A 115,343-nucleotide genomic window follows, 5' to 3' on the forward strand; every position below is an offset into this window, starting at 1 on the left:
TCAAGATTGCCATTGTATTCCGCAATCTTTGCGAAACAATTAAAACTAAGAAAAGAACCAAGGTGCTTCCTAAAGTAGATGCCAAAACGATTGCGTAAGAAGACAATGCAATTACACTTAAAAATGAAGGCAGAAATCCTGCTCCCAAAATTACAAAAGCAACACCTAAGCTAGCTCCAGAACTTAACCCTAAAACATAAGGTTCTGCTAGCGGGTTTCGAAATAAAGTTTGCATCAAAAGTCCGCTCATTGAGAGTCCTGTTCCTGCTAAAACCGCCGTGATGGTTTTAGGAAGACGGTAATTAATAATAATATATTCCCAAGTCGATTTTGTTGCCTGACCTCCTGTTAAACTTGCTACCACATCTTTTAGCGGAATTGTAACTGATCCTAAACTAATGCTCGCAAAAAACATTAGCAACAGTCCTAAAGCCAAAACAACAAATAAAATGGTATTTCGTTTTTTATTTGCCAATTTAATTCAGTTTAGAAGCAAAAGTAAATTCGTAGCTCGCCAGTAAATCGGGATGAAAGATCTTAATGTAGTCTTTCAAAACCAAATCTGGGCGGCTTGGCGCTAATTCGTAATAAACTGTTCCGCCTGTCGCTCCTACTTTTCCTTCAAAATTATAAACACTTTTATTTTTAAAAGCATCAAATTCAGCATAATGCGGATTTGCTTTTTGCAATTCATCCAAACTTTTAAAAGATCCAGAAGCAATCCAAACATTAGCATCTTTGGCTTTGTCCAAAACTTTTTCAAAAGACAAACCTTCGCTTCCAGTTCCTTTTAAATCAGCCCATAAATAATTAGCTTTTGCATCTTTCATAAACTCTGCCACCCAACTATTTCCTTTGGCAACATACCAAACATCTTCGTACATAGAACCGTATAGCACTTTTGAAGTTGCTGGCTTATCGCTAACTAATTTTTTTGCCTGATTGTAGCTTTCTACAATTTTATCAAACAATTCTTTTGCTTTTTCTTCTTTTCCGAATAAAGCGCCGTAAAGTTTAATCCATTCTGCTTTTCCCAGTGGAGATTGTTCCATCCAATCACCTTGAATCAAAACATTTAAACCACTTTTTTTAAGATTATCCAGCATCGGATTATTATTATCTACACCAAACGTAACAATCAAATCTGGGGATAATTCTATTAATTGTTCGATGTTCAGTTTTTCATTTTGTCCAACGTTTTTTACAGAACCTTTGTCAATTAATGCTCTTGTTTTTTCCGAAGAAATATAATCAGTATGTGGAAATCCGACCAATTTATTCTCAACTTCTAACATTTCTAAAAAAGGAATATTTGTAGTTGAAGTTACAACAACGCTTTCTAGAGGAACTTTTATAGCAATATATTTATTTAAACTATCCGGAATTTGTACGTCTTTTTCTTTTAAAATGTAAGTAAATTTCGTCTTAGCATTTGGCCACGGATTGCTCACACTTACAATTGAATAGCCTTCGTTTTTCACAATCGAAAGTCCAGAAGCAAATTCGATACTTTCTTTGGCAGTAGTAGTTTTTACAACATCTTGCGCTTCATTTTTTTTACATCCGATTAGGATAAGTAGTACAAAAACGACAGGTAATTTATGGAAAAAATATTTCATATTTTATGTTTTGTGTAGCCACAAAGGTAAATTAATTTCTATTTTTTTTGTTTACCTTTATTTGTACAAATTTAAACAAATAGCCTTTTATTTGATGAATGCACCAAAAACAAAAATCTGCTCCAGTTGTGAAAACGCTTTTTCATGTGGAGACACTTCACCCGAAAATAAGTGCTGGTGTAATGATTATCCACCTATTTTCAATCTTTCTGATGGAGGCGATTGCCTTTGTCCTGCATGTTTTAAGGAGGCTTGCGAAGATAAAATTGATGCTTACATCGAAACCGTTACTCCAAAAAAGGCTCTTAATAATAAGGCTATGCTACTGCCCAAAAATGACAATTTAATTGAAGGAATTGACTATTATATTGAAAATGGGAATTACGTTTTTAAAGCTTGGTTTCACTTAAAAAGAGGAACTTGTTGCGGAAACAACTGCCGACATTGCCCTTACTAAGAGTTATGAATTATAAATTATGAGTTATGAATGAATAGCACATAATTTAATTTTAAATTGCCAAACAAAACTCATAACTCATAACTCATAACTTATAACTCATAATTTATAACTCATAATTTATAACTTACTAATTAAAAAAAATGATTTACTTGATAACTGGCGGCGAACGTTCTGGAAAAAGCGGGTATGCTCAGAAACTAGCTTTAGAACTTTCCGACTCTCCTTTGTATGTAGCGACTGCTCGAAAATGGGATGCAGATTTTCAAACTCGAATTGATCGTCATCAGCAGGAAAGAGACGAACATTGGACTAATATTGAAAAGGAAAAATACTTAAGCGAAATTGATTTTTCTGGAAAAACGGCTTTAATTGACTGTGTAACGCTTTGGCTGACTAATTTTTTTATTGATACTAAAAACGATGTAGAGCTTAGTTTGGAAGAAGCTAAAAAAGAATTTCTTGCCATTACCAAACATGAAAATACCAATATCATTATTGTAACAAACGAAATCGGAATGGGGGTTCATGCAGAAACTCACATAGGAAGGAAATTTGTCGAACTTCAGGGCTGGATGAATCAATTTCTTGCCTCTAATTCCGATCAAGTTGTACTGATGGTTTCGGGAATTCCGGTTAAAATAAAAGGATAAATCTCAAATTTAAAAATTCCAAATTCCAATAAATCGAAACGAAATTCCAAGTTTTAAATTCCAAATTCCAAAGCTTATGATAAGTTTTGCAATTTGGAATTTTCTTTTTTGGTGCTTAACGCTTGGAATTTGGAATTTAAAAATTGTAATTTTATAACATGAGTAATTTAGACGATATATTAAAATCCCGCCGAGACACCCGACATTTTACAACAGATGAAGTTCCAGATGAAGTAATTGAGAAAGCATTACAAGCTGGGCATTGGGCGCCTTCTGTCGGATTGACCGATGCTACTAGATATTTTCTAATTAAGTCAGACGAGGTTAAAACGTCTATTAAAAAGCTTTTTTTAGATTATAATAAAAAAGCCGAAGAACTTACCGACAATCCTGAACAGAAAGAACTTTACAGATCACTAAAACTAGAAGCAATCGAAGAAGCACCAATCGGACTTATCATTGCTTACGACCGTTCTGTTCTAAATCAGTTTACGATTGGTACAATTGGCAGTAACGAAGCCGTAAAATTCAGCTCGGTTTGCGCAGCGCAAAACATTTGGCTTTCGCTTACAGAACAAGGTTATGGAATGGGTTGGGTTTCGATTCTCAATTATTATCAGTTTAAAAAAATTCTTGATTTGCCCGAAAATATAGAACCTCTGGGATATTTCTGCATCGGAAAACCTGCCACCAATTACAACAATCAGCCAATGCTGCAGCAATTGCATTGGAAGCAAAAATCGGAAGCGCCTATTTGCACTGAAATCAAAGAAATTCATGAAATAAATGTTCCAGATTTTGACTTGAAATCAGAAAACGAAATACAAAACAAATCTGATTTCAATACACTTTTACAAGAAAAAATAGATTCAAAAACAAAACCTGTAGGTTCTTTAGGAACGCTAGAATCTTTGGCCTTTCAAATGGCAATGGTTTTTGAAACTTTAAATCCAAAAATCGTAAAACCAAATATTATCGTTTTTGCAGCCGATCACGGAATCGCAAATCATGGTGTAAGTGATTATCCGCAGGATGTTACAAGACAAATGGTCAATAATTTTCTGGATGGTGGCGCGGCAATAAACGTTTTTTGCAAACAAAACAATATTGAATTGTCGATTGTAGATTCAGGCGTCAACTATGATTTTCCAACTAATGCCAAATTAATCGATGCTAAAATTGCAAAAGGAACGCAGTCTTTCCTTCACGTTCCCGCAATGAGCGAATCGGAAGTTCATTTCTGTTTTGAGAAAGGAAAATCGATTGTTGAAAATATTGCAAAATCTGGTTCAAACTGCATTGGTTTTGGCGAAATGGGAATTGGAAATACTTCAACCGCTTCTGTTTTAATGAGCCTTTTGACCGGTTTTCCTATTCAAGAATGTATCGGAAAAGGAACTGGAGTTGAAAACGAAAAACTGCTTCTAAAACAAAATTTACTCCAAAAAGCATTAGATAATTATTCCGGTCAAGCCGAATTAATCTCGCAACTTTCCTATTTTGGCGGTTTTGAGATTCTTCAAATGGCTGGCGGAATGTTGGCTGCTTTTGATCATAAAATGCTAATTCTCGTCGATGGTTTCATTTGTACTGTGGCATATTTAATTGCTTCCAAAATAAATCCGAACATCAAACAAAATGCTGTTTTTTGCCATTGCTCTGCTGAAAAAGCGCATTCAGAATTGCTCAATTATTTAGACGCAAAACCTATTTTAAATCTCGATTTACGTTTGGGAGAAGGAACAGGCTGTGCTGTCGCGTTTCCTATTTTAAAATCGGCTGAAGCTTTTTTGAATGAAATGGCTAGTTTTGAAAGTGCGGGGATAAGTCGCAAATAGTTTTGTATTTCTAAAAAACAATTATGTTTCATGGTGATTTATTCTCATTTTTGTCATTTCGACGAAGGAGAAATCTCCGCAAGTAATTCCGTCCAAACAGACGCCAAGCTTTGTCGAGCTTCTCATGGAGATTTCTCCTTCGTCGAAATGACATACTAAATGGAAAACTAATTATATAAATGAAAAAAGAACTACATATTTTCTTCACCTGTTTAATGTTCTACACCAGAATTCCGTGTCCAAAAAACATTACGCATCATCCAGATTATTTAAATAAAGCCACAAGATATTTCCCATTTATTGGTTGGATTGTTGGGAGTATTTCCTTTCTGGCTTTTTATCTTTTTTCATTTTTTCTTTCAACGGAAATTGCTGTTATATTGGCAATCATTACTTCTATCTTAACAACCGGAGCCTTTCATGAAGACGGATTTGCCGATGTTTGTGATGGTTTTGGCGGAGGTTGGACCAAAGAAAAAATCCTAATGATTATGAAAGACAGCGCCATTGGTGCTTATGGAGCTATCGGACTGATTTTACTTTTTCTATTAAAATTCAAACTTCTTTCAGAATCCATTTTACTTTTCACTAATAACATTTTACTACTTTTCCTTTTATTTATTTCTGCTCATTCATTAAGTCGTCTGGCAGCAATCAGCATTATTTTCACACACGAATATTCGCGTGAAGATGCTTCTAGCAAAAGCAAACCAATTGCAAAGCAATATACTTGGAAAGAAGTTTTTGGCTCTTTCTTTTTTGGATTAATTCCGTTGTTTGTATTTTCTTATTTTGATTTAAAATTTCTTCTGGCTATAATTCCCGTTTTTATAACTCGATACTTTTTAGCTCGATATTTTCAGAAATGGATTGACGGTTATACAGGAGATTGTCTTGGCGCTACACAACAGGTTTGCGAAGTGATATTTTACTTAAGCATTTTATTTTTATGGAAATTTATCTAGTTCGCCATACCGAAACCATCTGCGAAAAAGGAATCTGTTACGGACAATCAGATGTTGATATTGCAGTTCCATTTGATGAAATTTTCGGCAGAATTATTTCTGAACTTCCTTCAGAGGCAATTATCTTTTCAAGTCCATTAAAGCGCTGTGTTATTTTAGCAAAACATATTCAGGAAAATATCAAAACCATTTCTTATCAGGAAGATGAACGTTTAAAAGAAATGAATTTTGGCGATTGGGAATTGAAAAGCTGGAACGAAATTCCATCTGAGGAACTCAATCCATGGATGGAAGATTTTGTGAATATCAAAGTTTCAAACGGAGAATCTTTTGTTGAATTACATGAAAGAGTCGGTAATTTTTTATCTGATACAGTTTCAGAAACAAATCAGCCAATTGTTATTGTGGCCCACGCCGGAATCATCAGAAGTATCTTATGCCATCAGAGTTCATTGCCGTTAAAAGAAGCTTTCAATAATAAAGTTGATTTCGGAGAAGTTATAAAAATTGATTTTTAATGCAAATAATTTATAATTTTTCATGAAACATAAAACAAATTTGAATAATCAGTATTTTTAACTTTATCTTTGCAGCAAATTAAGGTTGTGTTTTTAATTCAAAAACACATTAAAAGGGAATCAAGTAATTTCTTGAGCTGTACCCGCAACTGTAAGCTAAGTTCACAAAAATGAATGCTTGCTGTAACTACATCACCACTGTCACGCCCCGCGTGATGGGAAGGTAAACAGCAAGACGCAAGCCAGGAGACCTGCCTTTGTAACAATTTATCGAGCTCTCGGGAAAAAGAGTGAAGGAATTATGACTTTAAAACGACTTCTTGCTTTTTGTTCATTTGTAATGTGCCAGATTATTTCGGCGCAGAACGATTCTATTACCAGCTTGAAAGAAGTATTGGTTTCAGACAAAAATTTAAAAAACTATTCGGTTTCACAATCTGTTTTAAAATTAAACGATTCTGTTATTGGCAAAAACGAAGCTCTTCTAACCGATTTATTAAACTTTAATTCTACGATTTATTTTAAAGAATACGGGCGTGGAATGCTATCTACGGTAGCTTTTAGAGGAACAACTTCTTCTCAGACCGCAGTCATTTGGAACGGAATTAACATTAATTCCCAAATGAACGGAAGCACCGATTTTAATACCATTTCAGGTTCCGATTATAATTCGATAAGCGTAAAAGCGGGTGGCGGAAGTGTTATTTACGGAAGCGGTGCTGTTGGAGGAACTGTACATTTAAATAACGATTTGTTGTTTTCTAATCGGTTTGAGAATAATTTAAGATTAGACTACGGCAGTTTTAATACAATTGGGATTAATTACAAAACTTCTATTTCAAACAAAAAATGGAGTGCCCAAATCGGATTATCGAAAAATAGCTCGACAAACGATTACAAATATCTAAACCAGTACAACTGGAAAGGCGAACAACGCTGGAACCAAAATGGCCAATATGATATTATTACGGTAAGCGCCAATGCGGGTTATAAAATTAATGCCAAAAACATTCTAAAATTATATACCCAAACCTCAAATACAGATAGAAATACTTCTATAGTTTCCGAATCGGAAATGAAAAGTAAGTATGTTAATAGTTTTAATAGAAACTTACTAGAATATGACGGTAACTTTGGGAAGTTTACTACCAACTTAAAAACTGCTTATATTTTCGAGAACTATCAATATTATGCCGATAATTCGAGTAATATTTATACTTACGGAAAAACAGAAAATTTTATTACAAAAGCAGACTTAGGATATCAATTATTCAAATCATTGCAAGTAAACGGAATTTTGGACTATAATCGAACTAAAGGATATGGTTCTGGTTTTGGTGATAATGTGAGAGAAATAAGTTCTGCCGCTTTGCTTGTTAAACAAGACGCTTCTGCTAATTGGAAAAATGAATTTGGCATTCGAAAAGAATTCACAGACAACTACCAATCTCCTGTCCTATTTTCAGTTGGTTCTTCTTATCAGTTTGGGAAATTATATAATTTGAAATTAAATGCATCACGAAATTTCAGAATTCCAACCTTCAATGATTTGTACTGGGAAGAAGGCGGAAATCCAGACTTAAAACCTGAAAGCTCCTATCAAGCAGAAATAGGCAATGTTTTTACTTTTCAAAATTTTAATATAACGCAGACCTTTTATTACATGAAAATAAAAGATTTGTTGAGATGGGTTCCTGGAACAAATGGAATTTGGATGCCACAAAATACAGACAAAGTAAATAGCTATGGAGCAGAAACATTGTTGAGTTGGAAGAAAAGTTATGGCAAAAACAACCTGACTGCAAATGCAACTTACGCTTATACAGTTTCAGAAAATGCTGAAACTAAAAAACAGTTGTTTTTTGTTCCTTTTAATAAAGTTACAGCTTCTGTTGCTTATTCAAGAAAAAACATTTCTGCCTATTATCAATTTCTTTATAATGGATTTGTCTATACGCAATCTGACAACGATCCTGATAAAATTGTTGATGCCTACAATGTATCAAATATTGGAATGGACTACGATTTTAAACTTTTGTCTTCTTTTAAAGTAGGATTTCAAGTTCTAAATCTTTGGAATACATTTTATCAAAGTTTAGAATATAGACCAATGCCAGGAAGGAATTTTAATTTGTACTTAAACCTTAAATTTTAATATAATGAAACTAACTAGATTATTTTTAGCAGCACTTAGCATTTCGCTTCTTGTTTCTTGTTCTAATGACGACGACTCCAATGATCCAAAAGGAGTGTATGATGATGGAATTTTCATCTTAAATGAGGGAAATTTTACTGATGGTGGTTCTGTTTCTTTCGTTAGCGACGATTTAAATACTTTCACAAAAGATGTATACAGTACTGTAAATGGTTCTGATTTTGTTGGAAAATATCTTCAGAATATCTTTTTTGATGGAGATAAAGCATACATCATTGCTGGAGGTTCTAATGTTATAAATGTAGTAAATCGTTATACATTTAAACTTGAAGCGAAGATTGAGACTGGCCTAATTACTCCAAGATATGGTGTTGTAAAAGATGGAAAAGCTTATGTTACTAATGCCAATACTTACGCGTCGAACACAAACCCAGCTGGTAATACAGATGATTTTATCGCTGTTATTAACTTAGCTACAAACAAAGTAGAATCTACAATTAACCTAAATACAACGGCTAACCATATTGAAGTTTACAACAATAAGCTATATGTAACTGAACCTTACAATAACGATAAATTACTTGTAGTAAATCCAGCAACAAATAAGCTTGAAACTTCTTTAACTATTGGTTTAGGAGCAGATACAATGGAAGTTAAAGATGGTGTCTTGTACACTATTAGAAGCTCATACGGAGAAAGAAGTGAAATTATAAAAGTAAAATTGTCTGACAATTCTATCAGCAAAATTACTTTTCCAGAAGCTCTTGATGGAGTTAGAAACCTAGACATTTACAACAATAAAATATACTATACTCTAGAAACTGCAGTTTACGCTATGGATTACACCGCAACTTCAGCTTCTACAACTCCAATTTTCGAATACAGCTCAACTTCTGAGTACGGAAAAATGTATGGTTTTGCTGTAAAAGATGATAGAATCTTTATTGCAGATGGTGGTGATTTTGCTTCAAGCAGTAAAGCTTATATTTATAATTTAAGCGGAAGCTTATTAAAAGAATTAACTGTTGGTTTAGGTCCAAACGGATTCTACTTTAACGATTAATTTTACCCTTAGAATTAGTTTTTGTTTTTTATGGAAAAGGCTTTCAGTGATGAAAGCCTTTTCTATTTGTTGCATGATTTTTTAAAAATTCTTTGGAGCATTTTGAAAATACATTCCGTGTCGTAGTCCGTTTATAATTTTTGAATCTGTCAAATAAGGATGTTTCGGTTCAGAATCGTTTAGAACTCTTCTAGCAGAAACACCTGTAATTTTTGAAACAGCTAGATTAAGCAAAGGTTCAGACGTTTCACCTAAAACTCCGTACGTATCCAAATATTCTCTTTGTACATAAGTAGGCTGTAAACCTTGAGTATAATCTCCAAAACCTGCAGAATTTGAAATTTTAAAAACTAAAGGTTGCATTGCATATTTATGATTTGGATTAATTCCTTTTTTAGTAAATAAAGTTTCTGAATCATAAATGGTATACGAACCCACATTTTTACCCGTTGTAGTTTCTCCAATCTGAACTACATTAATATAAGGCGTTAATCCGTTAACAACCAATTCGCTGGCAGATGCTGTACTAGCCGTTGTAATAATATAAACCGTATTTAAGTTTAAGCTATTTAACGCTTTTCCATCAATATTATTTACAAATCTATAATTCAAACTTTCCAAATCCTCAGAAGTCATATCTTTCATCCACTTTGTATTGAACTGCGTTTTAGCAAAAATCTGATTGTCAAATTGTCCTGTAATCATACTAGAAAGTCTAATAGAAGATGTAACAGATCCTCCTCCATTATATCGAAGATCTAAAACTAGGTCTGTTATTCCTTGCGATTTGAATTCGCCAAAAGCCTGATTTAATTTATCGTCATATCCAGGATAAAAACCATTATACATTAAATAACCTATTTTATGGCTTCCAGAAGGAATCACTTTACTGATTAAAATAGGATTTTCTTCTAAAACAGTTTTCGTCAAATCAACAGATTTTCCATTCAAAACATAAGTGCTTCCATTATAATCTGCCAAGTTTAGCGTATAACTATCCTTATTCAATAATAGTTCTTGATAATTTGAAACCGTAAGTTTCACACCATTTACACTCGTAAATAAATCACCACGCTTAATGGCTTTAGTAGAAGCATCAGAATTTGGAATAATATATCGTACAAAACCTACTACATCATTCGACCCTGAAGATACGCGGCTCAATCTAAAGTCAACACCATTATTTTTTGTAACACCGCTTAACTCCTGTTCTAAAACAGTATAATCTTCAACAATCCAACTGAAACGATCAATGGCATCGCCGTTTGGATATTTACTCACAGGCTTGTTCAATAAATCTTCAAATAAATCCTCTGGATGAGAATATCCTCTTAAAAACTGATTAAAATCTGGCTGTAAATTACGTCCATCTGCTAGATTGGGCACATCGGCCTGCCATAAGTAGACCTCATTTAATCCTCTCCAAATAAAATTATTAATCTGCAAGTCTGCTGGAGCTGCAACATCATCCTGATCTTCACATGACTGTAAAGAAAATGCGAATAAAAAGAGAAGAAGAATACTCTTTAAATTTGTTTTCATATCGTGTAGGTTATCTATATTCTGAATAAACGTAAAAGTAGTATCTTTAGTTTTAGCTTTATCCTTAAAGCAGTATTTTTTTTACATAAAAAAATATTTTCTTTTTTGTTGTAACAAATATAATTGTGTCTCGTCTTGAATATATAAGCTAACGATTAACCATCAGATTAATGAACCAAGTTGTATTTATAGAATTAATAAATCCTTTTAAAGACAAAGTTTTTCGTCTGGCAAAAAGATTGCTTACTAGCACCGAAGAAGCAGAAGATGCAACTCAGGAAGTAATGGTAAAATTATGGAGCAAAAAAGACAATCTGCAAAGCTATAATAGCGTAGAAGCACTAGCAATGACTATGACCAAAAATTATTGTCTCGATCAGCTAAAATCTAAAAGAGCTAGTAATCTGCAAATTGTTCACAACAATTTTACCGATCGGCAGCCACAATTGGATAAAAAACTGGAGGATCAAGACAGTTTAGAATGGGTTGAAAAAATTATAAATGAGATGCCCGAACAAATGCAATTATTAATTCAGTTACGAGATGTGGAGCAATATGAATTTGAAGAAATAGCCAAAATCGTTAATATGAACGAAACGGCAATACGAGTGGCGCTTTCGAGAGCAAGAAAAAAAATTAGAGAATCAATGACAAATACACACCTTTATGGAACTAAATAAAATAGAAGATATATTAGAAAAATACTTTCAGGGAGAAACTTCTATTGCTGAGGAAAATCAATTAAAAAAATATTTCTCTTCACCAAATGTTGCGCAGCATTTGGAGCAATACAAATCTATGTTTGGCTATTTCTCTCATGCAAAAGAACAGAAATCAACGTATGAAATTCCACTACAATCTAAGAAACGTAACGTAGCGTGGTTATCGATTGCGGCATCAGCTGTTGTTTTGCTGGGAATTGGAACCTATTATTTTGCGAGCGAACAAAAAAACATTACTGCAGTAGCTTCGAAAACAGAATTAGGAACCTATGATGATCCCGAAGAAGCGCTTAAAGCAACACAAAAAGCTTTGGCATTATTATCAAGCAATGTTAATGTAGGTATTGAAAGTGTACATTATATTGGCGAGTATGAACAATCAAAAAACAAAATTTTTAAACAGTAATTAAACACAAAAATAGTCATGAAATCAACGATTCACGAATACCAAAAAAGCAACAAACTAAGTATGAGTAAAAATTTTATTATAACTTTAGTATTCGCATTAGTAAGCACAACATTCTACGCACAAGGCGCTTTTGACAAATTTGATGGTCAGGATGAAGTAACCTCAGTAATTGTAAACAAAAAAATGTTTGATTTAATGAGCAAAGTAAAAGTTGACGCTTCTGATAAAGAAACACAGCAGTATATTGCTCTAATTAAAAAACTGGATTACTTAAAAGTGTTTACCACTAAAAATCCAAAAATCGAAGCAGACATGAAAGCTACTGCCGACAAATATGTAAAAACTGCCGGACTAGAAGAATTAATGCGTGTAAATGATGGTGGGAAAAATGTTAGAATAATGGTGAAATCTGGCGCTACAGATACTCAAATAAGAGAATTATTAATGTATGTGGATGGTGCAAAAAACGACGAAACTGTTTTATTATCTTTAACTGGTAATTTTGATCTAAACGAAATCTCAGTATTAACAGATAAAATGCAACTTCCTGGCGGTACAGACTTAAAGAAAGCTTCTAAAGGCAAAAAATAACAATGAGAACAAATATTTTCATCTTAGCACTTACGGCTCTTCTAACTTTAGGAAGCTGTAATTCTGAACCAACATTACAAAAGTATTTTGTTGAAAATTCGGAGAAAAAAGATTTTATAGCATTAGATGTTTCACCAAACATCCTGAATGTGGATAAAACAAATCTATCGGCAGAACAAAACGAAGCTTTAAATTCGTTTGACAAAATGAATATTCTAGCTTTCAAAGCTGATCAAAACAATCAGGTACAGTTTGAGACAGAACGAAACAAGGTAAAAGCCATATTAAAAGATCCGAAATATCAAGAGTTAATGAAAATTGGTTCTGGTAAAGACGGTGCTTCTGTTAGCTATGTTGGAACTGATGATAATATTAAAGAGTTTATCATTTTTGCCAATAGAAAAGAAAATGGGTTTGCTGTAGTTAGGGTTTTAGGCGAAAACATGAATCCAAACAACATTATGACTTTAATGTCTGTTTTACAGAAATCTAAAATAGATATGGAACAGTTAAAACCTTTAGAACAATTACTTAAAAAATAATACAATCTTACTTTTTAAATTAAGAAAGCTCCAATATATTGGAGCTTTTTTTATAACATCTGCTAAGATTATACTTATTAATTTATTTGCGTTTTCATTTTGCCATTAATCAAATTTAATTACATTTACGAACTGAGATTACAAAAAAAAACAAATCTCAAAAATCTAATTTAACCAGAATTAATATGATACAAAAAACTTCAAATGCCTTTATTGCGGCATCTTGGGTAGCTCTTGGAGCGGGAACTGTCGGATTTATCGTTGGACTAGCAAGAGCTGAAATGCTATTGAATGAAAAAGGATACTATTTTACTGTTCTAATGTTCGGTCTTTTTGCCGTAGTTTCTTTGCAAAAAAGCGTAAGAGACAGACTTGAGAAACTTCCTGTAACAGACATTTATTACGGAATCTGCTGGTTCGGAACATTGCTTTCAATCGTTCTTTTGGTTGTTGGATTATGGAATGCAACAATTCTTCCTAGCGAAAAAGGTTTCTATGCTTTTGCTTTTTTATTAGCATTGTTTGGTGCCATTTCGGTTCAAAAAAATACTAGAGATAATATGAGCTTTAATCAGGTTGAGTAAAGTTTAAATCAATAAAAAAACAGTACTAAGCTTCATTTAAAAAAATGAGGCTTTTTTTATGCAAAATTTCAATCATCAGCAGTAAAATCAGGCTCTTTTATAATTAAACAAAAGTGTCTCAATAGTATAGCAAATAAAAAATAAAATCTTCAAAATATATTTTCTTACAAAAGAAATAATTTATTCACTTAAAATTATATCTTTGACCAAACCCTAAATATACTATATGAAAAAAATTTTACTCTTTACATTATTATCAGCATTTGGCGCAAATGCACAAACTCCAACCGATTACGTAACTACAGGATTTAACACTCCAACCGGGATTGCTTTTGATGCTTCTGGAAATTTATTTGTTGCTGATTTCTACACTTACAAAGTAACAAAAGTCACACCTCAATTAGTACAAAGCAATTTTGCAACAGTAAATGGTACACCACAACAAATTGCTTTTGACAAGAGTGGAAATCTTTGGATGGCAGGATCTGGTTTCATTCAGGAAATAGAAAAAATTACGCCATCAGGAGTAGTTACGGCGTATCCAGCAAGTGGAAGCCCTTACGGAATTGCCATCGATGCAGACGACAATGTATTTTATTCTGAATCAAATTCAGGAAACATCAAAAAAAGAACTGCTGCAGGAGTAACTTCAACTTTTGCTACAGATTTTTCCCAGCCTAATGGTTTAGCATTTGACAAATCAGGTAATTTACTTGTTGCTGACAAACTAGATGGTGTAGTTAAAAAAATCACACCAGCAGGTGTCGTAAGTACATTAATTTCAGGAATTAGTAACCCGACGAACTTAGTTGTCGCAGGAAATGGCGATTTGTATATTTCTACAGGTTCACTAAGAAATATTTACCGTTTCCCTGCCGGAGGAGTAGACGGAGACGAAGAACTATTTATCAAATTGAGTATCAACGACAATGCAGCTCAAATGGCAATTTATGATGGAGCTCTTTACGTTAGTACAAGCTCTAGCACTAAAAAAGTTATTAAAATCACATCTCCAACTTTAGGTTTAGGTGATATCAAAAAAACTGAAAAAGGTCTTGCAATATATCCAAACCCAGCAACAGATTTTGTACACATTGAAAATGGTAGCGATGTTACAATCGAAACTATTGACTTGTATGATGTGACAGGAAGAAACGTTAAAAGCTACAAGTCTACAGATGTCAAAGACAATGTTATTTCTGTATCGAATGTAGTTCCAGGAAATTATATTTTAAAAATAAACAATACTTCTAAGAAGATTATTGTGAAGTAATAAAACATTATAATAATAAAAAAGCTCCAATTTTCATTGGAGCTTTTCTTTTATAATAGAATCTGAGGTTATTTACTCAAATACATTTTTCTTCTAGAGTACAATTCGTAGAATTGATCGTCTTTTAAATCATCAATAAACAAGATGCTTTCTCCTGTCGATTTCATTTCTGGTCCTAACGCTTTATTTACGTTCGGGAATTTGCTGAAAGAGAAAACTGGTTGTTTGATTGCGTATCCTTTTAATTGTGGATTGAAATCAAAGTCAGTTACTTTATTGTGACCTAACATTACTTTTGTAGCGTAGTTTACATAAGGTTCTCCGTAAGCTTTTGCAATAAACGGAACCGTTCTTGAAGCTCTTGGATTTGCCTCGATGATGTATACTGTATCATCTTTAATCGCAAACTGAATGTTGATTAAACCTACAGTTTTTAAAGCTCTCGCAATTTTATGCGTGTGATCTTTAATTTGCTGCATTACAAATTCTCCTAAGTTGAAAGGAGGCAATGTTGCGTTACTATCCCCAGAGTGAACTCCACAAGGCTCAATGTGCTCCATAATTCCGATGATGTAAACATTTCCGTCAGCATCACAAATTGCATCAGCCTCAGCTTCGATTGCTCCCGCTAAATAGTGATCTAAAAGTAATTTGTTTCCTGGAATTGCTTTCAACAAATCGATAACGTGCTCTTCCAACTCTTTTTTGTTGATTACAATCTTCATTCCCTGACCTCCTAATACATAAGAAGGACGAATTAAAAGTGGGAAATCTAAAGTATCTGCCAATTTCGAAGCTTCGTCAGCCGTTTCAGCGATTCCGAATCTTGGGAAAGGAATATGCAATTCAGTCAATAAATCTGAGAATCTTCCTCTATCTTCTGCTAAGTCAAGTGCATCAAAACTAGTTCCGATGATTTTTACTCCGTATTTAGACAATTTATCTGCTAATTTAAGAGCTGTCTGACCTCCCAACTGCACAATTACGCCTTCTGGCTTTTCGTGTTGGATAATGTCATAAATGTGCTCCCAGAAAACTGGTTCGAAGTATAATTTATCGGCCGTATCAAAATCTGTAGAAACTGTTTCAGGATTACAGTTAATCATGATCGTTTCATAACCACATTCTTTAGCTGCCAAAACTCCGTGTACACAAGAATAATCAAATTCGATTCCTTGACCAATTCTGTTTGGTCCAGAACCTAGAACGATTACTTTCTTTTTATCTGTAAGAACACTTTCGTTATCTACATAACGTTCTCCGTTAGCTTTTTCAATTTCAGCTTCAAAAGTTGAGTAGTAATAAGGTGTTTTAGCTTTAAATTCAGCCGCACAAGTATCTACCAATTTGAACACACGGTTAATGTTCATGTTCATACGTAAAGTGTGCACTTCACTTTCTAAACAACTCATCATGTGAGCGATTTGTCTATCTGCAAAACCTTTTTGTTTTGCCTCAAGCAATAATTCTTTTGGAAGATTTGAAACTTTGTAGTTTGATATTTCTTTTTCTAAGGTATAAAGCTCTTCGTATTGCTTTAAGAACCACATGTCGATTCTTGTAATTTCGTGAATGGTACTTAATGGAATTCCCATTGCAATTGCATCGTAGATTACGAATACACGATCCCAACTTGCATAAGTTAGTTTTTCGATAATTTGTTCGTAATTTTTATATCCTTTTCCGTCAGCACCTAAACCATTTCTCTTAATCTCTAAAGATTGAGTCGCTTTGTGAAGTGCTTCTTGGAAAGAACGTCCGATTCCCATAACCTCACCTACAGATTTCATCTGAAGCCCTAAAGTTCTGTCTGAACCTTCAAATTTATCGAAGTTCCAACGTGGTATTTTTACGATTACATAATCTAAAGTTGGTTCGAAAAGAGCCGAAGTCGATTTTGTAATTTGATTTTGCAACTCATCTAAGTTGTATCCTAAAGCTAATTTAGAAGCAATTTTTGCAATTGGATATCCAGTTGCTTTTGATGCTAAAGCAGAAGAACGAGATACACGAGGGTTAATCTCGATGGCTACGATATCTTCTTTTTCGTCTGGTGAAACTGCGAATTGTACGTTACATCCTCCAGCAAAATTTCCGATACTTCTCATCATTAAGATAGCGTAGTCACGTAATTTTTGGAAAGTTGTATCAGATAATGTCATCGCTGGCGCAACTGTAATCGAATCTCCCGTATGGATTCCCATTGGATCCATGTTTTCGATAGAACAGATAATTACAACGTTGTCATTTTTATCTCTCAAAAGCTCTAACTCATATTCTTTCCATCCCATCAAAGCTTTATCAATTAAAACTTCGTGAATTGGAGAGGCTTCAAGTCCGCGAGTTAAAAGCTCATCAAAATCTTCTTTTTTGTAAACCACAGCTGCTCCAGTTCCTCCTAGTGTAAACGAAGGACGAATTACAAGCGGGAAACCAAATTCCTGAGCGATTTCTTTTCCTTCAAGGTAAGAAGTAGCTGTTTTTGCAGGTGCAGTTGGCACATTAATTCTTTCTAAAAGCTGCTTAAACTGCTCTCTGTCTTCTGTAATATTAATAGCATTTACATCAACACCGATTAATCTCACTCCGAAATCTTGCCAGATTCCTTTTTCCTCAGCTTCCAAACACAAGTTCAAAGCTGTTTGCCCTCCCATTGTTGGTAAAACAGCATCAATTTGCGGATGTTCCTTAAGAATTTCAATAATCGATTTTGTCGTTAAAGGTTTCAAATAAATATGATCGGCCATAGATGGGTCGGTCATAATCGTCGCTGGATTCGAGTTAATCAAGATAACCTCAATTCCTTCTTCACGAATCGAGCGTGCAGATTGAGATCCCGCATAATCGAATTCGCAAGCTTGGCCAATAACAATAGGTCCTGAACCTATTATTAAAACTGATTTTATTGATGTGTCTTTAGGCATTTTGTATGTATTGTGTAGTTGTTTACGATTTAAAAAAACTTTTCTAGTGCACTATAAACTAGAAAGTTGAGAGATTTTTTACCGACAAGGTATAAAAAAAGGCGATACTAAAAAAGTAATCGCCTTATGTATGTTTATACAAACATTATTTTTTGTGTCTAGGCTCGCTAGAAACAGTTAATTTATGTCTTCCTTTTGCTCTTCTACGCGCTAGAACTTTTCTTCCATTCGCAGAAGCCATTCTGTCCATAAATCCGTGCTTATTTCTTCTTTTTCTTTTCGATGGTTGAAACGTTCTTTTGCTCATTGCTTTGTATCTTTAAAAATGGTATCTATTAACTCGTTTATTTGGTTTTGGATATCGTTGTTCAAAAACCGAGTGCAAATATACAAAGACTTTTTTTTCTGGCAAGTACTTTTATAAAAATATTTTTAATTCCTTTTACTATCTTTGCAATCACAAATTTACAATAATTATGTTTCACAAGAATATTAAACTTATTTTGGCCGGACTTCTTGTAGTGGCGGGCATTTGGCAATTTACAGAAAGTAATATTGGGAATGGTATATTCCTTATCTTATTGACTGCAATTCCAATTTTTCTTTATTTTAAAAACGAATTTATCCTTTTAGCCTTCCTTAAATTAAGAAAACAAGACTTCGAAGGTGCTAATAAATGGTTATCATATATCAAAAATCCAGAAGGAGCATTAGTAAGAAAACAACAAGGATACTTAAATTATTTACAAGGTATCATGTTATCTCAAACCAATATCAACCAAGCGGAGAAACATTTCAAAAAAGCAATCGAACTTGGACTATCAATGGATATGGATTTGGCTGTAGCTAAATTAAACCTTGCTGGAGTTGCAATGTCTCGTAGAAGAAAATTGGAAGCGACTAATTTATTAAACGAAGCTAAAAAATTAGACAAACAAGGTATGCTGAAAGAGCAAATCTCTATGATGAAAGAACAAATGAAGAAAATCTAATTTTCTTTAAATTACAATATTAAAAATCCCAAATTCCAAAAGGAGTTTGGGATTTTTTTATTTTAGATTGTTGAGTTTAGATTTTAGATTTTACTCATTTTATGTCTTCCTGAGCGAAGTCGAAGGACACGCAAAGTAAAGAAAACATTGAATGGATTTAGCATGTGATCCTTCGACTTCGCTCAGGAGGACAAACGTGATGTTTACTTTACGTACACCTTTGTCTTTTTTCTATTTTAGATTGCTGATTTTAGATCTTTCTATTTTGATGATTTTCCATATAGTATGTCATCCCGAGGAACGAGGGATCTCCGTAAGAAACTCCCCAAAGTAAATTACCAATCTGTGCGGAGCTACTTGCAGAGATTTCTCCCTACGATCGAAATGACAAGATTGCGTGCTCTTAGATACATCTTTGTCAAAGTTTAAAACTTTGACAAAGATTACAAATCCTCAAAGTATTGGAATTTGGAATTTAAAAATTGGAATTTTAATTCAACTAATCTTCCAATATAATAGAAGGCAAATTCTCATTCAGCCACTTGTACTTATTCAAGATCATAATATGTGTCCCTCCTTTGACTAAAATACATTTGTCAATATACTTAATCGGAAAAACATCATCTTTATCTCCGTGGATATGCACTACATTTTCGTCAATCTTATCGCGATCCCATAAGATTACGCTTTCTACAGCCCATTGCAAATAACCTAAATCACGTACAGATAAAAATTTCTCGTACAATTTAATACGTTTATTGACCTTTTCGCCAAATGAAAATTTAGCCAATTTCTCAACATTAAGAATTAACTGCATCGGAATTAGTTTGTAAGCTTTTGTTTTCTTCCCTATTTTCATTCTTCTCGGAAATTCCAAATTACTTCTTACACTCGATATAATAATAACTTTTCGTGCTTTTATATGTTTCGAAATTTCCTGAACTAGGATTCCTCCAAAAGAAACTCCGACTAAAACAGGATTTTCATGCTTTATATTTTTACTAATTCGAAGTGCATAATCTGATAAAGATTCTTTCGGATTTGGAATTTCCCATTCCAAAAGATGCATTTCAAAAGTATCTTCATCCAATTTTATTCTTTCAAAAATAGATGAACTCGCAGCCAAACCTGGCATAAAATAAACTGGAATTTTACTCATAACATTAAAATGAAATTACCATTAAGACCTTTATTCTAAAAAATAAAGTTACTTTTTTTAATGTCATGATAATCAAATTTCAGACCTATTTTATGTCAATTCAAAAAAAATCCAAGTTGAAAACAAAAACTTAAAGTTTATAGCTGCAAAAAATAATTTAATATTGAAAATCAAATGATTACCTTTGCAATTCGAAACATTTCTTGAATTTAAAACTTATAAAGAATTTTCTTTCATTAAAATTTCGAATCCCAAATTCACTATTTACCAATAACCTAACAAGAAATTACTATGGAATCTTCTGTAACTATGGAAATCAAAGACAACACTTTTGCACGCCAATTTGAAACTGTCATCCCTGAAGGAATGTTAGCAGTTGAGTATTCATTTCAAGAAAAAAAAATCTTTTTAACCAAGATCAATAAACCAGATTCATACGAGAACGAAGAAACGATCAATATGCTGCTTAAAAATATATTAGATTTAAGTTCTGAAAAAAATTACAGAGTAGTTCCTATTCACCCAAAGATTGTTTCGTTTTTCAAAAAAAACCCTAGATATAAAGAATTACTTCCTCCAGGAATTAGAATCTAAAAATATCCAATTACTCGGAGCCACAATCCTCCTATTACCATATAGATAAAGAGCATAACCAAACCAGTTATAAGCCCTTTGACCCACCAGCTCTTTAGGTCAACGTAACCGCTCCCGAAAAATACGGGTGCCGGACCGTGACCATAGTGCGTTAAAGTTCCGTAAAGAGATCCGACAAAACCAAGCATAAATGCTAGCAATAATCCCGGAATTCCGAGCGAAACACCCACACCAAGCAAGGCTGCGTACATTGCTGCAACGTGCGCAGTTGCACTTGCAAAAAGATAATGACTAAAAAAGTATACCAATATAATAATCGGGAAAGCCATCTGCCAGCTTAATCCGCCAATTTCTGCTTTTACCAAATCGCTAAACCACGCGATAAAGCCTAATTCATTGAGCGAACTGGCCATCATTACTAGAACAGAAAACCACACAATGGTATCCCAAGCACCTTTTTCGGCTTTTACATCATCCCATGTCAATACTGAAGTTAAAAGTAAAATTACCAATCCGATAAAAGCTGTTGTTGTAGCATCAATAGAAAGTAGATCTCCTGTCATCCAAAGAAAAAGCAGAATAAAAAAGGTTAGCAACATCATCCATTCGTCTCTCGTGATCGCTCCCATTTCCTTCAGTTTCTGCGTTGCAATCTGCGGTGCATCTCCAGTCTTTTTTAATTCTGGAGGATAAATTTTATACAGCACAAACGGAATTACAATAAAAGCACATAATCCTGGAACAATTGCCGCTGCTGCCCAAGACATCCAGCTGATTTTTATTCCTAAATTAAGCGCAAACTTCTGACACATCGGATTACTTGCTGTTCCTGTTAAAAACATCGAAGAAGCAATCAGGTTCATATTATAACTATTTAAAGTTAAATAAGCTCCTAATTTCCTATGTGTCTCAGGTTTATCTGGCATCGAACCAAAACTCATCGACATTGATTTCATGATTGGATAAACAATTCCTCCTCCTCTAGCCGTATTACTCGGAACAGCTGGCGCTAAAACCAAATCTGCCAATCCTAAACCATACGCGAGTCCCAAAGAACTTTTTCCGAATATTTTTATGAATAAAAAAGCAATTCTGTTTCCCAGACCCGTTTTTATAAATCCTCTTGCTATAAAAAATGAAATTCCGATAAGCCAGATTACTTTATCACCAAATCCTTTTAATGCTAATGTGATTGATTTTCCAGGATCTCCCGGAGCCAAAACCTGAGACATTGCCGTTAAAGCAATTGCGATCATACACATTGTTCCCATCGGAGCCGCTTTTAAGATAATTCCTAAAATGGTAGCTACGAAAATGGCAAACAAATGCCAAGCTTCTGTTACAACCCCTTCTGGAGCCGGAACAAACCAAATGGCAACCAAAACTGCCAACGTAATTAGGGTCTGTGGAATTTTTACTTCTTTCATAAAAACAAAAATTAAGTGAATTAAATTCTGAGCTGTAACTGAATTAAAAATAAATTATCGTTGTAGGTTGACGTATCTGGAATGCTTTTATCGAATCTGTCAATCTCAAATCCCATCTCGATACGCCCTGTATACGATTTTCCGAATTCTAAACTAACCATTGGCGTGTAAGTGGTGCGCACATTTGAATCGATTTTGTAGCTCGGATCAAAAGTTTCATAGCGACAAGAAATTTCAAATGCTGTGAGTTTTTTATAATCTACAACATATCTAAAATTCGGCAGAAAATAGATTCCCCGCATTTGATAATCTGCAACATTATCTGTACGGCTAGCAACTGGCAAAGAATAATATAAATTATGATTTGTTCCTTGCTTATATTCGATTTGCAAATCGAAACTAAGCTTGTCCGTCATTTTAAAATCACTGGTAATATCTGCTCCTAGTGCAAAAACATCTTCTTTAAAGACTTTTCCAAAACCTCCGTTTAAACCCAGATTAATTTTATGCTCTTTTGATAAACCAAAAACCCATCTTGAAGAATATTGTTTTCCGTTATCTTTATCCATTTCTGCATTTTTCCCATTTCCATTTAAAACAGAAACTGCATAATTCACTGGAATTTTCCCAACATCAAAAGCTCCTGTCGCCGATGCCCCAATTTGAAAACTTGTCCATCCATTTTTTCCAAATTCATAATACTGATTCGAAAAATCAAAAGATTTAATAATATCTACCGGAACAAGCTCCTCAAGACCAAATGCTGGACGAAATTGCCCTCCTGTTAAAGCTATATATTTATTAAAAGTATATTTCCCGTAGGCATTTTCAAGAACTTTTCCTTTGGGATCAGATTTAAAATCGGCTAAATTGACCAGAATTACAATTTCTGTAGTCTCGCTTAACTTTGTATTTAAACCCACACGCATTCTTTTTATGTCAAAAGAACTTTGAACTGCATCTCCCGTTGAATGATGCGTTCCTAAAACGTCTACATTGTCTCCAAAACTCTCTAGATATCTTGCTTGAAGAAGTCCTTTTAATTGAAATTGCGGATATTTTACTTCTTCACTCTCTTTTTTGTCAGCTCCTTGATTCACATCTCCTTGGGCATATAAAAAAAATGGGGTTATAAAAAAAAGGAAAAAAAATGGCGTTAGTAGACTTTTATTCATAGGCTTAAATTAAATGAAACAGCAATGCTTATATAGTGATTTGAAAATCAGCGTTCTATTTTTGATCAAAAAACTTAATTAATTATAGTCAACACGAAATGGGAATACTAAAGTAACAAAAAAAGATATTTTATGTAAAAAAAATTGCATTAAAATACTGTTATAAATATTGCTGCAAAAAAAAAGGGCATAAGAATAAACTTATGCCCTTTGAAAATTATATTGAAAAAATACTATTTCTCGATCTCTCTCATAGAATCCATTTTCTTATGCGCTAAGAAACCAGCAACATCTTCAAAGTGTTCTTTAACTCTTTTATTTCCGAATTCAAAAACTTTAGTCGCTAATCCGTCAAGGAAATCACGGTCGTGAGAAACCAGGATCAAAGTTCCGTCGAAATCGCGTAAAGCATCTTTAATGATGTCTTTGGTTTTCATATCCAAGTGATTCGAAGGCTCATCTAGAATTAATAAGTTAACTGGCTCCAACAATAATTTAATCATTGCCAAACGAGTTTTCTCTCCTCCAGAAAGCACTTTTACTTTTTTAGTAATATCATCACCTTGAAACATGAAAGCTCCTAAAATATTTTTGATTTGTGTTCTGATATCACCAACTGCAATGCTATCGATTGTTTCAAAAATGGTAGCATTTTCATCTAATAAAGCCGCTTGATTTTGAGCAAAATATCCGATTTGTGCGTTATGACCAATTTCTACGCTTCCAGAATCAACGCCGATTTCTTTCATAATAGCTTTAATCATTGTCGATTTTCCTTCACCATTTTTTCCAACGAAAGCTACTTTCTGACCGCGTTCAATTACAATGTTTGCATCTTTAAACACTACATGATCTCCGTAAGCTTTAGACATTTCTTTTACAATAACAGGATATTGTCCAGAACGTGCTGCTGGCGGGAATTTTAATCTTAATGCCGATGTGTCAACTTCGTCAACCTGAACAATTTCTAATTTTTCAAGCATTTTTACACGAGACTGAACGGCATCTGTTTTAGAGAATGTTCCTTTGAAACGGTCAATAAAAGCACGGTTTTCTGCAATCATTTTTTGCTGCTCATCATATGCCTTTTGCTGGTGAATTCTACGATCTTTTCTTAATTCTAAATAATGAGTATATTTTGCTTTATAATCATAAATCCTTCCCATTGTAACCTCAATAGTACGATTGGTGATATTATCAACAAAAGCTCTATCGTGCGAGATTACCACTACAGCTTTAGCTTGGTTTAGCAAAAATTCCTCTAACCACTGAATACTTTCGATATCCATATGATTCGTTGGCTCATCCAGCAAAATCAAGTCAGGTTTTCTCAATAGAATTTTAGCCAATTCGATACGCATTCTCCATCCCCCTGAAAATTCAGAAGTTTGACGCCCAAAATCTTCACGTTCAAAACCTAAACCAACCAAAATTTTCTCAACTTCAGCTTCGTAGTTTACTTCTTCAATTGCATAAAATTTTTCGCTTAAGTCAGAAACTCTTTCGATCAATTTCATGTATTCGTCACTTTCATAATCTGTACGAACTGTCAATTGCTCATTAATAGCATCGATTTCAGCTTTCATTGTAAAAATCTCACTGAAAGCTTTTGATGCTTCTTCCATAACCGTTGCCCCGTCTTCAGTAAGCAAATGCTGTGGCAAATAAGCGATTACAGCTTCTTTTGGAGCAGAAATACTTCCGGTTGAAGGTTTGTTTGCACCTGCAATTATCTTTAAAAGTGTAGATTTTCCCGCACCATTTTTACCCATAAGGGCAATTTTGTCATTTTCATTAATAGCAAAAGAAACATCGCTAAAAAGTGTAGTTCCGCCAAACTGAACCGAAATATCGTTAACTGTAATCATTTGTGTTTGTTAATTTGTTTAATCGGTTAATCGTTTATCTGACTACCCATTTTTTTTTCGTGCTGCAAAGATAGATTAATTAGATAATTAGGCAATTTGAAAATTAGATAATTATGAAAATGTGTTGTCTAGATAATTTACTAATTAAAGAATCCCTTAATCGTAAAGAACGAAACCCTTTCGGTTTTTTAATATTTTAAAATTTTAGTCTTAACTTGTACTATAATTTTAAAAATCAGCAAAATATGAGAACAAAATTAAAACTGACAATCTGCTTAATTACGGGATTACTATTTGGACTTACTGCAAATGCACAAAAAACTGTAATTAAAAAAGAGGCTTTACCGGGAAACGCACAAACATTCTTAAAAACGCATTTTGGATCTAAGAAACCGAGCTATATATTAGAAGACAAAGAAATTCTATCTACAGAATACAAAGTGCAATTTAGCAATCAAACAGAAATTGAATTTGACAAAAAAGGAAATTGGAAAGAAGTGGATGCTAAAACTGGAAAAGTTCCAAAATCTACTATCCCTAAAAAAATTGCTTCTTATATAAAAGAAAATTTTCCTAAAGAAGACGTAACCAAAATCGAAATTGGTTCTTCTGGTTATGAAACAAAATTAACCAATGGTTTAGAATTAAAATTCAATTTAAAAGGGGATTTCACTAAGATTGACAAATAAGTTAATTTGAAAATGTGTCAATTAGAAAATTCTCAAAACTTTAAAATAACAAAACCCGACAGGTTTCAAAAACCTATCGGGTTTGCTATAATTATCTAATTTTCAAATTGACTAATTACCTCATTAATCTTTTCTCCATTTTTTTGTTTCTTCAAAAATGTGCTCCATAATTGCAACTTCCGTTGCATCGAATTCTACATTTCTTCGGCTCATCACTAACCTCGCTGTTTCAAAAGCTTTTTTAGTTACGTAAGTTGTAAAACCTGCCGCTCCGCCCCAAGAAAAACTTGGAACAAAATTTCGAGGAAATCCAGAACCAAAAATATTAGCGCTTACACCAACAACAGTTCCTGTATTAAACATTGTATTGATTCCGCATTTACTGTGATCTCCCATCATCAAACCGCAAAACTGTAGTCCGGTTTTAGCAAAACCTTCTGTTTCGTAGCTCCATAATTTTACTTCTTCGTAATTGTTTTTTAGGTTTGAGTTATTAGAATCTGCTCCAATGTTACACCACTCACCCAGAACAGAATCGCCTAAAAATCCTTCATGCCCTTTATTTGAATTGGCAAAAAGAACTGAGTTTTTAACTTCTCCGCCTATTCTCGATCCTGGCCCAACAGTGGTTGCGCCATAAACCTTCGCCGACATTTTTACCATTGCATTTTCGCATAAAGCAAAAGGTCCTCGAATAACCGTGCCTTCCATAATTTCGGTATTTTTACCTATATATATAGGACCTGTCGATGCATTTAAAGTTACAAACTCTAATTTTGCACCTTCTTCAATAAAAATATTTTCTGGAGCAATTACATTAACGCTTTTAGGAATGGGTTGCGAAGTACGATCTTCTGTCAAGTATTTAAAATCTTGACGAATCGCCGCATCGTTTTTTGAGAAAATATCCCAAGTATGCTCTATTGTAATACAATCTTCATTGTACTGAATAATTTCATAAGAATCAAAATCGACTTCTTCTTGGTTTTCGTTTGCAAAAAATGCAATTACATCTTCACCTTTAAAGATTGCTTGGTTTTCTGTTAAATTAGAAACCATCTCTGCAAGAATATCATTTGGCAAATACGCTGCGTTGATCATTATGTTTTCTTCCAATTCAACCATTGGGAATTTTTCAGACAAATATTCTTCGGTTATAGTTGTAATTGTAGAACCTAGATATTTTTCCCATTTCTGGCGAATTGTCATTATTCCTACCAAAATATCAGCTACCGGCCGTGTAAAAGTAAAGGGTAATAAAGCATTTCGAACGGGACCGTCGAAAAGAATGTAGTTCATAAATAATTGAGTGTTTGTTAAAATTTGATTTGGTTACCTGGCACCAAAGTTACAAATATTTTACCGGTTAGTAAAAAACCACTTTAACGAAAAGTAATATTTAACGCATAAAAAAAGCCTTCCGGAATGGGAAGGCTTTTGTATAATGTAAAACAGCTATTATTTTTTAGCGTGTTTAGCGTATTTAGTTTTGAATTTATCAATACGTCCTGCAGTATCGATAAGTTTAGATTTACCAGTATAAAAAGGGTGAGATGTTCTAGAAATCTCCATTTTTACAACTGGATACTCAACTCCGTCAACTTCAATTGTTTCTCTTGTATCTGCAGTAGATTTAGTGATAAAAACGTCATCATTAGACATGTCTTTAAATGCAACTAATCTGTAATTTTCTGGGTGAACTCCTTTTTTCATCTTGTCTTTTTATTTATTGTTAATAGAGCATCTTCATTTTGAAGCTTTTTCATGGTTAGAAAAAGGTATAAACAAACAATACTCTTTTTTGTTTAAAAATTTAATTATTTTTGAGTGTGCAAATTTACAATTCTTTTTTAATAAACAAACAGTTAGCTTACTTTTTTTTAGTTTATTTCGAAAAGCTTTTTTTATATCCGATTATAGTGGGAATTACTATATTTGTGGATTAATTTTAAACCTATCAAAATATGATTAATGAAGTTATAAAAAAGAACGGCGTTACTTACGGAATCATCTTAGGAATTATTCTGGCATTAATTACAGCAACTATCTATGCCGTAGATTTAAAATTATTTGTTTCAGGCTGGATTGGCGGTTTAACTTTTGTTATTTATGTAGTAATTGGAATCTTATTACTTACTAAAACAAAAAAAGACATCAATGGTTTTTTCTCTTTCAAAGACGCTTTTACAACCTTCTTTATAACTACAATAATTGCTCTTGCAATTTCTACTTTATTTAGCATCCTATTATTTAATGTAATTGATCCTGAAGCAAAAACAACTATAAGCGAATTATTGGTTAAATACATGGCTGAAACATTGCAGAAATTTGGAACTCCAGCCGCTAAAATAAATGAAGCATTAGCTAAAATGAAAGAAAACAATCCTTTCTCAACTGTTGAACAGTTAAAAGCTCTTATTTTCAGTATTATTGGCTATTCAATCTTAGGATTAATTTTAGCAGCATTTTTTAAAAGCAAATCTACACAAGAATAAAAATATAAATGAATTTATCTATACTTATACCACTTCTAAACGAGGAGGAATCACTTAAAGAACTCTATACATGGATCATTAAAGTGATGCAGTCTAACAATTACTCTTATGAAATCATTTTTGTAGATGATGGTAGTACAGATAATTCTTGGCAGATTATTGAAGGTTTCTCTAACGAAAACCCTAGTGTAAAAGGGATTCGTTTCATGAAAAACTTCGGAAAATCTCAAGCTTTACATGCTGGTTTTGCAAAAGCAAAAGGTGATGTTATTATTACCATGGATGCCGACTTGCAAGACAGTCCAGACGAAATTCCTGAATTGTATGAAATGATTATAAATCAGAAATATGATTTGGTTTCTGGATGGAAAAAGAAACGTTACGATTCTGTTGTGGCCAAAAATCTTCCTTCAAAATTATTTAACTGGGCGGCTAGAAAAACTTCTGGCGTTGAGCTAAACGATTTTAACTGCGGATTGAAAGCCTACAAAAATGTCGTGGTAAAAAACATCGAAGTTTCTGGCGAAATGCACCGCTATATTCCAGTTTTGGCTAAAAATGCTGGATTTGGAAAAATTGGCGAAAAAGTAGTCATTCACCAAGCTAGAAAATATGGTGAAACAAAATTCGGAATGGAACGTTTTATAAACGGTTTCTTGGATTTGATTACGATTTGGTTTTTATCAAGATTCGGAAAAAGACCTATGCACTTATTTGGTGCAATGGGTTCGTTAATGTTTATTATCGGATTTTTATCTGCAGGATACATTGGCGTTTCCAAACTATACCATATGTATACTGGAATGAAATACACTTTGGTTACCAACAACCCATGGTTTTACATTGCTTTAACCACTATGATTCTTGGTACTCAATTATTTTTAGCAGGTTTCTTAGGCGAAATTATTCTAAGAACCAAAAGCAATGAAGCACGTTACAAAGTAGCTCGAGAGGTTAATTTTTAATTTTTTTGTCTTTATGCAGTATTTTTTTTTAAAATCCGTTTTTTAAATAAGACACAAAAATATTGCATACAGCACCATTAACCCTCTGTAAAAATCTATTTTTAAATAAATAAAAACGAAATCAAAAATGAATATAGCACCAAACATACTAAACGCGGTCAATGAATGGTTAACACCAACATTTGACCAAGAAACGCAAGCAGCAGTTAAAGAATTAATGACCACTTCTCCAAAAGAACTGGAAGAGAGTTTTTACAAAAACTTAGAATTCGGAACTGGAGGAATGCGTGGTGTTATGGGCGTTGGTGATAATAGAATCAACAAATATACGCTTGGAAAAAACACTCAGGGATTATCTGACTACCTGCACAAAGTTTTTCCAAACGAGCCTTTAAAAGTGGTTATTGCTTACGATTGTCGCCATAACAGTAATACTTTAGCAAAAGTTGTTGCTGATGTTTTCTCAGCAAACGGAATTCAAGTGTATTTGTTCTCTGATTTGAGACCAACACCAGAATTATCTTTTGCACTTAAATATTTAAAATGCCAGTGTGGAATTGTTTTAACGGCTTCTCACAATCCACCAGAATATAACGGATACAAAGTTTACTGGCAAGACGGAGGACAAATTGTTCCTCCACAAGACAAAGAAATTGTCAATGTAATTGAAAGCTTAGGTTACGATAAAATCAAATTCAATGCAAACGAGAGTTTGATTGAGTACATTGATACAGAACTTGACAAAGCATTTATAAAATCATCTATCGAAAACGCAAGTTTTAATACTCCGGCTGAAGCCAAAGACAATCTTCATATTGTGTTTACTTCACTGCACGGAACTTCGATAAAATCAATTCCAGATGTTTTATCGCAAGCTGGATATAAAAATGTTCATATTGTTCCTGAGCAAGCTGTTCCAGACGGAGATTTCCCTACAGTAAAATCGCCAAATCCAGAAGAACCAGAAGCTTTGACTATGGCTTTGGCTTTGGCAGACAAAACAAATTCTGACATTGTAGTAGGAACAGATCCTGACTGCGACCGATTGGGAGTTGCCGTTCGTAACAACGATGGCAAAATGATTTTATTGAACGGAAATCAGACTATGGTTTTAATGACTTCTTTCTTATTGAAACAATGGAAAAAAGCAGGTAAACTTAACGGAAAACAATTCGTGGGTTCAACAATTGTTTCTACTCCAATGATGATGGAATTGGCGTCAAGTTATGGTGTTGAATGCAAAGTTGGATTGACGGGTTTTAAATGGATCGCAAAAATGATCAAAGATTTTCCTGAGCTTGAATTTATCGGTGGTGGTGAAGAAAGTTTCGGATTTATGGTTGGCGATGCCGTTAGAGACAAAGATGCTGTTGCTGCTACCTTATTAATATGCGAAGTTGCTGCTCAAGCTAAAGCTGCAGGAAGCTCTGTTTACAAAGAACTTTTACAGCTTTATGTTGAAAATGGTTTCTACAAAGAATTCTTAGTTTCGCTGACTAAAAAAGGAATGGAAGGTTTACAAGAAATCAACCAAATGATGGTTGATTTACGCGAAAATCCTTTAAAAGAAATCAACGGACAAAGAGTTATTATGGTTGAGGATTACCAATCATCTATTGCTTTAAATTTATTAGATGGTTCAGAGTCGACAATGGAAATCCCAAAATCTAATGTATTGATTTATTATACAGAAGACGGATCAAAAATTTGCGCTAGACCAAGTGGAACGGAACCTAAAATTAAATTCTACATCAGTGTAAATGCTGAAATCGCATCGGTTTCTGATTTTGATGAAGCAGAGAAATTCTTAGATAGCAAAATACAAAATATCATTGCAGATATGAAGTTAAACTAAACCTGCATTTCTCAACTATGCAATTTTGCAAATTGCATGCAGAATTAACAAGTTCGATATCTTTGAACTCTGGTTTACAATCTTGAAAGTAAATCAGAGTTTTTTTTATAAAAAAAACTAAAAAGAAATTGAAAACACCTCAATTGGATTAATTTTGTGCATTGAAAATTACATGCTCAAAATAAATACTAAAACCCAAAAGAGCTGACCAACCAAAAGAAAATAACATCAAGAAAAATAAATGAGTAATTTCAAAAAAATAGTTCCTTTTATATACCCGTATAAAAAATACGCATTCTTAAATATCTTTTTCAATGTTTTGTATGCGCTTTTCAGCACACTTTCGTTTGTGGCTTTAATACCAATGCTTCAGGTATTATTTGAAAAAGGAAAAAAAGTAGAAATAGAACCAGTTTACGAAGGCATTTTTAAAATAAAAGAATATGCCGAAGATTACCTGGCTTACTACATTACCACTGCACAAAAAAACCATGAACCTGGTTATGTTTTATCGGTAATGGTTGCCATTATCATTTCAATCTTTTTACTTAAAAACTTAGCCGATTATTTGGCGATGTTTTTCATCAACTTCCTTAGAAACGGAGTATTAAAGGATATGCGAAATGCATTGTACAAAAAAACACTAGAACTCCCTTTGGCATTTTATTCTGAAAAAAGAAAAGGAGACGTAATTTCTAGAATTTCAGCTGACGTAAACGAGGTTCAAAACTCTTTCTTGGCCATCTTGGAGCTTATTGTAAAAGAACCTTTAACGATTATCTTTACCATAACCACGATGCTTATCATTAGTGCTAAGCTGACTTTGTTTGTTTTCATTTTTATTCCTGTTTCTGGATATATTATTTCATTGATCGGAAAACAGCTTAAAAAACAATCAACCAAAGCCCAAGAAGAGCAAGGAAGATTCCTTTCTACTATCGAAGAAACAATTGGCGGATTAAAAGTTGTAAAAGGATATAATTCTGAAAATTACTTTAATAAAGTTTTTCAAAACTCGACAGAGCGTTTTTTCACTTTATCAAATAGTATTGGAAACCGCCAAAACTTAGCTTCTCCAGCAAGTGAATTTATGGGAATTACTGTAATTGCTATATTACTTTGGTACGGAGGTCAGATGGTTTTGATTGATAAAACATTACAAGGCGCTGCATTTATTGCTTACATGGGATTAGCTTACAACATTCTAACTCCTGCAAAAGCCATTTCTAAAGCTTCTTATGGAGTAAAAAGAGGAAATGCCGCAGCAGAACGTGTTCTTGAAATTTTAGAACAAGAAAACACTATCGTTTCTAAAGAAAATGCTGTAGAAAAAACAACTTTTGATGACAATATCAGTGTTCAAAATGTAAACTTCAAATACGAACAAGAGACCGTTTTAAAAGACTTTTCTCTTCAAATAAAAAAAGGACAAACTGTTGCTCTTGTAGGACAATCTGGAAGCGGAAAAAGTACAATCGCCAATTTATTGACTCGCTTTTACGATGTTAATGATGGCTCTATTTCTATTGACGGAATTAACATTAAAGACATAAATCTGCAATCTCTTCGAAGCCTGATGGGATTGGTAACACAAGACAGCATTTTATTTAATGACACCATTAAAGCAAATATCGCTTTAGGAAAATTAGACGCTACTGATGACGAAATTATCGAAGCACTTAAAATTGCAAATGCTTATGAATTTGTAAAGGATCTTCCGCAAGGAATCTACACCAATATAGGTGATAGCGGAAACAAGCTTTCTGGAGGTCAAAAACAGCGTTTATCTATTGCTCGTGCCGTATTGAAAAATCCGCCGATTATGATTTTAGATGAAGCAACATCGGCTTTGGATACAGAAAGCGAAAAATTTGTTCAGGTTGCGCTTGAAAACATGATGCAAAACAGAACTTCGATTGTAATTGCACACCGTCTTTCTACAATTCAAAAAGCAGATGTGATTGTCGTAATGCAAAAAGGAAAAATCGTTGAGCAGGGAACTCACGAAGAATTAATTGCCCACAACGGAACTTACAATAAACTGGTAACCATGCAGTCTTTCGAATCGTAAGAATACATCAAACACCAGATTAATTTACACAGATTAAGGAAATATTAAAACTCAGTTTAATTTCTTTAATCTGTGTTTATTTTTATAACTTTAGGTTGATTAAGAACAAAACTTGTAACTCTGCCCAAAATGTATCTTAAAAACCCCAACATAAAACTTCCAGATGACTCTGATACTATTGTGTGGAAATATCTTGATTTATCTAAATTTCTAGACCTTTTACTTTCTAAAAAACTGTTCATGTCACGTTCCGACAAGTTTGAAGATCAATACGAAGGCACTTTTAGCGAACCGACTTACGAAGAAATTAAAAAGCTAGCGGCAGATAATACTGAATTTTTAAATTACTACAAAACACACCGCGAAAAAGTAGCCATAAGCAGCTGGCACATTAATGAATATGAATCTTTTGCCATGTGGCAGATTTTCACCAAAAACAACGAAGGCTTAGCTATTCAATCTACAATTGGAAGACTGCAAAAAGCAGTAAAACCAGAAAACAATTTTGACCAGTTTATCGGCGAAGTAAATTACATCGATTACAAAAAAGAATATATTCCGTTTGATGATTTATTCTTTCCGTTTTTATTTAAAAGAAAAAGTTTTCAATATGAAAGAGAAGTCCGTATTCTGAGCGATACGTCCAAAAGCGACATCAAATTAAACGACGGATTAAAGATCAACGTCGACATCAACCAATTAATCGAAAAAATATATATTCACCCAAAATCTGAAAACTGGTACAAAAAACTGGTAATAGAATTGGTTGAACGTTTAGGATTTGGTTTCGAAATTGAGAAATCTGATCTTGAAAGTGATATATTGATTTAGAGATGCTATGGTGCTGAGATGCTAAGATTCTAAGTTTTTTTTCTTGCCACAGATTAAAGGATTAGAAAGATTTTTTCCCCCGTTTCTGATTTGATTATGTTCCGTAGGAACATTTCATCGGTAGAAAAAATTATATTGTTTTGGTTAATTACGTTCCGTAGGAACGTTTGATTTTTGGTATATTTTTTTTTTAAAACAATGCAACGCATCAAACGTTCCTACGGAACGTAAATTGATTTGTCATCATTTTTTTCTACCGACCAGACATTCCTACGGAATGACGGCTTGATGTATAAAAATAAAAAACGTTGTTTTCATTAATAAAAGCAATTTAAAAAAGAGAGGCTGTTTCAATAAGTTGAAACAGCCTCTCTTTTTATAAATCTTTTTAATCCTTTAATCTGTGGCAAGAAAAAAACTTAGAATCTTAGCATCTCAGAACCTTAGATAGGCTTATAACTCTTCACTTCCCATTTTTTAGAAGTCAGGTCTATATAGTTGTAGTGCAACACATCATTTTTATCAAACTGACCATTTTGGTTGGTATCTTCAATGGTTCTAAAATACAGACGATTTTTAGATTCTATCAAACTCCAATCTACCAATTCTTCCAAATCGGCTGAAACTTTTGTAAAATTTTCTCCGCTGATATCGCTTAAGTATAAAGTTTTAATATCGCTTGTATCAATTTTTCCGTCTTTATTAGTATCTGAATCTGTTAATGTATAAACCATAACATTATTATGCGTTTTATCTGCAACGGTTTTCAGAAAAGTAGCCGTTAAAATTAGAACTGGCTTATCTGATAAAGGTCGGATAGAATCTGAATCTATTTTTTGGAATTTTAAATTCTGAAGATATCCTGTAATTTCATATTCTCCTAAATTAGAAATCGTAAAACTTACATCATTAACGCTCGAAGAACCAAATCTTGCCTTAGATCCTCTTTCAAAAACTCTTAAATCTCCAACTGGATGAATTAAATAATTGGTTCCTTCCATTTGAATGGGCAAATCGGCGATTTCAATCTGGGTTGTATCGGTTTTAGTAATGCTCACTTTATTTGAAGCACCGTAACTTACTTTTGGTTTTTGAACTTCTTCTCGGCAGCTTATAACTGTTCCGATCAGTATAAGGGCGATATTTTTAAAATACTTTTTCATCTACAATGATTATATACGATTATCAAATATACTATTTTTGATTGTATTTTTTGTTTTTATTGAATTTTATAACCGATCACGGAGCAGATTAAAGCCTCGCATTAATCTTAACGTTAAAAACTCTCGAAGTCATATAATTTGGAATCGCATATTGATTTTTTGAGTACACATCACGAACCCAAGTATTTGTAATAGCATTTTGATTATTGAAAAGATTAAAAATTTCTAACCCCAAAGACAATTCTTTAAAGTTTTTTAGCCAGCCTGTTTTTGTGTTCTGCGTACTGCTGTCTACAAAGACTTTTGCGAAACCAATATCTGCTCTTCTATAATCATTCAATCTATTTTGATACAAGTATGGATCTGTGTAAGCTGGCGCACCGCCTGGCAATCCTGTATTGTAAACCAAATTCAAATACACTTTTACACTTGGAATATTCGGCATATAATCCTGAAACAGCATCCCAAACTTTAATCTCTGATCTGTCGGACGGGCAATATAACCTTTGTTTTCGTAATTTTCTTCCGTTTTCATGTATCCAAAACTTATCCAAGATTCGGTTCCTGGTACAAATTCGCCGTTTAATCTAAAATCCAAACCTTGCGCATAGGCTTTTGCATTGTTATTAGCAACATAACGAATACGAACATTATCAATAGAATACACGTTTACATCCGAAAGTGATTTATAATAAAGTTCCGTTACCCATTTAAAGGGGCGATTCCACATTTTAAAATTATAATCGTTCCCCAAAACAACATGAATCGCTTCTTGTGCTTTTACATTTGGGTTTACGATGCCTTCCAGATCTCGAAGTTCCCTATAAAATGGCGGTTGATGATACAATCCACCAGAAATTCTAAAAACCATATCGCGATCCCAATCTGGTTTTATTGCAAATTGTGCACGCGGACTTACTACAAATTGTGTCTTTCCTTCTTCTAGTGCTCCAGAAACATTCCATCCTTGAAAACGCGCTCCTAAATGGTACCAAATCTGACTTGAACCAATTTCCGATTGTTTATTCCACTGCGCATAACCAGAAAATCTATTTATGGTATTAAAATTTGTAGCACGAATATCTTGATATGGCAAAAGCGGCCCAGTATAAGGAGTATAGGGCTGATTATTTTTTGGAAGAATAAGCAAAGGCGGATTTATAGAAAATCCAGCAGAATCGATTACTTCCCATTCTACTACACGATCTCGAATAGATTCTCTAGTATATTTTAAACCAAACTCCAATTGGCTTTCTTTCCAGTTCTGAATTCCTTTCAGTTCAATATTTGCAATTAAAGCATCCAAATCGTTTCGGGCATGATTTAGCTGAGAACCAATTCCGCGCGTAAAATCAATAGCCGAAGCATTTTCTGGATCTTCAGCATTTACGCTTCCTAAACGATATTGAGCCAAAATATCAAAATGCTCCTTTTCTGTAGTATGAAATAAAGAACCAATTAATTTTAAAGTAAGTGTAGAAGATGCTTTGTAAGTAGTTTTCAAAGCCCCAAAATAAGTGTCATATTGATCTTTTTCTTGTCCGTCATAATAAACCGAAAGCGCCATAGGCTGATCTGCTGTCCCAAAATTTGTTTGACGAACCAAAGGTTCATATGAATACTTATTTTGAGAAATATTCCCTAAAAAGCTCATTTGCCACTTTTCAGAAATATCGTAATTGATATTCGTTTGAATATCGGCAAAAGTCGGTTTGTAATTCGTCTTTGTATCTTGGCTATTTACTAAAAGGCTATTATTTCTATAACGCACTCCAGTTACCGCTGACCATTTTTTGTTTTTAGAAACTAAATCGACCGCAGCACTCCCTCCTAGAAAACTGGCTTCAAAAGCAGCACCAAATTGAGTTGGCTTGCGATAAGTAATATCCAAAACAGAAGACAATTTATCTCCAAACTTGGCTTGAAATCCGCCAGCAGAAAATTCAACATTCTGCACCAAATCTGTATTCGTAAAACTTAAACCTTCTTGCTGTCCCGAACGAATTAAAAACGGACGATAAACTTCTACTTCATTCACATAAACTAGATTTTCATCATAATTCCCGCCTCGCACCATATATTGCGAACTTAACTCGTTATTGGAATTAACACCTGGAAGCGTTTTCAGAATATTTTCGATTCCAGCATTTGCGCCTGGAATTTTCTTTATAGTTTCTGTATCAACAGATGTAATTCCTTGAACTCGCTTTCTATTTCCAGAAGAAACAAAAACTTCCCCCATTTGCTCCTCAGAATTATTCATAATCGGATTAAAAACAAAAACTTCATTTGTTTTCAAACTAACGGTTAGACTCATCATTTTTAATGAAACGTGGGTAAAAATCAAAGAAACTTTTTTATTTGAAGGAATTACGATTTCATAAAACCCATTCGAATCTGACTGAACAAAAGTATTCTGCCAGGAGACATTCACGCCCGAAACAGGATGTTTCTCTGCATCTAAAATCAACCCTTTAATACGAGCGTTTTGAGCTAATGCAATACAGCTGAAAAATAAAAAGAGAAAAGCGAATGTAAACCTATTTTGACTCAAAGATTTTGGGTTTTATTTTTTTTGACTTCTAAAAAAACGAGTTTCAAAGATAGTAGTATTTCCTACATTATCAACTACCTCAATTTTTAAAACGTTTTCTCCTTCTGCCAAATACTGATCATCAAAAGTATGAGTAATTCTTCTGGCTTTATTTTCATATTCAAACAAAACCCAACTTCCGTTTAAATATCCATTGTAAGACTTAATTCCCGACAAAGCATCGCCTATTGTAAAGTCAATTTTCTTTTGATCGCTAATCCATTTTCCTTCAACTGGTTTTGCAATTTTTATCACTGGCCCGATTGTATCTAGAACCAAACCATATGCGCCTAATATTTTTGCCTTGGCAGTAAAAACGTCTCCTTTTCTAACAGTTCCATTATAGCTTGTTCCTTTACCAATATATAACTTGTCTCGTAATGATTCTGGATAAGTATCGTCTTTTATCGTAATTGTAAAATTAGAATGCACCGGAACCGTATCGTCATGAATAAAAACTTTGTTATTTCTAACATCAAAATTCATATTAAAATCATCATAGAAAGTTCCAGCTGGAAAGAAAACCGACATATTATCTTTCTCAAAGTTAGCATCTCTATTGTACTTAATAAAATATTTTCCGTCTACCGGCTCAGCTTCTACAAGTGGTGTCGCGGCATCAAACTCAATTGGAATGGTCACCGAATTCATGTTTCCAAAATAATCAGAAACTTCGATTTTGTAATTTGAAGTTAAATTAGGTTCCGCTTTTACAATACCACGAAGAGAATCTGTTTTTATAATGCTTAAAGCAAAAGGCGTTTTCATAAAAAGCTTTTGCACGCGCTGTCCAGATTTTTTATAACGAGAATAATCTATCAGAGCATTGATATAACGCATTTCATCAAAAGAATAGGTATTAAATTGATAATTATAATTCTGATTTCCGTTTAAAAAAGTTGAAACATTAAAAACACCATTTTTGTTATGCGAGACATCATCTGTATCTACCGCATTAATTCCGAAACCTATTTTTCCGTTAGCTTTTACTTTAGAAGCTAAATAAGTCCCATCTTTTTGAAGCACCATATTAACCAACAAAGGCTGTTTTGAAAGATTTACAGTACCATTATCCAAAGGATAAGCATATAAACTTGACAAAGTAGGTTTTTTGGTATCTTTCAAATTTTGGTCAAAGCCAAAGAATATCGGATTGATGACAAACTCCGTTTTAGTATCTCTTATTTCAAAATGAAGATGCGGACCTTCAGACGAACCTGTATTTCCAGAAAGGCCAATTATATCTCCTTTTGCAACAGGAAGTTCACCTGGCTTTGGAAACATTTCAATTTCATACGCCTTTTCTTTATAATGCGTTTTTGTTACATAATCCAAAATTGCACCGGTTGGCGTTTGCAAATGTCCATAAACAGAAGTATAACCATTTGGATGCGTGATGTAAATACATTTTCCGTTTCCAAAAGTCGAAATTTTGATTCTCGAAACATATCCATCAGCAATAGCATGCACAGTTAATCCTTCTCTCTGATTGGTTTTCAAATCAAAACCAGCATGAAAATGATTAGGCCTTAACTCTCCAAAATTACCCGAAAGTTGCATCGGAATATCTAATGGAGGACGAAAATAGTCTTTAGGATATTGCGTTTGAGCAAATATAAAATTACAAATCAAAAGGGTAAAGGCAGAAAATCTCATAAGCAACATTTTTGCTAAGATAAAGAAAAATAGCGCAATAAAAGCAAGAAAAAACTTATAATTATACAATTAATTGAATTACATATATTTATCTATTTTAACGTAAAAAAATCGATAAAAAATTGCATTAATAAAAAGGAATATTAACTTTGTAGGATTAAGTAATGAATAGGATGTATAATGAGTGTAATTGCAGAAATAATTGATACTCTTGAATATAAAGCCCAAAAGCTTTTTGAGAAATCAAAAGGTTTGGAGCAAAACAATCAAGTATTACGATTAGAATTAGCCAAAGCTACGCAAATTATCCAGAAACAATCTGAGGAAATGGAGGCTTTGAAAAAGCAAAATGAAACACTTAAGATAGCCAATTCGTTGCTTGGCAGCGACAATAACAAGAGAGAGACAAAGCTTAAAATAAATTCATTAATTCGCGAAATTGATTACTGTATAGCACAACTATCAGATTAATAATATGGACGGAAAGCTTAGAATTAAAATATCAATTGCAGACCGCGTTTACCCGCTTACGGTTGAACCTAGTCAAGAAGAAGGACTTAGAAGTGCTTCAAAAAAAATTGATGCTATGATAAAGCAGTTCGAAGAAAATTACGCGGTTCGTGACAAACAAGATGTTCTAGCCATGTGTGCATTACAATTTGCATCGCAAGTAGAACAAAAACAAATTGATAACGCAATCGATGGAGAAGAGACTATCGAAAGAATTAAAAGATTAAATTCGCTTTTAGATCAATATCTCGAAAAATAAACGTTCTTTACAGAAACTAAGATACTGCCTACATTAGTTCACAATTGGTAAACTCAACACTAACAATTTAGAATGAGCAAATCGTCGCTACTATAGTATGCCCTCCATTTGGCTGGGAAACTTGAACAGTGAGTTAGCTCAAAACTTGTCTTTACGAGTTTATACAAGCAATTAATGTAGGCTTTTTTTATATATAAACCCTAACAAACATGGACATCATAACGATCATTATTGGTATTGTAGGTATTGCAGCAGGATTTGCAATAGCTAAAATTATCGAGAAAAGTAATATTTCAAACCTAATTAAAAACGCTAAAAAAGAAGCAGCTTCTATCTTAAAAGACGCTAATTTGGAAGCTGAAAATATCAAAAAAGATAAAATTCTTCAAGCAAAAGAACGTTTTATCGAACTTAAATCAGAACACGAACAAGTTATTTTAGCAAGAGACAAAAAAGTTGCTGAAGTAGAAAAACGTGTACGCGATAAAGAATCTCAAGTTTCTAACGAACTTTCTAAAGCTAAAAAAGTTAACGACGACTTTGAGGCTAAAACTGCCGAATACAACAACAAAATTGAGGTTTTAGACAAAAAACAAGCTGAAGTTGACAAACTTCATAAAAGTCAATTACAACAATTAGAAGTAATTTCTGGTCTTTCAGCTGAAGAAGCAAAAGAGCAATTGGTTGAAGGTTTAAAAGCTGAAGCTAAAACAAAAGCAATGTCTCATATTCAAGAAACTATTGAAGAGGCAAAATTAACTGCACAGCAGGAAGCTAAAAAAATCATCATCAACACTATTCAAAGAGTTGGAACTGAAGAAGCAGTTGAAAACTGCGTTTCTGTTTTCAACATTGAATCTGACGATGTAAAAGGACGTATTATTGGTCGTGAAGGACGTAACATTAGAGCTCTTGAAGCTGCAACTGGAGTTGAAATCATTGTTGATGATACACCAGAAGCTATCATTCTTTCTTGTTTTGATCCTGTTCGTAGAGAAATTGCTCGTTTATCTTTACACAAATTAGTAACTGACGGACGTATTCACCCAGCTCGTATCGAAGAAGTTGTTGCTAAGACAGCTAAACAAATTGATGACGAAATTATCGAAGTAGGAAAACGTACCGTAATCGACTTAGGAATTCACGGTTTACACCCAGAATTAATTAAAGTGGTGGGTAGAATGAAATACCGTTCTTCTTACGGACAAAACTTATTACAACACTCGAGAGAGGTTTCTAAACTTTGCGGTATCATGGCTGCAGAATTAGGATTAAACGTAAAACTAGCCAAAAGAGCTGGTTTATTACACGATATCGGAAAAGTGCCAGATACAGAAAGTGATTTACCACACGCACTTTTAGGTATGCAGTGGGCTGAGAAATACGGCGAGAAAGAAGAAGTATGCAACGCGATTGGAGCTCACCACGACGAGATTGAAATGAAATCTTTATTGTCTCCAATCATTCAGGTTTGTGACGCCATTTCTGGAGCAAGACCAGGAGCAAGACGTCAGGTTCTTGATTCTTACATCCAACGTCTTAAAGATCTTGAAGATGTAGCTTACGGATTCAGCGGAGTTAAAAATGCTTATGCAATCCAAGCTGGTAGAGAATTGCGTGTAATTGTAGAAAGTGAAAAAGTTTCTGATGACAACGCTGCAAACTTATCTTTTGAAATTTCGCAAAAAATCCAAACTGAAATGACTTACCCTGGACAAGTAAAAGTTACAGTTATTAGAGAAACTAGAGCTGTAAATATTGCTAAATAATCTTAGGAACATATACAAAAAATAAAGGCTGTCAATTGACAGCCTTTATTTTTATATCTCTATTTAAGTTTTACATATCATTAAAAACGATTTTAAAGCTGGTACCCACTCCTACTTCACTTTCTACTTCAACCGTTCCTTTCATAGCCTCAATTTGATTTCTTGTAATATACAATCCGATACCTCGAGCTTCTTCGTGTTTATGAAAAGTTTTATACATTCCGAATATTAAGTCGCCATAAACCTTCAAATCGATTCCTAGACCATTATCTGAAATCTTAAGCGATTTAAAGCCTTCTGGCTCTATTGCAAAATCAAACGTAATTACTGGATCACGATCAGGATGTGCATACTTAATTGCGTTTGTAGTAAAATTCAGTAAAACGCTTTCCATATACGCCGGATTAAAATTAATCGTGAGATACTTCGGAACGTTGTTGATTATCGTTACTTTTCGCTGTTTATCATAACCTTTAATTGTCGAAATTGTCTTCTCGATATACTCGCAAAGCTTTAATGGAACGACTGCAATATTAATATTGCTTTGGGTTTTTACAATTTGGGTAAGATTTGAAATAGTCTCATTGAGATCGTTAGAAACAGCTCGCAAGTATTCCAGCATTTCAGCTACAGTTTGCTTACTAACATCAGCATCGATAAGATCTAAAATCGATTTTATGTTTCCAGCCTGCGTATTTAAATTGTGGGAAACAATATGTGAAAAATTCAATAAACGACTGTTTTGATCACTGTACAGTTTCATCGTTTTCAAAAGCTCCAGTTCTTTTTCTTTTTGCGCAGATACATCTGTATGGGTTCCAATTACACGTAGAGGCTTTCCATTTTCATCCCGTTTAATCACTTTTCCCCGATCCAAGATCCATTTGTAGTTCCCACTCGAAGTCATTACACGATGATAATTTTCGTAAAACGGAATCTTATTGTCAAAATGTTCATGAATATCGGAGTAATATTTTGGAAGATCATCAGGATGAACGATTTTATCCCAACGCTCCGGATCATCAAAAATATCGGTAGATTCCAGTTCTAAAATTTTAAGAGACAGAGACGAATAAAAAACACTATTCGTAACCATATCCCAGTCCCATATTCCAACCGTGGAAGCATCAAGAGCAAATTGAAAACGTTCTTCAGAAATCTTAAGTTTCTCTTCTTTATCTTTCAGCTCCGTAATATCTGAAACATGTCCATAGAAAATTACGTTTCCATTTGCAGAAGATTCTGTTTTAGAGGAAACCCTAAACCAGCGCATTCCTTTTTTTGGAAGAAGAGCTCTAAACTCAATTTCCCAAGGCTTTATTTCTTTTCTAGCCTTGACCAAAGACTGAAAAAAAAGCTCACGATCCTGTGGTAGAATTCGATCGTAAACTATAAACTTTATATCATTATTAAAATCCACTGCTGAAATTTCAAATATTTCATCGGCCGATTTACTTACGAGTGGAAAGGTGTAATTATTATCAGCATCAATAACAAACTGAAAAAGCAGGTCGGGCATTTCGGCCAACAATTTTTTGTAAAAATTATTTACCTCCAAGCAATCGTCATTTCCATATAAATCAAAAACCATATACTACTTTTTTATGTAAATAAGATATTCCGAACTTATTCGGGACAAGCAAAATAAAACATCATATTTTGCTGTATTTAATTCCTTTTAACGCAAATTTTTAACACAATATATAAATTTTCAAAACAAAAAACGTACAATACAATAAAAAATTACTTTCTCGGATGAAAACTATGCATAACCTCTTTTAAAAAACTGCGATCTAGATGAACATAAATTTCTGTTGTTGTAATAGATTCGTGCCCTAACATTAATTGAATTGATCTCAAATCTGCACCATTTTCAAGCAAATGTGTAGCAAAAGAATGGCGTAATGTATGCGGACTTATACTCTTCTTCAATCCCATTTTTTGTGCAAGATCTTTAATGATAGTAAACACCATCGCGCGGGTTAACTGATTTCCTCTTCTATTCAAAAATAAAGTGTCTTCTGCTCCTTTTTTAATATTGAGATTACAACGAATTGCATTTCTATAAATATCAATATATTTCTGAGTTAATGATCCTATCGGAACAAACCTTTCTTTGTTTCCTTTACCCGTAATTTTAATAAAACCTTCATCAAAAAACAGATCCGATATTTTTAGCGAGATCAACTCAGAAACACGAAGTCCGCAGCCATAAAGAGTTTCCAGCATGGCGCGGTTTCGCTCGCCTTCGTTGGTGCTTAAATCGATAGTTTCAATCAAAGCATCGATTTCCTGAAGCGATAAAGTATCGGGTAATTTACGGCCTGTTTTGGGTGCTTCAATTAATTCTAAAGGATTATCATTTCGATAATCTTCAAAAACCAGATAATTGAAGAAACTTTTGAGTCCAGAAATCATCCTTGCCTGCGATCTCGGATTTACTTCTTTGGCAACCGAATAAATAAATTGCTGTAATGTTTCATCTGAAATTTTTATCGGCGAAACATCAATTTGATTGGTTTCTAAAAAAAGACACAAACGTTCGATATCAAAGCCGTAGTTTTCGATTGTATTTTTAGACAAACCTCTCTCAATCCTCAAGTACGACTGATAATCCTTTATATATCTACTCCAATTCATATTTACAAAGTAAGTAATTTTTTGGCATAAAAAAACCTTCCGTTATCGGGAAGGCTTTTTGAATTATTTTAAAATTCAAATTAGAATTTATACGCTAAAGAAATCTGAAAATTACCATTTTTTGCACTATCATAATAATCTTCTGAATTATCAATATCATTATCAGAAATAGGAGATAAACCGATAGTGTAACGAAGACCTACAGAAAAATTATCTGTAAAATTATAACCTGCTCCTAAATTAAAACCTAAATCTGTTGATCTTGTATAATCTTTAAAGTCTTCACCGTCTGATTTAGCTGACAATAAAATACCAAGCTGTGGACCTGCTTCAACGCTAAATTTATTATCAACAATATAATATTTTGCTAATACAGGAATATTCAAATAATTTAATTTTAAGTCTCCATCGTTGCCAAAAGGACCGTCAAATTTAGCGCCTTGAGCAGAAAATAATAACTCAGGCTGAATAAAAAACTTTTCCACTACATGGATTTCGGCTAAACCACCAACATGAAATCCCACTAATGATTTAGTATTGTCTACATCTCCTCCAACAATACTTGAAATATTAAGACCTCCTTTTACTCCAAATCTAGTTGACTGAGCATTTGTGAATGCAAAAGCCATAATTGCAATGGCAGATAAGATAATTTTTTTCATTTTAATTTGTTTTGGGTTAAATTAATTACATCAAATATAAAAATATTCTTCATAAATCTATATTAGGTTTTTAATAAATAAAATGGTAAATATTAGAGTAATTGTTAATTTTGAATTAAGCTTATTTAAAATTAGAATTTTCCAACATAAAAAAAAGACCTTCCTTAAAAATTAAGGAAAGTCTTTAAAAAACTAACTAAATGTTTTTCTTATTAGAATTTATATAAAACTCCTATTTTTACATCTCTTAAATCAGATCCTAAGTAAAAAGAATTTGTTTTGTCGGCACCATCACCTCCATTATCGTTCACTTTGTAGTTTAATCCAGCCCAGCTTGCCTCAATAGCAAAATGACTAGATAAGAAATAGCTTAAACCTAATCCTAAGCCCACACCAAATTCGTTTTCTTTAGCATCTCCAGGTTTTACTTTGTAATGCCCATAATCAAGACCTGCCTGACCAAAAACTGAAAACTGAGAAGCTGGAGTGAAATAATATCTACCATAAACTCCCGTTGTAAAACCAGAAGTTTTCACATCATTTTCTTTGACAGAAGTATATCCCAATTTTGCTCCAATCGCGATATTTTCAGATACAAAATATCCAATTGTCGGTTCAATTTCAAATCCATTAGCTTTTGCATCTCCTGTTTTCTTAGATGCAATCCCTACTGCACCAGAAATAAATGTATCTCCTTTAGAGAATCCTGTTGTTTGTGCATTTGCAAAACTAAACCCCATTACTGCAATAGCAGCCAAAACAATTTTTTTCATAATTTTTAAAATATTATTTGATTAATATTCGGCAAAACTAAGATTAGACTTACAAAAAATACTCCGCTATAAGTTTAAAAAGTATTAGAATAAGACAAAAATAAAATCAAGACATACCAATTGAAAATCAAATATTTGAAAGAAGAAAAGAGGTTTTTCAAACATAAAAAATCAGTTTGAGTGGGAATTTTAGTAATTATTTAATCAAAATTATAATGCAATAAAATGCTAAATATGTAGTTTTGAACTTTAAATAACATTTTAAAATACCAATTTTTAAAAACCTTTTTATGAAGAAAATACTTTTAGCAGCTGTTTTGTTTTTAGCAACATCAGCAGCAGTACAAGCACAATTACTAAAATTAGGAGTAAAAGCAGGGGTTAACTTTGCAAGCCAAACTGGAGATTTTCCAGATCAAATCGATAAAGAAGGAATCACTAGCTACCACGCTGGTTTAGTTGCAGAAGTAAAATTATTAGACAAGTTCTCTATTCAACCAGAGCTATTGTACTCTACTACAGGTGCATCTTATAAATTTAGCGATGTAAGTGAAGATGTTAAAAATGAACTAGGTTATATCGCTATTCCTGTAATGGCTAAATTTTACTTAAACAACACTTTCAGCTTAGAGGTTGGTCCACAAGCTTCTTTCTTAGTAAGTGAAAGAAATGATTTCGATGTTAAAAATGGTGAAACATTCGAATTCGGTGTAAATGCAGGTTTAGGCGTTAAACTTACTGAAAACATCTTTTTGCAAGGTCGTTATGGTTTAGGTTTGACAGAGGCTTCTAAAAATGCAGACATCAAAAACTCTGTATTCCAGATTTCTGCTGGATTCATGTTCTAAAAAATATATTACATACTTTTACAAAAACCGTTCTATTTATTAGTGCGGTTTTTTTTATTTTTACACAGTTCAATGACAATTGCAAAAATCAATAGCAATGTCAATATCTCAAAATAAAAAATACATATGAAAATCTGCATTATCAACGGACCCAATTTAAATCTTTTAGGAAAAAGAGAACCAGAAGTTTACGGAAGCCAAACCTTTGAAGATTATTTTGAAACGTTGAAACAAAAATTTCCAAACATCGAACTTTCGTATTTTCAAAGTAATATTGAAGGTGAATTAATTGGTAAAATTCAAGAATGTGGTTTTAGTTATGATGGAATTATTTTAAATGCAGGCGCATACACGCATACTTCTATTGGTTTGGGAGATGCAATGAAAGCCGTTACAACTCCTGTAATAGAAGTTCATATTTCTAATACTTATGCTAGAGAAAGTTTTAGACATCAGTCTTATCTATCTGGAAATGCCAAAGGTGTTATTCTAGGATTTGGTTTAAAAAGTTACGAATTAGCGATTCAGTCGTTTTTGTAATTTTTTAAACAAATGTCATCCTAAGCAAAGTCGAAAGCTAATAGAAACCCGATGAGGCTTCGGCTTCGCTCAGTCTGATAAACAAATCAGTAGTTTCTTATCGAATTTAACAAATTATTAGTAACCTCATTTTCAACTTCTTTTATTTTTGTTAGAGAAACTACTTTCATGAAAAACTATACTTTACTTGCCTTTTTATTATTTTCTATTTCCAATTTCGCCCAAATCAAAGGTACTGTAACCGATGAAAAGGGAAATCCGCTTCCATTTGTTTCTATTTTTCAAGAAGGCACCTATCGAGGCACCACTTCTAATGAACAAGGAAAATATCAGCTGAACGTAAAAGAAATTGCGGGAAGCACCATAATTTTTCAATATTTAGGCTATAAAACTCAAAAGAAAATTGTTCTCGCAGCAACAACAACAGTCATTTTGGATGTTCAGCTTCAAGAAGAAAGCTTCGCATTAAATGAAGTTGTAATCGATCCTAAAAATAATCCCGCAAATGCAATTATAAAAAGTGCCATTGCCAATAAAAAAGAAAACTCAGATAAAACAGGAAGATATACTGCTGACTTTTATTCAAAAGGAATGCTTAAAGTAAAAGATCTTCCTAAAAAAATTCTAGGCAAAAAAGTAGAATTGGGCAGCGATATGGGAGCTAATTTAGATTCGACCGGAACAGGGATTTTATATTTATCTGAAACAATATCTAAAGTTAGTCTTGAAAAGCCAAACAAGTTTAAAGAAAATATTATAGCTTCTAAAATTTCTGGAAATAATCGCGGCTACAGCTACAATACAGCAGCATTATCCAATTATGATTTTTATGATAATGCCTTAGATTTTGATGTTAAACTCATCTCTCCTATCGCAGACAATGCTTTTAATTACTACAAATACAAATTAGAAAGCACTTTTTACGACGATAACAATCAACAGATTAATAAAATTAAAGTTATTCCAAAACGCGATAAAGAACCCGTTTTTGAAGGTTACATTTATATTGTAGACGATAGTTTTGCCATTTATGCCATCGATTTAGAGATCAAAGGGTATAGAATGAAAAATGAATTTACTGAAATAATGAATCTAAAACAGAGTTTCAGTTATAACTCCAAAAATAAAATATGGTCCAAAAATGCGCAGACACTTTCTTTTAATGCGGGTATTTTTGGCGTAAAGTTTTCTGGAAATTTCAATTATGTTTATTCGAATTATGAATTTCCAGCGTCGTTTGAAAAGAAAACTTTCGGTAATGAACTGGTGGCTTTTGACCTCAATGCGAATAAAAAAGATGATGCTTTCTGGAATGAAATTCGTCCGATTCCGTTAACACTTGAAGAAAGCAGCGATTATGCTAAAAAAGACAGTCTGCAAACCATTAGAAAATCAAAAAAATACACCGATTCTATAGACGCAAAAAATAATAAATTTAAAGTTTGGGATGTTTTAATGGGTTATGATTATAAAAACACCTTCAAGAAATATTCTTTTGATTATAAAGGATTGCTAAATATTTCTTCTTTAAGTTTTAATACCGTTCAAGGTTTTAATCTGGATTCTGGTTTCTCTTTTAAAAGATGGAATGAAGAAAAAGGAACAAACACTTCGATAAGCACCACTTTTAATTATGGTTTTTCAGATGAGCGTTTTCGCGCAATTGGCGAATTTAGCCATCGATTCAATACAATCAATTACGCGACAATTTGGGGTTCTGGAGGAACAAAAACAGCGCAATTTAATAGCGCACAACCTATTTCTAATTTGATCAACTCTATAAGTTCTTTGTTTTTTAAAGACAACTATATGAAGCTGTACAACTTAGAATTTGTTGAAATTAATTACGGTCAAGATATTGCGAATGGAGTAAATCTTACCGGAAAAATTGGCTACGAACAGCGCAAACCACTTTTTAACACCACCGATTACTCATTCTTTAAAAAAGAGGACCTTTATTCTTCCAATAATCCGTTGGCTCCAGACGATTTTACAACTCCCGCTTTTGATCAGCATCATTTGTTTAAAGCGCTTGTGACAACAAGAATCAACTTTGGCAACAAATACATTTCAAGACCAGACGGCAGATTTAATTTTAAAGATGATAAATATCCGACCGTTTATTTAGCATTCGAAAAAGCATTCGCGGCAAGCGAAAAAAAGTACGAATACGAAAGAATAGGTGTTTCTGTTCAATATGATTTATCTCTTGGAAATAAAGGTCTTTTAGGAACCAATTTTAGAGGAGGCAAGTTCTTTAATGCAGAAAATATTTCGTTTATCGATTACAGACATTTCAACGGAAACCAAACCCATATAGGAACAAGCGAACGTTATTTGAATGTTTTTAATATGATGCCATACTATTCAAACAGTACAAATGACAGTTATTTTGAAATGCATACTGAATACAATGACACTGGTTTTATAATGAATAAAATTCCGTTATTGAATCTTTTAAAATCAACTATGAATATTGGTTTTCATGCTTTAGCGATTCCAGACAGAAAACCATATTCTGAATTCACTGTTGGTTTGGACAATTTAGGTTTCGGAAAATTTAAATTATTCCGAGTAGATTATGTGCATTCTTATCAAGGAGGAATTCAACAAAATGGTGTTGTGTTTGGATTGAAGATTTTGAATGCATTAGATTAGAAGATGCTAAGTTCTCTTTTAGTACTTAATACTAATTTTGTCAGACTGAGCGAAGTCGAAGCCCACGCAAAGATTTTCAATCTTAAAAAAAAATCTGCTTAATTTACAATCTAGTTTCAAGTAGATGGTAAATTAAGCAGATTTTTAAATTAATCTTTGTCAAAGTTTAAAACTTTGACAAAGAAAAAACTTAGAATCTCAGAATCTCAGAACCTTAGCATCTTTAACAATGATAATCATCTGGTTCAATATGTATTAAGACATTTCCTAACTGTGGAATTTGTTCTTTTAAAGTATCTTGCAATTTATGAGACAAATCGTGTCCTTCTTTTACTGAAATTTTTGCCGAAACTATGGCGTGAAGATCAACATGATAACGCATTCCTGCTTTACGAATAAAACATTTTTCGGTTCCAAGAATTCCTGGAACAGTTAAAGCGACAACACGAATTTCTTCTACTAAATCGTCATTTAGGTTTTCATCCATGATTTCGCCAAGCGCTGGTCTGAAAATTTTATAACTGTTATATAAGATAAAAAAAGCGGCAAAAAGCGCAGCCCAATCATCTGCAGATTCGTAGCCTTTGCCCATAATTAAGGCAATTGAAATTCCGATAAAAGCCGCTACAGACGTTATGGCATCACTTCTATGATGCCAAGCATCGGCTGCTAAAGACGAACTATTTGTTTGTTTGCTTCGTTTCATTACCAAACGAAAAGAATATTCTTTCCAGATAATAATTGCGCCTAAAACATATAGAGTCCAAGATTTTGGTAAATCGTGTGAAGTCCCAATATTAGCAATACTTTCGTAACCAATAATTGTTGCCGAAGTAATTAAAAATCCAACAACCAAAAACGTAATAAGAGGTTCTGCACGACCATGACCATAAGGATGATTTTCGTCTGCTGGTTTATTCGAATATTTGATTCCAAACAGTACCAAGAAGGACGCAAATATATCTGTCGTCGATTCAATCGCATCTGCAATCAAGGCATAAGAATTGCCAAAAAAACCTGCAAGACCTTTTACAAGGGCCAAGCAGGTGTTTCCAACTATACTAAAGATAGTAGCTTTTATAGCTTTTTGTTCGTTTGTCATTTAGACTATTTTTTTTTCGCCACGAATTCTCGAATTATTTTTTATAATCTTTGAAAATAAAAATTTGTGAATTCATGGCTATCAACTTTTTAAGCTCTCACGATTTTTGCACCGATTGCTCTCAAACGCTCGTCGATACGCTCGTATCCACGGTCGATTTGCTCGATATTTTGGATTGTACTTGTTCCTTTCGCAGAAAGCGCCGCAATCAATAATGAGATTCCTGCGCGAATATCAGGAGAAGACATTGTTGTTGCTTTCAATTGAGATTCGAAATTATGTCCCATAACCACAGCTCTGTGCGGATCACATAACATAATTTTTGCTCCCATATCAATTAGTTTATCTACGAAGAACAAACGGCTTTCGAACATTTTTTGGTGAATCAAAACGTCTCCTTTTGCTTGTGTTGCCACAACTAAAACGATACTTAATAAGTCAGGTGTAAATCCTGGCCATGGAGCATCAGCAATAGTTAAGATAGAACCGTCGATATCTGTTTTCACTTCATATCCGTCTTTGTGAGCAGGAATGTAAATATCGTCGTTACGTTTTTCGATTGTAATACCCAATTTTCTGAAAGTATTCGGAATCAAACCTAAATTTTCCCAGCTTACATTTTTGATTGTAATTTCGCTCTTTGTCATAGCCGCAAGACCAATCCAAGAACCAATTTCGATCATATCTGGTAAAATTCTGTGCTCGCAACCTCCAAGGCTTTCAACACCTTCGATAGTCAATAAGTTAGACCCTACTCCAGTGATTTTTGCTCCCATAGAGTTTAGCATTTTACACAATTGCTGTAAGTATGGCTCACAAGCAGCGTTGTAAACTGTAGTTGTTCCTTTTGCCAAAACTGCTGCCATTACAATGTTTGCAGTTCCAGTTACAGAAGCTTCGTCTAAAAGCATATCTGTTCCAGTTAAGCCCTCTTTTGGAGATTCTACTCCGTAAAAATGATCTTCTCTGTTATATCTGAATTTTGCTCCAAGGTTAATAAAACCTTCAAAGTGTGTATCTAATCTACGGCGACCGATTTTATCTCCTCCTGGTTTTGGAATATATCCTTTTCCGAAACGAGCCAAAAGCGGACCAACAATCATAATAGAACCACGAAGCGCTCCTCCTTCTTTTTTGAAAGCTTCGGTTTCTAAATATCCAACATTAACTTCGTCAGCTTGAAAAGTAATCGAACCTGGTTCGTTACGTTGAATTTTCACCCCTAAATTACCCAACAAAGTGATTAATTTATTGATGTCTATAATGTCAGGAATGTTATTAATTTTTACTTTCTCTCCTGTTAGAAGCACGGCACATAAAATTTGTAATGCCTCATTCTTTGCTCCTTGCGGAGTGATTTCTCCTTTTAAAGGAGTTCCTCCTTCGATTTTAAAAATTGCCATAGATTTCTTTTAGGTTCTTTCAAAGTTTCTAAGATTCTGAGATTCTAAGATTCTAAGTAAAAAAACTCAGCAACTTAGTAGCTTAGTAGCTTAGCAGCTTTTTTTATTTTTGTTTTTGTTTGTTTTTAAGCATCTAAGTAAAAAACCTTAGTAACTTAGAAGCTTAGCCTCTTAGCACCTTTTTTACTTTTGATTATTATTTTTTTGAAATGTCTTTTTTTGACCGCCTTTATTATTGTTTTTGTTATTCTGAGTTTTCGGCTGTATACCAGAAGCTGTTTTATTAGACATGCGTTTATTGGTACGCATTAAATCTGTAGTGTTTAACAATTCTTCAGTACTGTGCAATAAGTTGATTTTGCCTCCCGATAATTCAAATAAATGTTCAAAAATCACATCGTCTTTTACGGTATCTTTGTTCCAGCTTAGGAACGATTTTTTCATGTGATTGGCAATTACCATCACCAAAGCAGTTTTCATTTCGCCTTCTTCCCATTTATTAGCAACATCAATCATGTACTTAATGTTGTTTCCGTAAAATCTATATTTCGGGAAATTCTGAGGATATTGTAAAATCTCAGGTTTCAGTTGCAAAACATCTCTTGACGGAATCGGATATGGTGATTCAACATTTAGTTTAAAATCAGACATAATAAAAAGCTGATCCCAAAGTTTATGTTGAAAATCTGGAACATCGCGCAAATGCGGATTCAGACTTCCCATAACCTGAATGATATATTTTGCGGCTTTATTGCGCGTTTCATCATCTTCGATTGCAGTTGCCTGATCAATTAATTTTTGCAAATGACGACCGTACTCCGGAATAATTAAACGCTGTCTTTCAGAATTATATTCTAAATTGAAAACAACGTCACTTGCGGCTTCTCTTTTATATTTTTCGATCATAAGTTTATAATGAAACTATACCTTCTATTGTAGAAACTTCTTTGTATTTACTGATTACATCATCTGAGCTGTGCATAGTAACATCTACAGAAACGCTGGTAAATTTACCAGTTTTTGATTTTGTTGTTTTAATCACCGCTCCCATTCTATCGAAAGCTTTTTCAACACGCTCTACATTATCTGCTACAGAAGGTACAATAAATTTGTACAAATATTCTGCTGGCCAAGTGTTTGCGTTATCAAGCTCCACTTTTAATCTTTCGTAAAATTCGGCTGTATTTTTTTCTTTATCGTTCTCCATTCGTAATTAAAAATAAACGCAAATATACGGTTTTTGATTTTAGATTTTTTATATTTTTTCTTCGAAAAAAGGTTCAAAGTTACAAAGTTACAAAGGTGCAGAGAAAAAAGCTTGGGAAGATTATTTCATTGTAAATTTTACGCTTATATTTGAGAAAATAATCCGCAGAAATCTCTCGCAAAGTCGCAGAGTCGCAAAGTTTTTTTACTAATTAAGCTTTTAAGAAATTACTTTGCGTCTCTGCGACTTTGCGAGATTAAAAAATACTATAATGAAAAAACTCCTTTTACTTTTTATCGCTTTAACAATAAATTCAATTCAAGCACAAGAAGTTAAAACACTGACTTATTTCCAAAACGACACTTTAAAACTGGATTTAGACTTATATCTGCCAAAGAAAAAAGTAGGCGAAAAAATTCCTTTAATTATGTTTGCTTTCGGTGGCGGATTTTCGGGCGGAGAACGCACAAGCGAAAAAGAGTTCGGAAAATTTATGGCTCAAAACGGTTATGCCGTTGCCAGTATTTCGTACAGTTTATATATGAAAGGAAAAGATTTTGGCTGTAAAGGAACTTTAACCGAAAAAATAAAAGCAATTCAGATTGGCGTAAGTGATATGTGGCAGGCGACAGCTTTCTTAGTTGAGAATGCTGATAAATATAATCTTAATACTTCAAAAATCTTTATTTCTGGAATTAGTGCCGGAGCAGAAATTGGTTTCCACGCTTCGTTCTGGGATTATAAATTAATGAATTTATACAAAAGCAATCTCCCTGAAAACTTTAAATATAAAGGTTTCATCGGAGGTTCAGGAGCGATTCAGGATATTAATTTGATTACAAAAGAAAAAGCAATTCCGATGTTGTTGGCGCACGGAAGCAATGATGACACAGTTCCTTACGCTGCAGGTTCACACCGTTCTTGCCCAACAAATGCTTCTGGCTGGCTGATTCTTTTTGGTTCCTATGCCGTTTTTAATCAAATGAACGATTTGCATAAAGACATCGAACTGATTACTTTTTGCGGTGGCGGACATGAATTCTCTGGTTATCTTTTTCATGAAGGACAACAATATGTTTTAGATTTTGTGAATGATGTTCTGAAGGGGAAAAAGTTCCAATCGCATTTGATTGTTCCTTCTAAAAAAGGGAAAGGTTCTGGGAAGTATTTGTTTTGTGAGTAATTCTTAAAACAAAGACAATGAATGTTTCCTATAAAAATTTTGAAATTGAAGTTATTAACGATAAAAATTATGTTTTAAATTCAAGCAATAATTTACATCAATATCAAAAAGCTTATTGTGAAGAAAATGAATTTCGTTCTAGTAGTAAGCACGCTGTCATTATTAAAGAACATGGAATCGAGATTTCAAGTGCGATAATTTGTGAAACTGAGGGCGCAACAGGAATACATGAAAACTCATGCATTATTGAAGATGATAAAATATGGATTCTAGTTTCCAATAAAATTTACTGTTTAAAGATTCCTTCATTAGAAATTATATGGCTGAAAGAGTTTGATCAATTTACCAACTTTTGTCTTTACAAACTTGAAGAAGATTTGCTTATTCATGGAGAATTGGAAATTTTCAGAATAACAAAAAATGGAGAGATTATTTGGAGTTTTGGAGGAAGAGATATTTGGGTAAATCCTGAAGGCAACGAAGAGCTTACTATTGAAGATAATACTATACTTTTAGTAGATTTTGAATCTAACAGATATATTCTTGATTTTGACGGAAAATTATTAGAAGACATCCCAAAACACTAAAAAAGAAATAGCAACAAATATTTGGCTAAAGCCAAGATCTACAAATCATTCAACCCGTTGGTTAAAACCAAGGGCAATTCAAATAAAAACTGCTCCAGCGGAGCTAAATATTTGTATTTAAAATTCAGTTTCCTGCAAGGTTTTCAAAACCTTGTAGATGTTATTTTTTCTCTTTCCACCTATTAATAAGTCATATTTAGAAACCTACAAGGTTTTGAAAACCTTGCAGGAGAAAAAAACACAAAATAATTCCAAAAACAAAACCATCCCTCCTTTTTAGCCCTGATGGAAGCGGAAATCCTTTTGCTTTTTCCTTTAAAAAGCAAAAGATTGCAGCGGACAGCAGGAACCCATGACTGCAAAAAATGCTAAATCTTTCGCTTCAAGTAAATATTCTTTTTAATTATAAATAAGTTTAGGTAAATTTGCGCTTTATTTTTAGAATAGTGCAAAAAGAAATTATAGTCTTGCTTGGCGGACCTGGTACTGGAAAATCAACACTTATTAACGAATTGGTAGCTCGTGGCTTTTGTTGCTATCCAGAAATCTCTAGACAGGTTACCATGAAAGCGCAAGAACAAGGCATTGAGCAGTTGTTTCTAGAACAGCCGCTTTTGTTTAGCGAAATGTTATTGGAAGGTCGTATTGACCAATACAAAAATGCTCTTGAAGAACCTGATAATGTGGTTTTTATTGATAGAGGAATTCCAGATGTGGTAGCTTATATGGATTATATTGGCGATGAATATCCGGAAAGTTTCGTTAAAGCTTGCGAAGATTATAAATATTCTAAAACTTTTATTTTACCGCCTTGGGAAGAAATTTACCAAAGTGATTCTGAACGTTATGAAAATTTTGATCAGGCAGTAAAAATCCAAGAGCACCTTGTTGAAACTTACAAAAAATATGGTTACGAACTGATTGAAGTTCCTAAAGATACAGTTGAAAACAGAATTCTTTATATCTTAGACAAAATTTAGCGGCATGGTTTAAAGTTGCAAAACTAGAAACTGTTTTCTAAATTTTTAACTTTAAAACCAAAGCAATGCTCGGAGCACAGGATATTCTTCTAAAATACTGGAAACACGACAGTTTTAGACCGTTGCAAAAAGAAATTATCGATTCGGTTCTGGAAGGACAGGATACTTTTGCCGTACTTCCTACGGGCGGCGGAAAATCAATTTGTTTTCAGGTTCCGGCCATGATGCAAGAAGGAATCTGTCTCGTTATTTCGCCTTTGATTGCCTTAATGAAAGATCAGGTGATGAATCTGCAGAAAAGAGACATCAAAGCGATTGCGCTTACGGGCGGAATTCATACCGAAGAACTGATTGATCTTTTGGACAATTGCCAGTACGGAAATTATAAATTTCTCTACTTATCACCAGAGCGTTTGCAATCGGATTGGATTCTGGAACGTATTAAAAACTTGCCTATCAATTTAATTGCTATTGACGAAGCGCATTGTGTTTCGCAATGGGGTCATGATTTTAGGCCCGCGTATCTTAAAATTTCAGAACTAAAAAAATTCTTTCCGAAAATTCCGTTTTTAGCTTTGACTGCGACAGCAACTCCGAGAGTTATTGACGATATTAGAACGCAATTAGAATTAAAAAATCCAAGACATTTTCAACAATCATTTGAGCGAAAAAATATCGCTTATATGGTTTTTGAAGTGGAAGATAAATTATACCGCACCGAACAGATTCTTAAAAAAAATCCGCAACCTTCTATTATATATGTACGAAATCGCAAAGCATGCTTAAATATGTCTTCGCAATTGCAATCATTAGGATTTACATCAACGTATTATCACGGCGGACTTTCATCTAAAGAAAAGGACAAAAACATGCAGTTGTGGATGTCTGAGCAAGCGCAAGTTATTGTTGCTACGAATGCTTTCGGAATGGGAATTGACAAAGACAATGTAAAAACCGTTATTCATACTCAACTTCCAGAAAACTTAGAAAATTATTATCAAGAATCTGGACGCGCAGGACGAAATGGCGCAAAAGCTTTTTCGGTTCTTTTGTATAATAATTCAGATTCTATTCAGACGGAGCAGCAATTTTTAAATATTTTGCCCGACAAAAAGTTTCTGAAAACGATGTACAACAAACTTTGCAACTACTTTCAGATTGCTTACGGAGAAGGTTTAGACGAAACTTTTTCTTTCAAACTGAATCATTTTTGCAATAAGTACGACTTCCCTACTCTTAAAACCTACAATGCTTTACAGTTTCTGAATCAGCAGGGAATTATTACCATGTCTCAGGAGTTTTCAGAGAAAATCAATATTCAGTTTTTGATCGAATCTAAAGAAGTGATTCGATACATGAGCTTAAACCCAAATGACGAAGAAATCATTTTGGCCATTCTAAGAACGTATCCAGGAGTTTACGATGTAAAATCTAATTTAAACTTGGGATTGATTGCTAAAAAATCAAATCGTTCGGAAGAACAGATTCTTGTTGTTTTAGAAAAATTAAAGGAAAAAGAAATTATTGAATATAAATCTAAAAATAACGACGCTACAATTTTATTTAATGAAGTCCGAGAAGATGACCATACTATAAATAGAGTTTCGAAATATTTAGAAAAACAGAATGAAGTTAAAAAAGAACAGCTTTTATCGGTTCTTCATTATATAAAAGACAATAAAACCTGCAAAAACAGATTGGTTTTGGATTATTTTGGAGAAGAAACAAAAGAAAACTGCGGTATCTGTTCGTACTGCATTACACTAAAAGGAAAAATTACCGAAGCCGATTCCATTGCAGATAAGATTTTATCTTTACTCAGAACCGCTTCTCTAACTTCGAGAGAAATAGAAAATCAGATAAAAATGGACACAAAAGACATTTTATCGGTTCTTCAGGAATTGCTCGAAAACAATCATATCATTATACAAGCGAATAATAAATACACTTTAAAATCATAATGGAGAAATTGAGAATTATATTTATGGGAACACCAGAATTTGCCGTTGGCATTTTGGACACCATTATTAAAAATAACTATGATGTTGTTAGCGTAATTACCGCTGCAGATAAACCAGCAGGACGCGGACAAAAAATAAAATATTCGGCTGTAAAAGAATATGCACTTGCCAACAACCTTACTTTATTACAGCCAACCAATTTAAAAGACGACAGTTTCTTAGCCGAATTAAAAGCTTTAAATGCCAATTTACAAATTGTAGTTGCTTTTAGAATGCTGCCAAAAGTGGTTTGGGAAATGCCAAGTTTAGGGACTTTTAATCTTCATGCCTCTTTATTACCAAATTACCGCGGGGCCGCTCCTATTAACTGGGCTATTATTAATGGAGAAACTAAAACTGGTGTTACAACATTCTTTATTGATGATAAAATTGATACTGGAGCTATGATTTTAAATTCTGAAATCAATATTGAACCCGAAGAAACGGCAGGTCAATTGCACGATCGTTTAATGCATTTAGGAAGCACAACTGTAATTGACACTTTAAAAGTTATTGAAAGCGGAAATGTTACCACAACAATTCAAGAAGACAACGACGATATTAAAACCGCTTATAAATTAAACAAAGAAAACTGCAAAATCGATTGGACCAAATCTGGCGCAGAAATTAATAACTTAATCCGTGGATTAAGTCCGTATCCTGCATCTTGGTGTTATTTAAAAGATCAAAATGAAGAATTAAACATCAAAATTTACGAAGCCAAACTAGTCTCAGAATCACACTCTTATGAGATTGGAAAGCTAATTAGCACTAAAAAAGAAATCAAGATTGCAATAAAAGAGGGCTTTATTCAGTTATTAAGTCTACAATTTCCAGGAAAAAAGAGAATGCTTGCTTCAGAATTATTAAATGGAGTGAGTTTTTCAGAAGCTGCAAAAGTGTATTAAGGTCAGTAAAACAGGGGTTTGTACCTGTTTTTCATCGATGAACAACACTCTTTATGAACAAAAAAAGCAAGTTATTAACAATTTTTGCTAAAAATAAAGAAAACACTTGCACGCAACGGATTTCCTACTAAATTTGTGTATTAACAATTTTTTTTAACCAACAATTAATAACTAATTATTATGAACAAATCAGAATTAATCGATGCTATCGCTGCTGATGCAGGAATTACAAAAGCTGCGGCGAAATTAGCTTTAGAGTCTTTTTTAGGTAATGTAGGAACTACTTTGAAAAAAGGTGGAAGAGTTTCATTAGTAGGTTTCGGATCATGGTCAGTATCTTCAAGAGCTGCTAGAGACGGTAGAAACCCTCAAACAGGAAAAACTATCAAAATCGCAGCTAAAAACGTTGTAAAATTTAAAGCTGGTGCTGAATTAGAAGGTGCAGTGAACTAACTAAGAAAGTTCTTTAAACTTATAATATAATTAAAACCTTCCTTCTGGAAGGTTTTTTTATGCGGTTTAACGATTTTTTTTGTGATTTTAATTTTTTTATGATTAAATTTAATAAAAATTGTAACCGTATGATTTCAGAAAAATTAAAAAAAGGACACCTGCTTATTGCCGAGCCTTCAATAATTGGAGATTTATCTTTTAATAGATCGGTAATTTTATTAGCAGACCATAACAAAGAAGGATCAATAGGTTTTATAATTAACAAGCCATTAAAATATACGATTAATGACTTGATTCCTGAAATTGATGCTAACTTTAAGATATATAACGGCGGCCCTGTAGAACAAGACAACCTTTATTTTATTCACAATATTCCTGAGTTAATCCCAAATAGTGTTGAGATTTCAAACGGGATTTATTGGGGTGGCGATTTTGAGTCAACCAAAGACTTAATAAACAACGGATCTATTAGTAAAAATAATATTCGTTTTTTCTTAGGCTACACTGGTTGGGAAGAAAATCAGCTTGAGAATGAAATGCAGGGAAACTCTTGGATTATTGCTGATAATAATTACAAAAATAAAATTATCGGAAAATCTACTACCCATTTTTGGAAAGAGCAGATTATTGAGCTTGGCGGCGATTATCTTATTTGGTCTAACGCACCTGAAAATCCATATCTGAATTAATTTTCAGAGATGGATTCATTTAGTCGTTGCACTAATAAATGAGCCAGATTTGCTGTAAACTCTTTTTTTCGATATTTGGTTATCGGCTGTATTCCCATGATTACATTAGTTAGAAATAATTCGTCTGCTTTTTGAAGATCAAACGGCGAAATTATTTCTTCTGATACTTCTATACCTTCTATTTTTTTCGCTAGAGCTAAAATCTGTTTACGCATAATTCCGTTTAAAGCACCTTCTGAAACCGGAGGCGTAATAAGCTTGTTACCCATTACCATAAAAATATTTCCCTGAAGTGCTTCCACAACATTTTTACTATCATTCAGTAAGATACAATTGGCCAAGTCATTTTCACTCGCGTAAATACTTCCTGTAATATTAATTATCTTATTTGTCGTTTTAAGAGAAGATAATAATTGTTTTGTCACATAGAAGTCTTTATACAAATCTACTTCGTATTCGTTTGTATTTATACTGTACGCTTTATTTCCAAGAGAAATGGCGTTGATTAAGAATGAAATATCATTGCTTTTTGGAAGATATAAACCGCCATCATTTCTAAAAACGGTAATTCTTGCTCGTGCTGAAGCCTCAATTCCTTGTTCTTTTACCAAGTTAAGAATCTGCTCTTCAAAATATTCCATAGTAAAATCCATCGGAATCATCATTCTAACCACACGCATTGAAGCCATTAATCTAAAATAATGATCTTCAAGGAACAAGATTTTCCCATTGACAATTTTTACTGTTTCGAATATTCCGTCACCATACAAAAAAGCGCGATTTAGAGTTAACATATTGTCTTCCTGCGCTATATTTCCGTTAAAATTAATCATAAAAAAACCCTGAATTTTGTTCAGGGCAAATATAAGGTATAAAATAGACTTTTACTAAACAGATCCTATAAGATGTTTTAGATCTGAGATCTGATTCTCCCACAATTGTTTAGCTTCGCCTAATTCATCTTTATCGGCAAAATCGACTACCATAAGCGATACATCTTTAGTCAATTCATCGACTAAAATATGAAGTTCAAAAAAGTACTCAGTATCTTTACTGCTATCATCAACCCATTTGAATTTTACTTTTTCTCCAGATTTTTTTGAAGCCAGACGCGCTTTTTCTTGTGAATCATTCCACATAAAGGTAAAAAATTCACCTCTTGAATTAACATTGTCAGCAAACCATTCTTGTAAACCTGACGGAGTTGATATATATTGATACAATAATTGCGGCGAAGAATTGATCGGAAACTCTATTTCGTAACGTATTTTTGAATCCATGTGCTACTTTAATTTTTTTCGAAATATAAGAATATATGTCCAAAAACAATGCATTTTTAAAAATATTTTTTTTTCTTCATTTTATGCTTGTATGCTTTAATAATATTTATATCTTTGCACCCGCAATCAGGAATTCATGATAGCAGTCCAGGCGAGGTAGCTCAGTTGGTTAGAGCGCAGGATTCATAACCCTGAGGTCACGGGTTCAACTCCCGTCCTCGCTACTTAGAAGGTAAAACCCTTAAACAGAAATGTTTAAGGGTTTTTTATTATTTTTAAATAAAAAACAGTCCTAATTTTATGGAAGGCGAAATAAATTTAAATACTATTTTGGAGAATCTTAATCCTATTCTTAATGAAGGGAAATATGTTTTTACAAAAGTAGATTCTCTAGAACAAGTTCCTTTTTCAAAAATTTTGTTTCTATTTAAAGAAAAAGAAGGGATTACTGTAGTATTAGAAAAACATTTTGCAGAAGAGCTTAATCTTCATTTCTCTTATATTGCTTCTTGGATTACTTTAGAAGTTCATTCTTCTTTAGCCGCTGTGGGTTTAACCGCTGCATTTTCTCAAGCACTAGGAAATGCCAATATTAGTTGCAATGTAGTTGCCGCCTATTTACACGACCATATATTTGTTGATGAAAATGACGCTCTGAAAGCAATGGATGTACTTCTGAAATTGAAAGAAGAAAATAAAAATTCTTTGTAATTAAAAAATCAAAAAATAAGCATAAAAACTGCCATTAAAATAGTTATTTTGCAGAGGTAATTTATAACATATGGACATAGTAAAATTTAAGATCACATCTAAAACTATAAAAGTAGAAGTACGTAATTCTAATAATTATGTTTTTAATTTCAATACTGCTTTAGATATTGCCAAAGAAGACAAAGATGTTTTATTAAAACTTTACAATGCGCTTGATCTACTTTTTAAGAAAGAGCAAATTAGCGAAAATAAAAACTACATTTCGCCAAATCAAACCAACATCTTAGATCAGATTTCTGCTGCAGATTTGGAAAAGGAGGATAATTAATTTTATCTACAGACCATCTTTTGTAAATTAAAAACCATTTCTAGGTAATTCTTTTAACCAATATCAAATGGATAACAAAATCATTTCCGAAAGAATAATTGAGTTGAAAAATGCTGATCTCAAATTGAGAAACAAGCTTATTGAAAACAAAAAACTTTTTGAAGGATATGATGAAGAAATGGAAAAGCTGCATAAACAAAATGCAATAATCTTAAATGAAATCATAAACACAATCGGTTATCCGACGATTGATAAAGTTGGGAAAGAAGCAAGCGAAGCTGCTTGGCTAATCATACAACATTCTATTGGATCTCCAGATTTCATGAAACGATGTGCAGAGCAATTGCATAATGCAGTCAAAGAAAATCAAGCAGACCCTATTAATCTTGCCTATTTAACAGACAGAATAGCTACCTTGGAGGGAAGGCCACAACTTTACGGAACCCAATTTGATTGGGATGAAAAAGGAAATTTAAGTCCAAATTTATTCGATGACTTACAAATGGTAAATCAAAGAAGACAATCTATCGGACTCAACTCTCTGGAAGAGCAAACCGAACTTATTCGAAATCGAATAATACAAGAAAATCAATTACCTCCTGAAGATTTCGAAAAACGAAAACAAGAAGCACTTGAATGGAGAAGAAAAACAGGATGGATAAAATAACTTCAAATCCAACTGTAATTCTCAATTAATTTCTCCTACGATAAAAAGTCTTCCACAGTTTTTACCGACTCGAATAAAAACATTACTTTTAATCTGTATCCCTAAAAAAAGCATTTTCTGTATCTGTGCCCAAATCTGCAATAGCAATAATTTTGCTAAAAAAAGATATGGAATCTAAAGCAATAACACAGGAAAAAAGAACTTTTAGAGAGGTATATATATTTGACATGGAGATTTTACAAAATATCTTCAATAAAAATAGTAATGTGAAAGCTAAAGATAAAATGCTTTTTGGAATACCTTTTCTTCTTTGCGAAAAAGACAATAAAATAAATTCGTTTGCCAGTTTAATATTAGATGACAAGAACGAAATTATATTTCAAATTTATGATGACGGAAGTTTGACTAATGAAGACAGAACCCTGTTTAATGAATACATTCAGAATTTTCTAAAGAAAAAGAGAAATGCCAATTTCAATAACGCTAAACAATTGAGACAAAGTACAGAGCATTTTGTTCATTGTCTGAGCTTTTAGTCGCTTAACGGAAAAGAAAAAATGAAAAATCGAGAAACATTATATTTAAAAATTGCCAAAATTATTGAGGATCAAATTCACAATGAAACTCTTTCGCTTGGCGACAAACTGCCTTCTGTTAGAAGTGCGCAAAAGTTGTATAATGTTAGCTTAAACACCATTAAACAAGCGTATTTAGAACTGGAAAGCCGCTCATTAATAGAATCTCGCCCAAAAACGGGATATTATGTGAGTAAAAGTTCGCAGCGCACAACGGCACTTCCTACAATCGCAAGTATAGATAACCATGAAAAAGAAAACACACCCGAAGATTTAATTGATAAAGTTTTCGGCACCATCAATCAAACCGATGTAACACAATTTGCACTCGGATTACCTGGAAAGAATTTCCTTCCGGTTGCCAAACTTAACAAAGGAATTATACATGCTGTACGAAATAGAGGCGATGCCGGCACAGCCTACGAACCTGTTCAAGGATCTGAAGAGCTTCGGCGCGCCATTGCCAAATGGGCATTGGTTATGGAGGGAAAAATTACAGAAGATGATCTTGTAATTACCTCCGGCGCTATGCACGCCATGTACAATGCCCTTATGGCCGTGACATCTCCTGGAGATAGCGTTGCGGTAGAAAGTCCTGCCTATTTTGGAATACTTCAAGCAATTAAGGTATTGGGTCTGAAAGCGGTTGAAATTCCGACCCATCCTTTGTTCGGATTAGATCTTGATGCCTTGAAAAAAATGCTTCCTCAAATTAAGGCCTGCTGTTTTATTACCAATTTCAATAATCCGATGGGATTTCAAATGCCTGACGAAAACAAAAAGGAACTGGTTAAATTGATCACGCAATATAATGTCCCATTGATTGAAGATGATATTTATGGTAATCTATACTTTGGTTCAGAGCGCCCTAAACCTTGCAAGTTTTATGACGAAGCTGGTTTGGTTTTGTGGATCGGATCTGTTTCTAAAACTCTTGCGCCCGGCTATCGTGTTGGTTGGATTGCTCCAGGAAAATTTAAAGATAAAATCATCCGTCAGAAACTGGTTCAGACCGTTTGCAATTCTTCCTTGTATTCGGATGTGATTACCGATTTCTTAGAGCATGGCCGTTACGATCATCATCTAAGAACATTTAGAAATAAACTTTACGCCAATTATCTCCAAATGAATCGCGCCGTAGAAAACTATTTTCCAGATAACACCAAAATTGCACAGCCTAAAGGCGGTTTTATGCTCTGGCTGGAATTGGATGAAAGAATATCAACCACAGAATTATTCAATACTGCCCTAACCCAGAAAATCAATTTTGCTCCTGGAAGAATTTTTTCGCAGTACAATCAATACAACAACTGTATGCGATTGAATTATGCTTTGGAATGGAATGAACGCGTAGAATCTGATTTGGAAAAATTGGGCACAATAATAAAAAACAGTATTTAATAGCATTATGAAGAATAAAGAACAAGTAGAAATAATAACTTATAATCCGAAGTATCAAAAAAGCTTCAAGGATTTAAACATAGAATGGATTTCGACTTATTTTGTAGTTGAACCGAATGATGTAAAAGCGCTAGATCATGCCGAAGAATATATTATAAATAAAGGCGGAGAAATTTTTTCTGCCATTTTAAATGATGAAGTTTTGGGCGTTTGCGCTTTAATCAAAAGTGACGGAAATAATTATGATTACGAATTAGCAAAAATGGCTGTAAGTCCAAAAGCTCAAGGAAAAGGTGTTGGATTATTATTGGCTGAATCGGCAATAAAATGGGCCACAGACAAAGGTGCTTCTAAAATTTATCTAGAAAGCAACACCAAACTGAAACCTGCTATTAAACTGTATGAAAAATTAGGTTTTAAAGAAATAACCGGAATTTCTTCATCTTATAATAGAGTTGATATTCAAATGATGCTCAGCATTTAATAATCCTATTTAAAAAAATAAGCCCTTGGCATTTCAATTCAAGGGTTTTTATTTGAATTATACTGTAACATTTCTCCAACAAAAGCGTCAAATCTTAAATTAAATTACGGTTCTTTGTAACTTATTACATTCTCACTTGGGATTACTCAATTTCTGAATACAATAATATTGACTCCAATGAGTTTAGACTAGGAAGCTAGTCACGATATTTTCGTTATGGACAATAAAAAAATTATTTTAAGTTTAAAAAAAGGTAATGAAGCAGCTTTCAAAGAAGTCTACTTCAACTATTACGATAAACTTATAAATATTGCCAAACGATTCCATTCTTCTGTTTTTACTCCCGAAGACTTTGTTCAGGAAACTTTCATAAGATTATACAATAAAAGAGAACTGCTTAACGAAGAGGTGCTGTTCGATAAACAAATCTTTACTATCTGCAAGAACATTATTATCAATCATGTTAACAGGGAAAACAAAATAGTACAGCTTGATCCTTCTCAAGTTGAAATGCTAGATGAAGAAACTGACACTGGAATTTTTGAAGAAAGACAAGAAAAACTACAAAATTTCATAAATCAGCTTCCAGAGCAGCAGCAAAAAATATTTACTTTACACAAACTGGAAAACCTTAGCTATAAGGAGATTGCAGAAATAACGGATCTTTCTGAAAAGACCATTGCCAATCATATTTATCTCGCCAGTAAATTTATTCGAAAAAAAATCGAAAACCATTAGGAACTTTTTAGTTCTCGTTTGTTATACTAAAAAACAAGAACTAAAAATGCATATCGAAGCGTATAAAACTAATGTAAAAACAAAGAAAGACGCAAGTTTACTTGTAGCTTATTTACAGTTTATTATTTCTGATTGTATCATAAATTTTGATCGTCAAGGACAAGAAAACATCCTTAAAATCGAAACTAATCGAGACATTAAAGAAATGGTTTACGGTGTTTTTAACAAACAAGGTTTTCATTGTCAAATCATTTACACCTAAAAAAATGGATCAGGAAAAATTTGACGAGGAATTTAAAAAGTTATGGGAAGAGTCTCCCCTTTCTCATTCAGACAGCGAAAAAGAAGCTTCGTGGGAACAATTCCATGCTAAAACATTTTCTGAGAAGAAAAGAAAATTTAAACCTTGGCATCTTTATGCGGCGGCTTCGGTTTTACTTTTTACACTTATTGGAACTGGAATTTATTTCAACCAAGAAACTGCTGCTGAAAATTTAGTTTTGGCCGAAAATGTAATCGAAAATACAACCTCAGCAATAAAGTACATTGTTTTACCAGACAGCTCAAAAGTAGAACTAAGTCCAAATTCTAAAATTATTTACCGAAACAATTTTGCTTTAAACAGAAAAGTAGAAATTGATGGTGAGGCTTATTTTAAAGTTAAAAAAGACAAACAGCATCCTTTTCAGGTTTTTTGCGATGAAACAACAACTACCGTTTTAGGAACTTCTTTTACAGTTAAAGAATCTAAAAATGAAGAAGTGACCGTTGAACTTTTTGAAGGAAGCGTTCAAATGAATGTAAAAGGCCAAAATCAAAAATGGATTTTGAAACCTGGTGATAAATTTACCTACGGAAACCAAACGGCTTCAGTAACAGAATTTAGCAGATTTATTGATTTTGACAACGAAAAACTGTCGGTTATCAGTCAATACATTGAAGAAAGTTATGGTTATAAAGTCATTATTCCGAAAGAAAATCTTGATCAGAAAATTACAATTCGCATCAATAAAAAGGAAGATTTAAAAACAATTTTACAATTAATATCAGAAATGTATAACCTAAATTTTGAAATAAATGAAGATTTAAAACAGATCACTTTTCAATAAAAACAAGAAAGGATGTAAGCCGCGAAACTACACATCCTCCTAATATTCAGGATAACACGAGGTTATTCCATTTAATAATATTCAAAAATACAAAATTTCATGAAGCATATAATTTCAGCATGCTTTTTTTTATTCAGTTTATGTATGTCCGCTCAGAGCGTTACCATAACTGTAGATCAAAATACGACATTAAAAGAGTTCTTCAAGCAGATTGAAAGTCAAACCGATTTTAAATTTGCTTTTACAGATCAAATTGATACGAATAAAAAATATTTTACGAAAAAAAGCACTTTTAAGACTATCGAAATCGAGAAGCTTATTTCTGAATTAAATCAAACTTCGATTGTACAGTTTTCTATTTCGGGCAATAATATTTTTGTCAAACAGAAATCTCAAACTCAGAAATCAGCTAAAAAAAAAAATAAGCTGACAGGTCGCATTTTTGATGATGAAAGACAACCCGTTATTGGCGCCAACGTTTTTATTAAAGAATTGGAAACAGGTGTTGTAACAGATGTTAATGGAAATTATAGTATTGAAGTTCCTGACGGAAATTATACGGTTCAAGTAAGTTATGTTGGATTTAAAAATGAGGAAAAACGAGTTTCTGTTACAGATGACAATAAAGTCAATTTCAATATAGATCCAGATAGCCAGCAATTGGGAGAAGTTATTGTAATGAACAATAAAGCTGCCGATATTAAAGCAACTCAAATGAGTGTTAACAAGCTTTCGATGCAGGAAATTAAAAAAATTCCTGTTGCTATGGGCGAGCCAGATCCTTTAAAATCAATTTTAACTCTTCCTGGAGTTACTAATGCGGGAGAAGCTTCATCAGGTTTTAATGTTCGAGGTGGTGCTGCCGATCAGAATTTAATCCTTTTGGATGGCGCTCCAGTTTATGCAGATTCGCATATGTTTGGGTTCTTCTCTATTTTTAATGCAGATATCGTTAACGGTTTAGATTTATATAAAGGAGGGATTCCTTCAAAGTTTGGAGGACGTGTTTCTTCTGTTTTAGATGTAACACAACAAACCGGAGATTTTGAAGAATATAAAGTGAATGGAGGAATTGGAATTATTTCAAGCCGTCTTTTGGTTCAAGGTCCGTTAGAAAAAGAAAAAGGTTCTTTTATTCTTTCTGGGCGTGCTTCTTATGCGCATTTATTTATGAAATTGGCAGACAATAATAACTCAGCGATGTTTTATGATTTGAATGCCAAATTAAATTATCGTTTTAATGCTAAGAATACGCTTTCGTTTTCGGGTTATTTCGGAAATGATTTATTCGATATTAACGATCGTTTTGCAAGTACGTACGGAAGCACAATGGGAATTTTAAATTGGAAACATAAATTTACTGATCGCTTGAACAGCAATTTATCGGTTTTCTATAGTGATTACAGATTCAATCTAGAAATTCCAATTGAAAGTTTTAAATGGGACAGCAATATTGCGAGCTACGGATTGAAATACAATTGGAATTTTCAACAATCTGAGAAGTTTAAAATCAATTATGGAATTGATGGTTTGTATTATAATTTCAATCCTGGCGTTGTAAAACCGACTTCTTCAGATTCGCAGTTTAATTATATGCAGCTGGATAAAAAATATGCTTTAGAAACTTCTGCTTTTGTCGATTTTGAAAATCAGATTACAGAAAAACTAACTTTCCGCTATGGGCTTCGTTACAGTATGTTTTATCGTTTAGGAGACGAAACCACCAGCACTTACGAAAACGGTCAGGCTGTCGTTTATAATCCTTTATACAATATTTATGAGGAAGGAACTCCAAACGGAAGCATTTCTTATGGAAAAGGAAAAAAAATCAGCAGCTTCAATAATTTTGAACCGAGAGCGGCATTATCTTATGCTTTTAACGACGAAACTTCTGTAAAAGCAAGTTACAATAGAATGGCACAGTACATTCATATTTTATCAAATACACAGTCACCGTTGCCAATGAGCATCTGGACACCAAGCGGACCTTTTACAAAACCTCAGCTTTTGGATCAATATGCGATGGGTTATTTCAGAAATTTCAAAGACGGAGATTACTCTTTAGAAACCGAATTATTCTATAAAAATGTTCAAAATCGTATTGACTATATTGACGGCGCTGATGTTTTGGCTAACAACAATATTGAGCAAGTTATTCTAAACGGAAAAGCCAGATCTTATGGTTTAGAATTGTTATTCAGAAAAAATACAGGCGTTTTCACAGGATGGATTTCTTATACTTTATCTAGAGCAGAACAAAAAACACCTGGGAGAACTCCCGAAGAACCAGGAATTGCAAACGGCGACTGGTACTTATCTGGTTACGACAAACTGCATAATTTGAGTATTGTGGGAAGTTATGAACTAAACCCGAAATGGTCATTTAATGGAAATTTCACATTACAATCTGGACAGCCGGTAACGTATGCCAATGGTTATTATGAAATGGGAGGCATTCATATTCCGAATTATTCTTTGAGAAACGAAAATAGATTACCTCTTTTCCATCACTTAGATGTTGCGGCTACATACACGCCAAAACCAGACAAAAAGAAAGGATGGCAGAGCTATTGGGTATTTAGCCTTTATAATATTTACAACAGAAAAAATGCGGCTTCTATGAGTTTTACAACCAATGAAGATACAGGAGCAAATGAAACCAGAAGGCTTTCTATTTTCGGAATTGTACCTGGAGTTTCTTATAATTTTAAATTTTAATGCTATGAATAAATTGAAAAAATATACGACAATGAACAGAGCATTGGCATTAATAAGTCTTCTTTTTGTTTTTTCTTTTGCTTCTTGCGAAGATGTAGTCAATCTGGATCTGGAAACTGGCGAAACGAAACTGGTTATCGATGCTGAAATAATCTGGAAAAAAGGAACTGACGGAAAAGAACAAACTATAAAAATTAGTAAAACGGCTCCTTATTACAACAATTCTACGCCAAAAGTTTCTGGCGCACAAGTACGAATAGAAAACAGTAACGGAGATGTTTTTACCTTTAACGAAACTGAGGCAGGAGTTTACAAATGCACCAATTTTATTCCTGTAATTGATGCCGATTATAAATTATTTATCAATGCTGAAGGGCAAAGTTTTACAGCAACAGAAAAGTTAACTTCTACAACTCCAATCAATAAAATTGAACAAAAGATTGTTCCTGATTTTGACGGAACAGATATCATTGAATTGACTTTTTATTACAACGACCCAGCAGATCAGATCAATTATTATGTAACCGATTATCAAGCCTCATTTTTGATTTATCCTGAATATGAAATTACAAATGATGAATTTTATAACGGAAACGAAATCAGTACAAGATATTCTAATGAAGACAAAATGAAACCTGGAAATACGGTTACAATTACGCACAGAGGCGTTTCTAAAAACTTCTATAATTACTGGAAATTAATTTTGGAAGCTTCCAGTTCAAATCCTTTTTCTGTTCCTCCAGGAAATATTAGAGGAAATATTATAAATACTTCTGATGCTAATAATTTCGCCTTTGGCTATTTTAGATTGTGCGAAGCTGATCAAATTGATTATTTGGTGCAATAAGAAGTAAAAAACCACCTTTCAAAAGAGGTGGTTTTTTTATTTATTCTAAAATTTGAGTGAAACAACTTTTTTCTATATTTTAGTACAAATTAATTAAGAACACATCAAAGTTTCTTTATTGTTGACTTGATGGTCTAGCCACTAATCTCTGCATCATTTCTTAAAAATGAAAATAAAAAAAGCTCTGTTTATATTATCTTGTCTCGTTTTAGTCTCCTCCTGTGAAAAGTATAACAGAAGCAAATCAGAAGCATATTTTGAAGGGATAGATTTAGATTTTGTCATTTTAGAAAAGAAACCGCTAAACCACGGGAGAGAAGTTAATTTAAAAATAAAAAACAACAAAAATAATACGATTGAGATTTATTGTGAAGAGAATACTTTATTCGCTTGGCATTACAAAGACTTTGAAATTGGTGACACAATAGTCAAAAAACAAAACGAAGATTTTTTTACAATTCATAAAAAAGACACTACACTATATTTCAAGTTTGGATACAAAAAATAAAATATTTCATTTCTAATTTGGCTTCTCAATTTCATAAATGAAATTCAATTTTGGCTTTTCTCCAAAATAAGCCACTTCTTCTTCCGCAACTTTTTTAGCCCCTACTCTTGAGATTGCAACTTGCGAACGGATATTCTCGGCACCAATATGAAATTTTACTTTTGAAACATATTGAAAGAGATAATCCAACATTGTCTTTTTTACACTTTGATTTACGCCTTTTCCCCAGCACGAAACAGCATAAAAAGTATAGCCTATAAAAATGCTGTCGTCTTCTTGATCAAAATCGTAAAATCGTGTACTTCCAAGAACCTCTCCTGTTTCCTTATTTATAATTTTAAAAGCGCCTTTACTTTTCATGGCACCTTCAAAAAAGTTTTCAAAGACTTCTTTTTTCCATCTGTCTTTGTTGGGATGCTGTTCCCAAATTTTAGGATCGGAAGCTACTTTATATAAAGCATCAAAATCTTTTTCTTCTAAAGGAGATAGAATGCAAAGATCATTTTCTAAAATGGGTTGTAAATTAAAATTCATTATTCTTATTTTTATAAAACTAATTCTTCAAAAATTGGATCCTGCAAAAGCGAAGCATACAGAGATTCTATAGCATGTTTAGAACCATGTATCTGCCATTCTAAAATAATATGATCTACTGTACTGTGTTGCACTAATAGTTTAGCTTTTATACCGTAAGTCGAAAAAAGCTCTTTACATCTTGCATGACCTGTATCTGAGCGTTTAAATGTTATTCTGAGCGTTTTATGTTCGTTGATTAGGTCAATTTTATCTTGAAGAAAAGTTAGCATCGTTAGAATTATAAGAATCATAAGTGCCGCACAAGCCGAAGCAAAGTAATAACCTGCTCCTACTCCCATACTAACTGCCGCAACCGACCATATTGTCGCTGCCGTTGTAATGCCCGAAACATGATTGTCTGATCTAAAGATTACTCCTGCACAAAGAAAACCTAAACCTGTAACAATATTAGAGGCTATACGATCTGGATTTCCAGCTCCTCCGATCCATTGGGACATTAAGGTAAAGAAACAAGCTCCGACAGAAATCATTATTGTAGTTCGAAGTCCAGCGGCTTTTCCTCTATATTCTCTTTCAGCTCCAATTAAAGCTCCCCAAAATGCGGCTAAAAGCAATCTTATAATAATTTCTAGTTCCATTTAAACATTATTTAACCATCCTAAAAGCACATTACAAAAAAAAATCCTATTTTTTACTAAGATCAAGCATTGCTTTTGCTACAGCTTTAGTTGATTTATCATAGTCTTCATGGCCGTAATTATACTTCTCATTTAATTCATAAAAATCGCGATAGATATCAAAAGGATTTTGCGATTCACCAACCCAATTAACAATAATATCTAAAATCTCATTCATTACTGGTTGATATGTCATTCTACCATCTGATCTTCTAGTCCCATTATTATCGGATTTCTTTTTTCCCAAATTTAAAAACACATTCTTTTCATCATAAATTATGTCTCTTATTTGTTTATAATCCTTTCCTTTGGGTAAAAAATCTATTAGCAATTTTCTAATACCTCTATAATATAGATTGTACTTTTCTTCTGGGTTTTCAAAATCTTTGTCTATTAATTCTTTTAATTCATTAAATTCTTCCAAATTACCCGACTCAGAGCTAATTGTCAACTGTTTTCCAACCTTCTCATTTGCTTTTTGTAAAAGTTCAAGTCTTTCAAGATCACTTTCATTTAACCCTTGCTCTTTTATTTTTTTATTGTTTTCCATAAATTATTATTTTATTTCTAAAACTGATTTTATTTTTTCACTAGCTTCTTTTAAGCTTACTTCATTCCATGAAATTGGATTAAGTCTTTTAATCGCCATTAAATAATCAGGATAATGCTCCTTAAATGCGGCATGATAATTTTTTCCATAAAGCTTTTTTTGATACCAAGTAAAGAAAGAATATATTATCGACGGATGTATCTCATTTTCAATTGCAAATTTTGAAACCAAATAAGGATTATTAATATATCTTTTGATATAATTAAACTTATCTACCGAAAAAAAGAAATCTCTTGCAAAATTATCTGCTTTATCTTCAATTAGAAATAAATCATCTTCACCAGACAAATGAAAACTATTGGATTCAATTGTTTCATAATCAAAAAGCACGTGATTAAGTTCATGTAAAAGCGTAAACCATAATGTTGGATACATTTTATTAAAATCAGTAATTACTACAGAAGGTTTTCCATCAATTATAAAAGTGGCTCCTCTAACTTGAGTCGTCGATAAATAATTTTGAAAAATAACTGTAACTCCAATATTATATAATGCTTTACAAACAGTTAGCAAACCGTTTTCGACATCCTGAGAATAAGGTTTTATTTTTACAACTAATTCCTTTAATCTTTCTCTATCATATTCATTAGGGTTATTTATTATTCTAAAAGTCTGATAAGCAGATTTAACCCAAAAATCCTTCATCTTATCAGAGTGGTTCTTTTTTACTCTACTGTAGAGTGGTTCTTCCAATTGATGTTCAAATTCATAAGTAGATTCATATCCAAAATAACACAGTATCTTATCAACTAATTTATTTGTATCATCAGATCCATCAAAAAATCCAAGCTTAGTTAATGTTTTCACATCAAAATTTTTCACAATGAAAGTCGCCTTTCTGGCATTTTCAATAGATGAAATATTTTCTGCACTTTGATTTCTTAAAACCAATTTAATAAAGCTGTTAATTTCAAAATTTAAAAATTCAGCAATCTTCACTATGTTTATTAAGTTAGGTTGCTTAGCGTTACCGCTAATTATTTCTTCGAAAACATCTTTATCGATATTAAGAAGTTTCAATGCCTTTGTTTTGCTTAAATTATATTCAAGCAATTTCGCATCAAAAATCTCTTTTATATTTACTTCATCATCAGTAAATATTGAATTCAATAAAGAACTAATATCTAATTTATCCATAAAAAGGGTATTTACCTTTGCAAATATAAACAAAAAAACTATTTAAAAAACAAAATAAAGGGTAATTACCCTTTATTTTGTTTTTTAAATCTATTCCGCAACTTTTATTAAAATAATTTTAATAAAAAAGAGACTTAAAATAAGTCTCCTTCAATGTTTTTCTTTCAATAGCTTTTCTAAATATTCAATTTTATCTTTTTCAGCTTGTAACAAACGCTCGTAAAGCTTTTTGTTTTCATCGACTGATTCGATTAATTTATCTAGTGGATTAAATGTGCATGCATTATTACTTCCAAAATTAGTTCCCTGACTATGGCTAAAATCATTTTCTGTGAAAGTATTAAAATAATTAATTACTCCTTCCTCAGAAAAATTCTTAATAGCTTCAACACTTACGCCTAAAGCTTTAGCAACTTGAATTAGTTTTTCTTCATCAATAGTCTCACTATTTTCCATAATAGAAACAGCTTGCTGGTTTGTTCCTAGCGCCTGTGCCAATGCTTCTTGTTTCATGTCTTTCAATTCACGAATGCGGCTTATTTTTCTACCGATGTGATTTGGTCTGGTTAATGTGCTCATAATTCAAAGATAATAATTACGACTTAAAATAAATACGAAATATGCAAACTACATAATTTGTCTTGTTTCATACCAAACAATCTTTTACAGACCACTTAGATATCTTATTTTTTCATCGCATCAAAAATACAACTTTTCAGACAAAAATAAATTTTAAAAATCCAGTTTACTTATATTCTTTTTCTTTTTGTGCATACCAATCTTTCATAACATAAAAAGCTTTCTTTTTAATTCCTTGATCTGAAACTAAACCTTTTCGGTTAAAGAAATCCTGAATATTTGGCAATTGTCTTCTGGGCGATCTAAAATCAACTAAAATCCAAGGAGAAACTCCTGCTAAACCTTCAATTCGATTAAACATTTGTGTGTTTTGAATGTATAATTCTTCTTGATATTCTTCATTCCAGCGTTCTTTTTTATCGCCATGCAAACCTTGCAACGCTTCGCCACCAAACTCGCTTATAATAATAGGTTTGTTGTATGGAATTACCCATTGCATGTCTTTGCAAGATTCATTAGTTCCTCTGTACCAGCCTAAATATTGATTGAAACTTACAATATCTACATACTCATTCATATTGTCGTGAAGCGTATTGATATTATTGGAGCTCGAAGTAACTTCCATTGCCATACTGATCAAACGAGAATTGTCTTGCGTGCGAGCGTATTTTGCCAGTTTACTTAAGAAAACATCACGATCATCGCCATGAGGCGTTTCATTGGCAATTGACCAAATTACAATTCCGCAACGGTTTTTATCTCTGTAAATCATGTCATGCAATTGGCGTTCGGCATTGGCATACGTATCCGGATTTGTCCACGAAATGGTCCAATAAACTGGCACTTCAGACCAAATCATTAATCCCATTTTTTCGGCTTCTTTAACCATATTTTCATTGTGCGGATAATGCGCCAAACGAACATAATTACAGCCTAATTCTTTTGCCCAAGTCAATAACGTAATGGCATCGTCTTGAGACCAAGCTCTTCCAGATCTGAAAGGCGCTTCTTCGTGAATGCTGATTCCGCGTAAAAAGACTTTTTTTCCGTTTAACAGAATTTCCTTGCCTTTCGTTTCGATGGTTCTAAAGCCAATTTGGTCGGCGATATTTTCATCTGCTTTAGAAATGGTTACATCATATAATTTTGGCTTTTCAGGCGTCCATAAAACAGGATTGGCTTTGACATCAAAATACGCAATTCCCTTAGCGTCGGTCGTAACGCTTTTTTTAATTTTCAATTCTGGAATGGAAACCGAAACCGTTTGATTTGCTAATTCGCTGTTTAGTTTTATCCAACCCGAAATTGTTCCTTTTTCTTTTTTATCCAATTGAACCAAATAATCTTCGATATACGTATTCGGAACTTGAGCCAGAGTTACGTCTCTTGTGATTCCGCCGTAATTCCACCAATCCATATTTACCGTTGGAACATTGTCTTTATGGCGTTTGTTATCGACTTTTACTACTACGAAATTGTTTCCGTCGACTAATAAATTGGTTACATCAAAATTGAAAGGCGTGTAACCACCAATATGTGTTCCTGCCAGTTTTCCGTTTACGTAAACTTTCGCATCATAATTGACAGCTCCAAAATGAAGAATTCCTTTGGTTTTGGCATCTTTTTTATAATTGAAGTCTTTCTGAAACCAAACCGTTCCTTCGTAAAAAAACAATCTTTGATCTTTCGAATTCCAATCAGACGGAATATCCATAACTGATGAGGTTGCGAAATTATATTCGCTCAACTCTGTGGTATTCCATTTTTTATTTTCGAAAAAGCCATTGTCTTTAAAAGGCTCTAAACGATAATTGTAATATCCGTTTTCGAGAGGATCTACAATATATCTCCATTTTCCGTTCAATGTAATATTGTTTCGAGCTGAAATGTTAGATACCAACGGAATTTCCTGTGCTATTGCTTTTCCAATTAGCAGAAAAGTACAACACAGCATTATTATCTTTTTCATAGTTAAAATCATTTTGGTTTTGAGGATCTTTAGTTAGTAAAATATGAAGATTATAAAGTTAAAAAGTTTCTTTAAAGCTGTATTAAATCAAACTCATTCATTTCCATAAAATACCCCATCAAATACTTATCAGTTTAGCATTTATAACACTTTCTAATTCTAAAATCAGTCTGTTTTGATCTTTATTCTACGAAAAATACTAATATATTTGAAATTATATTTGCCAACCTTAACCAATAATCACTAATAAATATTAAAGCAAATTATCAATATATTGCTTTATTTAAGCCAATTTCCCCATTAAAATAAGTATGAAAAAAATAAATATTTTTAGAATTTTACCACTACTCATTGTCATTTCTGCAGTGACCGTATTTCTTATGTATAATAATCAACTGAATAAAAAATTTATAGGACTAGAGGTAAACAGCATTATTGTAAAGCGAAATAATTGGCAATTAAGAACTACAGAGTTTTATTTGCAAAATGGATTGAGAATTGACTCTACATTTAAGAATAATTTTGACCTAAAAATAGGAGATTCTATTTCAAAAAAATCAAATACTAATATTTTTAGTGTTTACAGGAAAGAAAATGGAAAATATCTATTTTATAAAAAAAGTGCTATCGATTAAAGCAAACATATCTTGAATTTAAAAATTAAAAAAGATTAATCCCTTTTTCATTAAACATGGAACAATTAGAAGACATAATAAAACAAGTTTCCACTAAAAATAAAAGAACCCTTTTTACCTTTTTAACGGGCGCCGGAATTTCTTCTGAAAGTGGAATTCCGACTTATAGAGGTGTTGATGGTATTTGGATCAAGGGAACAAAATTTCATAAACCTGAAGAATTTGGGACTTTTAAATACTTCAAAGAAAATCCCGAAGAGGTTTGGCAATATTCATTATTTCGAAAAAAAATGTTCGAAAATGCAAAGCCAAATGCAAGCCATTACGAATTGGTCGAAATTGAAAACATTTTAAAAGACAGATTTCATCTAATTACTCAAAACATAGACAACCTACACAGGTTAAGCGGAACAGAAAGAATTTTCGAAATTCATGGAAATAACAGACAAATAAAGTGTTCAAACGGTTGCAGAGAAATTATAAATCTACCTGAAGAAATAAAAGGAAAAGAGATTGATGAAGATTTAACCGAAAGAGAAATAGAGCTTTTAAAATGCAAAAGTTGCGGAAGTTGGATGAGACCAAATATCTTATGGTTTGATGAATACTACGATGAACAAACAAATAAAAAGTTCAGTTCCTTAAAAATTGCCAAAAACTCTGGAATACTTTTCATTCTAGGAACTTCTGGCGCAACAAATTTACCTGTTACAATTGCAGAAACCACTTTAAAATATGGCGGAACTATTGTAGATATTAATATAGAAGACAATCAGTTTACGGCTTTGATAAAAGATAAAAAGAATAAAATAATTATTCGTAAAACATCTACTGAAGCTTTAAAATTGATTAAAGAAATAATTAAACATATGCATACTATAGTTAAAACTCCAATATGAGAACAATTATGCTACTAACATTCATCTTCCTTACAAACAATATTTTTTCACAAAATTATTTTGACTACAAAAAAGAGCGAAATCTTTTTAATTTAAAGCTCATAAGTAAAAATCAGAAAATATTATCTTATAAAAAAATAAATGATTCTGAAAGATTTCAAGGTAGATACTTAGGAGAAGTAAAGACTAATCAAGGAAAATATTATATTGTTATTTCATCATTTATTTTTAATTTAAAAAATAGTCCAAGTGCTGAAAATCATATTTTTATATATACTGATAAAAAGCAATTTTTTGGATATTATTATTTAAGCCATATTAACGAACTCCCCACTATATTGAAGAAATGTAAACTATATTTCGACAACAAAGATTGCAAGGAAAAGAATATCATTAATCTTGATAATGGTTTTCCTAAAGCAATAAATTTAAAATGTAATGGAGAAAACAATTATTATGAACTTAATAAGTAAATCAAAAAATATAGTTAGATGAAACTATCTTAATTCAAAATTAAATTAAATTTTGAGCCTTTATAAAAAGTGTCCTTTATAAAAAACTGTACAAGTTAGAGACATTTTGCATAGCGCATCAGTGAAGACTAAAGAGAGTAGAAAACAGATTTATTAACAAGTTAATAAGCCATTTCAACTAAGAAATGGCTTCTTTATTTTCTTCAATCAATCCTAAAATTTTCCCGTAAGCAATAGCTGCTTTATGAACTTGAATCGTCCAATCTTCTGCAGCATTATCATCGGCTCCATCAGAAATATATTTTAGACTTAAAAACGGAATATTTTCTTTCATGGCAATCATGGCTAAAGCGTAGGCTTCCATATCGACCACATTGTAGGCGTCTGAACAATGTCCCATTTCAAAATTATCGCCTGTTACGCAGATGCCTTCTTGAAGATTATCCATCAACAAACCATATTCTAAAAGTGGCGGCAAACCAGAAAGTGGCGTTTCGTATAAAGCAAAACCCAAACCGCGAACGTCCATATCTCTTTGTACAAATTTGGTACAGCAAATTACATCCCCTTTTTGAAAACAGCTACTTCCCGCCGAACCCAGATTAATAATTACAGAGGGCTTTTTCTTTTGAATGGCTTTTGTCAATTCGTAAGTTGCATTTACTTTTCCGATTCCGGTAATTAAGACATTTTGATCTTTAAAAACTTCTGCGGCTTCAGATTCAAGAGCAAAACAGAATAATATATCTTCAACCGCAAATGATGCCGTTTGATTAATTTGTATCATGTGTAATTTATTTTCGCTTTACAAAAATACGTTTAAAAATTTACGATGCTCTAACCTAAATTTAAAATCCAAAAAAGACGTTAAAGTCTGTTTTCGCTATTGGATTTTATGATATAAAAAATACATTTGCGAGAACCAGTAAAAAATTTAAAACCAGAAAGAATAACTGCATGGATAGTGAAAAATTTATTTTCTGCCTTGAAGGCGTTAAAGATATAGACGATCATACCCAAACCAATGTGGTAAAATGTTTAGAAGAATTGGCTATAGACCAAGGCATTTCGAGCATTCATAAAACTTGCGATACGATCGAAGGTTTAGAAGAAAGTCTGAATATTCTGCTTTACGAAGATCATAATTTCAAAGATTATGGAATCATTTATTTAGCCATGCCTGGTCAGGAAAATAATATCTGTCTTCACGATTATTATTACAGTATTGAAGAAATTGCCGAATTGTTTGAAGGAAAAATGAAGGGTAAAATTATTCATTTTGCCAATCTTAAGGTTTTAGATTTGAATGAAGAAGAAGCGCAATATTTCTTAGACATAACTGGGGCGAGAGCCATTTCTGGCTACGGTTCTACGTATAATAAAATTGCCAGCTGCAGTACGATTGACAAAGCCTTTTTTAGCTTGTATCAGGAAAACGACAATATAATTGAAGTGGTTGAAGATCTGTATGCTAAACATTACAATCTCTGCAAACTGCTTGATTTTAGATTATATTATTAGAATGAAAAAGCAGGCGGAGAAAATAAAAACCTATAATCCAAAAGGGTTTAGAGAAAAGTTTTTAGGAGAAGACAATCCTATTCATGTGCTTTTCAAATCGAATTCTGATCATTTTTTCTGTTTGGAAATCGAAGAAATGATGCAGATGCAGCATCCTGTTCCGCCTTCAAAACATTCTTGCCATACTTTAATCTTTATTTCTTCAGGTCAGAATGTTATGAAATTGGGTTATCAGGAATATGTCACGACCGATAACGAAATGATTATGGTTCCTGCCGGTCAGATTTTTTCGCTTGATAATGTCAACAACATTCATAAAGGTTATATCTGCCAGTTTCATCCCGATATATTGATTCGAAAATATGGCAGCCGTGAACTGCTCAATGATTTTGACTTTCTAAAAATTTCAGGAGACCCCAAAGTTAAACTTGCTCCCGAAGATATTGCTCCAATTACCAATATTTTGGAACGATTGAAAAAGGAATATTCTGAAAAAACAGTTACAGATTTAAATATTGTTCAGTCGTATCTGATTACTTTGTTTTATGAAATGAATAAAAATGCGGTGAAGACTTCTAAAAGTATTTCGGCAGCAGAAGCAATTACGGGGAAATTTAAAGAATTGATTCATGACCATATTAAAACCCATCATCAGGTCAATTATTATTCGTCGATGCTAAATGTTACTCCCAATCATTTAAACAAATGTGTCAAAAATGTAACCGGAAAATCTGCTGTAAAATGGATTGACGAAAACATATTGCTAGAGGCCAAATATTTATTGTTTCAAACCACACTTTCTGTAGGTGAAATCGCAACGCAGGTAGGCTTTGAAGATCAATCTTACTTTAGTCGATTTTTTAAAAAAGCAGAAGGAATCTCTCCTATTCGGTACCGAAAAATGATTGATAAGTCCTAATTATTGATTATAGAATCCTAACAAATATGCGGGTGTTTTTCAGAAATTTGCTTCCTCAAAATGCAAATTATGATTTATGTTTTTAAAACTTCCGTTGATAGTAAAGCTAAATTCGAATCGGCTTCTGTACTTCTAAATGAATTATTACCTAATTCTTTGTGGAATTTTGACCTCGAAGATTGCGACAACATTCTAAGAGTTGACAGCGAGCTGAATGTAACCGCATTACTTCAAAACAATACTATTTTCGACTGTGTCGAATTAGAATAAAACTTTACAAGCCTTTTAAATTTATATGGAATCAAAATTATACCAAAACCGAACTTTTGAAACGATTGATTATTCGGATCAGAGTTTAGCCCATGTCGAATTTGTAAACTGCGAATTCATTAATTGCAATTTTTCTAAAAGTGATTTAAGTCATAACGACTTTCTAGATTGCACTTTTAAAAATTGCAATCTTTCTTTGGCTACTTTGAGAAATACGGGATTAAAAAACATCAAATTTATTGGCTGCAAATTAATGGGATTGGATTTTAGCGCTTGCAATAGTTTTTTATTTTCGATGAATTTTCAAGATTGTGTTTTAGATTATTCTACTTTCATTTATAAAAAATTGAAGAAAACCAATTTTATAGACTGCCTCCTAAAAGAAGCTGATTTTTCGAATACCGATTTATCTTTGGCCGTTTTTAAAAATTGTGATCTTTCTGGTGCCACTTTTGTGGAATGCATTTTAGAAAAAACTGACTTCAGAACTTCCAAAAACTATGCTTTTGATCCATCAGAAAATAAAATTAAAGGAACAAAAGTTTCCCATACGGCACTTGCGGGTTTGCTTCAAAAATTTGATTTATCAATAGAGTGATTTTTAGTTTTCAGTCACAGTTTTCAGTGACTAAAACTATTTCTAAAATTAAAAAGCGGGACTACAAACTAAATTGCATCCCGCTTTTCTCTATTTAATCAACCACGATTTTTATTTTATCCAACGTGGATCTCCCACTTTTCTATCAATTAATGTTTGATTTTTAACTGTAAAATCACCATTTACTGCATTCGTAAATTGAGGATCTAAGACAGTTGCAGAAGCATCTGGTCTATTATTACCTGTTGTTACCTGTAAATTAGGCGAATTGAAATTATTATTATTTGCAAACCCTGGAGCAGCCGTTGCTGTAGAGTTGGTGTAAACTGCAGATCCAACTGCTAATAATGTATTACGTACTGTTGATAAATTAGAAACAAAACGTATATACAGAATTCTACTTGCGGCTGGTAATGTAGGTGCATAGATTGTACATCCATCGATTAGCACATTACTAGTTAATCCTGTTCCTGTTAATCCTGCAGCAGCATCTAAACGGATGAAATCACGTGATGAACAAGTGTCAAATGTACTTTTTGTTAAAGAAACACTTGCCACATAAGTAGTTCTGAAGTCAATAAAATCAGCACCAGCATTAACGTTTACATTTTCAATAATACTATTATCCACAGAGAATGATTTCAATCTTGCTGAGGCATTTCCGTAGATTAATTGAGAAGGATAATCATGAACGTAACATCCGCTTATTAAAACATCTCCTAAACCTGTAGTAGCTGCTGTACCAATTGTTATTGCTCCTCCAGTTGTACCAGTTCCATTTAAATCTAAATCGATTAAAGAAAGGTTAACCACTTCACTTGAATTAGCTGGATTATTAGCTAACGTGAAATTAACTTTTAGTTTTGGTTTGTTTTCTGGTCTTAAACCTCTTAACGTTATTGTTTTATTTATTGCAATTGTTCCCGTTTGAGCTGTATAATCTCCTGGCATGAAAACTAAAACAGATCCAGAAGGCGCATCAATAATTTTCTGAAGGAAATTATCTCCCTCTTTAACTAATATTCCTGTTCCAATGTCTATTCCGGTAGTAAAAGTTGCATTACCTCTTTTCTTTGTTCCGTTTAATAAAATTGCAGTATAAGCAGTTTCTGGTGTTAATCCTGTAAGTGTAGCTACTCCCGCAGTTTTTTCAGCTGCTGTAATGGTGTGCGCAATATTTCCAGGCATAGCCGTAATTTGTGTTACAGCGCTATTTGGAGTCCATCTCAATGTAACTTGAGTGGCTTGAATATCTGCATCTTGAACAGGGAACATGATCTGCTCTGATAATGTTGTAGCAGTTATAACCGACCATTTAGAATCTGCTAAGCCAGAAGTAACTGCTTTTACTCTAATAGAATAAACCGTTTCTCCTTCTAATGCTACTTTTACAGGAAGTTCTGTAGGAGCAACATTTATCGTTTTATAAATTGTAGCGAAACTTGGATCATCGGCACTAAATTCAACTACATAATGATCTGCATTTTCATCTGCTTTAACCGTCCAATCTAACTCAACCGTGGTTGAGTTTCTGATAGTAGCTTTAAGTCCAATGGGAGAAAATTCTCTTGTATTTCCTATACCGTCTAATAACGCTTCATTATAACTTTCACAGCTAGAAACTGCAACTGAAAGAAGTAATACGGTTATTAATCCTTTAAATATATTTATTGTTTTCATCATAATAACTTATAATTTATTATTAGTTTTTTGAAAGATTTTAATAACCGTAATCATTTTTTAACTGACCATTACTTGCATCAAGAAATACTTGCCATATTGGCCAGAATTGTCTCTCATCAGGATTTACTCCTGCTTTATACAATGAAGCTATCTTAGCATCTGCAGCAGTTCCTGTCCATGTCCAAGCAGTAGAAGAATACAATGCTCCTGGATTTGTAGTTTCTCCACGATTAAGTCCATAGATATCTAAACTTACATTATCTGACTGATATTTATAGTACAAAGTCGCTGGCACATCTGCATATTGTCCCGTACGAGTAGATAATTCAGCCATTTTTTGTTTTGCTTTATCTAAGTTTGCTTTAAGCAAGTTCCAACGGATAAGCGCTTGTTTACGTTCCATCTCTCCTGTAAACTCATATTTATTTTCTTCAACAAGAGCATTAAACATTGCGTCTTTGCTCGTTAAGGCATTTACATAAGATTCAACCTTAGTCGCTTGATCTGCTGTAGAAAATGATCTTCTACGAATTTCTTTCAAATAGGGCATTGCTGCACTTGGACCTTCTAATTCGTTTGCTGTTTCAGCAGCTATTAAAAGCACCTCAGCATAACGCATGTACATTTTATTAACCCCGTCATCATTAGTTGAAGTTACATAACGTTTCATCCATTCATAACGATATTTACCAAAATACCATGTATCTAGAGTACCCAATTCTTGTTTTGCAATACCATTTACTGCTGCACCATATTTGTAAGGTACACATGTAACATTTCTACGTGTATCTGCTTGATCATAGTCATAGAAAACAAATGGCAATGGTCCTGCTACACCTCCACGGTTAGCTCCATTAGCTTGAAATTGATCAGCTGCTGCAGTGTGTTTTACTGCAAAAGTGAATAACATTCTACCACGCCCATCAGAAAAAGGAAGCTCCCAAAGAGATTCTCCTCCTGCAGCAGTATTTTCTTCATTGTATTTTCTCCATAATCCTTCAAAAGTAGATTCTAAACGAGCAGAACCACTTTGGATCACTTCGCGAGATTCTTTTAATGCCAATGCATACATGTTGGCAACTGAAAGTTCTGGATCGCTACTTCTTCTTACTCCATCAGGATATTGCTGATAACCACTTGCTGCCAAAGCCAAACGTGCTCTAAATGCTTTTACAAAAGCTTTATTTACATGTTCTACCGTACTTGTATAAGAAGTTTCGTTAGGCCATGCCACCAATGTTGATGCTTCACCTAAATCTGCAATTAATTGTTTGTAAATAACATCTCTACTCGCTTTAGGCAAATATAATGTTGCAGTAGTGATAGGTTCAAAACGAGCTGGAACATCACCCCAAGACTTAAGCAAATCGGCATAATAGATTGCTCTTAATGTTAAAGCTTCTCCTAGTAGTTGTCCCATTTCTGAGCCTGGTGTAGGATTCCCATATTGACGTAGACCTTTAATACAGATATTGGCACGCTCAATACCTGAATACATCATTGAATAAGCATTGTTGGTAGTATTCATCTCCGTATTAGTTGGCTTTGCATCATACACACACAAATCTGCTTTATCTCCTGCTGTCTGCGAAGTATTGTACCATTCTACGTCTGTATTTAATCCATAATATGGTAAAAATCTTCCTCTATAAGAATTGGTCTCTGCGAATGGCACTTTTATTCCATCAATAGCTCCTTTTGCAAGTGCTACTTCAGAAAATATCAAAGATGGTTCTAATGTTGATTTTGCATCTGTTTCTAAATAGTCATCTTCAAATTGCTGGCAAGAACTAAATAAAGCCGCAATAATCAATCCCGCTATTATTATTTTATGTTTCATTTTGTGATCGTTTAAAATTAGAAATTAAGATTCATTCCAAAAATCATCTGTCTGCTTCTTGGATAAGGACTTGAATCTACCCCTGGTGTAAGTGGATTTTTTCTTTTTGTTGAAACTTCTGGATCTGAACCCGAATAATTAGTCCAAACAAAAACATTACTTGCCGTTAAATAAAATCTCAATTTTGAAATTCCTAGTTTAGATGTAAACATTTCAGGTGTAGTATACCCTAATGTTAGAGTATTCAATCTTAAAAAGGATGCATCTTCAACTGCCCAATCAGTAAAAATAGCAGATCTCATATAAGGAGACCACATAGTTGTATTAGCATTAAGAGCTGCTAAAGCTTCAGGATTATCTGTTACTAATTGTCCTGTTGCTGGATCTAAATTAGTCCATCTTTGACCATCAGCCATAGTAGAATTTAAGTTTTTATATCTTCCTGAAGCTGTAGCTGTAGAAAATTCGATTTTATCGGCATTGTATACCTCATTACCAATACTCCAATTAAAAGCTGCCATTAAATCAAAACCATAAGCATTACCATTAATCACAAAACCTCCTGAGCTCTTAGGATTAACATTGCCAATAACAGTCTTATCATTTACATCTACTTTACCATCTCCATTGATGTCTTTTAATTTCATGTCTCCAGGCTTAAGACCGCTTCCGTCTCCTACTAGAGAGGTAGAAGTATTAACTACTCCAGTTTTCAAAACATACTTTCCTGCAACATAATCAAAGTCCGAAACTTCATATCTACCATCATTTCTATAACCGTACATACTACCCAACGAAGAACCTACTGCTACTAAATAATCATCTCCAATTTGTGAAGAAGCCCATCCTGTTGCTTGCCCAAAATCACTCATAACTCCTAAAGAGTTAATACGATTTTTGTTTATTCCCATATTGAATGAAAAGTTCAATCCGTATTTTGCTTTTTCAATTGCAACTACATTTATAGTAGCTTCAAAACCTGTATTTTGTGTTTCTCCCATGTTACGATATTGGAAATCATATCCAACTCCTGAAACTGGAAAGTTGATTAATAAATCACTTGTAATGTTTTTATAAACATCAAAATTACCACTTAAGCGATTTTTAAAAAACGCGAAATCTAAACCAAAGTTCTGAGTTACTGTTGTTTCCCATTTCAAATCAGGGTTAGGCATTGTTTTAGAAGGCGCCCAAACACTAGTAACACCGTTAATCCAGGTAGTTGCTGTAGATTGGAAAATTTGTACTTGCTGTCCAACAGGAATATTATTATTTCCTGCTTCTCCATAACTTGCTCTTAATTTTAAAAGACTTAGCCAGCTTTTATTTTTTAAGAAATTCTCTTCAGAAAGTTTCCATCCTGCAGCAAATGCTGGAAAATATCCCCAACGATTTTGCTCTTGGAATTTACTAGAACCATCTGCACGGAATGTAGCTGTGAAAATGTAACGGTTTTTGTAATCGTAATTTGCACGTCCAAAAAATGACAACAATCTATCATCAGGACTGTAATAGTTATCTACTGATTGTGGAGTTCCTTGTGTTGTTAATGTTTTTGCTTTTTCAAAATCAAAAAAAGTAGGATATCCATGAATTGTATTTGTAAGCGTATTTGATGTATAATTAATGCTTTCTTCTCCAACAAGAGCCGTCAAATGATGATCTTCTCCCATTATTTTTTTGAAATCATAATTCAACGTATTAGCATTTCTAAAACGTTTCTCTTTACTATCTGACATAATCATTGCAGGCATATTCTGTAACGTCGCCAGCGGTGAATTAGCCACATAATAAGTAGTAAGACCATAAAAGCGATAATCCTGATTATTAAAATTATCTAGACCTAAATCTACTTTCAATTTTAAATTGTCTACAATCTCCCATCCAAAACTTCCTAACATATTAAAGTTTTTACGAAACTGTTGACGATTATTATCCGAAATAGATGTAAAAGGATTTATTAACATATCTGTTCCATCCCCATTAACATCTTCTGAAGTTAACCCCGCAACCGGAAGTGGCGCATAACCCACAATAGTACGCATACGTGAATCTGATGAAGATTTCTCATTTTGTTCATTTACACCACCACCATCAATTTCAGTATCTGAATAACGCACAGTAAAACCAACATCTATCTTATTACTTATTTTACTTTTTAAAGCTAATGCTAAGTTATTTCTTTTGTAATTTGAACCAATCATAATCGCCTTTTCATCGTAATGAGCATAATTAAAGTTATAATTAAGCTTATCCGTTCCTCCTCTAATTCCTAGATCACGGCTTTGAACTTCTCCTGTGCGTCCAAAAATTTGCTCTTGCCAATCATCACCTTTAAGACCTTGGTACAGATCGTGATCTTGCCAATTTCCAAAATACTTTGTATAGCTATCTGGATTAGAAGCTACTTTAGTTCCACTTTGCGAAAGCAAAGCATATTCATATTGCCATTTCGTATAATCCTCTGGAGATAAAACATCAATTTTATTCGCCATCTTTTTCATACCATAAAACATATTAAAGTTTACGGCCATTTTTCCATCTTTTCCGCTTTTTGTTGTAATAAGAATTACTCCATTTGCACCACGTGATCCGTAGATTGCAGTTGAAGCAGCATCTTTTAAAACGGTCATTGTTTCAATATCAGATGAAGAAATATCATTCATATTATTGATAGGGAATCCGTCTACAATAATTAAAGGCGAAGCGTCTTGAGTAAGCGAACCTCCTCCACGAACTCTAATTTTAATATCAGCATCTGGAGAACCCTCTGCTGCAGTTACCTGCACACCTGCTATACGACCTGTTAGAGCTTCAGCAACATTGGCTACCGGCACTTTTTTCAAATCTGCACCTGAAATAGTAGAAACTGCACCAGTCAGATCAGATTTCTTAGCAGTTCCGTATCCGATTACAACAACTTCATTTAAGTTGTTAGAATCTTCAGACATCGTTGCGTTAACCTTCGTTTTTCCCTCGGCAGAAATGTCAATGTTTTTGAATCCTATAAAAGAAAAACTTAATACTGCTTTCGGATTGGTTAGTTTTATTTTGTAATGCCCGTCAAAATCGGTAGAAGTTCCGTTCTTAGTTCCTTTCTCTAAGACGTTTACCCCAGGAAGAGAAAGTCCCGCAGCATCCTTCACGGTTCCCTCTATCGTTGTGCCCTGTGCGTGTACTTGACTACCGATCAATAAGCACAGTAAGAAAACAAGTTTAAAGCAAAAATTTGCTCCTTTGTTTAATAGTTCTTTAAAGTTCATGGTTGATTGTTTAAGTTATTAAAAGTTTTTTCTTTTTGGTTTAAGTGGTTTTTTGTGGTTACTTTCAATTCATTTTATAGTTAATTTTTGTGGTTTTATTTTAACAGTAATTTATCTACCTCCTCACTAAAGCTTTGTTTCTGCTCTATTTTCGGTCTTTTTACTTAATCGATTTCGAACAATCAAAAAAAAGTTGTAATCGATTACACAAACATAGATATTTTTTTCAAACGAAAAATAAAATTTCCCAAAAATTTCATAAAAAAAATTACATTTTAAAAATTTTATCGCTTTTTTATGTGGGATGTATAATTTATACCAACTTAAAATATTAAAAATATTATTATTAATCGTTCATTTGATTCTATTTTTGCAAAAAAAACAATCGATTACATGAATATTAATTACGAAATTATTAGGTGTTAATTTTACACTTAAAAAGTTAAAGAGATCCTAAAAAAAATTAAAACAGCGAGAAAGAAGAGCTATATTTTAAAGTGTATTTTCTGACTAGAAGCGTCTACTGAATAAACCCGAAGAAGAGTTTAAGCTTTAATCAATTCGTTTAAGGCACAAAAAAAGCCCTTAAACAAAAGTTAAGGGCTAAGAAAAATGAATATTTTTAAAGTTATACAGGCTGTAACTGAACTTGTTTCTGATGTAATCTCATCAATATGAATGTAATAATCATTCCGATTACCGACATAACAACTCCAATAAGGTTTGGAGACGAATAACTGAATCCCGCAGCCAAAGGTAATCCGCCAAGGAAAGCGCCTAAAGCATTACCAATATTAAAACTTCCTTGAAGTGATGCTGAAGCAATCATCTCTGCTCCTTTTGCCGTACGAATCATAAGCATTTGAATTGGCGCAATAACCGAAAATGAAATAGCTCCGGTCAAAAAAGTAAGAAACAGGGACACATATTGATTGAATGAGAAAAAGTAAACTAGAATTAAATCTAAAGACATTACCAATAATAAAGCTAATGTAGTTGGCGCCGGCGAAAAACGATCTGCCAATTTACCTCCAACAAAATTCCCCACTACCATTCCTAGTCCTGCTAAAATCAAGATAGAAGAAACATCTTCTGGCGAAAATTTAGAAACATTAATTAATAAAGGAGCAATATAACTGATCCAGGCAAAAAGCCCTCCAAAACCAATTGCGGTAATTCCGATAATTAGCCAAGCTTCTGTTTTCTTAAAGAACTGAAGTTGTGTTTTCATATTTACACTTTCTCCTTTTTCAAGATTTGGCATCCAAAGATAAATTGCCAAAAAAGTCAATAATCCAACAATAGCAATTAATATAAAAGTATAACGCCAAATAAAATGATGCCCTATATAAGTTCCAATTGGCACACCTATTAAGTTGGCAATAGTTAAACCAGCAAACATTATAGAGATTGCCTGCGCTTCTTTTCCTTTATCTGCCAAACGGCTTGCGACTACCGCTCCCACTCCAAAGAATGCTCCATGCGGTAATCCAGATAAAAATCTAGACGCAAATAAAATATTATAATCGGGAGCAATAATGGACAATGCGTTAAAAACGGCCAACATTAAAGCTAAAATTAAAAGCATTTTTTTAGGTGCATAATTTCTTCCTGCGATTACTAACAAAGGCGCTCCAATAACAACTCCAAGTGCATAAGATGAAATTAAATATCCGGCAACTGGGATTGAAACTTTCATATCTGAAGCAATATCTGGGAGCAATCCCATCATTACAAATTCTGTAATACCAATAGTTAACCCTCCTAAAGAGAGCGCAATAAGACTTTTTTTCATTTTGATTTATTGTAGAAAGGAATAGATTTCTACGAAGCAAAATTAACACCGTTAGCCTTAAAAAAAATTGTAAATTTGTGACATAAAATTGTATATTTAAGTTATGCCTAAATTAAATCAGTTTAAAACGCTTGTTCTTGATGAATTTGAAGAAGAGAAGTTTCATCTCCCTCCACATACGCATACGTATTATGAAATCATCTATATAAAGAAAGGAAGCGGAATTCATCACCTCAATAACAATCTGCTTCCGTATAAAGCTGGAGATCTATTTGTTATTTCGCCAGACGACGAACATTATTTTGATATAAAGAAAAGTACCCGATTCATTTTTATCAAATTCACTGATAATTATTTCAACTCCAAACAGAATCTTACTTGCGATGAATTTTTAGTAAATACTCCCGAAAGTTTCATGCGCGATAAGATCCTAAAAGAAACTGTTTTGAAGTTTGACGAACCTTGCAAAACGATTCTAAAAAACACGGTTGAAAATATCGTAACATATGGACATTATATAGATGTTACCTCCTCTCCCATTGTTTTCTATCAGATTCTTTCTCTCTTTGGTTTAATTAAAGAAACAATTCGAGGCATGAATTTACAGATGAAATCGACTCATTTGGATAGCGAACAAATTGCGAATTACATTCATCAGAATATTTATCAGCCCAAACTGGTTCAGGTAAAAGTAATTGCGGATCATTTTAATATTGCTCAAACCTATTTTAGTGCTTATTTCAAAAGAACTTTCAGCATCAGTTATCGCGAATACATTCATAATCTAAGAACGACTTTAATCGAAAAAAGATTTCATAACAATCAATTGCCAATTAAACAGATTGCATATGAATTTGGTTTTACAGATGAAAGTCATTTGACGAATTATTTTAAAAAGCGAAAAAACATGAAACCAACCGATTTTAAGAAACTGTAGTTATCGAAATCTTAAAAAGTAATTTCTCCACACATTTTTAACTAAATTTGTATTTATAAAAACAATTTCTTTGAAAAAGAAGATCCATATAATACTGCTTTTTATAACACTCAGTTTCTTTTTGAATCCGAGTTATACCTACGCATGCAATATGGTGCATCACAAAGAAATCGCTTCTAAAGAAGAAAACAGCTGTTCTAAAAAATGCTGCGAAAAGAAAACTTCAAAACAGGAAAAACACAATTGTGACGGAAAATGCCGTCATTCTGGCTGCACAACTTCTGCATTGCAATTTGTTATTTTAACTTCAAATGATCTTGAGTTACAAAATGATGTTTTCAATTTTTCTTTAAAAAACACTATTTCATCTTACAGTAATTCTACCATTTCTTCTGGATTTACTTCTATTTGGCTCAAGCCGAAAATATAATTATCGCATTGATGACAGCCCATATTGGGTCTTTTTTAAAACTAAATTTTTAATTAATTTTAAAGGAAATAAAATCCTTTACCTAAATATTATATACAATGAAAAAATCAATCATAGCTTTAGCAACAGTACTTACCCTATTATTTAATGCCAATAACATTCAGGCAAATACAGCAAAAGTAGAATCGGGAACAACAGAAATCGTTGATGCGAGTCAGCTTCAATCTGTTTACGATGCTTATTTTACCGTAAAAGATGCACTTATTAAAAGTGATAGCAAATTAACTTCGGCGAAAGCCAAAGACTTACTGACAGCGATTACTGCGGTAAAAATGGACAAACTAAAAAGCAACGAACATACGGTTTGGATGAAAGTGGTTAAAAAACTAACTGCCGATGCTAAAAGTATTTCAGCAACAACAGATCTTAAAAAACAACGCGAAACTTTTAAATCTCTATCTAAAAACACTTATGATTTAATAAAAGTTTCAAGTCCAGAACAGCCAATCTACAAACAATATTGCCCAATGGCAGATGCTGACTGGTTGAGCAAAGAAAAAGCAGTTAAAAATCCGTATTACGGTTCTTCTATGCTGACTTGCGGAAATGTGGTAGAAACGATTAAATAATATGAAGCTTTACATCAAAAATATGGTGTGCAGCCGATGCAAAATGGTAGTGAAGTCTGAGTTCGAAAAACTCGGACTTCCTACTATTTCTGTTGAATTGGGTGAAGTCGAACTGGAAAAAGAAATTAGCGACGAGCAAAAAGAAGTTCTATTAAAAAACCTTCAAGTTTTAGGTTTTGATTTAATTGACGATAAAAAAACAAAAACCGTTGAAAGAATAAAAAACCTGATTGTCGATTTAGTGCATCATAAAAACAACGAACTTAAAATCAACTTATCTGATTATTTGGCAGAAAACTTAAATCAGGATTATAATTCGTTAAGCAACTTATTTTCGGAAATTGAAAATACCACGATTGAAAAGTATTTCATCAGTCAGAAAATTGAAAAAGTAAAAGAATTATTGATTTATAATGAGCTTTCGTTAAGCGAAATTGCAGATATTCTGAATTACAGTAATGTGGCGCATTTAAGCAATCAATTCAAGAAAATTACGGGCTTTACTCCTACTTCGTTCAAACAATCAAAAGATAAAATGCGTATTCAGATTGAGAATATATAGTTTTTGATTTTTAACCGCAAAGGGCGCAAAGGTTTACGCAAAGTTCGCAAAGACTTTTTTATTTAGCCACAGATTATAAGGATTAAAAGGATTTTAAAATCTGTGTTAATCTTTTTAATCTGTGGCTAACTTTTTATGCGCAAAGCTTTGAGAACTCTCTAATCTTTAAACAAACAAAACTTAGTGCTCTTTGCGTAAACCTTTGCGCCCTTTGCGTTAAAAACAGCATTTCGTAAATCTTACAAATCATTCCCAAAATTATACAAACCGAACTCATAGATACTTCAGAAATTTGCATTGTAATACTTAAAAACCAATACAATGACTCATCAATATATAATTTCAGGAATGTCTTGCAACGGATGTCGAACCAAAGTAGAAAAAACTCTAAACGAAGTTGAAGGCGTTCAGGCAGAAGTAACTTTAAATCCTCCAACGGCTACCATAACGATGGATAAGCACGTTCCTACAGAAAAATTTCAAGAAGTTTTGTCTGCGGCAGGAAATTATACTATCGAAATGGATTCGCCAAAAAATCATGGCGAAGTTGCTAAATCTTGCTGTTGTAGCCATAAAAAAGAGAATCATCATCATAAAGCAGAAACTAAAAAAATACATCAGCATAGTGCAAATGGCGTTTATTACTGTCCAATGCATTGTGAAGGAGACAAAACATACAATAAACCCGGAGATTGCCCAGTCTGCGGAATGGATTTAGTACCGCAAGTTGCTATAACTGCAACACAATTTACTTGTCCAATGCATCCTGAAATCGTTTCAAACGAGCCAGGCGATTGTCCGATTTGCGGAATGGATTTAGTTCCGATGCAAGCTTCAGAAAGTGAAGAAAACAAAACCTATTCTGATTTATTGAAGAAGATGAAAATCGCGATTCTGTTTACGCTTCCTATTTTCATCATCTCGATGTCAGAAATGATTCCGAATAATCCGCTTTACAATATAATGTCTATCGAAAAATGGAATTGGGTTCAGCTTTTATTTTCGATTCCCGTTTTGTTTTATGCAGGATGGATGTTTTTCGTTCGCGCTTACAAATCTATTGTGACTTGGAATTTAAATATGTTTACTTTGATTGGAATCGGAACCAGTGTTGCGTTCCTATTTAGTATTGTCGGAATGTTTTTCCCAGATATTTTTCCATCGGAATTCAAATCGCATCACGGAACCATTCATTTGTATTTTGAAGCTGCGACCGTAATTATCACTTTAGTTTTATTAGGACAATTATTGGAAGCCAAAGCTCACGGACAAACAAACGGAGCCATAAAAGAATTATTAAAATTAGCACCAACTGAAGCAACTCTAGTTGAAAACGGAGAAGATAAAGTAATCTCTATTCATAATATTAAAAAAGGAGATTTACTTCGTGTAAAACCAGGAGAAAAAATTCCTGTTGACGGAAAAATAACTGCTGGCGAAAGCAGCATTGACGAATCTATGATTACGGGAGAACCAATTCCGGTTGATAAAAAAATGGGCGATGCAGTAATTTCTGGAACTATAAACGGTACCAAATCATTTGTGATGATTGCTGAAAAAGTAGGATCAGAAACCATGTTGTCGCAAATTATTCAAATGGTAAATGATGCCAGCAGATCTCGCGCTCCAATTCAGAAATTAGCCGATCGCGTTTCTAAATATTTTGTTCCAACTGTTGTAATTATTTCGGTTTTAACATTCTTTCTTTGGGCAAAATTTGGTCCAGAACCCGCTTATGTTTACGGATTAATTAATGCGATTGCCGTTTTAATTATTGCTTGCCCTTGCGCACTTGGATTAGCAACGCCAATGTCTGTAATGGTCGGAGTTGGAAAAGGCGCTCAAAACGGAATCCTGATCAAAAATGCCGAAGCTCTAGAAAACATGAATAAAATTGATGTTTTAATCACCGACAAAACAGGAACCATTACCGAAGGAAAACCATCTGTAGAAAAAATATATTCAATTAATAATGAGGAAGATTTTCTACTTCAAAACATTGCTTCATTAAATCAGCATAGCGAACATCCTTTGGCGCAAGCTGTAGTCAATTTCGCGAAAGCAAAAAATAACTCATTTAAAGAAGTTCAAGATTTTGAAACCATTGCAGGAAAAGGTGTTTTAGGAACTATTGAAGGTAAAAAAGTTGCCTTAGGAAATAAAAAATTAATGGAAGAAATAGGTGCTTCCGTTTCTGATGATTTAGAACAAAAAGTTATTGCTGAACAAAATTTAGGGAAGACTATTTCGTACATCGCAATCGATTCTATTGTCTTAGGTCATGTTGCCATTACTGATGCCATCAAAGAAAATAGTGTAAAAGCTATTAAAGAATTAATTGCTCAAGGCGTTGAGGTTATCATGATGACGGGCGATAATCATAACACTGCTAAAGCAGTTGCCGAACATTTGCATTTGAGTTCTTTTAAGGCTGATTGTCTTCCACACGATAAATTAAAAGAAATTGAACGTCTTCAAGCGCAAGGAAAAATTGTTGCCATGGCGGGAGACGGAATCAACGATGCTCCGGCTTTAGCGCAATCTAACATCGGAATTGCAATGGGAACAGGAACTGATGTTGCGATTGAAAGTGCAAAAATTACTTTGGTAAAAGGCGATTTAAACGGAATTGTAAAAGCCAAAAACCTCAGCCATGCCGTAATGTCAAACATCAAACAGAATTTATTCTTTGCCTTCATTTATAATACTTTAGGCGTGCCAATTGCTGCGGGGATTTTATATCCATTTTTAGGAATATTGCTTTCGCCGATGTTGGCTGCGGTTGCCATGAGTTTGAGTTCTGTATCTGTAATCGTAAACGCTTTACGATTGAGAAATTTAAAATTGTAAGTTGGAGCGTAATTATTTTAACGCATAGAAACATAGATTTTTGTGTCTAAAAAAAGAAAAGAAACAAGTTTCCACACATAGTAGCTATGCGTATTTAAATAAGTGAAACGCCTTTTTAATCTTCAAATTACTATGTTTCTATGTGTTAAAATTAAATTGTGTTCAATTTACCCTAACGACTTAAAATTATAATTTGTAATGAAAATTAAATACATCCTGATTCTTTTTTTAATTGCTTTTCAGCTAAAGGCACAAAAAGTCGTGCGTTACGATTTGTACGTTCGTGATACAATCGTCAATTTTTCGGGTAAAGAAAAACGAGCGATTGCAGTAAATGGACAAATTCCAATGCCGACTTTGACTTTTACGGAAGGAGATATTGCCGAAATTTATGTACATAATGAACTCAAAAAGGAAACAACTTCGATGCACTGGCACGGATTGTTTTTACCTAATAAAGAAGATGGTGTTCCCTATTTAACTCAAATGCCGATTGAACCTGGAACAACTCATAAATATACTTTTCCAATTATTCAGAACGGAACGTATTGGTACCATAGCCATTCTGGTTTGCAGGAACAAATTGGTTTGTACGGACTTTTTATCATCAACAAGAAAAAAGACGATTCAACTATTAGAAAAGGCATTGATGATTTACCTACTATTCCAGTTATTTTAAGCGAATGGTCGGATCTTAAACCGGAGAATATTCAGCGAATGCTGCACAATGCCAACGATTGGTTTGCAATTAAAAAAGGAACAACACAAAGTTACTCCGAAGCCATAAAACAAGGACATTTTTCGACCAAAGTGACCAACGAATGGAAAAGAATGAATGCGATGGATGTCAGCGATGTCTATTATGAAAAGTTTCTCATTAATGGTCAAAATGAACAGCAGTTTTCAGACCTTAAACCAGGTTCAAAAGTAAGATTGCGAATTGCCAATGGCGGCGCTTCCAGTTATTTCTGGCTGACTTATGGCGGAGGAAAAATAACCGTTGTTGCAAGTGACGGAAATGATGTTGAACCTGTAGAAGTCGATCGTTTGATTATTGCAGTTTCTGAAACTTATGACGTTGTAGTTACGATTCCTGAAGACCATAAATCTTTTGCTTTTTTGGCTACAGCCGAAGACAGAACAGGATCTGCGTCTTTGTTTTTAGGAAGTGGAGAGAAACAGCCTGTTCATCATCTTTCGAAATTAAAATATTTTGAAGGCATGAAAATGATGAACGATATGATGAAAATGAACGGCGAAATGAACGATATGGGCATGAATATGACTTTGAATAAAATGGACATGAATGCCGTAATGTATCCTGAAATTTCTGGTGAAGATGAAAATGCAAAACCTAAAATGGATCATTCCAATCATAATATGGAAGACATGAAAATGGAAAGCGACAGCACTGAAACTTCTGAAATTGTCACTTTGAATTACGGAATGCTGAAATCTCCTTTTAAAACCAATCTTCCGAAAAATGTGCCTGTAAAAGAATTGCGTTTTACGCTTTCTGGAAACATGAATCGTTACGTTTGGAGTTTAGATAATAAAGTAGTTTCTGAAACCGATAAAATTTTAATTAAAAAAGGAGAAAATGTTCGCATCGTTTTATACAATGGTTCGATGATGCGTCACCCGATGCATTTACACGGACATGATTTTAGAATATTGAATGAACATGGCGATTATTCTCCGTTAAAAAATGTCATTGATATTATGCCAATGGAAACCGACACCATCGAATTTCAGGCAAATGCCGACGGCGACTGGTTTTTTCACTGTCATATTTTATACCACATGATGGCTGGAATGGGAAGAATTTTCAGTTATGAAAATTCAGCACCAAATCCGTTGATTCATCATCCTGAAATGGCTTTCAAAATGCTGAAAATGGACGATCGTATGTTTCATTTTATGGCTGAAAATGATTTTGCCACGAACGGAAATGACGGTGAAGCCATGTTCAGCAACACACGCTGGAGCATCGGAACGGAATGGAGATTGGGTTATAACGACAAACATGGCTATGAAACGGAAACACATATTGGACGTTACATCGGAAAAAATCAATGGTTAATGCCTTTCATTGGTTTTGACTGGCGTTATCGAAAAATGGGAATGGACGAACAGGAACAAAACTTATTTGGCCAAACGAATACAAAAGATAATCGTTCTGTTTTTAGTGCCGGTCTTGAATATACTTTACCAATGCTCATAAAAGCACAAGTTGAGGTTTATACGGATGGAAATGTTCGTTTACAATTTGAACGAAAAGATATTCCGCTTTCGCAAAGACTTCGCATGAATTTAATGTGGAATACCGATAAAGAATATATGGCGGGATTGAAATATATAGTAGCACGAAACTTCGGAATTACAACGCATTATGACAGCGATATGGGAATTGGTTTTGGTGTTAATTTGAATTACTAATTTTTTCGTTAACCATATAAGTCAGTTAAGTTCATGTTTTTAATAGCTTGTTCAAACAGATTAATTATAGTACTTTTATTACAAATTTAAAATAATTAATTATGAGTTAGGATATTGTTCTATTTAATTATGCTGAAAAAATAATCTTAATTGAAGATTTGGATGAAGAAAAACTTTTGCCAATAGATTTTGACAAAGTACTACTTGAAAATTGTTCAACAAAAAAAACAGAAGATAAATATACTCACAATGATTTCTTTTCTGATTCTATTAATGATGATATTAATTTCCATCTCGATGATGAGCCAAGTAGTAACAAGATGATTTCTCTTTATAGTGAAGAAGCATTATTTAAAATTATTGAATTGGCAAAAGTTCATAATTGGCAAATTTTCGATACTTCATTAGGTGAAATGCTTGATCTTGAAAATCCTGCTAAAAACGGATATAGTAATCATAAAAATTATGTTAATCAGATTATGAAAAACAAGTGATAAAATCAATTCACTTTTACCAAAACATTAACAATCAAACTATTCTTACAGATATAAAATCAGTTTATATTTGATTTACCAATTATAATCTCTAACACTAAAAAACATTTAAAAATGACAAAAGTTATCACGGTAGTAACAGTTGCTTTATTTTCGATCGGTGTAATGGCTCAGGAAACAAAACCTGCAACAAAAGAAAAAGCAAAAAAGGAATCTTGCTGCAAAAAAACATCAACTGAGAAAAAAGATAAAAAGTCTTGTTGCGTTAAAAAATAATTGAAATGCTAATTTATAAGAAAGGCCTCAAAAATATTTGAGGCCTTTTTTTATACTGTTGAGAAACTGTGTCACAGTTTAAAACTTTGACACAGTTCTTAAATTGTAATTCGTGAATTCGCGGCAAAAAAACTATTTAACTCGAATACTCCATTCAAAATCCATTTCAGAAACTTGAACACCTTCTTCGTTTGTTCCAATAGATTTCATCCAGAACGTCTGCCCTTCTCCAGTTTCTATTGTTTTCTTTATTGCCTCTGTAATTAAATGTCCGTCATTGCAAACAAAAGTAATTCTTCCTGTCGCTTTTTTGGTAAAGTTTCCTTTGTTGTTGGCTACTAACATCGAAATCTTTTTTCCACTTTGCTGAATCTGAGAAATCACTAAAGCTCCCGTTGTAAGCTCTGCCGCCATAGCTTGAACAGCAAAATACATGGAGTTAAACGGATTCTGATTGATCCAGCGATGCTTGACACTTACAATGCAACTATCACTATCAATTGCTTTTACACGCACACCACAAAAGTATGCAGAAGGTAATTTGAACAAGACGAATTTGTTAAGTTTTGAGACCGAAAGTGCCATATGATTTGTTTTTTCTTGTAAAAATACAAAAAAACTATGCATGCACAATAAATTATTCGCATATCAAAAGATTCCCAATAAAGACAAGGATTCGGAATGATTTTCAGTCTTTTAAAGGTTATTTCTGGATTTTAAATTTGTTAATATTTTGTTAATATTTGGTACTATGCAAAACAAGATACTGTTTTTTAGCCATATATTTGCATAAGAAATTACTATATACTTTTAATCATGGAAACAACAACACCACTCATCATGGAAAAAACATCAGAAAAGAATACAGCATCATTTACTCATTTGAGTACTTTAAGCCAATATATAATTCCGTTTGGGAACTATATTTTTCCGCTAATCATTTGGACAAACTATAAAGACAAGTCTGAATTTGCAGATCATCACGGGAAACAAGCTTTAAATTTTCAGTTAAGCATTTTGCTTTACAGTTTGATCTTAGCGCTTATTGCTATTCCGATTTTGGTTACTGTTTTCTTGCAGAATCTTCCGTTAGAAGCTGTTTTTAATGACGACGATTTTGTAATTAGGAACTTTAACTTTCAAGCAAACATTGGACTTTTAAGTGTCGGAATTACCGCTGTGGTCCTTTTTGGAGTTTTAAAATTCGTTGAATTCTTTTTAGTGATCTATGCTTCAATAAAAGCTTCAAACGGAGAATTATACAAATATCCGCTTACGATTCCTTTTATAAAGTGACACAAAAATTAAAAGTTATAGTCGAAACATCAATCAAATCAAATAAGTTTCTCAATCAATCATCAATCAAATTATCATCAATCAAAAAACGAATTGTTCAATCAAAAAAAAACAAAATGAAATTATGAACATTGAAAACACAAAAGCACAGATGCGCAAAGGTGTTCTTGAGTTTTGCATCTTATCAGTTCTAAAAGAAAAAGACGCATATACATCTGAAATATTAGACACTTTAAAAAACGCAAAATTACTAGTTGTAGAAGGAACCGTTTACCCGTTGTTAACTAGATTAAAAAATGACGGTTTACTTAATTATCGCTGGGAAGAATCGACCTCTGGGCCACCACGAAAATATTATGGGCTAACCGAGATAGGACAAACTTTTTTAAACGAACTTAGCGGCACCTGGACAGAATTATCTGACGCCGTAAATCTAATCACCAATCAAAATCAATAAGTCATGAACAAAACAGTAAATATTAACTTAGGCGGGATGTTTTTTCACATCGATGAAGATGCATACTTAAAATTGACACGCTACTTTGACGCTATAAAACGATCACTTAACAACTCATCTGGACAAGACGAAATTATTAAAGATATCGAAATGCGTGTTTCTGAATTGTTGACAGAAAAACAAAAAAGCGAAAAACATGTTGTTGGACTGAAAGATGTTGACGAAGTGATTGCGGTAATGGGCCAACCAGAAGATTATAGAATTGAAGACGAAGAAAATGCAAATCAATCTTTCAATAACTACAGTGCAAGAAAACACAAAAAATTATACCGTGACAAAGAAAATGGTATGATTGGAGGTGTGGCTACAGGTTTAGGACATTATTTCGGAATTGATGCAGTTTGGATTAAAATCATATTCTTAATCTTTGTTTTTGCAGGTTTTGGAACAGGAATTTTAGCTTACTTCGTTCTGTGGATTGTAACTCCTGAAGCTGTTACAACTTCCGAAAAATTGGAAATGACAGGAGAACCAGTAACCATTTCTAACATCGAAAAAAAAGTTAGAGAAGAAATTGATTCGCTTTCTGAGAAATTCAAAAATGCGGATTATGATAAAATGGGAAACCAGGTAAAGTCGGGAGCTGGGAGAATAAGTAGTTCATTTGGAGACTTTGTCATGACGGTTTTTAAAATCTTTGCTAAATTTTTAGGCGTAATTCTAATTATCTCAGGGATTTCTACCTTAATCATGTTATTGATTGGAGTTTTTACTTTAGGAACCAACATTTTCATCGATTTCCCTTGGCAGAATTTTATTGAAGCTGGAAACTTTACAGAATACCCGCTTTGGTCATTCGGATTGTTAATGTTCTTTGCAGTTGGAATTCCGTTTTTCTTCTTGACTCTTTTAGGATTTAAACTGTTATCTCCAAATTTAAAATCAATCGGAAACATCACAAAATATACGCTTTTAGCTCTTTGGATTATTTCTATCGCAATTCTTACTAGTATCGGAATCAAACAGGCAACTGAAATTTCATACGATAATAAAGTAGTAGAGAAAAAAGTTCTGGCAATCAAACCTACTGATACTTTATATATTAAGTTCAAGTACAATGATTATTACACAAAAAGCTTAAACCACTATAGAGAATTTGAGTTTGTACAAGATTCTGCAAATAAAGAACTGATTTATTCTAATGATGTACGTATACACGTATTACACACAGACGAATCAGCTCCGTTTATGCAGATTGAAAAAAGTGCAAGAGGAAACTCTTTTACAAATGCTAAAAAAAGAGCAGAAAAAATCGATTATAAGTTTCAAGTTAACGGAAATCATTTAATTTTGGATAACTATTTTCTGACAGATGTAAAAAACAAATTTAGAGGCCAAGAAGTCGACATTTATCTTTACTTACCAGAAGGGCAATTAGTTAAACCAGATTCTTCTATAAGAGATTACTATAACTCAGATGACAATTTCTTTGAATTAAATTACAACGGAGATTACAATTACAAAGTTATCGGGTCTAAAGTAAAATGTTTAAACTGTCCTGCTGATGAAGATAATGACAATGATGAAAATGACTACGAGAATATAAACGAAGAAGTTAATAATGCCATTAATGATGCTCAAATTGAAGCCAATGATACGGTAAGAGAAGTTTCGGTTAAAATTAACGGAAAAGAAGTTATTAACGGAAAGAAAACTAAAGGAAGACTAACCACTGATAAAAACGGAGTAATAATCAAAATTAACTAAACCATGATAAAAATAATCATTCATATTACGAAATTTATAATCATAACTATAACTGCTTTATTGTTTGCTTCATGTAATTTTAACATGAATGCAATTGAAGGAAGCGGTAATGTTACAACAGAAAAAAGAACCGTTCAAGGAGAGTTTAAAAACATCTCTGTAAGCAATGCTATCGATTTGGTTATTGTACAGTCTGATGCTACAGAAATTACCGTTGAAGCCGATGACAATCTTCAAAAAGAAATTGTTACTAAAGTAGAAAACGGAACACTTATTATAGAATGCAAATACAGCTCTTTCCGCAACATTACATCAAAAACAGTAACGGTAAAAATGCCTGTTGTTCATAAAATTGAAGCTTCAAGTGCTTCAAGTGTTGAAACTGAAGGACTTGTTCAGGGCGAAGACATTACTTTAGAAGCTTCAAGCGCAGCTTCGATGGATGTTAAAATCGAATCGGATAGAATTGCAATAGATGCTGGAAGCGGAAGTTCTGTAGATATTGAAGGTAAAGCATTAAGCCTTACTACTTCTGTTTCAAGCGGAGGAAGTATTGATGCCGAAAAGTTAATGGCTAATGAGGTTCAGGCAGATGCTTCTAGCGGAGGAACAGTTTCTGTAAAACCAATCTTAAGCTTAAAAGCAGATGCTTCTAGTGGAGGAAATATTAATTATAGCGGCACTCCAAAAACTATTGAAAAATCGGCAACATCTGGAGGAAGTGTAAATAAAAGCTAAAAAAGCAACTGTTAAATATAAACGAAATCATTCATCAAAAGTGGATGATTTTTTTATATTTGTCAAAATCAAATCTAGAATTAATGAAAAAAAGTACAGCCCTGCTCCTATTAGTATTTGTTACGACACTGACTTTCGCTCAAAAAAGAGAAAAAATTAAAGGTTCTAAAATTGTGACAACCTCAGTAAAAGAAGTTGGAAGTTTTGATGCCCTTGAAGTCGATGATAATATTGAAGTTTATTTGGAACAAGGAGAAAAAAACGAAATTAAAATTGAAGCCGATGACAATCTTCACGATATCATTGGAATGGATTTAAGAGAAAAAACGCTTCGATTATATACTAATAAAGAATCTTCTATATTCAAGAAATTATCTGTTAAGGTTACTTATACTAAATCATTAAATAAAGTAATCACTAAAAATGAAGCTATAGTATATGCCATTCAGGAATTGCAACTAGATGATATTACGATGAATTGCGTTGATTATTCTAAATTGTATCTGAATGTAAATGCAAAGAGATTTACTCTAATTGCCGATGATAAATCTAAAACAGAGTTAAACTTAAAAGCCGAAGACGGAAATTTACAATTGAGCAAAAATGCCGTGGTTAAAACATTGGTTTCTGCTGTAAAATTCAAATGTGATTTGTATCAAAGAGCAACTGCCGCAATTGAAGGTATTGCCGAAAAAGCAACTATTAGATTAGACAATAATTCTGTTTTTACAGGAACAAAATTTACTTTGAAAGATGCAAATGTTACTACTGAAGGTTCTGCCGTTGCTACTATTTTAGCAGATACTACTATTGCAATAGCAGCTGGAGACAAGTCTGAAATCTCATTATATGGCGATCCAAAAATAGACCTTACGCGCTTTAGCGAAGAAGCAAAACTGATTAAAAAGCCAGGCGCAACAAAAGCAAAATCAACGACATTGTAAACTTTTAAAGTTTAAAATATAACGAAAAAGAAAAATCCCAGTCTAAAGTTTTAGACTGGGATTTTTTTATTACAAAAGATTTCAAAGTTCCAACAACTTGAAACCTGAAACTTGAAACTTTTTTAACTTACTCCTTTGAAGCCAAATATCTTTCAGCATCCAAAGCCGCCATACATCCTGTACCCGCAGCCGTAATTGCCTGACGGTATACATTATCTGCAGCATCACCAGCTACGAAAACACCATCTACATTTGTTCTAGATGTTCCAGGAGTATTTACGATATAACCTGTTTCATCAAGTGTAATGTAATCTTTGAAAATATCTGTATTTGGTTTATGTCCAATTGCTACGAAGAAACCAGTTGCAGGAATTTCGATTGTTTCTCCAGTTGTTTTGTTTAAAGCTTTAATAGCATGAACAACATTGTTGTCTCCTAAAACTTCAACTGTATCATGATTCATTAAAATCTCGATATTTTCAGTTTTACGAACACGCTCTTCCATGATTTTAGACGCTCTAAATTTTTCGCTTCTAACCAACATAGTTACTTTTTTACAAAGTTTAGATAAGTAATGTGCTTCTTCGCAAGCAGAATCTCCTGCTCCAACAATAACAACATCTTGGTTTCTGTAGAAGAATCCGTCGCAAACTGCACAAGCAGAAACTCCACCACCCATATTTAAATAGTGCTGTTCTGATGGCAATCCTAAATATTTAGCCGAAGCACCTGTAGAAATAATTACAGTTTCACAGTGCAATTCGATAGTATCGTTAATCCAAACTTTATGAATATCTCCAGAAAAATCAACTTTTGTTGCCCATCCGTCACGAATGTCTGCACCAAAACGTTTTGCTTGATCTTGTAACTGAATCATCATTTCAGGTCCTGTTACTCCATCAACATAACCAGGAAAGTTTTCAACCTCATTAGTAGTAGTCAATTGACCGCCAGGCTGCATTCCTTGATATAATACTGGATTCATGTTAGCTCTAGCCGCATAAATAGCCGCAGTATAACCTGCAGGACCAGAACCTATAATAAGGCATTTAATTTTTTCGATTGTATTTGACATAGTAATAGTATTTTTGAGTTGCAAATGTAAACTTTATTATAAAAAATAACGTCTAAAATAAATCTGAAATAGCTATGTGGAAATAAGTTTTATTTATTTTCATTTTTTTTTCTTTTACAAATCAAATTTATTTATATCTTTGCATCCGCTTTCGGGCACTACAACAAAATTACATCTTCGGGGTGTAGCGTAGCCCGGTTATCGCGCCTGCTTTGGGAGCAGGAGGCCGCAGGTTCGAATCCTGCCACCCCGACAAAAGCCGAACAGAAATGTTCGGCTTTTTTGTTTTTCTTTAATTCGACATTCTCAAAATATCCTTTTAAAAACATAACCCGTGGTTTCAACCACGGGATACGCATCGTGATTACAATACGTTCCCCGCGGTTGAAACCGCGGGCTATATTAAAATAAATCTCTAAAAATCAATCGATTTCTAGAGGTTTTTCTTCAAAAAATATCAATATCTAAGTTTATTTTTCCATACTTATATAAGAAGGATAAGATTCCTTATTAGGCAAAATAAATTCTTCATCAAAAGGCTGTACCCCTTCTCCATTATTATATGATGCGACACGTTTTACACCAGTTGCTGTGCTTCCGCCAGTACCATTAATAACATTCTGAATATTTCCTGAACCTGCAAAACGAGTAATACACATTTTCTCCAATTTCACATTTGGATTATTAGGCGCTTCAAAACCATTTTTCTTATTCACATTTCCATCAGTTCCTGTAAAAACCGCATAAGATCCCATTCCGATAGTGTGATGTTCTTTTACCGAATTTGCTACTTTAAATGCAGCGTAACCATCAACTCTACCTCCCTGACTACTCCAACTTGCTTGATTTGGCGCATCGTATGGTGGTTCGTTTTGAAAGAAGAAAGTTCGACCACGTTCTCCTAACCATAATACTTCATATTCCTGATAATGCTCTACAAACAAGGCATAAAGCGCCACATCATTACCCGCTACAATAAGTCCGTTTTTACACCTGTCTCTTGTCCAACGTGCATCGCCGCCTTTTTGCGAGCCATGATCTGCGCGCCACAACCAGAAATGATCTCCTACAACATTGTTACTATTTATCTGCATAGAAGCCTGAATCTGAATATTTTTTGACTGAACCCCGCCCACTCGGCAAGTAATATCGCTAAGCAAAATAGGATCTGCACTATGGTCTGCATTTGCTCCTTCATTACCAATTCTAACTTGATAAGTCGTACTATTCGATGAATCCATTAAAAGTCCAGCAATAATAATTCCGTCTTTATCATCAGCATAAATACATCCCCAAGTATTTTTTTCTGTTGGCTCTAGCGTCACAGAAGCAATACCAGCCCCCAAAAGTATGGCGTCTTTTCTATTTACCTGAATCGGAGCATTCAAAGCATAATGTCCAGGAGTAAAAAATATATTTTTACCTGCTTTCAATGCTGCATTTATCTCTGCATCTGTGTCTCCTTCTTTAGCAACATACCAATTTGCATTCAAATCTTGAATTTCTCCTTTTCCTATATCTATGGCAGACCAAGAAACTCCTACTCTATCCTTTTGCCACGCTGGCACAAAAATTTTATATTCTCCGTCATTATCAATAAAAAGAAAAGGTTTTTCTCGTATAATAGGAGTTGTCGGAATTGAAGAATTGGCATCATCTGCCTGCGGAGGATTTACACATCCCTGCCAAACCATATTATACGATCCTCCCATAGCCTCAGAACCGGAAGGAAAAACAGTATTTCTAGTATACCATTGTTGCTGTCCACCCCAGTTCGGTCTTGCAGATGTATAATGAGTATCTGCAATAAAACCGCCGCTGCCCCAGAAGTTAGTATCTCCAATATCCGAAATATACTTTGAAGTATTTTCAATCAGCAATCTTCTGGCACTAGTTGACTGAGAAACTGTCCATGAAAAATCACGCATTATTGCTACATTTTCAACAGAACGCCAAAATGTACAAGTCGCATTTGCTCCACCAGAAAGATGAGGTCTTGTAAATATTGCTCCCAATTTAACATCTGAAGGCACTTTTCCCAAACCTCCAATATGAGAATAAAAACCTAATTCTATGGCATTAGATATTGCAGACGATGCAGAACCCGATCCGCCAACATCGTAGGTTTGTCCATTCACATTTGGTTTAAAATAATAAGCCTGCCGTTTTGTTGTCCACTCTCCATTGGCACCTCCTAAACCGATAGTGCTAAACTGTGTGTTAATTTCATTTCGGGCTGTTTCAGCTTTTTCATGTTTTCTATCATAGAAATACATATTATCTCCAAAAATCTGATTTTCGAGTGAAATTATAATAGTAACATCATTTCGAGTAACTTTATAGTAATTCTCATATTTAGCTGCGTTAGGCTTTTTATCGGTAAATGTCAATTTAGAAGTGGATCCTACCGAAACAAAATCAGATGCCAAACGGCTGCCCCCTCTACTAATTATATAATTTCCAGAAGTACCAAAAGTCGACCATGATAATGTAATACTATGTTTCTTTTTACTGTAGACAATTTTGCGTTCAATTTTTTTATTTCCTTCTGTTTTTTCGTTATCCGTAAACGATGAAGTAAAACTGCACAAAAGCAGTATAAATGCAAATGCTGTAAATAATGAAATTGCTTTTCTACTCATAAGAATGCTCATTTTGTGGTTTGATAGATTGTAATAATTGTAATTTTAAGAAAGCCCAAAATAGCAATAATCTTCAACCTTCGAGTCCGTTTTTGAACTCAATTTTCTTATCAAAAACACTACAAAACCTGCAAATTTTGTCTTTTCATAACACAAATATGCCTTATCCAAGACATCTCTTTTTCTTTAATAGCTTTTTTTTACCCCCAAATAAAAAAAGAAAACAAAATGAAAAAGATTCTATTATTTATTGCTTTAGTTTTTTCTACTGCTATAATCGCGCAAGAAAAAAACATCATTTCAATAGATTCATGTTCATTAACAAAAGAAAGTGTCTTATATAAGAAAAATGCCCACGCTTCTTATTATCATGATAAATTTAATGGAAGAAAAACAGCAAGTGGAAAAAGATTCAATAATAACGAACTTACTGCTGCACATAAAAAATTCCCTTTTGGCACAATACTAAAAATAACAAACGAGGCAAACAATAAATTCACAATCGTAGAAATTACGGATCGAGGACCTTTTGTTAACGGAAGAGAAATTGATCTCAGCAAAAGAGCTTTTATGGATATTGCATCTAATAAAAAAAGTGGCTTAGTTTATGTCACTATCGAGATTTTAAAATAAAAAGATTTTCTCACACCAAAATTAGATTCTTGTCTTTTTGAGGCAAGAATAGCACTAAATTATCCTAAAAACTTATTAATAATTTTATTTATAACTAAAATTATTTTGTGTCAAACACCCATGAAACCCCGATTAGGCAGACTTTCACAAATGTTAACAAAATAGATTTTCAGAAACCATAAATAATTGTATTTTTACGGTTCAAAATTCAGAAAATAAATGGGCAAAATCATTGCTATTGCTAATCAAAAAGGAGGCGTTGGAAAGACTACTACATCAGTAAATCTTGCTGCCTCATTAGGTGTTTTAGAGAAAAAAGTATTATTAATCGACGCTGATCCACAGGCCAATGCTACATCTGGTCTTGGAATTGACGTAGAAACAGTTGAAACCGGAACTTACCAAATACTTGAACATACTGTAACACCAAAAGAAGCCGTTTTAAAATGTACAGCTCCAAACGTTGACGTGATCCCTGCTCACATTGACCTTGTTGCTATCGAAATTGAATTGGTTGACAAAGAAAACCGCGAATACATGCTTAAAAAAGCATTGGAAGAAGCAAAAGAAGAATATGATTATATCATTATCGACTGTGCACCTTCTTTAGGTTTGTTAACCTTGAATGCTTTAACAGCAGCAGATTCTGTAGTTATTCCTATTCAATGTGAATATTTTGCACTTGAAGGATTAGGAAAATTATTGAACACTATTAAGAGTATTCAAAAAATCCACAACCCAGATCTTGACATTGAAGGTTTATTACTAACAATGTACGATTCAAGATTACGTTTATCAAATCAGGTTGTAGAAGAAGTTCAAAAACACTTTAACGATATGGTTTTTGACACTGTAATTCAGCGAAATGTAAAACTAAGTGAGGCTCCAAGTTTTGGAGAAAGTATCATTAATTATGATGCGACAAGCAAAGGTGCCGTAAACTATATTCATTTAGCACAGGAAATTATAAAGAAAAACAGTAAATAGTTTTTATGACAAAAGTAATTAAAAAACAAGCCTTAGGAAGAGGATTATCTGCCTTATTAAAAGATCCGGAAAACGACATCAAATCAGTAGAAGACAAAAATGCTGACAAAGTTGTTGGAAACATCATTGAGCTTGAAATAAGTGCGATTGAGATAAATCCGTTTCAGCCTAGAAGCAATTTTAATGAAGAATCATTACGCGAGTTAGCCACTTCTATTAAAGAACTTGGTGTAATTCAACCTATTACTGTTCGTAAATTAGATTTTAATAAATACCAGTTAATCTCTGGAGAGCGTCGTCTTCGTGCGTCTAAATTAGTAGGCTTAACTCATGTTCCTGCTTATATTCGTATTGCAAATGACAACGAATCACTGGTTATGGCTTTGGTTGAAAACATCCAACGTCATGATTTAGATCCAATTGAGATTGCTTTATCATACCAACGTTTAATCGACGAAATTCAATTAACTCAAGAACAAATGAGTGAAAGAGTGGGTAAAAAACGTTCGACAATTGCCAATTATTTGCGTCTTTTAAAATTAGATCCGATTATCCAGACTGGTATTCGTGATGGTTTTATCAGTATGGGACACGGTAGAGCAATTATCAATATTGAAGATTTAGACGTTCAAACCGATATTTACCAAAAAATCGTTAGCCAAAATCTATCTGTTCGCGAAACAGAAGCTTTAGTTAAAAATTACCACGAAGGTTTACAGCCAAAAGCAGATGGAAAGCCAAAAGCAGATGCTGCATTCGTAGTGAGAGAAACTCAAAAAAATTCTTTCAACGATTATTTTGGTTCAAAAGTTGATATAAAAGTCGCTGGTAACGGAAAAGGAAAAATTACAATTCCATTTAATTCTGAAGCTGACTTTAACAGAATTATGAAATTAATAAACGGATAGTGAATAAAATTGTCCCCATTGGTCTATTGTTCTTTCTAACAGGAACCGTTTCTCTTTTTGCCCAGGTAAAAGAAGACACGGTTTTGGTCGTAAAAGACACCACATCATTAGAAGAAATAGATCCGCTTACACCAGCAAAAGCAGCTTTTTACTCTGCAGTTCTACCTGGTTTAGGTCAAGCATACAACAAAAAATACTGGAAAATTCCATTGGTTTACGGAGCAATCGGAACAAGTTTGTATTTCTACATAGACAACAATAAAAAATACCATGATTATCGTGACGCCTACAAACGAAGATTAGAAGGTTATAACGATGACAATTACAAATATCTGGATGATAGCCGACTTATTGCTGGACAAAAATTCTACCAAAGAAATAGAGATTTATCTGCTTTATTCGTTGTCGGATTCTATGTTTTAAACATAATCGATGCCAATGTTGACGCTGCGTTGATACAATTTAATGTAAACGAAAGACTTTCAATGCGTCCAGAAATTTATCCTGCCGATGTAACATTCAAACCAAACGTGGGTCTAACTTTTAATTATAAGTTTTAATAGATTGAATTCTATTTAAAAAATCAAAAAACAAATCATAATGAAAATTGCGCTTTTAGGATACGGAAAAATGGGTAAAGTAATCGAAAGAATTGCTTTAGAAAGAGGTCATGAAATAGTTTTAAGGAAAGATGAATTTAACACCTATGACGGGCTTTCAACAGCCGATGTTGCCATCGATTTCAGCGTTCCATCAGCAGCAGTGAGCAACATTTCTGCATCTTTTAACGCTAATGTCCCTGTGGTATCAGGAACTACTGGCTGGTTAGAACATTATGACGAAATGATTGCACTTTGTAATGAGAAAAAAGGAGGTTTTATTTCAAGTTCGAACTTCAGCTTGGGAGTAAATATTTTCTTCGGACTAAATGAATATTTAGCTAAAATCATGAAGCAATTCGATTCTTATAAAGTTTCGATGGAAGAAATTCACCATATCCACAAACTTGATGCTCCAAGCGGAACAGCTATTTCTTTAGCTCAAGGCGTTATCCAAAACAGCGACTATGCAAATTGGACTATGGATGAAGCAAAAAAGAATGAAATTCATATTGAAGCAAAAAGAATTGGAGAAGTACCTGGAACACACACTGTAAATTACGATTCTGCAATTGACAGCATCGAAATTAAACATACTGCTCATAACCGCGAAGGTTTTGCCCTTGGCGCTGTCGTTGCTGCAGAATGGCTAGCAGGAAAACAGGGAATTTTCTCTATGAAAGATGTACTAAACTTACAATAATTGACCAAAATTCAGGATTATTAAAAACTTGAATTTGAAACTTAAAATACAATATTATGACACTTTACTCTTGGTTCGTATTTTTCTTAGCCGTTCAAATTATTCATTTTCTTGGAACATGGAAATTGTATCAGGCAGCAGGAAGAAAAAGCTGGGAAGCAGCAATTCCGGTATACAATTCTATCGTTTTAATGAAGATTATCGGACGCCCAACATGGTGGACATTACTACTTTTCATCCCAATCATCAACTTGATTATGTTTCCAGTTATTTGGGTGGAAACGCTAAGAACCTTTGGCAAAAAATCAACTCTAGACACTATTTTAGGACTTTTTACATTCGGTTTTTACATCTATGTTGTTAATTATACTCAAAAATTAGAGTACCATAAAGACCGCAAATTAACTCCTGAAAATAAAGCGGCAGATACTGTTAGCTCTTTATTGTTCGCCATTATAGTCGCAACTTTAGTCCATACTTATGTTGTACAGCCTTACACAATTCCAACATCATCTTTAGAAAAATCTTTATTGATTGGCGATTTCTTATTTGTAAGCAAATTAAACTATGGCCCTAGAGTTCCAATGACAACTGTTGCATTACCAATGGTTCACGACTCTATTCCTTTAACAAAAAGTAAATCATATTTAAGCTGGCCACAATTACCTTATTTTAGGTTGCCAGCTATTCAGAAAATAAACCGATGCGACATTGTCGTCTTCAACTGGCCGGTCGATACAGTTCACTATTTCTTCGAACCAAAAGGAAGACCGGGTGTTATCAAGCCAATTGATAAAAAATCAAACTATGTAAAAAGATGTGTTGGTATTCCTGGAGACAGCTTATCAATAAAAGACGGTTATGTTTTTATTAACGGAAAAAAACTAGTTTTGCCTGAAAGAGCAAAACCTCAGTACTCATACGCTGTAGCATTAGACGGAAAAACATCTATTGACTTTGAAACTATTTTCAAAGAATTAGATATTACAGATCCAGCAGGTTTTAGAACTGAAAAAAGAGACACTCTTTATCTAGGTGCATTAACAGAAGCTGGAGCAGAAAGATTTAAACACACTCCAGGAGTTACTGCTGTAATTAGAAAAGTTGACACAGGAGACAACAACGACATTTTCCCTCACATCAACAAATGGAACCAAGACAACATGGGACCTATTTACATTCCTGAAGCGGGAAAAACAGTTGCCTTAACAAATGAGTCTCTTCCTTTCTACAAAGAGATTATCACCAATTATGAAGGAAATACATTAGAACTGCAAGGTTCAAAATTCATAATTAACGGAAAACCTGCAACAACATACACCTTCAAACAAAACTATTACTGGATGATGGGAGACAACCGTCACAACTCAGAAGACAGCCGTTATTGGGGTTACGTTCCTGAAGATCATATCGTAGGAAAACCAGTTTTCATTTGGATGAGCTGGGATACTAACGGAAAAGGCATCAATAAAGTTCGCTGGAGCCGAGTATTTACAACTGTAGATGGTGAAGGTCAGCCTCAATCTTACTTCAAATACTTCTTAATTCTTCTAGCTATCTATTTTGTAGGAGATTTTATTTGGAAAAAAAGAAGAGAGAATAAAGCATAATTAAAAAAAAGTTATTTTTGTATCAGGTTTCAAGTTTCACGTTTTTACGTCAACTTGAAACCTGATACTTTTAAACTTGAAACAAAACGAAATGAATTCCTTAATACTTCCAACTTATTTTCCATCTATCAGTCATTTTGCCGTAATTGCGCAATCTGACAGCATCACTTTTGAAATGGAAGATAATTTTCAGAAACAAACTAATAGAAATAGAACTTACATCTATAGTCCTAATGGAATTCAATTATTAAATATCCCTGTTAAGCATTCTAAAGCGACACATCAGAAAACAAAAGAGGTTTTGATCGAAAACGAATTTGATTGGCAGAAACAGCATTTTAAATCGCTTGAAGCAGCATATAGAGGCTCTCCGTTCTTCGAGTACTTTGAAGACGATATTGCTCCTATTTTTGAGAAAAAACACCATTTTTTGATGGATTTAAACTTCGAAGTTTTAGACATTGTTACGAAATGTCTTAGAATGAAATTAGAATTTGGAAAAACAACAGAATATTTTCATGAAGTAAATGATTTTACCGATTTCAGATATTTGGCAAATGGTAAAAAAGATGCAAATTCTTTCGAAAAATACACTCAGGTTTTTGACGACAAACATGGCTTCATCAACAATTTAAGTGTTTTGGATTTACTTTTTAATGAAGGTAAGTTTGCAATGGATTATCTAAAAACACAGAAAATCATATAAGCTATGAATTATGAGTTATAAGTTATGAATTATTAATTCTCATATTGCCTTAACTTTTCACTTTCTGCTAATAAATCATTCCACCAAAAGTCTTGTCATTATGGGATAATGATCTGAGTTTTCGAAATCAGAGAAACTTTCAAATTGCTTTACTTTCATTTTACTGTCTGTAAAAATATAGTCAATTCTTGCAGGATAATATTTAAACTTATAGGTAGCTCCAAAACCTTCTCCGGCTTCTTCAAAGGCATCTTTTAGCTTGCCTTTAATACTTCTATAAACATAAGAAAACGGACTATTATTCATGTCGCCACAAATAATAATCGGATAA

At 33.3% G+C, this 115,343-nt stretch carries 112 protein-coding genes, 2 tRNA genes and 1 riboswitch (2 of these 115 cut by a window edge); of the genes, 75 read left to right on the forward strand and 39 right to left on the reverse strand.

Annotation, left to right across the window (positions count from 1 at the left end; translation table 11 throughout):
- Together NCC77_RS20380 and NCC77_RS20385 are read right to left on the reverse strand one after the other, a co-directional pair.
- A protein-coding gene (locus NCC77_RS20380) for a FecCD family ABC transporter permease (RefSeq protein WP_432442330.1) crosses the window boundary here: on the reverse strand, window positions 1–475 show its 5' end (the start). The gene continues 551 nt to the left of window position 1, outside the view; 475 of the gene's 1,026 nt are visible here — the first part of the coding sequence; its start codon is at window positions 473–475; the stop codon falls past the left edge of the window.
- 1 nt (window position 476) lies between these two features.
- The gene (locus NCC77_RS20385) at window positions 477–1,619 is read right to left on the reverse strand and encodes an ABC transporter substrate-binding protein (RefSeq protein WP_250837229.1); all 1,143 of its coding nucleotides are present in this window, start codon (window positions 1,617–1,619) and stop codon (window positions 477–479) included.
- Window positions 1,620–1,713: 94 nt separating this feature from the next.
- On the opposite strand from NCC77_RS20385, the gene NCC77_RS20390 reads away from it, so the two are divergent.
- The 7 genes from NCC77_RS20390 (at window position 1,714) to NCC77_RS20420 (ending at window position 9,268) form a co-directional block, all read left to right on the forward strand.
- Window positions 1,714–2,076, forward strand: a complete 363-nt coding sequence (locus tag NCC77_RS20390) for a C1orf53 family protein (RefSeq protein ID WP_250837230.1) — start codon at window positions 1,714–1,716, stop codon at window positions 2,074–2,076.
- A gap of 143 nt (window positions 2,077–2,219) precedes the next feature.
- Complete coding sequence (gene cobU / locus NCC77_RS20395; protein ID WP_250837231.1) at window positions 2,220–2,729, forward strand: bifunctional adenosylcobinamide kinase/adenosylcobinamide-phosphate guanylyltransferase; 510 nt, start codon at window positions 2,220–2,222, stop codon at window positions 2,727–2,729.
- A gap of 158 nt (window positions 2,730–2,887) precedes the next feature.
- Window positions 2,888–4,567 (forward strand): nicotinate-nucleotide--dimethylbenzimidazole phosphoribosyltransferase, encoded by a 1,680-nt coding sequence (gene cobT, locus NCC77_RS20400; RefSeq protein ID WP_250837232.1) that lies wholly within the window; start codon window positions 2,888–2,890, stop codon window positions 4,565–4,567.
- A 179-nt stretch (window positions 4,568–4,746) separates the two neighbouring features.
- On the forward strand, window positions 4,747–5,532 hold the full coding sequence (locus NCC77_RS20405) for an adenosylcobinamide-GDP ribazoletransferase (protein ID WP_250837233.1): 786 nt from the start codon (window positions 4,747–4,749) through the stop codon (window positions 5,530–5,532).
- A complete protein-coding gene (gene cobC / locus NCC77_RS20410; RefSeq protein ID WP_250837234.1) occupies window positions 5,517–6,050 on the forward strand; it encodes an alpha-ribazole phosphatase in 534 nt (177 codons plus the stop codon). The genes NCC77_RS20405 and cobC overlap by 16 nt, the downstream gene beginning before the upstream one ends.
- A 65-nt stretch (window positions 6,051–6,115) precedes the next feature.
- Window positions 6,116–6,323: riboswitch (cobalamin riboswitch) on the forward strand.
- Between the two features lie 28 nt (window positions 6,324–6,351).
- Window positions 6,352–8,205: a TonB-dependent receptor plug domain-containing protein gene (locus tag NCC77_RS20415; protein ID WP_250837235.1), complete on the forward strand. Its 1,854-nt coding sequence runs from the start codon at window positions 6,352–6,354 to the stop codon at window positions 8,203–8,205.
- Window positions 8,206–8,209: 4 nt separating this feature from the next.
- On the forward strand, window positions 8,210–9,268 hold the full coding sequence (locus tag NCC77_RS20420; protein WP_250837236.1) for a DUF5074 domain-containing protein: 1,059 nt from the start codon (window positions 8,210–8,212) through the stop codon (window positions 9,266–9,268).
- An 81-nt stretch (window positions 9,269–9,349) separates the two neighbouring features.
- Here NCC77_RS20420 and NCC77_RS20425 read toward each other — a convergent pair whose 3' ends face one another.
- Window positions 9,350–10,810: a GFO_1087 family putative carboxy terminal peptidase gene (locus tag NCC77_RS20425; protein ID WP_250837237.1), complete on the reverse strand. Its 1,461-nt coding sequence runs from the start codon at window positions 10,808–10,810 to the stop codon at window positions 9,350–9,352.
- A gap of 170 nt (window positions 10,811–10,980) precedes the next feature.
- Between NCC77_RS20425 and NCC77_RS20430 the strand changes: the two genes are divergently transcribed.
- The 6 genes from NCC77_RS20430 (at window position 10,981) to NCC77_RS20455 (ending at window position 14,931) form a co-directional block, all read left to right on the forward strand.
- Window positions 10,981–11,490, forward strand: coding sequence for an RNA polymerase sigma factor (locus NCC77_RS20430; protein ID WP_250837238.1), 510 nt, complete (start codon window positions 10,981–10,983; stop codon window positions 11,488–11,490).
- The gene (locus NCC77_RS20435; protein WP_250837239.1) at window positions 11,477–11,938 is read left to right on the forward strand and encodes a PG0215 family putative anti-sigma factor; all 462 of its coding nucleotides are present in this window, start codon (window positions 11,477–11,479) and stop codon (window positions 11,936–11,938) included. The genes NCC77_RS20430 and NCC77_RS20435 overlap by 14 nt, the downstream gene beginning before the upstream one ends.
- A gap of 18 nt (window positions 11,939–11,956) precedes the next feature.
- On the forward strand, window positions 11,957–12,532 hold the full coding sequence (locus NCC77_RS20440; protein ID WP_250837240.1) for a DUF4252 domain-containing protein: 576 nt from the start codon (window positions 11,957–11,959) through the stop codon (window positions 12,530–12,532).
- A 2-nt stretch (window positions 12,533–12,534) separates the two neighbouring features.
- Window positions 12,535–13,074 (forward strand): GFO_1091 family lipoprotein, encoded by a 540-nt coding sequence (locus NCC77_RS20445; RefSeq protein ID WP_250837241.1) that lies wholly within the window; start codon window positions 12,535–12,537, stop codon window positions 13,072–13,074.
- A 185-nt stretch (window positions 13,075–13,259) separates the two neighbouring features.
- The gene (gene yiaA / locus NCC77_RS20450) at window positions 13,260–13,658 is read left to right on the forward strand and encodes an inner membrane protein YiaA (RefSeq protein WP_250837242.1); all 399 of its coding nucleotides are present in this window, start codon (window positions 13,260–13,262) and stop codon (window positions 13,656–13,658) included.
- Window positions 13,659–13,884: 226 nt separating this feature from the next.
- A complete protein-coding gene (locus tag NCC77_RS20455; protein WP_250837243.1) occupies window positions 13,885–14,931 on the forward strand; it encodes a virginiamycin B lyase family protein in 1,047 nt (348 codons plus the stop codon).
- A 68-nt stretch (window positions 14,932–14,999) separates the two neighbouring features.
- Here the strand turns inward: NCC77_RS20455 and carB are convergent, their stop codons facing one another.
- Window positions 15,000–17,855 carry a carbamoyl-phosphate synthase large subunit gene (carB, locus tag NCC77_RS20460; RefSeq protein WP_250837244.1) on the reverse strand — a complete coding sequence of 952 codons (2,856 nt, stop codon included), beginning with the start codon at window positions 17,853–17,855 and terminating at the stop codon, window positions 15,000–15,002.
- 145 nt (window positions 17,856–18,000) lie between these two features.
- The gene (gene rpmH, locus NCC77_RS20465) at window positions 18,001–18,162 is read right to left on the reverse strand and encodes a 50S ribosomal protein L34 (protein ID WP_008464848.1); all 162 of its coding nucleotides are present in this window, start codon (window positions 18,160–18,162) and stop codon (window positions 18,001–18,003) included.
- A gap of 169 nt (window positions 18,163–18,331) precedes the next feature.
- On the opposite strand from rpmH, the gene NCC77_RS20470 reads away from it, so the two are divergent.
- The gene (locus NCC77_RS20470) at window positions 18,332–18,847 is read left to right on the forward strand and encodes a hypothetical protein (RefSeq protein WP_011921618.1); all 516 of its coding nucleotides are present in this window, start codon (window positions 18,332–18,334) and stop codon (window positions 18,845–18,847) included.
- A gap of 499 nt (window positions 18,848–19,346) precedes the next feature.
- Here the strand turns inward: NCC77_RS20470 and NCC77_RS20475 are convergent, their stop codons facing one another.
- Window positions 19,347–20,006 (reverse strand): alpha/beta hydrolase family protein, encoded by a 660-nt coding sequence (locus NCC77_RS20475; protein WP_250837245.1) that lies wholly within the window; start codon window positions 20,004–20,006, stop codon window positions 19,347–19,349.
- 291 nt (window positions 20,007–20,297) lie between these two features.
- Between NCC77_RS20475 and NCC77_RS20480 the strand changes: the two genes are divergently transcribed.
- On the forward strand, window positions 20,298–20,600 hold the full coding sequence (locus tag NCC77_RS20480) for a GNAT family N-acetyltransferase (RefSeq protein ID WP_250837246.1): 303 nt from the start codon (window positions 20,298–20,300) through the stop codon (window positions 20,598–20,600).
- On the opposite strand, the gene NCC77_RS20485 is transcribed toward NCC77_RS20480, so the two are convergent.
- The 3 genes from NCC77_RS20485 to NCC77_RS20495 form a co-directional block, all read right to left on the reverse strand.
- A complete protein-coding gene (locus tag NCC77_RS20485) occupies window positions 20,597–22,027 on the reverse strand; it encodes an anion permease (RefSeq protein WP_250837247.1) in 1,431 nt (476 codons plus the stop codon). The genes NCC77_RS20480 and NCC77_RS20485 overlap by 4 nt on opposite strands.
- A gap of 20 nt (window positions 22,028–22,047) precedes the next feature.
- On the reverse strand, window positions 22,048–23,202 hold the full coding sequence (locus NCC77_RS20490; protein ID WP_250837248.1) for a porin: 1,155 nt from the start codon (window positions 23,200–23,202) through the stop codon (window positions 22,048–22,050).
- A 233-nt stretch (window positions 23,203–23,435) separates the two neighbouring features.
- Window positions 23,436–25,070: an ABC-F family ATP-binding cassette domain-containing protein gene (locus tag NCC77_RS20495; RefSeq protein ID WP_250837249.1), complete on the reverse strand. Its 1,635-nt coding sequence runs from the start codon at window positions 25,068–25,070 to the stop codon at window positions 23,436–23,438.
- Window positions 25,071–25,315: 245 nt separating this feature from the next.
- On the opposite strand from NCC77_RS20495, the gene NCC77_RS20500 reads away from it, so the two are divergent.
- Complete coding sequence (locus NCC77_RS20500) at window positions 25,316–25,759, forward strand: PepSY-like domain-containing protein (RefSeq protein WP_250837250.1); 444 nt, start codon at window positions 25,316–25,318, stop codon at window positions 25,757–25,759.
- Between the two features lie 123 nt (window positions 25,760–25,882).
- Here the strand turns inward: NCC77_RS20500 and NCC77_RS20505 are convergent, their stop codons facing one another.
- Together NCC77_RS20505 and NCC77_RS20510 are read right to left on the reverse strand one after the other, a co-directional pair.
- Window positions 25,883–27,058: a GlmU family protein gene (locus NCC77_RS20505; protein ID WP_250837251.1), complete on the reverse strand. Its 1,176-nt coding sequence runs from the start codon at window positions 27,056–27,058 to the stop codon at window positions 25,883–25,885.
- Window positions 27,059–27,217: 159 nt separating this feature from the next.
- Window positions 27,218–27,472, reverse strand: a complete 255-nt coding sequence (locus NCC77_RS20510) for a type B 50S ribosomal protein L31 (protein ID WP_250837252.1) — start codon at window positions 27,470–27,472, stop codon at window positions 27,218–27,220.
- Window positions 27,473–27,723: 251 nt separating this feature from the next.
- Between NCC77_RS20510 and NCC77_RS20515 the strand changes: the two genes are divergently transcribed.
- The 5 genes from NCC77_RS20515 (at window position 27,724) to NCC77_RS20535 (ending at window position 33,976) form a co-directional block, all read left to right on the forward strand.
- Window positions 27,724–28,254, forward strand: a complete 531-nt coding sequence (locus NCC77_RS20515; RefSeq protein WP_202006066.1) for a DUF4199 domain-containing protein — start codon at window positions 27,724–27,726, stop codon at window positions 28,252–28,254.
- Window positions 28,255–28,262: 8 nt separating this feature from the next.
- Window positions 28,263–29,219, forward strand: a complete 957-nt coding sequence (locus tag NCC77_RS20520; RefSeq protein WP_248728057.1) for a glycosyltransferase family 2 protein — start codon at window positions 28,263–28,265, stop codon at window positions 29,217–29,219.
- A gap of 127 nt (window positions 29,220–29,346) precedes the next feature.
- Window positions 29,347–31,074 carry a phospho-sugar mutase gene (locus tag NCC77_RS20525; RefSeq protein ID WP_250837253.1) on the forward strand — a complete coding sequence of 576 codons (1,728 nt, stop codon included), beginning with the start codon at window positions 29,347–29,349 and terminating at the stop codon, window positions 31,072–31,074.
- Between the two features lie 241 nt (window positions 31,075–31,315).
- Window positions 31,316–33,145 (forward strand): ABC transporter ATP-binding protein, encoded by a 1,830-nt coding sequence (locus tag NCC77_RS20530; RefSeq protein WP_250837254.1) that lies wholly within the window; start codon window positions 31,316–31,318, stop codon window positions 33,143–33,145.
- 129 nt (window positions 33,146–33,274) lie between these two features.
- Window positions 33,275–33,976: a hypothetical protein gene (locus NCC77_RS20535; protein ID WP_250837255.1), complete on the forward strand. Its 702-nt coding sequence runs from the start codon at window positions 33,275–33,277 to the stop codon at window positions 33,974–33,976.
- A gap of 443 nt (window positions 33,977–34,419) precedes the next feature.
- On the opposite strand, the gene NCC77_RS20540 is transcribed toward NCC77_RS20535, so the two are convergent.
- From NCC77_RS20540 to NCC77_RS20550, 3 genes are all read right to left on the reverse strand, one after another.
- Window positions 34,420–35,139, reverse strand: coding sequence for a CREC-EF hand family protein (locus tag NCC77_RS20540; RefSeq protein ID WP_250837256.1), 720 nt, complete (start codon window positions 35,137–35,139; stop codon window positions 34,420–34,422).
- 88 nt (window positions 35,140–35,227) lie between these two features.
- The gene (locus NCC77_RS20545; RefSeq protein WP_250837257.1) at window positions 35,228–37,693 is read right to left on the reverse strand and encodes a TonB-dependent receptor plug domain-containing protein; all 2,466 of its coding nucleotides are present in this window, start codon (window positions 37,691–37,693) and stop codon (window positions 35,228–35,230) included.
- A gap of 12 nt (window positions 37,694–37,705) precedes the next feature.
- Window positions 37,706–39,388: a M23 family metallopeptidase gene (locus NCC77_RS20550; RefSeq protein WP_250837258.1), complete on the reverse strand. Its 1,683-nt coding sequence runs from the start codon at window positions 39,386–39,388 to the stop codon at window positions 37,706–37,708.
- A 180-nt stretch (window positions 39,389–39,568) separates the two neighbouring features.
- Here NCC77_RS20550 and NCC77_RS20555 point away from each other — a divergent pair, with 180 nt between their 5' ends.
- The 3 genes from NCC77_RS20555 to rny all read left to right on the forward strand — a co-directional run bounded on the left by NCC77_RS20555 (window position 39,569) and on the right by rny (window position 41,926).
- Entirely contained in the window at window positions 39,569–39,859 is a 291-nt protein-coding gene (locus NCC77_RS20555) for a hypothetical protein (protein WP_250837259.1), read from the forward strand.
- A gap of 4 nt (window positions 39,860–39,863) precedes the next feature.
- Window positions 39,864–40,157 (forward strand): cell division protein ZapA, encoded by a 294-nt coding sequence (locus NCC77_RS20560; RefSeq protein ID WP_250837260.1) that lies wholly within the window; start codon window positions 39,864–39,866, stop codon window positions 40,155–40,157.
- 209 nt (window positions 40,158–40,366) lie between these two features.
- Window positions 40,367–41,926, forward strand: coding sequence for a ribonuclease Y (gene rny, locus NCC77_RS20565; RefSeq protein WP_091497308.1), 1,560 nt, complete (start codon window positions 40,367–40,369; stop codon window positions 41,924–41,926).
- A gap of 70 nt (window positions 41,927–41,996) precedes the next feature.
- On the opposite strand, the gene NCC77_RS20570 is transcribed toward rny, so the two are convergent.
- The 4 genes from NCC77_RS20570 to NCC77_RS20585 all read right to left on the reverse strand — a co-directional run bounded on the left by NCC77_RS20570 (window position 41,997) and on the right by NCC77_RS20585 (window position 46,001).
- Window positions 41,997–43,517, reverse strand: coding sequence for a PAS domain-containing sensor histidine kinase (locus NCC77_RS20570; protein ID WP_250837261.1), 1,521 nt, complete (start codon window positions 43,515–43,517; stop codon window positions 41,997–41,999).
- A 152-nt stretch (window positions 43,518–43,669) separates the two neighbouring features.
- Window positions 43,670–44,566, reverse strand: coding sequence for a site-specific tyrosine recombinase XerD (gene xerD, locus NCC77_RS20575; RefSeq protein WP_250837262.1), 897 nt, complete (start codon window positions 44,564–44,566; stop codon window positions 43,670–43,672).
- An 80-nt stretch (window positions 44,567–44,646) separates the two neighbouring features.
- Window positions 44,647–45,228 carry a porin family protein gene (locus NCC77_RS20580; RefSeq protein WP_250837263.1) on the reverse strand — a complete coding sequence of 194 codons (582 nt, stop codon included), beginning with the start codon at window positions 45,226–45,228 and terminating at the stop codon, window positions 44,647–44,649.
- Between the two features lie 212 nt (window positions 45,229–45,440).
- Entirely contained in the window at window positions 45,441–46,001 is a 561-nt protein-coding gene (locus tag NCC77_RS20585; protein WP_250837264.1) for a porin family protein, read from the reverse strand.
- 290 nt (window positions 46,002–46,291) lie between these two features.
- On the opposite strand from NCC77_RS20585, the gene NCC77_RS20590 reads away from it, so the two are divergent.
- From NCC77_RS20590 to NCC77_RS20600, 3 genes are all read left to right on the forward strand, one after another.
- A complete protein-coding gene (locus tag NCC77_RS20590; protein WP_095929494.1) occupies window positions 46,292–46,849 on the forward strand; it encodes a porin family protein in 558 nt (185 codons plus the stop codon).
- A 126-nt stretch (window positions 46,850–46,975) separates the two neighbouring features.
- Window positions 46,976–47,389 carry a type II 3-dehydroquinate dehydratase gene (aroQ, locus tag NCC77_RS20595; protein ID WP_250837265.1) on the forward strand — a complete coding sequence of 138 codons (414 nt, stop codon included), beginning with the start codon at window positions 46,976–46,978 and terminating at the stop codon, window positions 47,387–47,389.
- Window positions 47,390–47,557: 168 nt separating this feature from the next.
- The gene (locus NCC77_RS20600; RefSeq protein ID WP_250837266.1) at window positions 47,558–50,047 is read left to right on the forward strand and encodes a DUF5686 and carboxypeptidase regulatory-like domain-containing protein; all 2,490 of its coding nucleotides are present in this window, start codon (window positions 47,558–47,560) and stop codon (window positions 50,045–50,047) included.
- A 223-nt stretch (window positions 50,048–50,270) separates the two neighbouring features.
- On the opposite strand, the gene NCC77_RS20605 is transcribed toward NCC77_RS20600, so the two are convergent.
- From NCC77_RS20605 to NCC77_RS20620, 4 genes are all read right to left on the reverse strand, one after another.
- On the reverse strand, window positions 50,271–51,149 hold the full coding sequence (locus NCC77_RS20605) for a cation diffusion facilitator family transporter (protein WP_250837267.1): 879 nt from the start codon (window positions 51,147–51,149) through the stop codon (window positions 50,271–50,273).
- An 89-nt stretch (window positions 51,150–51,238) separates the two neighbouring features.
- On the reverse strand, window positions 51,239–52,552 hold the full coding sequence (murA, locus tag NCC77_RS20610; RefSeq protein WP_250837268.1) for a UDP-N-acetylglucosamine 1-carboxyvinyltransferase: 1,314 nt from the start codon (window positions 52,550–52,552) through the stop codon (window positions 51,239–51,241).
- 183 nt (window positions 52,553–52,735) lie between these two features.
- Window positions 52,736–53,458 carry a DUF4290 domain-containing protein gene (locus NCC77_RS20615; RefSeq protein ID WP_250837269.1) on the reverse strand — a complete coding sequence of 241 codons (723 nt, stop codon included), beginning with the start codon at window positions 53,456–53,458 and terminating at the stop codon, window positions 52,736–52,738.
- A 4-nt stretch (window positions 53,459–53,462) separates the two neighbouring features.
- Window positions 53,463–53,759 carry a DUF493 family protein gene (locus NCC77_RS20620; RefSeq protein WP_066033683.1) on the reverse strand — a complete coding sequence of 99 codons (297 nt, stop codon included), beginning with the start codon at window positions 53,757–53,759 and terminating at the stop codon, window positions 53,463–53,465.
- Between the two features lie 271 nt (window positions 53,760–54,030).
- Between NCC77_RS20620 and NCC77_RS20625 the strand changes: the two genes are divergently transcribed.
- The 7 genes from NCC77_RS20625 (at window position 54,031) to NCC77_RS20655 (ending at window position 60,559) form a co-directional block, all read left to right on the forward strand.
- The gene (locus tag NCC77_RS20625; protein WP_250837270.1) at window positions 54,031–54,942 is read left to right on the forward strand and encodes an alpha/beta hydrolase family protein; all 912 of its coding nucleotides are present in this window, start codon (window positions 54,031–54,033) and stop codon (window positions 54,940–54,942) included.
- Window positions 54,943–54,959: 17 nt separating this feature from the next.
- Window positions 54,960–55,529, forward strand: a complete 570-nt coding sequence (locus NCC77_RS20630) for a hypothetical protein (protein ID WP_250837271.1) — start codon at window positions 54,960–54,962, stop codon at window positions 55,527–55,529.
- Window positions 55,530–55,975: 446 nt separating this feature from the next.
- Window positions 55,976–56,509 carry an AAA family ATPase gene (locus NCC77_RS20635; RefSeq protein ID WP_250837272.1) on the forward strand — a complete coding sequence of 178 codons (534 nt, stop codon included), beginning with the start codon at window positions 55,976–55,978 and terminating at the stop codon, window positions 56,507–56,509.
- Between the two features lie 65 nt (window positions 56,510–56,574).
- On the forward strand, window positions 56,575–58,470 hold the full coding sequence (locus tag NCC77_RS20640) for a RecQ family ATP-dependent DNA helicase (protein WP_250837273.1): 1,896 nt from the start codon (window positions 56,575–56,577) through the stop codon (window positions 58,468–58,470).
- Window positions 58,470–59,417 (forward strand): methionyl-tRNA formyltransferase, encoded by a 948-nt coding sequence (gene fmt, locus NCC77_RS20645; RefSeq protein WP_250837274.1) that lies wholly within the window; start codon window positions 58,470–58,472, stop codon window positions 59,415–59,417. The genes NCC77_RS20640 and fmt overlap by 1 nt, the downstream gene beginning before the upstream one ends.
- Window positions 59,418–59,597: 180 nt before the next feature.
- Window positions 59,598–59,870, forward strand: a complete 273-nt coding sequence (locus tag NCC77_RS20650) for an HU family DNA-binding protein (protein ID WP_008464760.1) — start codon at window positions 59,598–59,600, stop codon at window positions 59,868–59,870.
- Between the two features lie 128 nt (window positions 59,871–59,998).
- Complete coding sequence (locus tag NCC77_RS20655; protein ID WP_008464759.1) at window positions 59,999–60,559, forward strand: YqgE/AlgH family protein; 561 nt, start codon at window positions 59,999–60,001, stop codon at window positions 60,557–60,559.
- On the opposite strand, the gene NCC77_RS20660 is transcribed toward NCC77_RS20655, so the two are convergent.
- Window positions 60,556–61,392 carry an aminotransferase class IV gene (locus tag NCC77_RS20660; protein WP_250837275.1) on the reverse strand — a complete coding sequence of 279 codons (837 nt, stop codon included), beginning with the start codon at window positions 61,390–61,392 and terminating at the stop codon, window positions 60,556–60,558. The genes NCC77_RS20655 and NCC77_RS20660 overlap by 4 nt on opposite strands.
- A 54-nt stretch (window positions 61,393–61,446) precedes the next feature.
- Window positions 61,447–61,839 carry an START-like domain-containing protein gene (locus NCC77_RS20665; RefSeq protein ID WP_095929482.1) on the reverse strand — a complete coding sequence of 131 codons (393 nt, stop codon included), beginning with the start codon at window positions 61,837–61,839 and terminating at the stop codon, window positions 61,447–61,449.
- A gap of 150 nt (window positions 61,840–61,989) precedes the next feature.
- On the opposite strand from NCC77_RS20665, the gene NCC77_RS20670 reads away from it, so the two are divergent.
- The 13 genes from NCC77_RS20670 (at window position 61,990) to NCC77_RS20730 (ending at window position 71,925) form a co-directional block, all read left to right on the forward strand.
- Window positions 61,990–62,063: transfer RNA gene (locus NCC77_RS20670), tRNA-Met, on the forward strand.
- A 76-nt stretch (window positions 62,064–62,139) separates the two neighbouring features.
- A complete protein-coding gene (locus NCC77_RS20675; protein ID WP_250837276.1) occupies window positions 62,140–62,550 on the forward strand; it encodes an ACT domain-containing protein in 411 nt (136 codons plus the stop codon).
- Window positions 62,551–62,620: 70 nt separating this feature from the next.
- Window positions 62,621–62,878, forward strand: a complete 258-nt coding sequence (locus NCC77_RS20680) for a hypothetical protein (RefSeq protein ID WP_248728084.1) — start codon at window positions 62,621–62,623, stop codon at window positions 62,876–62,878.
- Window positions 62,879–62,945: 67 nt separating this feature from the next.
- Entirely contained in the window at window positions 62,946–63,545 is a 600-nt protein-coding gene (locus tag NCC77_RS20685; protein WP_250837277.1) for a DUF6624 domain-containing protein, read from the forward strand.
- Window positions 63,546–63,712: 167 nt separating this feature from the next.
- Window positions 63,713–64,081 carry a hypothetical protein gene (locus NCC77_RS20690; RefSeq protein ID WP_250837278.1) on the forward strand — a complete coding sequence of 123 codons (369 nt, stop codon included), beginning with the start codon at window positions 63,713–63,715 and terminating at the stop codon, window positions 64,079–64,081.
- Window positions 64,082–64,102: 21 nt separating this feature from the next.
- The gene (locus NCC77_RS20695; protein WP_250837279.1) at window positions 64,103–65,521 is read left to right on the forward strand and encodes an aminotransferase-like domain-containing protein; all 1,419 of its coding nucleotides are present in this window, start codon (window positions 64,103–64,105) and stop codon (window positions 65,519–65,521) included.
- Between the two features lie 7 nt (window positions 65,522–65,528).
- A complete protein-coding gene (locus tag NCC77_RS20700; RefSeq protein WP_250837280.1) occupies window positions 65,529–66,005 on the forward strand; it encodes a GNAT family N-acetyltransferase in 477 nt (158 codons plus the stop codon).
- A gap of 216 nt (window positions 66,006–66,221) precedes the next feature.
- A complete protein-coding gene (locus NCC77_RS20705; RefSeq protein ID WP_250837281.1) occupies window positions 66,222–66,743 on the forward strand; it encodes an RNA polymerase sigma factor in 522 nt (173 codons plus the stop codon).
- Window positions 66,744–66,789: 46 nt separating this feature from the next.
- Window positions 66,790–67,005 carry a hypothetical protein gene (locus NCC77_RS20710; RefSeq protein WP_250837282.1) on the forward strand — a complete coding sequence of 72 codons (216 nt, stop codon included), beginning with the start codon at window positions 66,790–66,792 and terminating at the stop codon, window positions 67,003–67,005.
- Between the two features lie 4 nt (window positions 67,006–67,009).
- The gene (locus NCC77_RS20715; RefSeq protein WP_250837283.1) at window positions 67,010–67,852 is read left to right on the forward strand and encodes a FecR family protein; all 843 of its coding nucleotides are present in this window, start codon (window positions 67,010–67,012) and stop codon (window positions 67,850–67,852) included.
- 99 nt (window positions 67,853–67,951) lie between these two features.
- Window positions 67,952–70,570: a TonB-dependent receptor gene (locus NCC77_RS20720; RefSeq protein ID WP_250837284.1), complete on the forward strand. Its 2,619-nt coding sequence runs from the start codon at window positions 67,952–67,954 to the stop codon at window positions 70,568–70,570.
- A 4-nt stretch (window positions 70,571–70,574) separates the two neighbouring features.
- Window positions 70,575–71,417: a DUF4249 domain-containing protein gene (locus NCC77_RS20725; protein ID WP_250837285.1), complete on the forward strand. Its 843-nt coding sequence runs from the start codon at window positions 70,575–70,577 to the stop codon at window positions 71,415–71,417.
- A 166-nt stretch (window positions 71,418–71,583) separates the two neighbouring features.
- Window positions 71,584–71,925 (forward strand): hypothetical protein, encoded by a 342-nt coding sequence (locus tag NCC77_RS20730; protein WP_250837286.1) that lies wholly within the window; start codon window positions 71,584–71,586, stop codon window positions 71,923–71,925.
- Between the two features lie 12 nt (window positions 71,926–71,937).
- Here the strand turns inward: NCC77_RS20730 and NCC77_RS20735 are convergent, their stop codons facing one another.
- From NCC77_RS20735 to NCC77_RS20760, 6 genes are all read right to left on the reverse strand, one after another.
- Entirely contained in the window at window positions 71,938–72,459 is a 522-nt protein-coding gene (locus NCC77_RS20735; RefSeq protein WP_250837287.1) for a GNAT family N-acetyltransferase, read from the reverse strand.
- Window positions 72,460–72,470: 11 nt separating this feature from the next.
- Window positions 72,471–73,100, reverse strand: a complete 630-nt coding sequence (locus NCC77_RS20740) for an MgtC/SapB family protein (RefSeq protein ID WP_250837288.1) — start codon at window positions 73,098–73,100, stop codon at window positions 72,471–72,473.
- A gap of 46 nt (window positions 73,101–73,146) precedes the next feature.
- Complete coding sequence (locus NCC77_RS20745) at window positions 73,147–73,689, reverse strand: hypothetical protein (protein WP_250837289.1); 543 nt, start codon at window positions 73,687–73,689, stop codon at window positions 73,147–73,149.
- Between the two features lie 6 nt (window positions 73,690–73,695).
- Window positions 73,696–74,886, reverse strand: a complete 1,191-nt coding sequence (locus tag NCC77_RS20750; RefSeq protein ID WP_250837290.1) for an ImmA/IrrE family metallo-endopeptidase — start codon at window positions 74,884–74,886, stop codon at window positions 73,696–73,698.
- Window positions 74,887–75,036: 150 nt separating this feature from the next.
- On the reverse strand, window positions 75,037–75,465 hold the full coding sequence (locus NCC77_RS20755; RefSeq protein WP_250837291.1) for a helix-turn-helix domain-containing protein: 429 nt from the start codon (window positions 75,463–75,465) through the stop codon (window positions 75,037–75,039).
- Between the two features lie 166 nt (window positions 75,466–75,631).
- Window positions 75,632–77,434, reverse strand: coding sequence for a glycoside hydrolase family 2 protein (locus tag NCC77_RS20760; RefSeq protein ID WP_250837292.1), 1,803 nt, complete (start codon window positions 77,432–77,434; stop codon window positions 75,632–75,634).
- 311 nt (window positions 77,435–77,745) lie between these two features.
- On the opposite strand from NCC77_RS20760, the gene NCC77_RS20765 reads away from it, so the two are divergent.
- From NCC77_RS20765 to NCC77_RS20775, 3 genes are read left to right on the forward strand one after another with little or no spacing between them, the layout of a single operon-like run.
- On the forward strand, window positions 77,746–78,069 hold the full coding sequence (locus NCC77_RS20765; protein ID WP_250837293.1) for a hypothetical protein: 324 nt from the start codon (window positions 77,746–77,748) through the stop codon (window positions 78,067–78,069).
- A 56-nt stretch (window positions 78,070–78,125) separates the two neighbouring features.
- On the forward strand, window positions 78,126–78,968 hold the full coding sequence (locus tag NCC77_RS20770) for an SIR2 family NAD-dependent protein deacylase (protein ID WP_250837294.1): 843 nt from the start codon (window positions 78,126–78,128) through the stop codon (window positions 78,966–78,968).
- Window positions 78,965–79,441, forward strand: a complete 477-nt coding sequence (locus NCC77_RS20775; protein ID WP_250837295.1) for a hypothetical protein — start codon at window positions 78,965–78,967, stop codon at window positions 79,439–79,441. The genes NCC77_RS20770 and NCC77_RS20775 overlap by 4 nt, the downstream gene beginning before the upstream one ends.
- Before the next feature lie 178 nt (window positions 79,442–79,619).
- Here NCC77_RS20775 and NCC77_RS20780 read toward each other — a convergent pair whose 3' ends face one another.
- Complete coding sequence (locus NCC77_RS20780) at window positions 79,620–80,228, reverse strand: 5'-methylthioadenosine/S-adenosylhomocysteine nucleosidase family protein (protein WP_250837296.1); 609 nt, start codon at window positions 80,226–80,228, stop codon at window positions 79,620–79,622.
- Between the two features lie 170 nt (window positions 80,229–80,398).
- Here NCC77_RS20780 and NCC77_RS20785 point away from each other — a divergent pair, with 170 nt between their 5' ends.
- From NCC77_RS20785 to NCC77_RS20800, 4 genes are all read left to right on the forward strand, one after another.
- The gene (locus NCC77_RS20785; RefSeq protein WP_250837297.1) at window positions 80,399–80,962 is read left to right on the forward strand and encodes a DUF6642 family protein; all 564 of its coding nucleotides are present in this window, start codon (window positions 80,399–80,401) and stop codon (window positions 80,960–80,962) included.
- A 1-nt stretch (window position 80,963) separates the two neighbouring features.
- Window positions 80,964–81,881, forward strand: coding sequence for a helix-turn-helix domain-containing protein (locus NCC77_RS20790; protein ID WP_250837298.1), 918 nt, complete (start codon window positions 80,964–80,966; stop codon window positions 81,879–81,881).
- Between the two features lie 69 nt (window positions 81,882–81,950).
- Entirely contained in the window at window positions 81,951–82,151 is a 201-nt protein-coding gene (locus NCC77_RS20795) for a hypothetical protein (protein ID WP_250837299.1), read from the forward strand.
- Window positions 82,152–82,176: 25 nt separating this feature from the next.
- Window positions 82,177–82,749 carry a pentapeptide repeat-containing protein gene (locus NCC77_RS20800; RefSeq protein WP_250837300.1) on the forward strand — a complete coding sequence of 191 codons (573 nt, stop codon included), beginning with the start codon at window positions 82,177–82,179 and terminating at the stop codon, window positions 82,747–82,749.
- Window positions 82,750–82,860: 111 nt separating this feature from the next.
- On the opposite strand, the gene NCC77_RS20805 is transcribed toward NCC77_RS20800, so the two are convergent.
- The 4 genes from NCC77_RS20805 to NCC77_RS20820 form a co-directional block, all read right to left on the reverse strand.
- Window positions 82,861–84,432, reverse strand: coding sequence for a DUF4957 domain-containing protein (locus NCC77_RS20805; protein WP_250837301.1), 1,572 nt, complete (start codon window positions 84,430–84,432; stop codon window positions 82,861–82,863).
- A gap of 37 nt (window positions 84,433–84,469) precedes the next feature.
- Window positions 84,470–86,272 carry a RagB/SusD family nutrient uptake outer membrane protein gene (locus NCC77_RS20810; RefSeq protein ID WP_250837302.1) on the reverse strand — a complete coding sequence of 601 codons (1,803 nt, stop codon included), beginning with the start codon at window positions 86,270–86,272 and terminating at the stop codon, window positions 84,470–84,472.
- 17 nt (window positions 86,273–86,289) lie between these two features.
- Entirely contained in the window at window positions 86,290–89,535 is a 3,246-nt protein-coding gene (locus NCC77_RS20815; protein WP_250837303.1) for a SusC/RagA family TonB-linked outer membrane protein, read from the reverse strand.
- Window positions 89,536–90,163: 628 nt separating this feature from the next.
- On the reverse strand, window positions 90,164–91,330 hold the full coding sequence (locus NCC77_RS20820) for an MFS transporter (RefSeq protein WP_250837304.1): 1,167 nt from the start codon (window positions 91,328–91,330) through the stop codon (window positions 90,164–90,166).
- A 103-nt stretch (window positions 91,331–91,433) separates the two neighbouring features.
- On the opposite strand from NCC77_RS20820, the gene NCC77_RS20825 reads away from it, so the two are divergent.
- From NCC77_RS20825 to NCC77_RS20860, 8 genes are all read left to right on the forward strand, one after another.
- Window positions 91,434–92,267, forward strand: a complete 834-nt coding sequence (locus tag NCC77_RS20825; protein ID WP_095929454.1) for an AraC family transcriptional regulator — start codon at window positions 91,434–91,436, stop codon at window positions 92,265–92,267.
- A gap of 70 nt (window positions 92,268–92,337) precedes the next feature.
- On the forward strand, window positions 92,338–92,697 hold the full coding sequence (locus NCC77_RS20830) for a hypothetical protein (protein ID WP_250837305.1): 360 nt from the start codon (window positions 92,338–92,340) through the stop codon (window positions 92,695–92,697).
- Between the two features lie 98 nt (window positions 92,698–92,795).
- The gene (locus NCC77_RS20835) at window positions 92,796–93,326 is read left to right on the forward strand and encodes a DUF3347 domain-containing protein (RefSeq protein WP_250837306.1); all 531 of its coding nucleotides are present in this window, start codon (window positions 92,796–92,798) and stop codon (window positions 93,324–93,326) included.
- A 1-nt stretch (window position 93,327) separates the two neighbouring features.
- The gene (locus tag NCC77_RS20840) at window positions 93,328–93,888 is read left to right on the forward strand and encodes a helix-turn-helix domain-containing protein (protein WP_095929452.1); all 561 of its coding nucleotides are present in this window, start codon (window positions 93,328–93,330) and stop codon (window positions 93,886–93,888) included.
- A gap of 321 nt (window positions 93,889–94,209) precedes the next feature.
- Window positions 94,210–96,738 (forward strand): heavy metal translocating P-type ATPase, encoded by a 2,529-nt coding sequence (locus tag NCC77_RS20845; protein ID WP_250837307.1) that lies wholly within the window; start codon window positions 94,210–94,212, stop codon window positions 96,736–96,738.
- Between the two features lie 198 nt (window positions 96,739–96,936).
- Window positions 96,937–99,177, forward strand: coding sequence for a multicopper oxidase family protein (locus NCC77_RS20850; RefSeq protein ID WP_250837308.1), 2,241 nt, complete (start codon window positions 96,937–96,939; stop codon window positions 99,175–99,177).
- A 158-nt stretch (window positions 99,178–99,335) separates the two neighbouring features.
- A complete protein-coding gene (locus NCC77_RS20855; protein WP_250837309.1) occupies window positions 99,336–99,671 on the forward strand; it encodes a hypothetical protein in 336 nt (111 codons plus the stop codon).
- Between the two features lie 114 nt (window positions 99,672–99,785).
- Window positions 99,786–99,947, forward strand: a complete 162-nt coding sequence (locus NCC77_RS20860) for a hypothetical protein (protein ID WP_250837310.1) — start codon at window positions 99,786–99,788, stop codon at window positions 99,945–99,947.
- 132 nt (window positions 99,948–100,079) lie between these two features.
- On the opposite strand, the gene NCC77_RS20865 is transcribed toward NCC77_RS20860, so the two are convergent.
- Window positions 100,080–100,532 carry a DUF4442 domain-containing protein gene (locus tag NCC77_RS20865; protein WP_250837311.1) on the reverse strand — a complete coding sequence of 151 codons (453 nt, stop codon included), beginning with the start codon at window positions 100,530–100,532 and terminating at the stop codon, window positions 100,080–100,082.
- Between the two features lie 255 nt (window positions 100,533–100,787).
- Here NCC77_RS20865 and NCC77_RS20870 point away from each other — a divergent pair, with 255 nt between their 5' ends.
- The 5 genes from NCC77_RS20870 to NCC77_RS20890 all read left to right on the forward strand — a co-directional run bounded on the left by NCC77_RS20870 (window position 100,788) and on the right by NCC77_RS20890 (window position 105,149).
- A complete protein-coding gene (locus tag NCC77_RS20870) occupies window positions 100,788–101,243 on the forward strand; it encodes a DUF4870 domain-containing protein (protein WP_250837312.1) in 456 nt (151 codons plus the stop codon).
- A 124-nt stretch (window positions 101,244–101,367) separates the two neighbouring features.
- Window positions 101,368–101,700 carry a PadR family transcriptional regulator gene (locus tag NCC77_RS20875; protein WP_008464689.1) on the forward strand — a complete coding sequence of 111 codons (333 nt, stop codon included), beginning with the start codon at window positions 101,368–101,370 and terminating at the stop codon, window positions 101,698–101,700.
- 3 nt (window positions 101,701–101,703) lie between these two features.
- Window positions 101,704–103,467, forward strand: coding sequence for a PspC domain-containing protein (locus NCC77_RS20880; protein WP_250837313.1), 1,764 nt, complete (start codon window positions 101,704–101,706; stop codon window positions 103,465–103,467).
- A gap of 3 nt (window positions 103,468–103,470) precedes the next feature.
- Window positions 103,471–104,205, forward strand: coding sequence for a head GIN domain-containing protein (locus NCC77_RS20885; RefSeq protein WP_250837314.1), 735 nt, complete (start codon window positions 103,471–103,473; stop codon window positions 104,203–104,205).
- 83 nt (window positions 104,206–104,288) lie between these two features.
- The gene (locus NCC77_RS20890) at window positions 104,289–105,149 is read left to right on the forward strand and encodes a GIN domain-containing protein (protein ID WP_250837315.1); all 861 of its coding nucleotides are present in this window, start codon (window positions 104,289–104,291) and stop codon (window positions 105,147–105,149) included.
- Between the two features lie 127 nt (window positions 105,150–105,276).
- Here the strand turns inward: NCC77_RS20890 and trxB are convergent, their stop codons facing one another.
- Window positions 105,277–106,224 (reverse strand): thioredoxin-disulfide reductase, encoded by a 948-nt coding sequence (gene trxB / locus NCC77_RS20895; protein WP_250837316.1) that lies wholly within the window; start codon window positions 106,222–106,224, stop codon window positions 105,277–105,279.
- A 178-nt stretch (window positions 106,225–106,402) separates the two neighbouring features.
- Between trxB and NCC77_RS20900 the strand changes: the two genes are divergently transcribed.
- Window positions 106,403–106,477: transfer RNA gene (locus NCC77_RS20900), tRNA-Pro, on the forward strand.
- Window positions 106,478–106,694: 217 nt separating this feature from the next.
- On the opposite strand, the gene NCC77_RS20905 is transcribed toward NCC77_RS20900, so the two are convergent.
- Window positions 106,695–108,866 carry a glycoside hydrolase family 55 protein gene (locus NCC77_RS20905; RefSeq protein ID WP_250837317.1) on the reverse strand — a complete coding sequence of 724 codons (2,172 nt, stop codon included), beginning with the start codon at window positions 108,864–108,866 and terminating at the stop codon, window positions 106,695–106,697.
- Window positions 108,867–109,094: 228 nt separating this feature from the next.
- On the opposite strand from NCC77_RS20905, the gene NCC77_RS20910 reads away from it, so the two are divergent.
- The 7 genes from NCC77_RS20910 to NCC77_RS20940 all read left to right on the forward strand — a co-directional run bounded on the left by NCC77_RS20910 (window position 109,095) and on the right by NCC77_RS20940 (window position 115,012).
- Window positions 109,095–109,499: a septal ring lytic transglycosylase RlpA family protein gene (locus tag NCC77_RS20910; RefSeq protein ID WP_250837318.1), complete on the forward strand. Its 405-nt coding sequence runs from the start codon at window positions 109,095–109,097 to the stop codon at window positions 109,497–109,499.
- Between the two features lie 219 nt (window positions 109,500–109,718).
- Entirely contained in the window at window positions 109,719–110,486 is a 768-nt protein-coding gene (locus tag NCC77_RS20915; protein WP_008464569.1) for a ParA family protein, read from the forward strand.
- A 5-nt stretch (window positions 110,487–110,491) separates the two neighbouring features.
- Window positions 110,492–111,394 (forward strand): ParB/RepB/Spo0J family partition protein, encoded by a 903-nt coding sequence (locus NCC77_RS20920; protein WP_095929441.1) that lies wholly within the window; start codon window positions 110,492–110,494, stop codon window positions 111,392–111,394.
- Window positions 111,394–111,954 carry a DUF5683 domain-containing protein gene (locus NCC77_RS20925; RefSeq protein WP_095929440.1) on the forward strand — a complete coding sequence of 187 codons (561 nt, stop codon included), beginning with the start codon at window positions 111,394–111,396 and terminating at the stop codon, window positions 111,952–111,954. The genes NCC77_RS20920 and NCC77_RS20925 overlap by 1 nt, the downstream gene beginning before the upstream one ends.
- Before the next feature lie 40 nt (window positions 111,955–111,994).
- The gene (gene dapB / locus NCC77_RS20930; protein WP_250837319.1) at window positions 111,995–112,696 is read left to right on the forward strand and encodes a 4-hydroxy-tetrahydrodipicolinate reductase; all 702 of its coding nucleotides are present in this window, start codon (window positions 111,995–111,997) and stop codon (window positions 112,694–112,696) included.
- 56 nt (window positions 112,697–112,752) lie between these two features.
- Window positions 112,753–114,306, forward strand: a complete 1,554-nt coding sequence (gene lepB / locus NCC77_RS20935; RefSeq protein ID WP_250837320.1) for a signal peptidase I — start codon at window positions 112,753–112,755, stop codon at window positions 114,304–114,306.
- 91 nt (window positions 114,307–114,397) lie between these two features.
- Window positions 114,398–115,012, forward strand: a complete 615-nt coding sequence (locus tag NCC77_RS20940) for a WbqC family protein (RefSeq protein ID WP_250837321.1) — start codon at window positions 114,398–114,400, stop codon at window positions 115,010–115,012.
- Between the two features lie 75 nt (window positions 115,013–115,087).
- Here NCC77_RS20940 and NCC77_RS20945 read toward each other — a convergent pair whose 3' ends face one another.
- On the reverse strand, window positions 115,088–115,343 hold the final stretch of the coding sequence (locus NCC77_RS20945; protein WP_250837322.1) for an endonuclease/exonuclease/phosphatase family protein. It continues 791 nt past the right edge of the window; 256 of the gene's 1,047 nt are visible here — the last part of the coding sequence; its start codon lies beyond the right edge, outside the window; the stop codon is at window positions 115,088–115,090.

This window comes from Flavobacterium tyrosinilyticum, assembly GCF_023656565.1.
Taxonomy (GTDB): domain Bacteria; phylum Bacteroidota; class Bacteroidia; order Flavobacteriales; family Flavobacteriaceae; genus Flavobacterium; species Flavobacterium tyrosinilyticum.

What these genes read in the sequence shown, in the direction of transcription:
- NCC77_RS20385 (WP_250837229.1), bottom strand. Translation starts at nt 1,619, where the DNA reads ATGAAATATTTTTTCCATAAATTACCTGTCGTTTTTGTACTACTTATC.
- NCC77_RS20390 (WP_250837230.1), top strand. Translation starts at nt 1,714, where the DNA reads ATGAATGCACCAAAAACAAAAATCTGCTCCAGTTGTGAAAACGCTTTT.
- cobU (WP_250837231.1), top strand. Translation starts at nt 2,220, where the DNA reads ATGATTTACTTGATAACTGGCGGCGAACGTTCTGGAAAAAGCGGGTAT.
- cobT (WP_250837232.1), top strand. Translation starts at nt 2,888, where the DNA reads ATGAGTAATTTAGACGATATATTAAAATCCCGCCGAGACACCCGACAT.
- NCC77_RS20405 (WP_250837233.1), top strand. Translation starts at nt 4,747, where the DNA reads ATGAAAAAAGAACTACATATTTTCTTCACCTGTTTAATGTTCTACACC.
- cobC (WP_250837234.1), top strand. Translation starts at nt 5,517, where the DNA reads ATGGAAATTTATCTAGTTCGCCATACCGAAACCATCTGCGAAAAAGGA.
- NCC77_RS20415 (WP_250837235.1), top strand. Translation starts at nt 6,352, where the DNA reads ATGACTTTAAAACGACTTCTTGCTTTTTGTTCATTTGTAATGTGCCAG.
- NCC77_RS20420 (WP_250837236.1), top strand. Translation starts at nt 8,210, where the DNA reads ATGAAACTAACTAGATTATTTTTAGCAGCACTTAGCATTTCGCTTCTT.
- NCC77_RS20425 (WP_250837237.1), bottom strand. Translation starts at nt 10,810, where the DNA reads ATGAAAACAAATTTAAAGAGTATTCTTCTTCTCTTTTTATTCGCATTT.
- NCC77_RS20430 (WP_250837238.1), top strand. Translation starts at nt 10,981, where the DNA reads ATGAACCAAGTTGTATTTATAGAATTAATAAATCCTTTTAAAGACAAA.
- NCC77_RS20435 (WP_250837239.1), top strand. Translation starts at nt 11,477, where the DNA reads ATGGAACTAAATAAAATAGAAGATATATTAGAAAAATACTTTCAGGGA.
- NCC77_RS20440 (WP_250837240.1), top strand. Translation starts at nt 11,957, where the DNA reads ATGAAATCAACGATTCACGAATACCAAAAAAGCAACAAACTAAGTATG.
- NCC77_RS20445 (WP_250837241.1), top strand. Translation starts at nt 12,535, where the DNA reads ATGAGAACAAATATTTTCATCTTAGCACTTACGGCTCTTCTAACTTTA.
- yiaA (WP_250837242.1), top strand. Translation starts at nt 13,260, where the DNA reads ATGATACAAAAAACTTCAAATGCCTTTATTGCGGCATCTTGGGTAGCT.
- NCC77_RS20455 (WP_250837243.1), top strand. Translation starts at nt 13,885, where the DNA reads ATGAAAAAAATTTTACTCTTTACATTATTATCAGCATTTGGCGCAAAT.
- carB (WP_250837244.1), bottom strand. Translation starts at nt 17,855, where the DNA reads ATGCCTAAAGACACATCAATAAAATCAGTTTTAATAATAGGTTCAGGA.
- rpmH (WP_008464848.1), bottom strand. Translation starts at nt 18,162, where the DNA reads ATGAGCAAAAGAACGTTTCAACCATCGAAAAGAAAAAGAAGAAATAAG.
- NCC77_RS20470 (WP_011921618.1), top strand. Translation starts at nt 18,332, where the DNA reads ATGTTTCACAAGAATATTAAACTTATTTTGGCCGGACTTCTTGTAGTG.
- NCC77_RS20475 (WP_250837245.1), bottom strand. Translation starts at nt 20,006, where the DNA reads ATGAGTAAAATTCCAGTTTATTTTATGCCAGGTTTGGCTGCGAGTTCA.
- NCC77_RS20480 (WP_250837246.1), top strand. Translation starts at nt 20,298, where the DNA reads ATGGAATCTTCTGTAACTATGGAAATCAAAGACAACACTTTTGCACGC.
- NCC77_RS20485 (WP_250837247.1), bottom strand. Translation starts at nt 22,027, where the DNA reads ATGAAAGAAGTAAAAATTCCACAGACCCTAATTACGTTGGCAGTTTTG.
- NCC77_RS20490 (WP_250837248.1), bottom strand. Translation starts at nt 23,202, where the DNA reads ATGAATAAAAGTCTACTAACGCCATTTTTTTTCCTTTTTTTTATAACC.
- NCC77_RS20495 (WP_250837249.1), bottom strand. Translation starts at nt 25,070, where the DNA reads ATGATTACAGTTAACGATATTTCGGTTCAGTTTGGCGGAACTACACTT.
- NCC77_RS20500 (WP_250837250.1), top strand. Translation starts at nt 25,316, where the DNA reads ATGAGAACAAAATTAAAACTGACAATCTGCTTAATTACGGGATTACTA.
- NCC77_RS20505 (WP_250837251.1), bottom strand. Translation starts at nt 27,058, where the DNA reads ATGAACTACATTCTTTTCGACGGTCCCGTTCGAAATGCTTTATTACCC.
- NCC77_RS20510 (WP_250837252.1), bottom strand. Translation starts at nt 27,472, where the DNA reads ATGAAAAAAGGAGTTCACCCAGAAAATTACAGATTAGTTGCATTTAAA.
- NCC77_RS20515 (WP_202006066.1), top strand. Translation starts at nt 27,724, where the DNA reads ATGATTAATGAAGTTATAAAAAAGAACGGCGTTACTTACGGAATCATC.
- NCC77_RS20520 (WP_248728057.1), top strand. Translation starts at nt 28,263, where the DNA reads ATGAATTTATCTATACTTATACCACTTCTAAACGAGGAGGAATCACTT.
- NCC77_RS20525 (WP_250837253.1), top strand. Translation starts at nt 29,347, where the DNA reads ATGAATATAGCACCAAACATACTAAACGCGGTCAATGAATGGTTAACA.
- NCC77_RS20530 (WP_250837254.1), top strand. Translation starts at nt 31,316, where the DNA reads ATGAGTAATTTCAAAAAAATAGTTCCTTTTATATACCCGTATAAAAAA.
- NCC77_RS20535 (WP_250837255.1), top strand. Translation starts at nt 33,275, where the DNA reads ATGTATCTTAAAAACCCCAACATAAAACTTCCAGATGACTCTGATACT.
- NCC77_RS20540 (WP_250837256.1), bottom strand. Translation starts at nt 35,139, where the DNA reads ATGAAAAAGTATTTTAAAAATATCGCCCTTATACTGATCGGAACAGTT.
- NCC77_RS20550 (WP_250837258.1), bottom strand. Translation starts at nt 39,388, where the DNA reads ATGAGATTTTCTGCCTTTACCCTTTTGATTTGTAATTTTATATTTGCT.
- NCC77_RS20555 (WP_250837259.1), top strand. Translation starts at nt 39,569, where the DNA reads ATGAGTGTAATTGCAGAAATAATTGATACTCTTGAATATAAAGCCCAA.
- NCC77_RS20560 (WP_250837260.1), top strand. Translation starts at nt 39,864, where the DNA reads ATGGACGGAAAGCTTAGAATTAAAATATCAATTGCAGACCGCGTTTAC.
- rny (WP_091497308.1), top strand. Translation starts at nt 40,367, where the DNA reads ATGGACATCATAACGATCATTATTGGTATTGTAGGTATTGCAGCAGGA.
- NCC77_RS20570 (WP_250837261.1), bottom strand. Translation starts at nt 43,517, where the DNA reads ATGGTTTTTGATTTATATGGAAATGACGATTGCTTGGAGGTAAATAAT.
- xerD (WP_250837262.1), bottom strand. Translation starts at nt 44,566, where the DNA reads ATGAATTGGAGTAGATATATAAAGGATTATCAGTCGTACTTGAGGATT.
- NCC77_RS20580 (WP_250837263.1), bottom strand. Translation starts at nt 45,228, where the DNA reads ATGAAAAAAATTATCTTATCTGCCATTGCAATTATGGCTTTTGCATTC.
- NCC77_RS20585 (WP_250837264.1), bottom strand. Translation starts at nt 46,001, where the DNA reads ATGAAAAAAATTGTTTTGGCTGCTATTGCAGTAATGGGGTTTAGTTTT.
- NCC77_RS20590 (WP_095929494.1), top strand. Translation starts at nt 46,292, where the DNA reads ATGAAGAAAATACTTTTAGCAGCTGTTTTGTTTTTAGCAACATCAGCA.
- aroQ (WP_250837265.1), top strand. Translation starts at nt 46,976, where the DNA reads ATGAAAATCTGCATTATCAACGGACCCAATTTAAATCTTTTAGGAAAA.
- NCC77_RS20600 (WP_250837266.1), top strand. Translation starts at nt 47,558, where the DNA reads ATGAAAAACTATACTTTACTTGCCTTTTTATTATTTTCTATTTCCAAT.
- NCC77_RS20605 (WP_250837267.1), bottom strand. Translation starts at nt 51,149, where the DNA reads ATGACAAACGAACAAAAAGCTATAAAAGCTACTATCTTTAGTATAGTT.
- murA (WP_250837268.1), bottom strand. Translation starts at nt 52,552, where the DNA reads ATGGCAATTTTTAAAATCGAAGGAGGAACTCCTTTAAAAGGAGAAATC.
- NCC77_RS20615 (WP_250837269.1), bottom strand. Translation starts at nt 53,458, where the DNA reads ATGATCGAAAAATATAAAAGAGAAGCCGCAAGTGACGTTGTTTTCAAT.
- NCC77_RS20620 (WP_066033683.1), bottom strand. Translation starts at nt 53,759, where the DNA reads ATGGAGAACGATAAAGAAAAAAATACAGCCGAATTTTACGAAAGATTA.
- NCC77_RS20625 (WP_250837270.1), top strand. Translation starts at nt 54,031, where the DNA reads ATGAAAAAACTCCTTTTACTTTTTATCGCTTTAACAATAAATTCAATT.
- NCC77_RS20630 (WP_250837271.1), top strand. Translation starts at nt 54,960, where the DNA reads ATGAATGTTTCCTATAAAAATTTTGAAATTGAAGTTATTAACGATAAA.
- NCC77_RS20640 (WP_250837273.1), top strand. Translation starts at nt 56,575, where the DNA reads ATGCTCGGAGCACAGGATATTCTTCTAAAATACTGGAAACACGACAGT.
- fmt (WP_250837274.1), top strand. Translation starts at nt 58,470, where the DNA reads ATGGAGAAATTGAGAATTATATTTATGGGAACACCAGAATTTGCCGTT.
- NCC77_RS20650 (WP_008464760.1), top strand. Translation starts at nt 59,598, where the DNA reads ATGAACAAATCAGAATTAATCGATGCTATCGCTGCTGATGCAGGAATT.
- NCC77_RS20655 (WP_008464759.1), top strand. Translation starts at nt 59,999, where the DNA reads ATGATTTCAGAAAAATTAAAAAAAGGACACCTGCTTATTGCCGAGCCT.
- NCC77_RS20660 (WP_250837275.1), bottom strand. Translation starts at nt 61,392, where the DNA reads ATGATTAATTTTAACGGAAATATAGCGCAGGAAGACAATATGTTAACT.
- NCC77_RS20665 (WP_095929482.1), bottom strand. Translation starts at nt 61,839, where the DNA reads ATGGATTCAAAAATACGTTACGAAATAGAGTTTCCGATCAATTCTTCG.
- NCC77_RS20675 (WP_250837276.1), top strand. Translation starts at nt 62,140, where the DNA reads ATGGAAGGCGAAATAAATTTAAATACTATTTTGGAGAATCTTAATCCT.
- NCC77_RS20680 (WP_248728084.1), top strand. Translation starts at nt 62,621, where the DNA reads ATGGACATAGTAAAATTTAAGATCACATCTAAAACTATAAAAGTAGAA.
- NCC77_RS20685 (WP_250837277.1), top strand. Translation starts at nt 62,946, where the DNA reads ATGGATAACAAAATCATTTCCGAAAGAATAATTGAGTTGAAAAATGCT.
- NCC77_RS20690 (WP_250837278.1), top strand. Translation starts at nt 63,713, where the DNA reads ATGGAATCTAAAGCAATAACACAGGAAAAAAGAACTTTTAGAGAGGTA.
- NCC77_RS20695 (WP_250837279.1), top strand. Translation starts at nt 64,103, where the DNA reads ATGAAAAATCGAGAAACATTATATTTAAAAATTGCCAAAATTATTGAG.
- NCC77_RS20700 (WP_250837280.1), top strand. Translation starts at nt 65,529, where the DNA reads ATGAAGAATAAAGAACAAGTAGAAATAATAACTTATAATCCGAAGTAT.
- NCC77_RS20705 (WP_250837281.1), top strand. Translation starts at nt 66,222, where the DNA reads ATGGACAATAAAAAAATTATTTTAAGTTTAAAAAAAGGTAATGAAGCA.
- NCC77_RS20710 (WP_250837282.1), top strand. Translation starts at nt 66,790, where the DNA reads ATGCATATCGAAGCGTATAAAACTAATGTAAAAACAAAGAAAGACGCA.
- NCC77_RS20715 (WP_250837283.1), top strand. Translation starts at nt 67,010, where the DNA reads ATGGATCAGGAAAAATTTGACGAGGAATTTAAAAAGTTATGGGAAGAG.
- NCC77_RS20720 (WP_250837284.1), top strand. Translation starts at nt 67,952, where the DNA reads ATGAAGCATATAATTTCAGCATGCTTTTTTTTATTCAGTTTATGTATG.
- NCC77_RS20725 (WP_250837285.1), top strand. Translation starts at nt 70,575, where the DNA reads ATGAATAAATTGAAAAAATATACGACAATGAACAGAGCATTGGCATTA.
- NCC77_RS20730 (WP_250837286.1), top strand. Translation starts at nt 71,584, where the DNA reads ATGAAAATAAAAAAAGCTCTGTTTATATTATCTTGTCTCGTTTTAGTC.
- NCC77_RS20735 (WP_250837287.1), bottom strand. Translation starts at nt 72,459, where the DNA reads ATGAATTTTAATTTACAACCCATTTTAGAAAATGATCTTTGCATTCTA.
- NCC77_RS20740 (WP_250837288.1), bottom strand. Translation starts at nt 73,100, where the DNA reads ATGGAACTAGAAATTATTATAAGATTGCTTTTAGCCGCATTTTGGGGA.
- NCC77_RS20745 (WP_250837289.1), bottom strand. Translation starts at nt 73,689, where the DNA reads ATGGAAAACAATAAAAAAATAAAAGAGCAAGGGTTAAATGAAAGTGAT.
- NCC77_RS20750 (WP_250837290.1), bottom strand. Translation starts at nt 74,886, where the DNA reads ATGGATAAATTAGATATTAGTTCTTTATTGAATTCAATATTTACTGAT.
- NCC77_RS20755 (WP_250837291.1), bottom strand. Translation starts at nt 75,465, where the DNA reads ATGAGCACATTAACCAGACCAAATCACATCGGTAGAAAAATAAGCCGC.
- NCC77_RS20760 (WP_250837292.1), bottom strand. Translation starts at nt 77,434, where the DNA reads ATGAAAAAGATAATAATGCTGTGTTGTACTTTTCTGCTAATTGGAAAA.
- NCC77_RS20765 (WP_250837293.1), top strand. Translation starts at nt 77,746, where the DNA reads ATGAAAAAAATAAATATTTTTAGAATTTTACCACTACTCATTGTCATT.
- NCC77_RS20770 (WP_250837294.1), top strand. Translation starts at nt 78,126, where the DNA reads ATGGAACAATTAGAAGACATAATAAAACAAGTTTCCACTAAAAATAAA.
- NCC77_RS20775 (WP_250837295.1), top strand. Translation starts at nt 78,965, where the DNA reads ATGAGAACAATTATGCTACTAACATTCATCTTCCTTACAAACAATATT.
- NCC77_RS20780 (WP_250837296.1), bottom strand. Translation starts at nt 80,228, where the DNA reads ATGATACAAATTAATCAAACGGCATCATTTGCGGTTGAAGATATATTA.
- NCC77_RS20785 (WP_250837297.1), top strand. Translation starts at nt 80,399, where the DNA reads ATGGATAGTGAAAAATTTATTTTCTGCCTTGAAGGCGTTAAAGATATA.
- NCC77_RS20790 (WP_250837298.1), top strand. Translation starts at nt 80,964, where the DNA reads ATGAAAAAGCAGGCGGAGAAAATAAAAACCTATAATCCAAAAGGGTTT.
- NCC77_RS20795 (WP_250837299.1), top strand. Translation starts at nt 81,951, where the DNA reads ATGATTTATGTTTTTAAAACTTCCGTTGATAGTAAAGCTAAATTCGAA.
- NCC77_RS20800 (WP_250837300.1), top strand. Translation starts at nt 82,177, where the DNA reads ATGGAATCAAAATTATACCAAAACCGAACTTTTGAAACGATTGATTAT.
- NCC77_RS20805 (WP_250837301.1), bottom strand. Translation starts at nt 84,432, where the DNA reads ATGATGAAAACAATAAATATATTTAAAGGATTAATAACCGTATTACTT.
- NCC77_RS20810 (WP_250837302.1), bottom strand. Translation starts at nt 86,272, where the DNA reads ATGAAACATAAAATAATAATAGCGGGATTGATTATTGCGGCTTTATTT.
- NCC77_RS20815 (WP_250837303.1), bottom strand. Translation starts at nt 89,535, where the DNA reads ATGAACTTTAAAGAACTATTAAACAAAGGAGCAAATTTTTGCTTTAAA.
- NCC77_RS20820 (WP_250837304.1), bottom strand. Translation starts at nt 91,330, where the DNA reads ATGAAAAAAAGTCTTATTGCGCTCTCTTTAGGAGGGTTAACTATTGGT.
- NCC77_RS20825 (WP_095929454.1), top strand. Translation starts at nt 91,434, where the DNA reads ATGCCTAAATTAAATCAGTTTAAAACGCTTGTTCTTGATGAATTTGAA.
- NCC77_RS20835 (WP_250837306.1), top strand. Translation starts at nt 92,796, where the DNA reads ATGAAAAAATCAATCATAGCTTTAGCAACAGTACTTACCCTATTATTT.
- NCC77_RS20840 (WP_095929452.1), top strand. Translation starts at nt 93,328, where the DNA reads ATGAAGCTTTACATCAAAAATATGGTGTGCAGCCGATGCAAAATGGTA.
- NCC77_RS20845 (WP_250837307.1), top strand. Translation starts at nt 94,210, where the DNA reads ATGACTCATCAATATATAATTTCAGGAATGTCTTGCAACGGATGTCGA.
- NCC77_RS20850 (WP_250837308.1), top strand. Translation starts at nt 96,937, where the DNA reads ATGAAAATTAAATACATCCTGATTCTTTTTTTAATTGCTTTTCAGCTA.
- NCC77_RS20860 (WP_250837310.1), top strand. Translation starts at nt 99,786, where the DNA reads ATGACAAAAGTTATCACGGTAGTAACAGTTGCTTTATTTTCGATCGGT.
- NCC77_RS20865 (WP_250837311.1), bottom strand. Translation starts at nt 100,532, where the DNA reads ATGGCACTTTCGGTCTCAAAACTTAACAAATTCGTCTTGTTCAAATTA.
- NCC77_RS20870 (WP_250837312.1), top strand. Translation starts at nt 100,788, where the DNA reads ATGGAAAAAACATCAGAAAAGAATACAGCATCATTTACTCATTTGAGT.
- NCC77_RS20875 (WP_008464689.1), top strand. Translation starts at nt 101,368, where the DNA reads ATGAACATTGAAAACACAAAAGCACAGATGCGCAAAGGTGTTCTTGAG.
- NCC77_RS20880 (WP_250837313.1), top strand. Translation starts at nt 101,704, where the DNA reads ATGAACAAAACAGTAAATATTAACTTAGGCGGGATGTTTTTTCACATC.
- NCC77_RS20885 (WP_250837314.1), top strand. Translation starts at nt 103,471, where the DNA reads ATGATAAAAATAATCATTCATATTACGAAATTTATAATCATAACTATA.
- NCC77_RS20890 (WP_250837315.1), top strand. Translation starts at nt 104,289, where the DNA reads ATGAAAAAAAGTACAGCCCTGCTCCTATTAGTATTTGTTACGACACTG.
- trxB (WP_250837316.1), bottom strand. Translation starts at nt 106,224, where the DNA reads ATGTCAAATACAATCGAAAAAATTAAATGCCTTATTATAGGTTCTGGT.
- NCC77_RS20905 (WP_250837317.1), bottom strand. Translation starts at nt 108,866, where the DNA reads ATGAGTAGAAAAGCAATTTCATTATTTACAGCATTTGCATTTATACTG.
- NCC77_RS20910 (WP_250837318.1), top strand. Translation starts at nt 109,095, where the DNA reads ATGAAAAAGATTCTATTATTTATTGCTTTAGTTTTTTCTACTGCTATA.
- NCC77_RS20915 (WP_008464569.1), top strand. Translation starts at nt 109,719, where the DNA reads ATGGGCAAAATCATTGCTATTGCTAATCAAAAAGGAGGCGTTGGAAAG.
- NCC77_RS20920 (WP_095929441.1), top strand. Translation starts at nt 110,492, where the DNA reads ATGACAAAAGTAATTAAAAAACAAGCCTTAGGAAGAGGATTATCTGCC.
- dapB (WP_250837319.1), top strand. Translation starts at nt 111,995, where the DNA reads ATGAAAATTGCGCTTTTAGGATACGGAAAAATGGGTAAAGTAATCGAA.
- lepB (WP_250837320.1), top strand. Translation starts at nt 112,753, where the DNA reads ATGACACTTTACTCTTGGTTCGTATTTTTCTTAGCCGTTCAAATTATT.
- NCC77_RS20940 (WP_250837321.1), top strand. Translation starts at nt 114,398, where the DNA reads ATGAATTCCTTAATACTTCCAACTTATTTTCCATCTATCAGTCATTTT.